94 protein-coding genes and 2 tRNA genes (1 of these 96 running past the window's edge) are annotated in these 115,343 nt (G+C 46.6%); 39 read left to right on the top strand and 57 right to left on the bottom strand.

Translation table 11 applies throughout. From position 1 onward, the window contains the following. The 8 genes from gldN to GV030_RS21080 form a co-directional block, all read right to left on the bottom strand. On the bottom strand, positions 1–417 hold the 5' portion of the coding sequence (gene gldN / locus GV030_RS21115) for a gliding motility protein GldN (protein WP_159585435.1). It extends 420 nt beyond the left edge of the window; the window shows 417 of its 837 coding nt (coding positions 1–417); it begins with the start codon at positions 415–417; its stop codon lies beyond the left edge, outside the window. A gap of 12 nt (positions 418–429) precedes the next feature. Further along, on the bottom strand, positions 430–2,079 hold the full coding sequence (gene gldM / locus GV030_RS21110) for a gliding motility protein GldM (protein WP_159585433.1): 1,650 nt from the start codon (positions 2,077–2,079) through the stop codon (positions 430–432). 31 nt (positions 2,080–2,110) lie between these two features. Next, complete coding sequence (gene gldL / locus GV030_RS21105) at positions 2,111–2,923, bottom strand: gliding motility protein GldL (protein ID WP_159585431.1); 813 nt, start codon at positions 2,921–2,923, stop codon at positions 2,111–2,113. A 37-nt stretch (positions 2,924–2,960) separates the two neighbouring features. Then, positions 2,961–3,995, bottom strand: a complete 1,035-nt coding sequence (locus tag GV030_RS21100; RefSeq protein WP_159585429.1) for an SUMF1/EgtB/PvdO family nonheme iron enzyme — start codon at positions 3,993–3,995, stop codon at positions 2,961–2,963. A gap of 161 nt (positions 3,996–4,156) precedes the next feature. Beyond that, entirely contained in the window at positions 4,157–5,113 is a 957-nt protein-coding gene (locus GV030_RS21095; RefSeq protein ID WP_159585427.1) for a PorP/SprF family type IX secretion system membrane protein, read from the bottom strand. A gap of 57 nt (positions 5,114–5,170) precedes the next feature. Then, positions 5,171–5,956, bottom strand: coding sequence for a uroporphyrinogen-III synthase (locus tag GV030_RS21090; RefSeq protein ID WP_159585425.1), 786 nt, complete (start codon positions 5,954–5,956; stop codon positions 5,171–5,173). Between the two features lie 29 nt (positions 5,957–5,985). Next, positions 5,986–7,068 (bottom strand): DUF4271 domain-containing protein, encoded by a 1,083-nt coding sequence (locus tag GV030_RS21085; RefSeq protein ID WP_159585423.1) that lies wholly within the window; start codon positions 7,066–7,068, stop codon positions 5,986–5,988. Next, the gene (locus GV030_RS21080) at positions 7,069–8,694 is read right to left on the bottom strand and encodes a hypothetical protein (protein ID WP_159585421.1); all 1,626 of its coding nucleotides are present in this window, start codon (positions 8,692–8,694) and stop codon (positions 7,069–7,071) included. It lies immediately after the preceding gene. A 74-nt stretch (positions 8,695–8,768) separates the two neighbouring features. Here GV030_RS21080 and hemW point away from each other — a divergent pair, with 74 nt between their 5' ends. Next, positions 8,769–9,899 carry a radical SAM family heme chaperone HemW gene (gene hemW / locus GV030_RS21075; protein WP_255465622.1) on the top strand — a complete coding sequence of 377 codons (1,131 nt, stop codon included), beginning with the start codon at positions 8,769–8,771 and terminating at the stop codon, positions 9,897–9,899. A gap of 33 nt (positions 9,900–9,932) precedes the next feature. Then, positions 9,933–10,298, top strand: coding sequence for a hypothetical protein (locus tag GV030_RS21070; RefSeq protein WP_159585419.1), 366 nt, complete (start codon positions 9,933–9,935; stop codon positions 10,296–10,298). Here GV030_RS21070 and GV030_RS21065 read toward each other — a convergent pair. The 5 genes from GV030_RS21065 to GV030_RS21045 all read right to left on the bottom strand — a co-directional run bounded on the left by GV030_RS21065 (position 10,295) and on the right by GV030_RS21045 (position 16,714). Further along, positions 10,295–11,017 carry a LytTR family DNA-binding domain-containing protein gene (locus GV030_RS21065; protein WP_159585417.1) on the bottom strand — a complete coding sequence of 241 codons (723 nt, stop codon included), beginning with the start codon at positions 11,015–11,017 and terminating at the stop codon, positions 10,295–10,297. The two genes, GV030_RS21070 and GV030_RS21065, sit on opposite strands and share 4 nt — an antisense overlap. Continuing rightward, positions 11,014–12,039, bottom strand: a complete 1,026-nt coding sequence (locus GV030_RS21060) for a sensor histidine kinase (RefSeq protein WP_159585416.1) — start codon at positions 12,037–12,039, stop codon at positions 11,014–11,016. Before GV030_RS21060 ends, GV030_RS21065 begins: the two co-directional genes overlap by 4 nt. 109 nt (positions 12,040–12,148) lie before the next feature. Continuing rightward, on the bottom strand, positions 12,149–15,007 hold the full coding sequence (gene uvrA, locus GV030_RS21055; protein WP_159585414.1) for an excinuclease ABC subunit UvrA: 2,859 nt from the start codon (positions 15,005–15,007) through the stop codon (positions 12,149–12,151). 15 nt (positions 15,008–15,022) lie between these two features. Continuing rightward, positions 15,023–15,757: a TIGR00730 family Rossman fold protein gene (locus tag GV030_RS21050; protein ID WP_159585412.1), complete on the bottom strand. Its 735-nt coding sequence runs from the start codon at positions 15,755–15,757 to the stop codon at positions 15,023–15,025. A gap of 57 nt (positions 15,758–15,814) precedes the next feature. Then, positions 15,815–16,714 carry a TIGR01777 family oxidoreductase gene (locus tag GV030_RS21045; protein WP_159585410.1) on the bottom strand — a complete coding sequence of 300 codons (900 nt, stop codon included), beginning with the start codon at positions 16,712–16,714 and terminating at the stop codon, positions 15,815–15,817. Positions 16,715–16,750: 36 nt separating this feature from the next. Between GV030_RS21045 and GV030_RS21040 the strand changes: the two genes are divergently transcribed. Beyond that, the gene (locus tag GV030_RS21040) at positions 16,751–17,338 is read left to right on the top strand and encodes a hypothetical protein (RefSeq protein WP_159585408.1); all 588 of its coding nucleotides are present in this window, start codon (positions 16,751–16,753) and stop codon (positions 17,336–17,338) included. A gap of 70 nt (positions 17,339–17,408) precedes the next feature. Here GV030_RS21040 and GV030_RS21035 read toward each other — a convergent pair whose 3' ends face one another. From GV030_RS21035 to GV030_RS21025, 3 genes are all read right to left on the bottom strand, one after another. Then, positions 17,409–20,255, bottom strand: a complete 2,847-nt coding sequence (locus tag GV030_RS21035) for a TonB-dependent receptor (RefSeq protein ID WP_159585406.1) — start codon at positions 20,253–20,255, stop codon at positions 17,409–17,411. A 284-nt stretch (positions 20,256–20,539) separates the two neighbouring features. Continuing rightward, positions 20,540–22,081, bottom strand: a complete 1,542-nt coding sequence (locus GV030_RS21030) for a hypothetical protein (RefSeq protein ID WP_159585404.1) — start codon at positions 22,079–22,081, stop codon at positions 20,540–20,542. A 213-nt stretch (positions 22,082–22,294) separates the two neighbouring features. Next, positions 22,295–23,281: a MoxR family ATPase gene (locus GV030_RS21025; protein WP_159585402.1), complete on the bottom strand. Its 987-nt coding sequence runs from the start codon at positions 23,279–23,281 to the stop codon at positions 22,295–22,297. Positions 23,282–23,408: 127 nt separating this feature from the next. Between GV030_RS21025 and GV030_RS21020 the strand changes: the two genes are divergently transcribed. Further along, positions 23,409–23,744, top strand: a complete 336-nt coding sequence (locus GV030_RS21020) for a TraR/DksA family transcriptional regulator (RefSeq protein WP_159585400.1) — start codon at positions 23,409–23,411, stop codon at positions 23,742–23,744. Position 23,745: 1 nt separating this feature from the next. Here the strand turns inward: GV030_RS21020 and GV030_RS21015 are convergent, their stop codons facing one another. The 5 genes from GV030_RS21015 to GV030_RS20995 form a co-directional block, all read right to left on the bottom strand. Further along, on the bottom strand, positions 23,746–24,810 hold the full coding sequence (locus GV030_RS21015) for an ArsO family NAD(P)H-dependent flavin-containing monooxygenase (protein ID WP_159585398.1): 1,065 nt from the start codon (positions 24,808–24,810) through the stop codon (positions 23,746–23,748). 229 nt (positions 24,811–25,039) lie between these two features. Continuing rightward, positions 25,040–25,456 (bottom strand): ArsI/CadI family heavy metal resistance metalloenzyme, encoded by a 417-nt coding sequence (locus tag GV030_RS21010; protein ID WP_159585396.1) that lies wholly within the window; start codon positions 25,454–25,456, stop codon positions 25,040–25,042. An 8-nt stretch (positions 25,457–25,464) separates the two neighbouring features. Continuing rightward, complete coding sequence (locus GV030_RS21005; protein WP_159585394.1) at positions 25,465–25,836, bottom strand: hypothetical protein; 372 nt, start codon at positions 25,834–25,836, stop codon at positions 25,465–25,467. Positions 25,837–25,889: 53 nt separating this feature from the next. Then, entirely contained in the window at positions 25,890–26,219 is a 330-nt protein-coding gene (locus tag GV030_RS21000; RefSeq protein WP_159585392.1) for a helix-turn-helix transcriptional regulator, read from the bottom strand. Positions 26,220–26,410: 191 nt separating this feature from the next. Continuing rightward, the gene (locus tag GV030_RS20995; protein WP_159585390.1) at positions 26,411–26,617 is read right to left on the bottom strand and encodes a hypothetical protein; all 207 of its coding nucleotides are present in this window, start codon (positions 26,615–26,617) and stop codon (positions 26,411–26,413) included. 551 nt (positions 26,618–27,168) lie between these two features. On the opposite strand from GV030_RS20995, the gene GV030_RS20990 reads away from it, so the two are divergent. Then, positions 27,169–30,174 (top strand): ATP-binding protein, encoded by a 3,006-nt coding sequence (locus GV030_RS20990; protein WP_159585388.1) that lies wholly within the window; start codon positions 27,169–27,171, stop codon positions 30,172–30,174. 142 nt (positions 30,175–30,316) lie between these two features. Here the strand turns inward: GV030_RS20990 and GV030_RS20985 are convergent. Both GV030_RS20985 and GV030_RS20980 read right to left on the bottom strand, forming a co-directional pair. Further along, a tRNA-Leu gene (locus tag GV030_RS20985) sits at positions 30,317–30,402 on the bottom strand. 68 nt (positions 30,403–30,470) lie between these two features. Beyond that, a tRNA-Gly gene (locus tag GV030_RS20980) sits at positions 30,471–30,543 on the bottom strand. Between the two features lie 432 nt (positions 30,544–30,975). Between GV030_RS20980 and GV030_RS20975 the strand changes: the two genes are divergently transcribed. Further along, complete coding sequence (locus tag GV030_RS20975; RefSeq protein ID WP_159585386.1) at positions 30,976–31,200, top strand: hypothetical protein; 225 nt, start codon at positions 30,976–30,978, stop codon at positions 31,198–31,200. Positions 31,201–31,209: 9 nt separating this feature from the next. On the opposite strand, the gene mutS is transcribed toward GV030_RS20975, so the two are convergent. After that, positions 31,210–33,825, bottom strand: a complete 2,616-nt coding sequence (gene mutS / locus GV030_RS20970; RefSeq protein WP_159585384.1) for a DNA mismatch repair protein MutS — start codon at positions 33,823–33,825, stop codon at positions 31,210–31,212. 63 nt (positions 33,826–33,888) lie between these two features. Here mutS and GV030_RS20965 point away from each other — a divergent pair, with 63 nt between their 5' ends. Genes GV030_RS20965 through GV030_RS20955 form a run of 3 tightly spaced genes read left to right on the top strand, consistent with a single transcriptional unit; the run spans position 33,889 to position 35,079 of the window. Then, the gene (locus GV030_RS20965) at positions 33,889–34,434 is read left to right on the top strand and encodes an RNA methyltransferase (RefSeq protein WP_159585382.1); all 546 of its coding nucleotides are present in this window, start codon (positions 33,889–33,891) and stop codon (positions 34,432–34,434) included. A gap of 34 nt (positions 34,435–34,468) precedes the next feature. Continuing rightward, a complete protein-coding gene (locus GV030_RS20960; RefSeq protein ID WP_159585380.1) occupies positions 34,469–34,684 on the top strand; it encodes a ribbon-helix-helix protein, CopG family in 216 nt (71 codons plus the stop codon). Beyond that, positions 34,681–35,079, top strand: a complete 399-nt coding sequence (locus tag GV030_RS20955; protein WP_159585378.1) for a putative toxin-antitoxin system toxin component, PIN family — start codon at positions 34,681–34,683, stop codon at positions 35,077–35,079. Before GV030_RS20960 ends, GV030_RS20955 begins: the two co-directional genes overlap by 4 nt. Here GV030_RS20955 and GV030_RS20950 read toward each other — a convergent pair. The 15 genes from GV030_RS20950 to GV030_RS20880 all read right to left on the bottom strand — a co-directional run bounded on the left by GV030_RS20950 (position 35,076) and on the right by GV030_RS20880 (position 52,693). Then, the gene (locus tag GV030_RS20950; RefSeq protein WP_255465621.1) at positions 35,076–37,556 is read right to left on the bottom strand and encodes a TonB-dependent receptor; all 2,481 of its coding nucleotides are present in this window, start codon (positions 37,554–37,556) and stop codon (positions 35,076–35,078) included. The genes GV030_RS20955 and GV030_RS20950 overlap by 4 nt on opposite strands. Positions 37,557–37,688: 132 nt before the next feature. Beyond that, positions 37,689–39,026, bottom strand: a complete 1,338-nt coding sequence (locus GV030_RS20945) for an HTTM domain-containing protein (RefSeq protein WP_159585376.1) — start codon at positions 39,024–39,026, stop codon at positions 37,689–37,691. Next, positions 39,026–40,120 (bottom strand): imelysin family protein, encoded by a 1,095-nt coding sequence (locus GV030_RS20940; RefSeq protein ID WP_159585374.1) that lies wholly within the window; start codon positions 40,118–40,120, stop codon positions 39,026–39,028. The genes GV030_RS20945 and GV030_RS20940 overlap by 1 nt, the downstream gene beginning before the upstream one ends. Positions 40,121–40,164: 44 nt before the next feature. After that, the gene (locus tag GV030_RS20935) at positions 40,165–41,286 is read right to left on the bottom strand and encodes a DUF4856 domain-containing protein (protein ID WP_159585372.1); all 1,122 of its coding nucleotides are present in this window, start codon (positions 41,284–41,286) and stop codon (positions 40,165–40,167) included. A 284-nt stretch (positions 41,287–41,570) separates the two neighbouring features. Further along, positions 41,571–43,190 (bottom strand): PepSY domain-containing protein, encoded by a 1,620-nt coding sequence (locus GV030_RS20930; RefSeq protein ID WP_159585370.1) that lies wholly within the window; start codon positions 43,188–43,190, stop codon positions 41,571–41,573. Continuing rightward, a complete protein-coding gene (locus tag GV030_RS20925) occupies positions 43,187–43,483 on the bottom strand; it encodes a hypothetical protein (protein ID WP_159585368.1) in 297 nt (98 codons plus the stop codon). The genes GV030_RS20930 and GV030_RS20925 overlap by 4 nt, the downstream gene beginning before the upstream one ends. Further along, positions 43,483–43,818: a hypothetical protein gene (locus tag GV030_RS20920; protein WP_159585366.1), complete on the bottom strand. Its 336-nt coding sequence runs from the start codon at positions 43,816–43,818 to the stop codon at positions 43,483–43,485. The genes GV030_RS20925 and GV030_RS20920 overlap by 1 nt, the downstream gene beginning before the upstream one ends. Beyond that, entirely contained in the window at positions 43,818–44,555 is a 738-nt protein-coding gene (locus GV030_RS20915; RefSeq protein ID WP_159585364.1) for a DUF4198 domain-containing protein, read from the bottom strand. The genes GV030_RS20920 and GV030_RS20915 overlap by 1 nt, the downstream gene beginning before the upstream one ends. Positions 44,556–44,612: 57 nt before the next feature. Beyond that, positions 44,613–45,872 (bottom strand): DUF4374 domain-containing protein, encoded by a 1,260-nt coding sequence (locus tag GV030_RS20910; protein WP_159585362.1) that lies wholly within the window; start codon positions 45,870–45,872, stop codon positions 44,613–44,615. Between the two features lie 29 nt (positions 45,873–45,901). Continuing rightward, positions 45,902–48,232, bottom strand: a complete 2,331-nt coding sequence (locus GV030_RS20905) for a TonB-dependent receptor (RefSeq protein WP_159585360.1) — start codon at positions 48,230–48,232, stop codon at positions 45,902–45,904. Between the two features lie 222 nt (positions 48,233–48,454). Next, the gene (locus tag GV030_RS20900; RefSeq protein ID WP_159585358.1) at positions 48,455–48,985 is read right to left on the bottom strand and encodes a ferritin; all 531 of its coding nucleotides are present in this window, start codon (positions 48,983–48,985) and stop codon (positions 48,455–48,457) included. Between the two features lie 79 nt (positions 48,986–49,064). Further along, positions 49,065–49,415 (bottom strand): hypothetical protein, encoded by a 351-nt coding sequence (locus GV030_RS20895; protein WP_159585356.1) that lies wholly within the window; start codon positions 49,413–49,415, stop codon positions 49,065–49,067. Positions 49,416–49,791: 376 nt separating this feature from the next. Continuing rightward, entirely contained in the window at positions 49,792–51,756 is a 1,965-nt protein-coding gene (gene feoB / locus GV030_RS20890) for a ferrous iron transport protein B (protein ID WP_159585354.1), read from the bottom strand. 1 nt (position 51,757) lies between these two features. After that, complete coding sequence (locus GV030_RS20885; RefSeq protein ID WP_159585352.1) at positions 51,758–51,976, bottom strand: FeoA family protein; 219 nt, start codon at positions 51,974–51,976, stop codon at positions 51,758–51,760. 75 nt (positions 51,977–52,051) lie between these two features. After that, positions 52,052–52,693 carry a response regulator transcription factor gene (locus GV030_RS20880; protein ID WP_159585350.1) on the bottom strand — a complete coding sequence of 214 codons (642 nt, stop codon included), beginning with the start codon at positions 52,691–52,693 and terminating at the stop codon, positions 52,052–52,054. 138 nt (positions 52,694–52,831) lie between these two features. Here GV030_RS20880 and fumC point away from each other — a divergent pair, with 138 nt between their 5' ends. The 3 genes from fumC to map all read left to right on the top strand — a co-directional run bounded on the left by fumC (position 52,832) and on the right by map (position 55,802). Then, positions 52,832–54,235: a class II fumarate hydratase gene (gene fumC / locus GV030_RS20875; RefSeq protein WP_159585561.1), complete on the top strand. Its 1,404-nt coding sequence runs from the start codon at positions 52,832–52,834 to the stop codon at positions 54,233–54,235. Between the two features lie 76 nt (positions 54,236–54,311). After that, positions 54,312–54,914, top strand: coding sequence for an SPOR domain-containing protein (locus GV030_RS20870; protein WP_159585348.1), 603 nt, complete (start codon positions 54,312–54,314; stop codon positions 54,912–54,914). 96 nt (positions 54,915–55,010) lie between these two features. Continuing rightward, on the top strand, positions 55,011–55,802 hold the full coding sequence (gene map, locus GV030_RS20865; RefSeq protein ID WP_159585346.1) for a type I methionyl aminopeptidase: 792 nt from the start codon (positions 55,011–55,013) through the stop codon (positions 55,800–55,802). A 4-nt stretch (positions 55,803–55,806) separates the two neighbouring features. On the opposite strand, the gene GV030_RS20860 is transcribed toward map, so the two are convergent. Then, the gene (locus GV030_RS20860; protein WP_159585344.1) at positions 55,807–56,196 is read right to left on the bottom strand and encodes a VOC family protein; all 390 of its coding nucleotides are present in this window, start codon (positions 56,194–56,196) and stop codon (positions 55,807–55,809) included. Between the two features lie 93 nt (positions 56,197–56,289). On the opposite strand from GV030_RS20860, the gene GV030_RS20855 reads away from it, so the two are divergent. The 3 genes from GV030_RS20855 (at position 56,290) to GV030_RS20845 (ending at position 59,597) form a co-directional block, all read left to right on the top strand. Then, positions 56,290–58,050, top strand: a complete 1,761-nt coding sequence (locus GV030_RS20855) for a chloride channel protein (protein ID WP_159585342.1) — start codon at positions 56,290–56,292, stop codon at positions 58,048–58,050. A 441-nt stretch (positions 58,051–58,491) separates the two neighbouring features. Beyond that, positions 58,492–58,959, top strand: a complete 468-nt coding sequence (locus tag GV030_RS20850; RefSeq protein ID WP_159585340.1) for a TlpA disulfide reductase family protein — start codon at positions 58,492–58,494, stop codon at positions 58,957–58,959. An 8-nt stretch (positions 58,960–58,967) separates the two neighbouring features. After that, positions 58,968–59,597 (top strand): thioredoxin family protein, encoded by a 630-nt coding sequence (locus GV030_RS20845; protein ID WP_159585338.1) that lies wholly within the window; start codon positions 58,968–58,970, stop codon positions 59,595–59,597. A gap of 44 nt (positions 59,598–59,641) precedes the next feature. On the opposite strand, the gene GV030_RS20840 is transcribed toward GV030_RS20845, so the two are convergent. From GV030_RS20840 to mazG, 3 genes are all read right to left on the bottom strand, one after another. Further along, entirely contained in the window at positions 59,642–60,088 is a 447-nt protein-coding gene (locus GV030_RS20840) for a hypothetical protein (protein ID WP_159585336.1), read from the bottom strand. A gap of 37 nt (positions 60,089–60,125) precedes the next feature. Further along, positions 60,126–60,545: a DUF1761 domain-containing protein gene (locus GV030_RS20835; RefSeq protein WP_159585334.1), complete on the bottom strand. Its 420-nt coding sequence runs from the start codon at positions 60,543–60,545 to the stop codon at positions 60,126–60,128. Between the two features lie 77 nt (positions 60,546–60,622). Beyond that, a complete protein-coding gene (gene mazG, locus GV030_RS20830) occupies positions 60,623–61,438 on the bottom strand; it encodes a nucleoside triphosphate pyrophosphohydrolase (RefSeq protein ID WP_159585332.1) in 816 nt (271 codons plus the stop codon). An 82-nt stretch (positions 61,439–61,520) separates the two neighbouring features. On the opposite strand from mazG, the gene GV030_RS20825 reads away from it, so the two are divergent. Together GV030_RS20825 and glmM are read left to right on the top strand one after the other, a co-directional pair. Further along, positions 61,521–61,751 carry a hypothetical protein gene (locus GV030_RS20825; RefSeq protein ID WP_159585330.1) on the top strand — a complete coding sequence of 77 codons (231 nt, stop codon included), beginning with the start codon at positions 61,521–61,523 and terminating at the stop codon, positions 61,749–61,751. A gap of 100 nt (positions 61,752–61,851) precedes the next feature. Further along, entirely contained in the window at positions 61,852–63,234 is a 1,383-nt protein-coding gene (gene glmM, locus GV030_RS20820) for a phosphoglucosamine mutase (protein WP_159585328.1), read from the top strand. Here the strand turns inward: glmM and GV030_RS20815 are convergent. Then, positions 63,212–63,898, bottom strand: a complete 687-nt coding sequence (locus GV030_RS20815; protein ID WP_159585326.1) for a hypothetical protein — start codon at positions 63,896–63,898, stop codon at positions 63,212–63,214. The two genes, glmM and GV030_RS20815, sit on opposite strands and share 23 nt — an antisense overlap. Before the next feature lie 64 nt (positions 63,899–63,962). After that, positions 63,963–64,598, bottom strand: a complete 636-nt coding sequence (locus tag GV030_RS20810) for an NUDIX hydrolase (protein WP_159585324.1) — start codon at positions 64,596–64,598, stop codon at positions 63,963–63,965. A gap of 50 nt (positions 64,599–64,648) precedes the next feature. Here GV030_RS20810 and GV030_RS20805 point away from each other — a divergent pair, with 50 nt between their 5' ends. Both GV030_RS20805 and GV030_RS20800 read left to right on the top strand, forming a co-directional pair. Further along, positions 64,649–65,791 carry a cysteine desulfurase family protein gene (locus tag GV030_RS20805; protein WP_159585322.1) on the top strand — a complete coding sequence of 381 codons (1,143 nt, stop codon included), beginning with the start codon at positions 64,649–64,651 and terminating at the stop codon, positions 65,789–65,791. Next, positions 65,784–67,208 carry an N-acetylmuramoyl-L-alanine amidase gene (locus GV030_RS20800; protein ID WP_159585320.1) on the top strand — a complete coding sequence of 475 codons (1,425 nt, stop codon included), beginning with the start codon at positions 65,784–65,786 and terminating at the stop codon, positions 67,206–67,208. Before GV030_RS20805 ends, GV030_RS20800 begins: the two co-directional genes overlap by 8 nt. Before the next feature lies 1 nt (position 67,209). Here the strand turns inward: GV030_RS20800 and hemH are convergent, their stop codons facing one another. The 3 genes from hemH to GV030_RS20785 all read right to left on the bottom strand — a co-directional run bounded on the left by hemH (position 67,210) and on the right by GV030_RS20785 (position 69,562). Continuing rightward, a complete protein-coding gene (hemH, locus tag GV030_RS20795; RefSeq protein ID WP_159585318.1) occupies positions 67,210–68,220 on the bottom strand; it encodes a ferrochelatase in 1,011 nt (336 codons plus the stop codon). A gap of 19 nt (positions 68,221–68,239) precedes the next feature. Further along, positions 68,240–68,833, bottom strand: coding sequence for a YqaA family protein (locus GV030_RS20790; protein WP_159585316.1), 594 nt, complete (start codon positions 68,831–68,833; stop codon positions 68,240–68,242). An 84-nt stretch (positions 68,834–68,917) separates the two neighbouring features. Next, positions 68,918–69,562, bottom strand: a complete 645-nt coding sequence (locus GV030_RS20785; RefSeq protein ID WP_159585314.1) for a hypothetical protein — start codon at positions 69,560–69,562, stop codon at positions 68,918–68,920. Positions 69,563–69,720: 158 nt separating this feature from the next. Here GV030_RS20785 and GV030_RS20780 point away from each other — a divergent pair, with 158 nt between their 5' ends. From GV030_RS20780 to GV030_RS20765, 4 genes are read left to right on the top strand one after another with little or no spacing between them, the layout of a single operon-like run. After that, positions 69,721–69,942, top strand: coding sequence for a hypothetical protein (locus GV030_RS20780; protein ID WP_159585312.1), 222 nt, complete (start codon positions 69,721–69,723; stop codon positions 69,940–69,942). A 42-nt stretch (positions 69,943–69,984) separates the two neighbouring features. After that, entirely contained in the window at positions 69,985–71,688 is a 1,704-nt protein-coding gene (gene recJ / locus GV030_RS20775; RefSeq protein ID WP_159585310.1) for a single-stranded-DNA-specific exonuclease RecJ, read from the top strand. A 21-nt stretch (positions 71,689–71,709) separates the two neighbouring features. Then, a complete protein-coding gene (lptB, locus tag GV030_RS20770; RefSeq protein WP_159585308.1) occupies positions 71,710–72,441 on the top strand; it encodes an LPS export ABC transporter ATP-binding protein in 732 nt (243 codons plus the stop codon). Next, positions 72,441–73,964: a GH3 auxin-responsive promoter family protein gene (locus GV030_RS20765; protein ID WP_159585306.1), complete on the top strand. Its 1,524-nt coding sequence runs from the start codon at positions 72,441–72,443 to the stop codon at positions 73,962–73,964. The genes lptB and GV030_RS20765 overlap by 1 nt, the downstream gene beginning before the upstream one ends. On the opposite strand, the gene GV030_RS20760 is transcribed toward GV030_RS20765, so the two are convergent. Together GV030_RS20760 and GV030_RS20755 are read right to left on the bottom strand one after the other, a co-directional pair. Continuing rightward, positions 73,965–75,173, bottom strand: a complete 1,209-nt coding sequence (locus GV030_RS20760; RefSeq protein WP_159585304.1) for a PD40 domain-containing protein — start codon at positions 75,171–75,173, stop codon at positions 73,965–73,967. A 220-nt stretch (positions 75,174–75,393) separates the two neighbouring features. Continuing rightward, on the bottom strand, positions 75,394–76,431 hold the full coding sequence (locus GV030_RS20755; protein ID WP_159585302.1) for an RluA family pseudouridine synthase: 1,038 nt from the start codon (positions 76,429–76,431) through the stop codon (positions 75,394–75,396). Between the two features lie 26 nt (positions 76,432–76,457). Between GV030_RS20755 and GV030_RS20750 the strand changes: the two genes are divergently transcribed. The 3 genes from GV030_RS20750 to GV030_RS20740 are packed head-to-tail and all read left to right on the top strand — an operon-like array spanning position 76,458 to position 80,518. Next, the gene (locus GV030_RS20750) at positions 76,458–77,363 is read left to right on the top strand and encodes a 1-aminocyclopropane-1-carboxylate deaminase/D-cysteine desulfhydrase (protein WP_159585300.1); all 906 of its coding nucleotides are present in this window, start codon (positions 76,458–76,460) and stop codon (positions 77,361–77,363) included. Between the two features lie 24 nt (positions 77,364–77,387). Further along, entirely contained in the window at positions 77,388–78,980 is a 1,593-nt protein-coding gene (locus tag GV030_RS20745) for a hypothetical protein (RefSeq protein ID WP_159585298.1), read from the top strand. After that, entirely contained in the window at positions 78,977–80,518 is a 1,542-nt protein-coding gene (locus GV030_RS20740) for a DUF5723 family protein (RefSeq protein WP_159585296.1), read from the top strand. Before GV030_RS20745 ends, GV030_RS20740 begins: the two co-directional genes overlap by 4 nt. Here the strand turns inward: GV030_RS20740 and radA are convergent. Beyond that, the gene (gene radA, locus GV030_RS20735; protein ID WP_159585294.1) at positions 80,515–81,888 is read right to left on the bottom strand and encodes a DNA repair protein RadA; all 1,374 of its coding nucleotides are present in this window, start codon (positions 81,886–81,888) and stop codon (positions 80,515–80,517) included. The two genes, GV030_RS20740 and radA, sit on opposite strands and share 4 nt — an antisense overlap. 87 nt (positions 81,889–81,975) lie before the next feature. On the opposite strand from radA, the gene GV030_RS20730 reads away from it, so the two are divergent. After that, positions 81,976–82,572 (top strand): porin family protein, encoded by a 597-nt coding sequence (locus GV030_RS20730; RefSeq protein WP_159585292.1) that lies wholly within the window; start codon positions 81,976–81,978, stop codon positions 82,570–82,572. Positions 82,573–82,578: 6 nt separating this feature from the next. On the opposite strand, the gene pheA is transcribed toward GV030_RS20730, so the two are convergent. Beyond that, entirely contained in the window at positions 82,579–83,640 is a 1,062-nt protein-coding gene (gene pheA, locus GV030_RS20725) for a prephenate dehydratase (protein WP_159585291.1), read from the bottom strand. Positions 83,641–83,799: 159 nt separating this feature from the next. Here pheA and glyA point away from each other — a divergent pair, with 159 nt between their 5' ends. From glyA to rpiB, 3 genes are read left to right on the top strand one after another with little or no spacing between them, the layout of a single operon-like run. Then, positions 83,800–85,071, top strand: coding sequence for a serine hydroxymethyltransferase (glyA, locus tag GV030_RS20720; protein ID WP_159585290.1), 1,272 nt, complete (start codon positions 83,800–83,802; stop codon positions 85,069–85,071). Between the two features lie 5 nt (positions 85,072–85,076). Next, complete coding sequence (tatC, locus tag GV030_RS20715) at positions 85,077–85,922, top strand: twin-arginine translocase subunit TatC (RefSeq protein WP_159585289.1); 846 nt, start codon at positions 85,077–85,079, stop codon at positions 85,920–85,922. Beyond that, a complete protein-coding gene (gene rpiB, locus GV030_RS20710; RefSeq protein ID WP_159585288.1) occupies positions 85,915–86,349 on the top strand; it encodes a ribose 5-phosphate isomerase B in 435 nt (144 codons plus the stop codon). The genes tatC and rpiB overlap by 8 nt, the downstream gene beginning before the upstream one ends. A 45-nt stretch (positions 86,350–86,394) precedes the next feature. On the opposite strand, the gene GV030_RS20705 is transcribed toward rpiB, so the two are convergent. After that, positions 86,395–87,735 carry a hypothetical protein gene (locus tag GV030_RS20705; RefSeq protein WP_221413419.1) on the bottom strand — a complete coding sequence of 447 codons (1,341 nt, stop codon included), beginning with the start codon at positions 87,733–87,735 and terminating at the stop codon, positions 86,395–86,397. Between the two features lie 196 nt (positions 87,736–87,931). Between GV030_RS20705 and rbfA the strand changes: the two genes are divergently transcribed. The 5 genes from rbfA (at position 87,932) to GV030_RS20680 (ending at position 95,144) form a co-directional block, all read left to right on the top strand. Next, positions 87,932–88,312 (top strand): 30S ribosome-binding factor RbfA, encoded by a 381-nt coding sequence (rbfA, locus tag GV030_RS20700; protein WP_159585286.1) that lies wholly within the window; start codon positions 87,932–87,934, stop codon positions 88,310–88,312. After that, a complete protein-coding gene (locus GV030_RS20695; RefSeq protein ID WP_159585285.1) occupies positions 88,309–89,535 on the top strand; it encodes an FtsX-like permease family protein in 1,227 nt (408 codons plus the stop codon). The genes rbfA and GV030_RS20695 overlap by 4 nt, the downstream gene beginning before the upstream one ends. A 138-nt stretch (positions 89,536–89,673) precedes the next feature. Further along, the gene (locus GV030_RS20690) at positions 89,674–92,604 is read left to right on the top strand and encodes a DEAD/DEAH box helicase (RefSeq protein WP_159585284.1); all 2,931 of its coding nucleotides are present in this window, start codon (positions 89,674–89,676) and stop codon (positions 92,602–92,604) included. A 72-nt stretch (positions 92,605–92,676) separates the two neighbouring features. Continuing rightward, a complete protein-coding gene (locus GV030_RS20685) occupies positions 92,677–93,990 on the top strand; it encodes an aspartyl protease family protein (protein WP_159585283.1) in 1,314 nt (437 codons plus the stop codon). Positions 93,991–94,025: 35 nt separating this feature from the next. After that, a complete protein-coding gene (locus GV030_RS20680; RefSeq protein ID WP_159585282.1) occupies positions 94,026–95,144 on the top strand; it encodes an NAD(P)/FAD-dependent oxidoreductase in 1,119 nt (372 codons plus the stop codon). Here GV030_RS20680 and GV030_RS20675 read toward each other — a convergent pair. Continuing rightward, positions 95,137–95,991, bottom strand: a complete 855-nt coding sequence (locus tag GV030_RS20675) for a UbiA family prenyltransferase (protein ID WP_159585281.1) — start codon at positions 95,989–95,991, stop codon at positions 95,137–95,139. The genes GV030_RS20680 and GV030_RS20675 overlap by 8 nt on opposite strands. Before the next feature lie 50 nt (positions 95,992–96,041). Between GV030_RS20675 and GV030_RS20670 the strand changes: the two genes are divergently transcribed. Then, positions 96,042–97,142, top strand: a complete 1,101-nt coding sequence (locus GV030_RS20670) for a type III polyketide synthase (protein WP_159585280.1) — start codon at positions 96,042–96,044, stop codon at positions 97,140–97,142. Next, positions 97,139–97,834, top strand: coding sequence for a methyltransferase domain-containing protein (locus GV030_RS20665; protein WP_159585279.1), 696 nt, complete (start codon positions 97,139–97,141; stop codon positions 97,832–97,834). Before GV030_RS20670 ends, GV030_RS20665 begins: the two co-directional genes overlap by 4 nt. A 50-nt stretch (positions 97,835–97,884) precedes the next feature. Here the strand turns inward: GV030_RS20665 and GV030_RS20660 are convergent, their stop codons facing one another. Continuing rightward, a complete protein-coding gene (locus GV030_RS20660) occupies positions 97,885–104,874 on the bottom strand; it encodes a LamG-like jellyroll fold domain-containing protein (RefSeq protein ID WP_159585278.1) in 6,990 nt (2,329 codons plus the stop codon). A gap of 225 nt (positions 104,875–105,099) precedes the next feature. On the opposite strand from GV030_RS20660, the gene GV030_RS20655 reads away from it, so the two are divergent. Continuing rightward, positions 105,100–108,108 carry a TonB-dependent receptor gene (locus GV030_RS20655; RefSeq protein WP_159585277.1) on the top strand — a complete coding sequence of 1,003 codons (3,009 nt, stop codon included), beginning with the start codon at positions 105,100–105,102 and terminating at the stop codon, positions 108,106–108,108. Between the two features lie 32 nt (positions 108,109–108,140). Further along, positions 108,141–109,625, top strand: coding sequence for a RagB/SusD family nutrient uptake outer membrane protein (locus GV030_RS20650; RefSeq protein ID WP_159585276.1), 1,485 nt, complete (start codon positions 108,141–108,143; stop codon positions 109,623–109,625). An 88-nt stretch (positions 109,626–109,713) separates the two neighbouring features. On the opposite strand, the gene GV030_RS20645 is transcribed toward GV030_RS20650, so the two are convergent. Together GV030_RS20645 and GV030_RS20640 are read right to left on the bottom strand one after the other, a co-directional pair. After that, entirely contained in the window at positions 109,714–110,139 is a 426-nt protein-coding gene (locus GV030_RS20645; protein ID WP_159585275.1) for a hypothetical protein, read from the bottom strand. A gap of 81 nt (positions 110,140–110,220) precedes the next feature. Further along, on the bottom strand, positions 110,221–115,343 hold a 5,123-nt coding region (locus GV030_RS20640; RefSeq protein ID WP_185155843.1), incomplete at its 5' end, for an Ig-like domain-containing protein.

The following is a 115,343-nucleotide window of genomic DNA, read 5'->3' as shown; positions in this document are numbered from 1 at the left end:
CGGAATGGCGTCTGCTTTGGGCCCGCTGGACTGTGCCTGACTAGAAGATTCGTTGCCGAAACCACCACCAAAACCGCCACCAAAACCACCACCGAAATCAGCACCACCTTGACGCTCAACTGTTGTTTTTGTCTTAAAAACACTATCAGGCATCAGGTTCAGGCATGAATCCGTCATATATGGTTTCAATAAACCCTCTTCCACCGCATCGAGCAGGAGTCGGGATATTTCACCGTTTCTGGAGAAAAAAGGTTGATTTTGCTTTTCACGCAAATCCATTCTCCTCCAAACCATTCTCTGGAACATAATCTGAGATTCTTGAACCTCAGGTTTTATGATTGGAATCTTTACCTCCTGCGCATACAAAACAGGAACGGTCAGTAATCCAATCAACAGTGCATAACAAAATTTTTTCATAACCTATCTGAATTAATTTAGAGAGATGTTGATGAACCTATTGTAATTATTAAAATCCTCAACCTCTTTTCTAAAGTTCTGTCTTTGTACTTTCCTTATTTCAATTGACAACTGGTCGCCTTTTCTGGCTTGAGATGTAATAGCTGTAAGGTTAGCGGTTTCGCCTACTGTAATGGTCGTTCTTCCGATACCACCACTTACCAAGGTAATTTGTGCTTCCGCCACCCGGAACTTAGCGTCCTCAGGAAGGAATTGCTGGAAACTCTCATCCGGAACTGCCTTAATATACAATCTTGGGGTCTTAGCAGATATACCAGTCTTCATATTCACCTCACCTTGGTCTGTATAAACTGTGATCGTTGGCGCAGGAATTCTGCGAACACCAAATTCACGAGACCCAATCAGGTTTCCATTACTCGAAACTTTTAGAACAACCTGCTCCGTAGAAGTAGGTACTATGGTTACCTGTCCTTTTGCGCTTCCCTGATAAGTTTTCGCGTTAGTGGCTGAGAATGCTGGGTTATAAGCTACCCCAAGTTGAGGAACCTGTACGTCCAGATTATTACCACATCTCAAATAAAGTGCGTTTACAGAAGTAGATTGAATCTGAATGGTCGGCTTTACCACAAAATACTCAACTACATCGGTAAAGGTAGTATCCCTACCGCCCGGTAGCGTAACGGTGATAGCCGCCTCATAGGTCTTCTTAGCCAATCCTTCTGCATCAAATGTTGATGAATTGGCAGTGAATTCTACAAGACCCTGACCACTGGCATCCACTTCAATTTCGTTTCCATCGTAAGTCATCGTAGGAGTCACTCCTGAAGACGATGCAGCGATGAACATTTTGGCGGTGTATTTGGTACCTGCAGCCACATATCGCGACTCAGGCTTTACCATTGGTACGATAACATCAAACTTCAAATCACCAGCTCCTACTTTATCGGATAGGAAATCCAGTGCTCTTGTTTCATAGCTCAAAATTCTTGATTGAAACTCACTGATCGTGGCGATACCTGCCGGGGTTGGAGAATCACTAAATGCAAGATCAGCAAAAGCCTTACCTTTTTGATTAGGATCCTCTTTATACACTGGATCTTCATCCGCATCTACAGCAATTTTTTTATACGCTGCCAGATCAGTTTCAGATGCTCCGATAGAACTCAATTTCTCTTTCAATATTTCAGGGAATTTGTTGAGTCGTTCTTTCAACTCTATTCCATGACCCTGACCGCCATCCTCAAGCGGCATCATATAGTGCCCTACGGTGGAGTAATCAGTTTTACCGATCAGGTGCTTAGCATCACCAGGGTACTCAGGACTTTTCCCTTCCTCATAACCACCTGATTCTTCAACCAAAGCGATTTTAAGTTCGGTGAGCTCCTTCAGCATCTTGGATGTTTCAGTTCTGATTTCCTGAGCCAACTCTGCTACCTTCACATCATCCTCCCTATTGCCCGAATCATCAACCGTCTTTATAATACTTTCAACTATCTGACCATTTCGTTCCTCACTTTCGCGGTTAGCTTTTACTAACGAATCGTCAAGAAATACAAATTTGTCAATAATTGTAATGGAGACGTTCAATGCCAACAGAGCTGTTAGCACCAGGTACATCATCCCAATCAATTTTTGCCGCGGCGTTTCCTTTCCTCCAGACATATTATTTTTAGTTTAAGCTTGTGTTGGAAAATTACCCCTGTTTCATTGCGCTCAGCATATTACCATATACCTTATTGAGGGATGCAATATTGGTAGTAAGTGTATTAAGTTGAGCTTGAAATGCTGAAGTCTCCTTACCAGCTTCGCCCATGCTTTCCAAAGCCTGAGTCAGGTTAGAGTAGAACTTGTTCATTGACTTCACATGTCCTTGAGCATCTTTCAACTCCATTTCATACACAGCGTTCAAAGCACCTAAACTCTTAGTAACATTTTGCACCTGGCTGTGATACTCCTTCGTATCCTTAGAAGCCTCTGCCATTGCTGACATAGCCTGCATCGAAGTAGCATATGACTTATTCATTTCAACCAGAGAGTTAGAAGCGGCCTTAGCATTCTTGGCATACTCATTAGTTACCAAAGCGGCATCTCCCAACTGAGCCATTTTAGCAGCAGAATCAGCTAGATTTTTCATGCCATCACCTAAACTCTTAATAAGCTCAGGTCCCACCTTAGCATCTGCCAACATTTTATCCATACCTGCAGCAACTCCCGTGTTATTTCCACCACTTGTCACCTTTCTAGGTGCAGCAGCAGGGCCATCGTAATCATCAGCCAGTTCAGGATACACCTTAGACCAATCTGGATCCTTGTGTGCAGGCTCGAAAGCACTAAGGAAGAAGATCACCGCTTCCACAGTAAGACCAATACCAAGCATAGGTCCGGACCCCGGAAGGTGAAGAATTTTAAACATAGCACCAACAATTACTATTGCCGCCCCGATACCATATATCTTAGGCATTATTGTGCTGAAAAGAAGCTCTACGAATCCGCCTTTTTTGCTCATTTTGTTGAAATATTTAGGTTAGTAATTTTTATCAAGTTTAAAATTCATATCCAGAAGACCTACCAAGATAAGTCATTGCACATCTAAACCCAATAGAGGATCTGGCTGTGTCTCTGTGCTCAAATGATCTTGTTCCTGTTTCAAGGTAGTAAGCTATATCCTTCCATGAACCACCGCGGACAATTTTAAAATCTATTCTTTCGTCATAATAGGTAGGGTTCAAATCCCAAACCAATGGCATAGCCGATGGATTATAGGCATCCTCGCACCACTCAGCTACGTTTCCTGACATGTCATACAGACCATAGTCATTGGAAAAATATGTATTGATAGGAGAAGTGTAAGCAAAACCATCGTCAAAATAATTTCCTCTCCCTGGCTTGAAGTTAGCCAACAGACATCCTTTCTGATTTCTCACGTAAGGATTTCCCCATGGATACTTCGCCATGTCTCTTCCTCCTCTGGCAGCATATTCCCACTCCGCCTCAGATGGCAGACGGAAAGCCGGCATAACGGGCATTCCTAGACTCTGTCTGTATTCATTTAAGTGTTGAGTTCTCCAAACGCAGAAATACTGAGCTGCATTCCAATCAACACCCACTACAGGGTAGTCATCAAAAGCTGGATGCGACCAGTAATATACAACCAGCGGATCTCCCATGTGATGGGTGAAATCTGAGGTCCATACTGTCGTATCTGGCATCAGGTCTGCGATGGAATAGCCCGCAGGTAAATCCACCTCAGATCCCTCAGTAATGGCCTGAGTAAACTGACGATACTCATTGTTAGTGATCTCAGTATCATCCATAAAGAACGCACCAATAGTCACCTGTTTATTAAAATTGATTTGAGTAGCCGCGACATCTTCATCTGCCTGGCCCATGTGAAAAGTACCGGAAGGTACTGCCACCATACCGAACGGCCGGGTCATCTCCCAGCCCTGCCGATCTAACACCCCGACAAGCTCTCCTCTGTCTGTAGATCCTCCACCAAAAAGACCACAGCTTTGTAGCAAAACACCAAGAGCTAGTACGGCTAAAGTAGAAAACTTTATAACACGCATATTATTCATAACACCTTATTTGAACTTGCAAGTATGTAAAATAAACAAACTTTAACAAAAATTATTGTCACTTAGTCAGCCTAAATATATAACCTTATCCTGTTTTAATACAAGTTTTAACATCAATTCTCCCCAAAATTCGACTAACAATCAAACCTTATCGATACTTTCTAAAAAGTAAAGCGAGGGGTTTTTACCGTTTTCCTTCCGCCAAAAACAACGTCAGGAAGATCATACCTGATAAATATCTCGTGGGAGGTAGGGGCCTTTGCGGCCTGGTTTTGAAAAACGAAATCGAAAGAGTATCCAACTTTCAATCTGTTGTCTTCCAATAAACCATATCCCAAATAAATTATTGCCGACTCGTCTCTTCGGTAAGAAAGGCCGCCCCACATTTTGTCTCTCAGGGTAACGATTCCACCCAGATCAAAAGTAACGTTGGTCAGATTGGAGCGAATGAGGGCAGTGGGGGCTATCTTCAAATCATCATTAATCTTGAAAGAGTATCCACCATGCATTGCTATGGAAAGCTCTTGTTTGTTACTCAGGCCTTCCTGACCAAAATCGAAACCCGGACGCATAAGGTTCACGGCACCTAGTCCTATGAACCAGCCATCATTTGACGAATAGAACAATCCGGCAGACAGGTTAAATTTTGTCTGAACCTCGTTCCCTCCCTGAATCAGGGGATCATCAGGTTCGTTGGGCCGTAGTTGATTAAATTTTTGTGTCTGTGAAAATACCCCAGGTGCCGCACCCAGATGTAACTGCCCTTTTCTAAGCTCAAGGGTATAGGTAAGCGGAAGTTGCACCTGAAAATTGGACTGAGGCCCCAGGTTGTCATTGGAGATATTGATGCCTATGGAGGAAATAACAAAGCCCCTGATGGGGACTATTCCGGTTAGCATTTGAGTATTCGGTGCTCCTCCAGAACCATCAAAACTACTGGAATAACCTACCCACTGGCTCCGGTGCTGAAACGCCACAAATGCCTGCTGCTCACTGCCACTCCAACCCGGATTGAGGTAAGACGGGTTAAACATATAGTGACCAAAGAAAAAATTACTTTGGGCACGGCCGAGAAAAAAGCCGAGTACTAATATGCCTAGCAGCCACCACTTTTTCATAAAGGTATTTTACACTAATAACGCTTCAAACAAAAATACCCCTATTTTAAGGCTTTGCTAAAGATTATTGGCTTTTTTTATGTAGAGCTCCAGGGCACCGGTCATAGAAGGTGCATTGGGTAGTGGGGCCTGAATGTCCAAAATCAAACCAGCATCACGAACCGCTTTTGCCGTTGTAGGGCCAAAGGCCGCAATCCTCGTTTTGTTTTGTTTGAAATTCGGGAAATTATCAAAAAGTGATTTGATCCCCGAAGGGCTAAAAAATGCGATAATATCGTAGAAGATATCAGACAAGTCAGACAAATCACTCGCCACGGTTCTGTATATGATCACTTCCGAAAAGTCGTAACCATTCTTTTCCATAAAATCAGGAATATCATCTTTTCTGATGTCTGAGCAAGGGAATATGAATTTCTCCTTTTTGTGCTTTTTCATCACCTCCAGCAGGTCCTGAGCGGTCCGCTCACCAGTGAAAATTTTGCGCTTTCTGATGACGATGTACTTCTGCAGATAGTTTGCAGTTTGCTCCGAAATACAGAAGTATTTCATATCCGTAGGAATTTCCACCTTATTTTCAGCCGCCAGCCTGAAAAAGTGATCCACCGCATTTCTGCTGGTAAAAATCACGGCCGTGTGGTCGAGAATATTAACCTTCTGCTTTCTAAACTCCTTAGCATCTACCGGATCGATCTCAATAAATTGTCTAAAATCAATCTTGAGGTCGTACTTTTCAGCGAGCTTCTGGTAAGGTGAATTTTGGTCTGTGGGTTCAGGCTGTGAAACGAGTATCGACGATACCCTGTTGAGCCTTTCTTTGTCTGTAACTAACAATTCTTCACTCATTCCTATCAAATACAATTAAGTATATCTGTCTATTGCAATTTGACTAACCAATAAATGATTAGAAAACCGGGCAAGAATTCGGTGGTGCAAAGGTAGACAATTATCATTAGTTTTCTATGCGAATGATATTTATCAAACTTGAAATATATCCAAAGCTGATAAAAGATGACAGCCAATACCAACAATAGGATTGCACCACTTTTCAAGGTTTGAGAGACAAAATCAAACAGGGTAAAATCTATAGCAGAAATCCCCAGACATACGGCCATTACCAGGATAAATAGACTCACAAAGTCCTGAGAATGAATATTTGACACGCCTTTAAAATCAAAAATAAGGCTTAATAGCCTGGACCAACCGTACTTCAAAAGAACAAACGCAAACACCAATAATGTAGAAAACAGCCATGTCCACAGGGAGCCTGCCAGAGAAACTGGCGCCTCCCGAAAGGGATAAACTCCGGAATAGGAAAAGAACGCCGACACCAATCCGCTGAAATATAACCCCGTGAAAAGATTGTCAATACTACCGAAGCTCATATAAGATTCCTCGGCAGAAAGACTCCTCATCTTAAAAGTGAGTGGTGTTTGGAAAGAATGACTAAAAGAAATCGGGAATAACCTGCGATACACTCCAGTAAACAAAACCAGGATGGTAAGTATTATCAGGTAGGCATTGTGCTCAAACCCTTCCAAACGAGGATGCAACGGATCCACTGCGCCCTTTCCAGTCCTTATTTCAGCCATTTGCGTTACCAGGGTCTTTCCAATTCCTCCTTTCTGATAAATAGTAACTCTGATGGGGGAGCCAAAAGTCACCACCAGGGAGTCAGGAGTGTAGGTAACCAGTCCAGAGAAATTGTGTTTTACCAGACGCTCATTCATCCAAATGTCCACAGGCTCATCGGATCCAATTAACAATTTCTCTGAGTCCGAACCTTTAGGAAGTTCAAAAAAAACTATGTCATTCTCATGCTTTACATATTCGGAAACTGCGCCCTTGCCGTCAAATGTTCTCCACGCCACCGCCAGGTCCCTCATCACCAATGTATCTGCCATAGAGAACACGCTCATTGTAATGAAAAAGGAAAAAACAAAGAAAAGTGCTCTCATTTAAAATTTGGATGTGTATCCTATGTGGATTTTGATATTGGCCGGATCAGCTGGTATTTGTCTAGACATCCCCATGGCCAGGGCAAAAGTAAACAAGCCATTGGAAGTATCCAGCGATAATCCTGCTCCGAATCCACGCGGATAGCTTACTACTCCACGATGCTCCATCAAAAGTTGATCATAGAAAAGCATGAAATGAGAATATTCTTCAAAGTATTGCCTGATCTCGAGCCTGCTAAGGGCATAATTGCTAGCATAAAAGAAATTCTCATTGAACCCGCGCAGTGTTTTCAATCCGCCTATCCGGGCTAGTTCATTTGTCAAAATCTGATCATTAACCAATAGTTGGCCCTCACAGTGATGATGTAATGCTGTTCGTTTTTTCAACCTGATCAGGTATTTGGCTCCGGCAGTGACACGCAGCATGCTTGTTTGCCTGTGCAGGGTATCATATGCGCCTTTGTCGATAGATGGATTTTTGGAGATGTTCTTCTCTCCTAAAACCAATCGTACCTGATATCTGAAAGGGCTTTTCATCCCCATCTCCTGTCCATAAAGCACATCTCGCAAACCAATCATGTACTGGCTTGAAGTAAAATCCGCAAGATTGTCGCTGATGTTTGACTCATCGGGGCTGATCAGCGTTCCGCTGACATGTTCGTATCCGAAAAACACCTCGGACATAGGACCAATATTGGTTCCGCTGGTCAGGTTCCAGGACTGGGTGAGAAAAGTGGTGTCTTGTTTTAACAAATGAAAATCGACATCCAAAAACAGTTTGGAGCTAAGGAAGAAGGGGTGATAGTATCCCAAATCGAGTGATTGAGATTCGTCCGCGAACCGATTCCAGGTGAATAAAAACCGCTTGCCGGATTGGAAAAGGTTGGCCAGCTGCAAATCTAGAAACCCGGTGACCATTACTCCATTGCCGGCAGACTGACCCGGCAGCAGCCCAACCACCCCCTCGAAAGAACTACTTTTTCGCTTGTCCAGGTCCAGAAAAACGGTGGCCTTGCCATGCTCGAAGGCCACATCCGGAGGCCGCTTCATTTCTAAGTACTGCAGTCTGGCTATGCTCTTCGGTAGATTTTGAAAGGTGCGTTCGCTGAATGGTTTGTCTACCTCCAAATGAAGTGCGGTCTGAAGAAACGCCCGGCCCTTCTGCACCTCCCCAAGAAGCACCATAGAATCGTAAACCACCAAGGGTCCCGGAATTATGCGCAAAAACCCCTTCGCCATATCGTCTTTCACCTGTACAGAATCCCAGGTGATCCTCACAAAGGGATGACCCTTGTCTGCATATGTGGTCAGCTGTTTCTGAACAGCAGATTGAAATGACTGTTTTTTGGGTTTCCAGAGCTGAAACGTATCCTGTTCAGCATCATAAACCGCCAACTGATCAATTTCATTTCGGTATTTTTCACCTGCATGAAAATAAATCCGATCTGAAAACACTGAATCCAATCCGCTGAAGACAAAACCCTGATTCCATAACCTCAACAAATAAAGGTTGACAAACCTGGAGACCTCCACGGAATCCATGCCGGGCACCTCAGTGGTAGGCTGACCATCCAGATAAACTGTCACCCGCTGCGCTGCACCCAGGTGGGCGCACAGGAGAATCATCCCAAAGCATAAAACACGTATCATACAAAAGAGCTGCGCCATAGCCTATACCTTTGCAAGATAACTCAAAGACATTGGCAGGAATCTATCTCCATATCCCATTTTGCAAGCAAGCATGCCATTACTGTGACTTTCACTTTAGCACCAACACTTCCAGGAAGTCGGAAATGGTGGATGCCATTGAAAGAGAACTTGTCCTGAGAAAAGAAGAGCTCGGCGGATCACCCATTTCCTCTATTTACTTTGGTGGGGGCACTCCATCCATGCTGTCCGCTCTGGAGCTGGATCGATTGTTGAGAAGCATCCACTCCACCTATGAGGTCATCGAAGATGCGGAGATCACCCTGGAAGCCAACCCTGACGACCTGACCGGCGACAAGTTACAGGACATGCGGACTTTGGGAATCAACCGACTGAGCATTGGTATCCAAACTTTTGATGATGAACGCCTCAAATTTATCAACCGTGCCCATACAAGTGCAGAAGCGGAAGAATGTCTGAGCGCCGCTACATCAGCTGGATTTGATAATATCTCGGCAGACCTGATCTATGCCATCCCTCCTGCGGACACCAGCTATTGGCAGCGGGATCTTGAGAAAATTCTCGCGTATGATTTATCACACATTTCACTTTATGGACTCACCATCGAAGAAAAAACAGTTTTTGGGCACCGGGCCAAAAAAGGGCAACTAAAAGAAGTAAAGGAGGAGATTTCAGCGCAGCAATACCAAATGGCCATTGACACACTGACGCAGCATGGATATGAACACTATGAAGTGTCCAACTTTGCTAAAGCAGGCAAACACTCCCGACATAACTCCTCTTACTGGGATGATCAAACCTACCTGGGTGTTGGGCCGGGGGCGCATTCATATGATGGAAGCTCCCGGTCATTTAACGTAAGCCACAACGCAAAATACCTAAACCAGATACAGAAAGGTCAGCTCCCGATCACCATCGAAAAACTTACCCCAATTAATCAAATCAACGAATACCTCTTTACGCACCTGCGTACCCAAAAAGGTATCAATTTGCCGAAATTCCGGAGACTCTTCCAGCGAGATTTTGTGAGTGACAATGAAAGTCAGGTACAGGACTATCAGAAAAGAGAATTGGTGAAATGGGATGGAGAAACCTTTGCGCTTACCTCCAAAGGTTTTATGCTGGCAGACGAAATCTCATGGCGACTGTTTTATGATGAGTAGAATATCCCTACTTTTAGCTTTGGATTCACCCTTATGGAAAAAGAAATCAAAAAAGCGGTCATGCTACTCAAGTCACTCATCCTGCACTACCATGGCCTGGATGATGATGAGAAACTGATACTGGAAGCTGCGGCCAAAGAACTGGATGCCGTGGAGGAGCTGGCATGGGCAGATCACTTTATTTCTGAAGATTACTTATCCGCATTTGAACGATCCAGGGATTTCTTTTTCAAAAATCTTGCGGAGAGCAGCAATGCCGAAAAGCTCAAGCACCTGAAGGATGTCTGGGAAGACAATCATCAGAAGGGTTATGTCACCGAGATGGAAACCACCGCCATGATCAAATTGTCTAAGGACTGGGGTGTGGAAAAAGAATTTCTGAAGGTCATCAAAAACTAGAGACTCATACGCTCCTTAAACCGGGCAGCCTGTCTGCGACTCACTTCTATTTTTTCTCCTCCCTTGAGCTGAACCAGCAGACCTCCGTTGAACCACGTGTCTATATTCTCTACCCAGCCCAGATTGATGATATGCTTGCGACTAGCTCTAAAAAAGGTGCGGTCATCCAGCCGCTCATCCAGCGCATTGAGTGATTTGTGAATCATTGGTTTATTCCCGCCAAAATACACTTTGATATAATTGCCATCTGACTCAAATAGACGGACATCTGCCAGTTTCACAAACCAGCACTTGTCTCCATCCTTCACAAAGACCTGATCATCTTTACCAAGGCTCCTCTTCTCGGCATCAGCATGCGATAGGTTCCTGTCAGATTCTACATGGAGCTTTGCAATGGCCTCCTCCAACCGCTCAGGCTGCACCGGTTTCAATAAATAATCAAGGGCATTCACCTCAAAGGCCTTTAGGGCAAACTCATCGTAAGCGGTGGTGAAAATCACACGCGGCACATGATCCAGGGACTCCAACAGGTCGAAGCCAGACTTGCCCGGCATTTGAATGTCCAGAAAAATGAGATCGGGATTGAGTTCATTGATCTTTTCTATGGCATCGTCCACATCGGTTGCTTCACCCACCACATCAATTTTCTTATGCGGTTCCAGCAGGCTCATCAGCTCTTTGCGGGCCAGTCTTTCGTCATCTACAATGAGTGTTTTCATAGGGACCTTGGTAATACTATCTCCGTTAAAACTATTTTTTTGGTCTCATTAAGTATTCTGAAGGAGGCCTGATCGCCATAGATCAGTTCCAGCCTTTTCTTGGTATTGTTAAGTCCAAATCCGGATTTCTTCTTTGTTTCACCGTTCAGATATTGGCCGGTATTTCTAATCTGAATAAACAAGTTTTCATTGTCCACTTTGGAAGAAATCTCCACCTTGCCTCCGTTTTTCAATGTAGAAATGCCGTGTTTGATACCATTTTCTACAAGTGTTTGAACCATGAGAGGGGGGATAAGGTATTCGGTAGATTTGGGGTCTATGTTAAATTCTATTCTTAAACGCTCCTCATAGCGAATGGTTTCCAGTGCCAGGTAATCTCTCACCATTTCCATTTCTTCAGAGAAAGTAACCAGCCGCTGACGGTCCACAGTCAGGGAGTTTCTCAAAATGTTGGAGAGCTGCGTGATGGCGTTTTTTGACTTGACCGGATTCTCATCCACCAGGGCTCGAATGCTATTCAGGGCGTTGAAAATAAAGTGTGGGTTGAGCTGAGATCTTAGATTTCTGAGCTCTATCTCCTTGGCTGCCGCCTCATACTTCAGCCCTTTGTTATACCGCTCGAAATAGTGGAAGGTGAAGTAGATCATGGCCCAAATGAAATAAATGATCATAGGCCCAAACACATTGAGCAGGATGGTGAATGGCAAAAAATCACGCCCGGTAAGCTCACCACTTATAAACGAATAGGTCAATAACAGGCCATAATTCATCAAACTAAGTATCAGAATTACGAACAGAAGTCTCGGAATCAACTTCACCCAGTGATCATTGAGCCAACCAAAATGAATGACAATGTAGCGCAGGAAGTGAGTGGAAAAAATGTAAAAAAGCACCTGAACCACTTCACCCAAAATCTGTGTCATGTCCAGCTGCTGCACCGTAGCATAAAGGAAAATCTGGAGGAAACCGTAAAACGACCACCCACCAACCTGACACATCCAGTAAATCTTGCGCTTATTCATTTGCTATTGAGAAATGGAACCCCAGCTCTTTCTGGTTTAGAAAGTATCAAAAGAAATAAAAAAATACCGCCCCCGCTCCCGAACAAACAGGTTTTTTATCAACAAGTAACTACACCAGCTCCTCTTTCAAAAATTTCCCCGTGTGGCTTTTCTCATTTTTGGCCAGGTCTTCTGGTGTCCCTCTTCCTACTATTTGACCACCTTTTTCACCCCCTTCGGGCCCCAAATCCACCAGGTAGTCCGACACCTTGATCACATCCATGTTGTGCTCTATGATCAATACCGTATTGCCTTTGCCCACCAGCTTCTGGAGCACCTCCAGCAAGTGCTGTATGTCCTGAAAGTGCAAACCAGTAGTAGGCTCATCCAAAATGTAAAAAGTATTCCCGGTGTCCCGTTTTGAAAGCTCCGTAGCCAGTTTCACCCGCTGAGCCTCACCTCCCGACAAGGTGGTGGCATGCTGCCCCAAAGACACATAGCCGAGCCCCACTTCATGGAGGGTTTCTATTTTCTTTAAAATCTTAGGCTGGAACTCAAAGAAATCCACAGCAGCCTCTACCGTCATGTCCAGAATATCTGAAATCGACTTGCCCTTGAATCGAACTTCCAGCGTTTCCCGGTTGTAGCGTTTGCCCTTGCAGGTTTCACAAAGCACATGCACATCAGGCAAGAAATCCATTTCAATCACACGCATGCCTCCACCCTGACAAGTCTCACAGCGACCGCCTTTCACGTTGAAGGAAAACCTCCCTGGCTTGTAGCCGCGGATTTTAGACTCTGGCAATTCGGAAAAGAGAGAGCGAATGTCTGTAAATACACCCGTATAGGTAGCCGGATTGGAGCGGGGAGTCCGACCAATGGGTGACTGATCCACCTCTATCACTTTGTCCAGCTTATCCAGTCCCTTTAATGACTGATGAGGAAGGGGTTCGGTTCGGGATTTATAAAAATGCTTTCTGAGGATTGGATACAGGGTTTCGTGAATCAGGGAAGATTTTCCACTCCCGGAAACACCTGTCACGCAAATCATCGTACCCAGAGGCAACTTTAAATCTACATTCTTAAGGTTGTGACCTGTGGCTCCTTTGAGTTCCAGGAAATTTCCGTTGCCCTTTCTTCGATCGGTTGGGATCTCAATCTTCAGGTTGCCATTGAGGTAATCTGCAGTCAGGCTCTTATTTTGAATGAACTCAGCAGGTGGCTGGGCCGCCATAATGTGGCCGCCGTGTCTGCCGGCTCCAGGCCCAATGTCTACCACAAAGTCAGACGCCAGCATCATGTCCTTGTCATGCTCCACCACGATGACTGTATTGCCAAGATCACGCAGGTCTTTCAGGGCCTGAATCAATTTTACATTGTCTCGCTGATGCAAGCCAATGCTTGGTTCATCCAGAATGTACAGAACATTCACCAGCTGAGTTCCGATCTGTGTGGCCAAGCGGATCCTTTGTGCTTCCCCTCCGGAGAGGGTCTTGAGTGACCGATTCAAACTGAGATAATCCAAACCGACATCCAATAGAAACCCAATCCGCTTGCGCAGCTCTTTCAGAATCTCCCCAGCGATAATATTCTGGCGGTCATCCAGCCTGGCTTCTATCCCCTCAAACCAATCGGAGAGCCGGTTGATATTCATTTCTGCCAGTTCACCGATGTGTTTATCATGTATTTTGAAGTGCAGGGACTCTTTTTTCAAGCGGTAGCCGCTGCATTCAGGGCAGGTGGCAATATCCGTAAAATCCTCAACCCACTGGCGAATCTTGTCACTGCCAGTCTCCCTCTGTTTTTCCAAAAACTTAATGATCCCTTCGAACTTGGTATGCCAGTCGGTACCGGGATATTTCACCGAGCCAACAGCCACCGGGATATCATCACCATAAAGCAGCACCTCCATGGTTTTTTCAGGGATATCTTTGATCGGGGTGGTCAGGTTGACTTTATTTCGCTTAAGTATGGCCTCCACCTTTTTGAAAATCCAGATGTCGCGGTACTCCCCCAAAGGAGCTATGCCCCCACGGCTGATGGAAAGGCTGGGGTCTGGAATGACCGAGTCTTTAGAGATCTCCTCTATAAGCCCCAGGCCATGACAGGTAGGACAGGCCCCATACGGCGAGTTAAATGAGAAAGTGTTAGGTGCCGGCTCATCATAAGAGATGCCCGACTCTGGGTCCATCAGGTACTTGGAAAAGTGAGCTACGTTATTCTCCTGATCCTGCACCATCAGTATGCCATCAGACTGTTTGAAGGCGGCCTGTACCGATTGGCGGATCCGCTTTTCATCTTTACTTTGCACGATCACCCGATCCACCACAATCTCTATGTCATGTGTCTTGTAGCGGTCTACCTGCATTTTAGCCACCAGATCCTGAATCTCTCCATTGACCCGTACCTTGGTAAAGCCCATTTTGCGTATCTGCACAAAGAGCTCGCGGTAATGTCCCTTGCGGCCTTTCACCACGGGAGCCAGTATGATCAACTTTTGTCCGTCGTAGGTTTTCAGCAGATGATCCACAATCTGATCTTCTGTTTGCTTAATCATCTTTTTCCCGGTGACGTAGGAGTAGGCCACCCCTGCACGGGCAAAAAGGAGTCTGAGAAAATCATAGACCTCAGTAACTGTGCCCACGGTAGATCGTGGGTTTCGGGAAGTGGTTTTTTGCTCAATGGAGATCACCGGACTGAGCCCATTGATCTTATCCACATCCGGCCGCTCCATGTTGCCAATAAAAGAACGAGCATACGCCGAAAAGCTCTCCATGTATCGCCGCTGGCCTTCTGCATAGATGGTGTCAAACGCCAAAGAGGATTTGCCACTACCACTGATGCCGGTGATCACCACGAGTTTGTTTCTCGGGATGTTTAGGTTCACGTCTTTCAGGTTGTGCTCCCGCGCACCATATATCTCGATGTACTGCTGGGTTTCCTCCTGGCTATCCACCATCTGCTCTATTTCCGTCTCGGATATGCTCATTTTGAATTACTGGTATTAGAAGTTAGGGCTCAATAGGTATTTGTTGTAGAACTCATCGATCACATGGACAGCTTCTGTGGCGGTGTCTACGATACTGAAAAGTTCCAAATCCACTTCGTTAATGTTATTGGCTTGTGCGAGCAGCACGTTTTTGATCCAGTCGAACAGACCACCCCAGTATTCTTTTCCAACCAAAACTATCGGGAACCGACCGATTTTCTTGGTTTGAATCAGTGTGAGGGCCTCAAAAAGCTCATCCAGGGTGCCAAATCCTCCGGGCATTACAATAAATCCCTGAGAGTACTTCACAAACATCACTTTGCGCACAAAGAAATAGTCAAAGTTGATCAGCTTGTCTCGGTCTATGTATATGTTGTTAAACTGCTCGAAAGGTAAATCGATGTTGAGTCCCACGGACTTACCCCCCTGCTTATGGGCACCTTTATTACCTGCTTCCATGATACCGGGGCCTCCTCCGGTGATCACTCCATATCCATGTCGCACCAGCTTGGCAGCAATCTCCTCGGCCATTTTATAGTATTTATCATCGTCCTTGGTCCGGGCTGAGCCAAAGACCGAAACGCAGGGTCCGATTTTGGCAAGCTTTTCAAAGCCGTCTACAAATTCGGACATAATTTTAAAAATAGCCCAGGAGTCTGAGCTCTTGATTTCATTCCAATCTCTGTCTTTAAATGCCTCAAGAATTTTTTCTTCCTGTTCCTTGGACACTTCGTTTTCTTTCTCTGTCATAAAAATGGGGTTTTGTAAAAATGGCCGTTGAAGATAAGGGATTTAATCCTAAAGAGATTATCCGAGCAAATCATCAATGGCATGGTCAATTTGGGTAAATGAAAATTTAAAGCCGTGCTCTTGAATCTGCGCAGATGAAACATTGCTTCCACCCAGCACAATTTGGGACATTTCTCCCAAAAGCAACTTCATCATCACGGCCGGCACATTCGGCAAAAATAAGGGTTTGTTTATGCTTTTCGCCAGTAATTTGGTGAGTGCCTCATTTGTTACGGGATTTGGGGCTGTGGCGTTGTAGGTTCCTGCCAGTTCTTTTTCCATTACAAACTGAAAAATTCGACATAAATCATCAATATGAATCCAACTCATCCATTGCTTGCCAGTGCCCAACGGAGCCCCCACAAAGTACCGAATAGGCTTTAGTATCTCGGTCATCGCCCCTCCCTTGTCGCTCAACACAACACCTACGCGAACCTTACTCACAGTGGTCATTTCTGCAAAGGTATCTGCCTCGGCCTCCCAGGCCTTTACTACCTGCGCCAGAAAATCATCCCCTGGAGGGGAAGTCTCAGTAACCACAGCACTGCCAGTATCTGAGCCATAGTACCCAATAGCGCTGGCAGATATAAAGGATTTCAGCTGGACCCCAAGGCGAGAGACATACTCATGAAGGAGTTTTATGCCCCCGATGCGACTTTCTAAAATGACCTTTTTTCGGTCATTGGTCCATCTTTTATCCGCCACACCGGCACCGGCTAGGTGGATGATGTGGTCCACTCCAATAAATGCCTCCTCCTCAATAAACCGCTTAGCAAGATTCCACGTAAAGGAAGGGAACTCCCCGGAGGAGTCCGTGGAGCGGCTAAGGTGAGCGACCTCATTTCCGGCATTTTTAAGCATTTTGCTGAGATGAGTTCCAACCAGTCCACTTCCACCTGTGATTAATATCTTTGCCATAGCGCCATTTTAGAGTTGCATGAATCTAATAAACTTATGACTGAAAGAATCCTCCTGATCTTTTTCGTTTTTTTTATGAGTTATTGCGGTTGGTCCCAGGATTTTTCTGCGCAAATCAACCCGGATAAGCTCACCATCGATGGCAAAGCAAGAGATGGGATCAGCACAAGTTTTGACTTTCCGGCCAAAGAGGTAGAGCGAGGCTGGTGGAGGTACAGTCGGGAATTCGGCAGACCGCTGAACATGAGGGGGTACTACAAAGTGACCGTCCCCAGTGAGGTCAACTCGGGCAATGTGGACATTATCCTGCTTTCTAAAACCCTGGGCAGCAAGACAGGGTGCAAGTTTTTTGTGGCGCTGGATCAGGAAAATGTACCAAAAACAAAAGTGGCGGCTTACAATGCCCAGATCAAAACCATTCTGCAGGATTTCAAAAAGGCTTATTACATCGAAGAGCTAGGGGAAATCCTGGGGAAGGCAGAAAAGAAAGCGGCCACAGCCAGCAAGAAAGTAAGCAAATCAAATGGCAATGGAAAAGAGAAAGCACTCCATGAACTCACCAACTATCAGAAGCAAATAGAGACTATCAAAAGTCAGCTTAAAATCATCTATCAAGCCTATTGACCAAACAAAAAAAGCCCCACAAGTGAGGCTTCTTCCAGTCAATATGAAGATAATTCGAATACTTAAGCTGTTAAAAGGAATACTGGTATCTGAGGGTGAAGGTCCGGCCTTCATCAAATCTTGAAAAAAGCTCATCACCAGACTCGTGGTTTTTCCAAACCTGCTCTTTTGAATCTCCCAGAATGTTGTCAATGGTGAATCGAATCTGACCATTCCTTCGCTCACCTATCTCTCTGGTCACATTTAGGTTGAAGCTGTGAAAAGGCTTCACGTATACATCAGGCACCTGACCTACGCCCACCACAGACAGACTCTCACCCTGCACATTGTATGAAAGGCTCAGGCTATTGATCCCATTGAAGTCTGAGTAATTAAGAAACGCATTGATCAGATAAGGTGCCTGGCCGGCCATTACTCGGTCTTTGTCGATGGTCTCGTCCGTTCTGGCCTGCTGCTTTCTAGACTCATATTCAGTGGTCACGGTGTTGTTGATTTCATCCCTGCTCACGATGATCTGCGTCATATCCACATGCGACTGAGCCCAGGATAGATTCGACCCCAGCATCAACCCTTCCACGGGAAGTTTCTTTCTGAACTCCAACTCCAGACCATATACGTAGCTGCCTCCGATATTTTGCCAGGTGACTTCTCTTGGCTCCAACTCAAAGCGGGTCTGCTCAATGTGACCATTAAACTTCTTGTAAAAGGCAGAAACAGATACCATCTCCTCCCGACCGAAGAAGTTCTCCCATCTCAAATCGAAGTTGTCGATGTTGGTTTGTTCCAGATCAATATTTCCTGAAAAGGTCACGCCTGATACCGGGTCCAGAATCTGAGCGATAGACTTCTCCCTAAACGAGGGACGAGCCAGTGTTCGCCCGTATGAGCCTCTGAGGTTTACATTTTCTTTCAGGCTGTATACCATGTTCAATGATGGTAGCAGGTTCAGTTGATCCAGCGTTTGCTCATCGTCATAGACGGTAGAACCCAGATTATCCTGCCCTGTATAGTACATCTGAGCCTGCTCTGCCCGCACTCCGAAGATGGCTCTGAGTTTCGGGGTAATGAAAGCATCTGACATTACATAAGCAGCATTCACACTCGATCGGGCCTCATAATTGTTTGCGGCCTCATAGTTTCCACTCACATAAATGCCCTGTCTGGAATCGGGTGTCCAGATGTTTTCCGGCCTGAGAATCCAGTCAGCATCGTTTTCTACAGGCTGGTTGGTAGAGAAATTGTACGCAAACGTGTCAAACGTTCTCCACTTGTATAGTCCTGCCCCGCCCACTTTCAATTTTACTTTCTCATTGAGTGCGTAAGTAGCATCCAATCTGAAGTTTTCGTTGGTTTCGTTCAGGTCTCTCCAGAATCTGCCAGCACTCCCTCCCTGGCCACCACTGATAAAGTACTGAACACCCACTTGTTCACCGCCCTGGTATTGTGGCACCTCAGCAATCAGTACTTGTCTGAAGTCAGGATCATAAACCCTCGCAAGCGTCACTGAATTGGACCACTGAAGTGTCCACTTGTTCAGGTTGTGCTTACCGTAGATGGTAGGGCTGGTCAGCGAGCGCTGCGTATAGGTAAGGATGTTTTCATAGGCCGTCTGACTGGTCTCTTCAAAATCCTGAGACACACGGTTAGTGGCTGTTTTGATTCCGTTCTGAGTTTTCAAAAAGGTAAGGCCCAGCTCGTGTTTGTTGAATTTTACCGCACTGGTCACCAGTCCACTCCAGAGGACGTTCTGCCTGCCCAGTTCTCCGTTTTTGACAAACTGAGCATCCAGTGCATTGACATCCTTGTTGTTGTCTTTAAAATATGAACTCACCACCGTGTTACCATAGTAATCATACTGGTTTTGGTAGTTCAGCACCACGCCATATCCAAACTTCACACCAGGTAGGTCGAGTTGATTGCCGTGGTTAAAAGAAAGCGAAGAGTTCAGAAAGTTGGACTGATTCTTAGCTGCCATAGTAGGATTGAAGCTTCGTGTATAAGACTCCAGCAACTCACCTGCATTGGCTGGCTCTGGTGAGGTAGGTCTTGGGATCTCCGTTTGTGGGTCCAATGGCATTTTACGAACGCCATCATCGTATCCAAGAAAATCGGTGTTGCTTCCTTCATATGAAGTGAAGTTATTGATCAGATTCATTTTGGGATTATACCCCAGGCCAATGGCCAGCCTTGTGGTCTTCTCCTCAGGGAAGCTTTTGGTTTCCACGTTCACTGTACCTCCAGCAAAATCCCCCGCCAATTCCGGCGAAAAAGTTTTGTACACCATTACATTTTCCAGCACATTGGTAGGAAAAAGGTCTATCTGCACGTCATTTCGCTCGGGATCAAGACCCGGGATACTCATTCCATTCAGTGTGGTACGGGTATATCGATCACCCAACCCCCGAACATAGACATACTTTCCTCCCTGAACAGACACTCCCGTCACCCGTTTCATGGCGCCTGATAGGTTACTATCCCCTATTTTTCTGAATGTCTGGGCAGAAATTCCATCCAGTACGTTGGCTGATTTCTTTTGTACCGAGAGTAGAGCAGATTCCGAATTCTTGATGACCTGTGCGGTAACCACCACCTCTGCAAGTTCTTCTACATCCGACTGTAGGGTCACATCCAGAGTGTTTACTTTTTCGGCAACGATTTCCAGGTTTTCCACCGTGGTGGTTCTGAAAGAGACAAACTGGTACACAATAGTGTGTGTGCCTGCTTGCAATGGCAATGAATAGTTCCCGTTGAAATCGGTTACGGTACCATCGGTGGTTCCTTGTCTAAATACTACCGCTCCGATTAAAGGCTCTCCAGTTTCACCATCAAAAACAGTCCCCCTCAGGAAACCTTTCTGGGCCTGGGCCTGACCGAAAAACAAACCAAATAAAAGTGCAGTAAGAATGAAATATTTCATTATCAATCCAAATAAAATTTCGTGCAAAATTAGATTGATAAAGACTGGAGCGGTGGCAATAAATAATTATGAAAAATTTAACTTTTGACCCTTCGTATTAAAATCGTGTTAACATCAGAGTAACATTATTGCCGGAGCAAGCGGGTCACTTAATGAGTTGTCGATCGGTGGACTCTGCAAAAATCCATGCTATCTCCCTGCTTTCAGCAAAAAAGGAGACCCCAACTATATGGAGTCTCCTCTTTAAATCAATGTTATCTATATATTTCCTCTGAAATCGTCCCTTAAAGAAGGCCTGCCTGAGCAGCAGCCGTCCAGCTGGCAAACACAGTGGCATCAGACACACCAGTAGCAGTACCTATGGTAACGCTAGCCTCAGCTGAAGCCTGAGCTGCAGCCAATTCAGTAGCACAATCCTGATCTGAATAAACCTTGATCGCAGCAAACTCTACAGTGGTGAAGCTTAAGTCACCAGCAGTCAAATGAGACATGGCATCCGTTTTTACTGTACAGTCAGCGTTGAAGCTGGCTCTGATTTTCACCGTAGATCCTCCGGTGAAGTTCGCCCATTTCACATTCGTCACAGAACCCTGTGCTTTTGATTTGAAATCTGCACCACTTCCACCACCATCTACAGAAGTGATTGTTCCGTTCTTGATGTTGAATTTACCAGTAGCGTTTTCAGAACCTTCTGGTCCGTCAATTTCAAGTCCTTCATCTGAAGATGCAGCGGTACTTGTATAAACCAGGAAGTTGTCAATGGTACCAGAGTAAGCCTGATCTACATCCAGACCATCATCACCTACAGTGTATACCAACACATTTGTTACATTCACCGAACCACCGAAGAACTCGATTCCGTCATCGTAGTTGGCAAAGACCTCAATGTTAGAGATCACAGTTCCTGAACCCACACCACCAAGAGTAAGACCATTGATGTCGTTTCCGGCTACAGGGTCGATGGTAGTACCTCCATGGCGAAGAGACACATATTTAAAAGTACCTGAGCTATGTGTTGCGTTGTCTCCACCATACTGTCCCAGTGGCTCACTGGCAGGAACACCTTCTATCTGTGCTGAAGTGCCCGCTTCTACAGAGATTGGTGCATTTCCGAGAATTACCACTCCTCCCCAAAGCTGATTGTCAGTAGCAGTAAGGTTAGTTCCAGACAAAGCTCCAAGCGCTATGTTGTCATTGACAGAAGTAAAGATAATTGGCTTTTCAGCTGTTCCTTCTGCATCAATCATTCCATCTCTGGCAATCATCAAAACAGAAGCATTAGAACCTTCTCCCAAGCGACCTTTGATAATTGTACCTGGTTCGATTGTCAGAGTAGCACCACCTGTTACGATCACTCTACCAGCAAGCTCATAGAATCCATCAGGAGTCAAAGTCATGTCTTCATCGATGACCCCAGAAAGTACGATGGTTTCCCGTGGAGGTGTTGCTTCTCCTACAGAAATAACCACGGTAGAAGACTCAACGTCTCCGTCAGCATCCGTAGCAGTAAATACAAATACGATGTTTGCATCTTCATCCGCTTCAGTAGCCGTATAGCCAAATTCCAATGAAGCAGTGGTAGGAGCTCCTGTGAAGGTAGTATCACCGTAAGCAGCACCATCCTTGGTAAGGGATACTGAGGCAAGACCGTCGGCACCTTCGAATGTAACAGTCACAGGACCGTATGTTCCAAGATTTTCAATAGAGACAGCTGCAGTAAGACCAGAAATGGTCACCCCATTGTCAGGGTCTACAGTATCTTCTGTACAAGACGTGATGAACATCAATCCAGATAGCATGAAAGCTATAGCCAATAATTTTTTCATAATTAACACCTTTTTATTTGAGTTTCGAATAATTAGATTTCTAACTAATATGACTGCAAAGGTGTCGGTCTAATGTTAACTGGTGTGGGTCGACTTGTTACGATATCATTAAACAAAAATGACCAGTTTTAACTGGTCATTATGTTTGTTACGTCATTGTGAAGGGTTTCCCAAAGAATCTTCAGAAATCGCCTATTAAAGCCCTCAGGTCCACTATTTGGTGATTTGAACCTTATTTAAGATTTGCCGGATGATTTCATGGGTGGTCACCCCGTCCGCTTCGGCTTCATAGTTGAGCAAAATCCTATGGTTCATCACATCATCCGCTACGGCTTTGATATCCTCTGGGAGTACATAGTCGCGTTCGTCAAAAAAGGCCACAGCCTTAGCCGCAAGGTTCAGGTTAATAGAAGCTCGAGGTGATGCTCCAAATTGAATGTATTGAGCCTCCTGATCCAGTTTGTAGTCCTTCGGATTTCTGGTTGCAAATACCAGCTCGATGATATATCGCTCAAGCGACTCAGAGAGTGCCACCTGATTGATCTCTTCTCTGATGGAGAATATGTCTTCTTTAGATAAAATAGTATTGACCTCAGACTTAAAAGTCATGTTGGCCATCCGACGCATCACTTCCAGTTCTTCCTCTTTGGTAGGATAATCCACATGTACCTTCAACATGAATCGATCCACCTGTGCCTCTGGAAGTGGATAAGTTCCTTCCTGATCCACCGGATTTTGAGTGGCCAGAACCAGAAAAGGCCTGTCCAGCTTGAAAGTAGTCTCCCCAATGGAAACCGTTTTTTCCTGCATGGCCTCCAGCAAGGCCGACTGTACCTTGGCAGGTGCCCGGTTTACTTCATCTGCAAGGATCAGATTAGAAAAGATCGGGCCCTTCTTTACTTCAAAGTCCGCTTTCTGCTGATTATAGATCATCGTACCGATAAGGTCCGCCGGCAGCAAGTCAGGTGTAAACTGGATGCGCTTGAAGTCAAGCTTCAAAACATCCGACAGGGTATTCACGGTGAGGGTCTTAGCCAGTCCCGGCACACCCTCCAGCAATATATGACCCTGTGTAAACAAACCTATCAATAACCTGTTGACCATGTACTCCTGCCCAACTACCACCTTACCAACCTCGCTAATTACCTGCTTGATTTTTTCCTGGTGTTCCTTCCTGAGTTCCAGATCTACTTGCTCCATATTTATGATATTCAAATTTTCTTTTGGTGTGCAAAAATAAGCGGCTTTCTTCAAACTGAAAATGCCCTTTACTTGGACGGTTGTTTTATCTTGGATGTTTCGAAAAAAACGTTAAAATCAACGATCCATGGACATTAACGAAAAAAAAGAAATTCGGACAGCCATTGAGGAAAAAATAGTGGAACTGGAACAACGTGTACAGGATCTAACTGTTGCCACTAAACCCATGGGACTGGACAATGCAGTGGGTCGGCTGAGCAGAATGGATTACATCAATAACAAAACCATAGATGAGGCCAACCTGAGGGCGTCCGAACAAAAGCTGGAGGCGCTCAGGCGATGGCTGGACCTGATCGACACGGAGAAGTTTGGGAAATGCAGCAGATGCGGTAATGAAATCAACCCCAAACGCCTTCTTTTCATGCCCGAAAGTACCCGATGCATTCATTGCGCGGGGAAATAATTTATTTTAGAAATTCCTCAATCTCAATACTGGTCGCTTTGGCAGAGCGGCCCACACCCACCACAGTGGCGGAGGCGAAACCGGTCCAGCTACCGTATCCTACCATCCACAGACCCGGAAGCTCCCGTGAGCGGGTGCCATTGGTTGGGATTTTATCGTGACGAAAGGTCACCGGCAGGTTTTTAAAAATCTGCAGGGCCGGTCGGAAGCCGGTGCAGAATATAACGGAATCCAGCGGAAGCTCCCGGTGATCCTCCAGCTCCACACCATTCGTTGTAAACCTGGTGATCGAAGGATAATGTACGAGCACGCTTCTGGAGCGAGCATCCTTTACAGAGGGCACCATGACGATGTGACCCAGAGAAGGAGGGATGTACTCCCGGCCTCTCTTTTTAGCTTCGAAAAGCTGAGAAGCCGCATCAAACAGATACCTGCCGTCCACATGATCTGGCAAAAAATCTGGAGGATCCTTCGTGATCCAAAAAGTGTCTGCCACCCTGGACACCTCAGAAAGTATCTGAGCCCCACTGTTGCCTTCCCCTACGATACCTACCTTCTGATTTTTGAACACTGTGGACTCACGGTACTGTGCTGAGTGGATGATTTTACCTGTAAAAGTTTCACGACCCGAGATCTCAGGGATAAAGGGGTTTTCGAAAGACCCCGTAGCTCCCACCACCACCCGGGCCTGATAGGTCCCTACTGAGGTCTGCAAAGTAAAAATATCCTGATGCCAGTTGATCTCTGTCACCCTGACCGGGCGGTCTATCTTTAGTTCATAACGCTTTTCATAAGATGTCAGATAGTCCGTGATGTCCCCCTTCCCCGGATAATGTTCTGTACCTCCCGGCATTAGGGTTCCGGGCAGCGAGCTCCACTGGGCTGGTGAAAACAAGGTGATGGACGACCAGTAGTTTTGCCACGAACCACCTGATGCTGTCCCGGCATCTAGGATAACATACCTGAGGCCGGTACGTCGCAGGTAATATGCGAGAGCCAGACCGCTCTGTCCACCACCCACGATGATTACATCATATACTTTATTAACGTCATGCTGTTCCTTCATTTGTCAGGATTTAGCCTACTGTTCATTACATATAAAATCTCTATTCGAAAGCCACCTCCCGCAGTGCTTCTACAGTCCGCAGATTATAGCAATCCTCCTGAGAAGGTGAATTGGCCCGCTACCAAAACAATGGGCTGCTTGCGCAGCCCATAAGCCGAGATTCACCCCTCCAACGGGGGCTCTTGGGTGGTAGATACTAAAGCTGTAGATACCCAAATGACTCTTTCAATTAGCAACAAGCAACAGCCTGTGGTCTTTTATCATTTTTGTCTACATCCTTTTTAAAGTGGTAAACCTCCCACTCATAGCCATCCGGATCGTTCACCCAAAACTTATCCTGCTGAGCATAGCAGCAGTTCGTATTGGTCTCTTCCAGTGCTATTTGAAGCTTTTTCTCAACTTCTTCTTTGCGTTTTGCGAGCTGTGCCTCATTAGCCACCCTCAGCCCCAGGTGCCCAAAATGACTGGATACCTTATCCGGAGCCTGAATAAATGAGATCACAAGGCCTGGCTCGTCCAGCTCAAATTTAGCATAGTCATCCTTCAGCTTAACAGGTTCAGCATTAAAAAGCCCTTTGTAAAAGTCTACGGTAGCTCCAATCTCAGATACGTTCAGAGCAATGTGAAATTTAATTTGATTGTTCATATATATAATTATTTAGTTGTTTGTTCAAGAAAGCAGTAATCGGCAATGGAACAGTTGATCTCAACCTCTCCTTGTTTAATGATCCATTGGTGTCCGTCCGGATCTGACACTGCGAATTGTTTGTCAAGAATTTTACATTGTGAATGCCAGTCATATTGCGAGATATATCTCTTGATCCTGGCGTACATCTCGTGGAGATGCTCCACCGAGTGTACCTCTACAGTGTGGCAACTCTTAACTTCAGGTCGTTTTCCAGTTTCGGTTAGTAGGATATCTTTCTCCTCCCAAGTGAAGCGGGCAGTGTCAAACGAAAGCGAAACCGGCATCCGATTAAAGAGGTTTCGATAGAAAGCCACACTGTTATTAAGATTACTGATCATTAAATTCATATCTGTATATCGCTTTATTACGATGATGATTCTCAAAAAAAGAGCTAGCAGCAGCTCTTCATCTCATCATAGGTACCGAAAAACTTCTGAAAGTCTTTGCTGATTTTCTCCCACACCTCACCATCCACACAGTAGCACATAGCTGTACCTTCCACAGTACCCCTTATGATTCCCAATGATTTGAGTTCTTTCAGATGCTGGGAGATAGTCGCCTGTGCCAAACCCAGATCTTTGACCAGGTCGCTGTTGATGCACTGGTTAGATTTCAGGACATGCTGCAGGATGGCTATCCGAGCGGGATGACCAATGACCTTAGCCACGGTCGCCAGTTCGTTTTGTTCTCTTGTAAATAAATCTGTCTTTGTCACTCCCATATCGCAATATTACGATAGATGTGCAATAAGGTTCCTGTTTTGACAAAAATTTTTTGGGAGGGGATTTGATTTTGGAAGGGGTGAAATAAAAAAACCCCAAAGAATGAATTCCTTGGGGCCCCAACCAGCTATAGACAAGACCGCTGCTATTGCAAACGGACTTATTTTAAATATTTTTATAAACTTCTTTTTTAGGCTACTTGATAGTTACGTGCTTTTTCCAGTCTGGCGTTGTTCAACTGGGACACAATCTTTCTCACCAATCGTTCTTCAGATTCCTCCATTTCATACAACACCTCCATCTTCTCTCCCATTAGAGATTCGCTAATCTTCAAATCAATAGAAGATCCGTGGTTGTAATTTTCCGTTTTCGAGCTATACCAGATTAAATGTTTCATGGGCGTCTTCCGAATTTTGTAGAGCTAATATGATACTTCTTGAATTTGCGATCCTGCCAAAGAGCTATAAAATCCTGCCATTTTCAAAAACCTTCGTTTTTGGCCGTTTTAGGCCGATAAAATTGTTCTTTATTTTCATATTCATAGGCTAATTCGCGAAAATGTCAACGAATTTATTCTCACTTTATTGGATTCTGCCAAATATCCTCCGCCCCAAATGGCCCTTTTACCCTATAAAAAGATTTATTATTTGGTGGCAAAGATGCCAATTCTTTCATTCAGTGTGCACTTGATAAATCATTACTTCTCATTGTAACATCAGCCATAACCTCTGGTGATTATTTTTTTAATTTTGACCGATTTCTCTGCATTTCAGGCTAAATTTCTATTCCACCTTTTTTGCGCAATTTCAAAAAGTTTTCAAACCCTAGATGATCTGGTCAAGAGTGCTCCCATTACGTAAATCTCTTTTTTTACTTTGCTGCTGGATAGGGAGCCATGTGGTAAATGGTCAGTATTTCTCAGCTTGTGTCTATAAAAACCTAGATGGTATGGTTTCCAACCGTATCACAGAAATGGAGCAACTTCCAAATGGCGAAATCTGGTTTGCCACACAAGATGGTATTAGCACGTATGACGGCACGGGCTGGCTGAGTTTCCCAGATTCGCTGGGTATTCTGCCAATAATCGGCAAAGTGTGCCTGGAAGCTCTGTCAGATAGTTCTGTTTATGTACTTGGTTTCAACGGGGACAAACTTTCCTTTTCCGTATATACGGATGATCGTTGGTCTCCATTAAATCTCCCACCGGAAATAGCCAATTTACCCCTTCATTCCCGATACGTCATGGGTCACCATCTCTCGGGTCACGGCAACAGCCTGATCATTGGCACTCAGAACAAACTCTATTTTTATTCCGATAACCAATGGAACCTTGACCTCCTTGGCCAGAAAGACCCCGAAAGCTTTAAGATTAATAGCATCAAGACCCTCGGTGATACCGTCCTGATAGCTTCGAGCCAAGGTTTGCATATATATCTCAATGGATCCTTGACCACCCTTGTTGAACATGAAGAGGTCCTGGATCTGGACTACAATGAGGAAGATGATACCTTTTATTTATTAGGTAAAGACTGGCTGGGAGTTTTATCAAGCGGCTCAGAAGAAATCACATTTCTCTTTCGCAATGAACTCATTGGTTACCCTGATGTAGGAGCGGTGAGTAACCTTATGCATCACAGAGGCAAACTATACTATAGTTCCAACTCTCCGCTCCATCAGTATGACCTCCATAGTCATGAAAAAAGAGCAGTAATCACGGAGTACTTCGATCTGGATTATGTCTGTATGAACGCTATGGTTGACCATGAAGGCTCACTGTGGGTAGCCACACTTCGGGGAGCCTTTAAGGTGAACAACCAGGATACTTGGAATTTCAATAGTCACTTTTTACTTGAAAACGAAGTGAGTGCCATACTGGAAGATCAAAACGGAGACCTCTATTTTGGGTCAAATCTGGGACTTAATATTGTTCGCTCAACAGGTGATATAGAAAAATATCCTTTCCCTCGGAAATTCATTCATGCCCGGGTCATGGATATGGTTTCATTCGAGGGCAATATTTACATGGCTGGAAACACAGCGGGAGTGGTCAGGTTCAAAGATGGACAGTTTGATTTTGACCTGATCAATGAGAACAGCAGGGTACTGGACCTTCAGGTACATCAGGGAAGACTCTACGCTTCGTGTCAAAATACGATCTACAGAAAAGATGGTAATCTGTGGAGCCCGATAACCACGCCACAAAAGGATGATTATGGGATCATCAGGAAGATGGCTTTCGATGACCAACGACAACTACTGCTCACGCAGATGGGGGTCAGCGATCTTGTGTCCGGGGAGTTCATTCAATCCGAAATCCTCAACGACAATAACATCTATACAGGCATACAATACGACGGGCAATTTCTGCTGGGTACCGCCAATGGAGTCAGAGTTTTGGAAGGCAACCAGATTGTCCACTCTCCAATTTATGATCATTTTGATTCACCGGTTTATTCCTTTTTGGCGGATCGTGAGGGAAGACTGTGGGTAGGTACCGGCAAGGGCATCTATCTGGTGAGCCCCAATGAGACTTACCATCTTTCCAAAACCAACGGGTTGGCCGGAAATGAAGTCAATAGAAATGCATTGGTCCTTTCTAGAAATGGCAAAATCCTTGTAGGAACAGATGAGGGAATATCCATTTATGACCCAAGAGCAATTCCTGAACTCCCGGTACCCAAAATAGAATACCTCGGTGCCACAGTAAATGGTACCCCAACCTCATCTCAAAGTTTCGACCACTCAGAAAACAATATTCGATTTCAATACCGCTCCGTCTCCTTTTACGACGAAGAGCATATTAACTATCGGTTAAAGCTGGATGGACTGGAAGACCAATGGCAGCATATTCCTTTTTACAACCAGCACACTATCCTGTACTCTAACCTGAAACCAGGAACCTATCAGTTCATGGTACAAGCGAGAATAGGAAATGGAGGCTGGAGCCCGACAGCAACCAGCCCGGTACTGACCGTAAAGTCAGCATTCTACGACAACAGCTGGTTCAGAGTAGGAGTACTCATTCTGGTGATTCTGCTCACTTTATTTTTAGCACGACTCAGAAGCCGTACACTCAAATCAAGAAACGAACTCTTACAGGCTCGGGTACAGGAAAAAACCCGAGAGCTCAAGAATCAAAACAGCCGCCTGATGAAGACCATCAAAGAGCTAAAATCTGCCCAGGGACAGCTGATCCAATCAGAAAAACTCGCCTCAATGGGTCACCTCACTGCCGGTATTGCCCATGAACTCAACAATCCTCTCAACTACATACGTGGGGGTGCTGAGTGCATTATGAAAAATCTGGAGGAGCTCAAGCATCTGCAACTTCAGCTTCATGCCAAAGAAAGTGAACCAGCACTCCTGGCAGAATACCAGATGCTCATGGATGACAGCAATCAGCTAGCCCAATCCATTCTTAATGGCGCCTCCAAAAGCACCGACATTGTGAAAAGTCTGAGCTCCTTCACCGCAGACTCTCAAAATTTTTACTCTTTCACAGACTTGCAGAAGGAAGTAGACACCTCTCTGACATTGCTCAATAATCAGATCGGCTTTCGCATCACCATCAATAAGATGTTTGGTAATATTCCGCCTATAGAGTGCTATCCTGCCAAAATCAATCAACTCCTAGTCAACCTCCTGATGAATGCCGTGCAAGCCATAGAGCATGAAGGCGAAATCACCATCAGGTACTATAGAAAAGATGATAAGAGAATAGGGCTGGAAATTTCGGATGACGGAGTAGGAATCCCTCAGGACTTACAAGAGCAGGTCTTTGAACCCTTCTTTACCACCAAAGATACCAACCCCGGCCTTGGACTGGCCATTGTGAAATCTATCGTACAGGAGCACCATGGTAGCATCAAGCTAGACTCCAAACCCGGAAAAGGGACTAAGGTGAGGATTTTTCTCCCGGTAAACCAGACAGCCCATCCGGAACTTGAACTATAGTGGTTCCAATTTTGAGTCACTTATTTATACCCGGAGCGGGAGGCTGCGACGCCCCTCTTGAACCCGCACAACCTTAAAGATCATGCTCCAATGTCTTCTCCTTAAAACCAAAAAAGCGATCCATTCCTGAATCGCTTATTTGTACCCGGAGCGGGACTTGAACCCGCACGACCTTTAAGGGTCACAGGATTTTAAGTCCTGCGTGTCTACCAATTCCACCATCCGGGCGACACTGACTACTTCTCGGTAGCCCTAAAACACAAAGTCCCGGCCCGAAAGCTTCGGGTCAGGACCTGAGCGGGAGACGGGATTCGAACCCGCGACCCCGACCTTGGCAAGGTCGTGCTCTACCAGCTGAGCTACTCTCGCTTATCCCTTTCGTTCTAAGGGACTGCAAATTTAACAGATGATGAATTAATTGCAAGATGATGAATTAAAATATTTTACCTGAATTTAAAACGGTCCTCATCTCACTGCCGGATCGTAGCCTCCTTCCACCGTGATTGTACACCGTTTATGCTTGATGGGCTCCGCTGAGCAACACTTTATCAGACCAGCGTCATGCGCCACACAGTAAATACGCATATTCAAATAGTTCAATTTTCAATTAGATACTCAATCCTTTTACACATGGCTTCATATTGCAGATTCTTGAATAGCAGAATATTAAACTGCGTTTTTGGCAAAATGGGTAGCTAATATTTTACAGTTTCTCGAAAATTATCAATAAAACACTTTTTATTTAAGAAATTGTTATTAAATTGTTTTGATTCCAATCAACCTATAATAGTACAACCAACCATGTACCAACCTGATAAAATTGCCTTGGATCACGAGTATGTGATTTCTACTTTCTCAGTCGAAGAATTGAGAGCGGGCCTGGAGTGCTCTTTGAGAGTAAAGCGTCATCTTGAAAGACATGTACGAATCGATTCTAAAGTTCGCTACATGAATAACCTGGATGTGCTCAATCAGATCATTTATCAGTACGAAGAAGCGCTGACCAAGTACAAATTAGCTCAGTGAGCTTTCGTGCTAAGATTTTGATCCCTTCAGTTGCTCCTTCATTTCATTCACTTTGAGCAGCGCCTCCACTGGTGAGATGGTATTGATGTCTATCTCACGCAGCATTTTCATTACTTTTTCAAACCTGGGGTCAGACTCAAATAGGTTGAGTTGAAACTGGCTACTGGGTACCTCCGCCAACTTTTCTTTTTCATTCTCTGAAAGCTTATCTGCCTCAAGGTGCTTCAGTATGGTATTGGCCCGGATTACTACCTGATTGGGCATCCCCGCTAGCTGAGCCACGTGAATACCGAAGCTATGCTCGCTGCCTCCGGCTTGCAATTTTCTGATGAAAATGATCTTGTTCTCCAGCTCCTTTACTGCTACATTGAAGTTTTTTACCCTGGGCAAGTCATTGGTGAGCTCATTGAGCTCATGATAGTGCGTAGCAAAAAGGGTTTTGGCCTTGTACTGTGGGTGGTTGTGCAAAAACTCCACGATGGACCAGGCGATGGAAATACCATCGTAAGTACTCGTGCCCCTCCCGATTTCATCCATCAGTACCAAAGAGCGGTTGCTCAGGTTGTTCAGAATGCTGGCGGTCTCGGTCATCTCCACCATAAAGGTAGATTCCCCCCGAGAAAGATTATCCGAAGCGCCCACCCGGGTGAATACTTTATCCACCAAACCAATACGGGCATATCCGGCAGGGACGAAACTCCCCATCTGAGCCATGAGTACAATAAGAGCTGTCTGTCGCAGTAGAGCTGATTTACCTGCCATGTTAGGTCCAGTAATAATCATGATCTGCTGAGACTCATCATCAAGGAAGACATCATTGGGAATATAATCCTCCTCTGGCGGCATATTCTGCTCAATCACGGGATGACGACCCGCTTTAATGTCGAGTGAAAACTCCTCACTCATGGTCGGCCGCACGTAATTGTTTCGTTTGGCCAAAAAAGCAAACGCCGTGAGGCAATCCAAAGCTGCAATCACCCTTGCGTTTTGCTGGATGAGTTCGATATACTCCATGGCAAAAGACACCAGTTCCTGATAAAGCCTCAGCTCTATGACAAAAATCTGACTCTCGGCATTCAGAATCTTTTCCTCGTAGACTTTCAGCTCCTCGGTGATGTATCGCTCAGCATTGACCAAAGTCTGCTTCCGAATCCATTCTTCCGGCACCTTATCTTTATGGGAGTTGGTCACCTCCAGGTAATAGCCAAAGACCTTGTTGTAGGCAATTTTCAGCGAGCTGATGCCGGTGCGTTCAGTTTCTCTTTCCTGAATCCCTTTGAGGTAATCTTTACCTGAAAAGGCCATTTTCCGAAGTTCGTCCAGCTCATCATTTACGCCTTCTTTCAGGATATTTCCCTGATTGGGGTTGATGGGGGCATCCTCCTTGATACTATCCTCGATGTGCTCCAGCAGAGCTTCACAGTCGTTGAGCTGGTCGAGGTATTGTTTGAATATTGAACTGTCAGAAGTCTTCAGTCGATCTTTGATCGGTTTCACCTGAGAAAGACTTCTTTTGAGCTGCACCATTTCCCTCGGGTTGATCCTACCCGTGGCCACTTTCGAGATCAGTCGCTCAAGATCCCCGATTTGTTTGAGGTGACCACTCACTTCATTGAGGGTTTCCTCTTCACTCATAAAAGCCTCCACCGTCAGATGGCGACGCTCTATCTGCTCCTTGTTCTTGAGTGGCAGCACCATCCATTTTCGCAACAAGCGACTGCCCATGGGGGTCTGCGTATTGTCCAGAATATCAATCAGTGCGGTACCATCTCCCTGACTGGGCTGTATCAGCTCCAAGTTGCGGATGGTAAACTTATCCAGCCACACATACTGCTGCTCGTCTATGCGAGAGAGTTGTCCGATGTGCTTGACTTCCTTGTGCTCAGTCTCCTCCAGGTAAAAAAGAATGGCCCCGGCAGCAATGATCCCAGACCTCATTTCCTCTACTCCATAACCCTTCAGATTAGCAGTATTGAAGTGGCGGGTGAGCTTTTCATACCCATACTCCTCACTGAAAATCCAATCCTCCAGATGAAAGTTGGTATAATCTTTACCAAACGCCTTTTCGAAACGCTCCCTTTCGGATTTTGAGAATAGAATCTCAGACGGCTGAAACCCCTGCACCAGTTTTTCCACATAGTCAGGATTGCCCTGAGCCACTAAAAACTCACCAGTGGACAAGTCCAGAAAAGAAACGCCGCAAGTATTTTCACCATAGTGAATGGCCGCCAGAAAATTGTTGCGCTTTTGCTCCAGCACATTGTCATTCAGCGACAAACCGGGAGTCACAAGCTCGGTAACACCTCTTTTCACTATTCCCTTGACACTCTTGGGATCTTCCAGCTGATCACAGATAGCCACCCTGTTGCCGGCACGCACCAGTCGGGGCAGGTATACATCCAATGAATGGTGCGGAAAACCGGCTAATTCGATATGAGAGGCCGATCCGTTGGCTCTTTTGGTGAGCACAATCTCCAGGATTTTGCTGGCTTTGATGGCATCCTCTCCAAATGTCTCATAGAAATCCCCCACCCGAAAAAGCAACAACGCTCCGGGGTACCGTGCCTTGATGGCATTGTACTGTTTCATCAATGGAGTCTCAGAAGGTTTTGCGGATTTCGCCATCCTGTGGATTGGTGGTAGTTTTGAATCGAAAATTAGATAGCAATATTAAGGAAAGACAAGCGCATGAGAAAACTTAAAAACGAGGAGCTGGGCAGGATGGAACAAGAAGAGTTTCAACAATCCAAAAAACTCAACGCCTGTATCATTCTGGATGACATCCGCAGCATGAATAACATCGGCAGTGCATTCAGAACCTCCGATGCCTTTCGCGTGGAGAAAATCCATCTCTGTGGGATCACTGCCCAGCCGCCCCACCGCGATATCAACAAAACCGCCCTGGGAGCAACGGATACCGTAAGCTGGGAGTACCATGAAAAAATCTCCGAACTCATCCCACAACTAAAGGCTCAGGGTTATCACATTGTCTCGGTGGAGCAAGCCGATAAAAGCACCTCATTGCTAGAGTTTGCACCCAGTAAAGACCAGCGGTATGCCTTTGTTTTTGGCAATGAGGTTTTTGGTGTCAATGACGAAGTAGTCAAAAGTTCAGACATGGTATTGGAGATCCCTCAATACGGCACCAAGCATTCGCTAAACATTTCAGTAAGCCTGGGGATTGTCATTTGGGATTTTGTGTCGAAAAGAGGCGGCTTTCCAACTGTATCATGATTTTTTCGTAATACTGTATTACATTGTATTACAGATGAAAACTATTACGATACGTTTAAGCGATGAACTAGAGTCAAAACTCTCAGCACTGATTGACGCTTCTGGTAATACCAAAAGTGAAGTGATCCGCGAGGCCCTCGAGAAACATCTTTCGGTCAAGTCCTTTCAGCAACTCAGAAACAGAGTGCTCCCTTTTGCCGAAGCTCAGGGACTACTGACAGATGAGGACATCTTCCAGACGATCTCTTGAAAGTCTTTGCGGATACCAATTTTCTTATCAGCGCCTTCGCCACAAGAGGACTAAGTGCTGATGTCTTAAGCCTGGTCATCACGAGCCATGAGTTGATCATGAGTAAATTAGTTTTACAAGAACTCGGCGAAAAACTTAGCTCCAAACTCAAGTTACCTCGAGCCGATATCCTGGAAATAGAGGCATTTTTGAGAACATTCACGATAATAGACCCTAAAGAAAAATCCACCTATCAACTGAGAGATCCGGATGATGAATGGATACTTGCTGCCGCCTTAGAAGCAAAAGTAGATGTCCTGATTACTGGAGATAGAGATCTTTTGGATGAGGCCAATTCCATTCCGGAGCTCAAAATACTTACACCTCGAGGTTTCTGGGAACTTTTGACGCGCTAAAACTTCACACCCACACCCACATAAAAATTACGGGGATTGGCGGGGATAATACCCGGACCCGGATAGCCAGCTGCCCGCCTGGTGAAGTATGACTCACCCGTAAAATTGTTTACGCCACCCTCAAATGTCCAGAATTTGTATCCATAGCTCACAGAAAGATCCATCACGAAGTAAGTGGGGATAATTCCCTCAACAGCTGTAGGCACAGGAGGAGTACTGTCGGCATTGGAGGCATCTGAATATTGCTCCATTACATAGGTGTAGAGATAGGAGATTCCAAAATTGCCACGCTTATAGGTCACACCAGATTTGATATTGATCGGGGGCACCAACTCTACCTTGTTACCTTCAATACCCGCCTCATCATTGTTCATATAGCGCGATGAGATCATCGCGAAATTCAGAAAAGTGGTCACTGTGCTCTTTTCTGCCGGAATAGAAAAGAGCTTTAACAAATCCGCTTCTATGTAGCTCTCCAGCCCTAGGATGCCTGCATCCGCAACATTGGTACGATACCGAAAAGTACGATCTACCAGATTATTAAACCGTGGATCAGGCTCAGTCCGCAATACATTGCCAATGCGCCCCTGATAGGATAAATAAAACAATGAAACATCGTACCTAAACTTACCAGCCTCGGCCCCTCTGATCCCAAGGTCAAGGTTGTATCCACTCTCATCATCTATGTTCTCATCCACCTTTAGTGACGGGTTATCCACCCGAATATCATTGAAATTGATGGCTCGGAAATTCTGTGAAAAATTGCCATAAACCTCCACGGTCTCGCTGTATTTGTAACTGATCCCAACCCCCATCAGCGCGAATGACCTGGGCTTACTTTTGTCCTCCTCTACTTTCTCCTCATAGATCACGTTACCGGCCAGGTCCTCTCTGCGGTCGTAGTAGTAACCTTTCGCATCCGTGCGAATGTATTCATACCGGATTCCCGGGGTAACGCTCAGTCTGGGTGTGAGATTGAATATGTTCTCTGCAAAAAATGCCACATTCCTGCTCGGAAAGGTAAAATCAGACTCCCCGGGCTCCTCCTTGTTTTCAAATTCAAAATGAGGACCTGAGCCATTGTCTCCTTCCCCTTGTTCTCTTAGTGTCTTACCAAAATACAGTCGGTTACCCACTAGCAAAACCGATTTTTGACCCAAGAGGTTATAGTGATAGATTGTTCGGAACTCATTGCCCCAATTGTGATACTCGTCTTTCAGAAGGTTGCGATTTTCTGTCGGATCATCTGGCCGATCTATCCTTTCCAGATTACCCACGGCATACCTGTTGGCGCCCAGCATAAAGGTTTTGTTGTTAAACTTCAGGCTAGAAGAATAGCGGTAGTTCCACTCCATAGCGGTAAGGTCCCAGCCCACATCAAACCAGTTGCGAGCGCGCTTGGACTGCTGTGGGTTTTGATAAAACTCAATGTCCGTAAGTCCACCTGGTTGCTGGGCCAGATAGGTCATGTGGGTATGTTCGAGCTTAGCACTCAGAAAGGGTGTGAAGTCATAAGTAACCGACGCAAAAAGGTTGTGCTGATCCTGCTGAGAATTGGGCCGCCAGCCCTCACTGTGCTTGTATTGGTAAAAAGTGTAATAGTTCACCTTCCCCACGGTACCTCCCAGGCTGTTGAAAGTATTGAACAAGCCAAATGAGCCCAGTGTCTGGGCAGAGGTCAATTCGATTTTCTTATCCCTGGGGCCCTCTTTAAAATCAAAATTGAGCATCCCTCCAAACTGTGTTCCATACTGCAGCCCGGCAGCACCGCGCACCACCTCGATTTTGTCCAGCGCGAGCACTGGTGGCGTGTAATAGCTTTCCGGATAGCCAAGTGCATCGGCTGAAATGTCGTAACCATTCTGTCGCACATTGAAATTGGACGTGCGGTTGGGGTTGAGTCCTCGTCCGCCAATACCCAGATTGATCCCCGCACCATCGCTTTCCCAAATATTCAAGCCGGGTACCTGTGCATAGACCTGACGCCCCACATTGGCTGCTTTGTTACCTATCAACCCACCAACATTGATGAGCTCTGTTTTCTTGGCTTCATAAATGGCTGCTCCGCTCACAGACTGGAGCCAGCTAATACCCATGGTTTCTGATCGGGTATTTTCCACCACTACTGACTCAAGCTCCTGACTCATTGGCTTCAGCCTGAACCTAATGGTAGTATTTTCCGCACCTGCCTTCACGTCCAGAAAATCTGTTTGGTATTCAGGAAAAAATGCTACAATCCTATAATCCCCGTCACCCAAATCACTGAGCTCAAAATACCCTTTGGCGTCCGTTGTGGTTTTTAAAGATGAGCCTTCCAGGAAAATCATCACCCCTTCCATTGGCTCCTCTGCCTCATTGGTGACTACTCCGGATATACGCTGAGACATGGCAGAACAAGCCACCACCAAAAAAGCCAGTGTGACCCCTAATCTCCATATGTCCCTCAGTGCTACCATCTCATTTTTCCAAGCTGACATAGCGTCAATGAATTCCGCTATCTATTTGGACTAATTCTAAATAAGCGCAAAGGTCGGGGTATTAAGCACGTGATTCAATCGCTAGTCATAGGCAAAAGGGGACTCACTAAGCCTAGGGAGCACTCACTAGAACTAGTGATCGAGGGGTACTACCAGGGAATAACTTCCAATGATGGACTCTTTGCTCAAATCAACCTCAGGGCTGATGAAACGCCTGCTGGGCTGTCCATTGAGCGTAACGAACACATCTGCAGTCACGATAGGGTCAGTCATTCCCAGTCCCTCGTAGTGATCGTGCAGATAGTGGGCATATTGCACGAGGATATCCGGTTGAGTAGCCATCATTTTTTCCTGTTGGGGGGACAGGTGTTCGTAGTTTGCCACCATAGATTGCTGGCCGGTATCCCTATCGCGCACATAGTAGGTGGCACTACCCGCCTTCTCCATGAGCATCACGCGCCATGAAAATCTGTACCCCGCTTCGTTCCAAAACACGTCACCAGGATAAGAGAGATATCGAAGAGGTATCAATACTTGCAGTGCGATAAAAACGGCAAACAGTTTGAGTAATGGATGAGAGATTGCGGTAGGCCGCACCTCTGGTCTGACCTGCCACTTAAAAAGGGACTTAAGGATGGTGAGCACCTTTAGATGCACCTCAGGACTGAAGAAAACTGTGGTGAGACCGATCATGATAAATGGAAACATCCCAATGGGAAAAAGCCACCAGGTCATCAGGTGAAAGACCACTACACAGAAAAAAGCCAACTGGCGTGTCGCTTTTAGGGATAAGAAAAACGGGATGGACAGGTCATACACCATCCCAAACCAGCTAAATAGATAGGCGGTAACCTTATAACGCAATATGGTACCCAGTATCGGACGGTAGGCATTTGCTGATAACCACATTTTCATTGGTTGGGCCTTCAGTAGCCAATCCGAATTGATTTTGGCCAGGCCTGCAAAGAAATAAACCACCACCAGCTGAAACCTCAGCAAATTCAAGAAACCCACAGGTACCTGATCTGTTGGTCTACGAGTGCCCCGCCTTACATCCAGGGAAAAATCGCCATTGGCTGGAATCCATATCAACAAAAAAGCCATCAGGCTCACGAAGTAGTAGTGGTTGAGGTAATTGGTCTTATCAATCAACTCTACATAGGTAAAGAGCACAAAAAAAGTAGTGGTGGAAACGCGATAAAACCAGCCCAACGCAATACCTGCAGCTGCTATGGCCATGGCGGAGAAAACCACATACATACCCACTCCGGGCAACGGCTCAACACCGGGTAAAAAAGGAAAGTAGACTTTGGGAGCAATGTAAAATTGATGAATCCAGCCGTAAGCCCAAAAACGGACAATGGATGCCAACATTAGCAAACCAAACAGGATCCTGAAGGTGACCAAGGGTGCAATGGAAACCTTTCCGGTGATTAGCCGCTCTGCCAGTAAGGCTTTAAGCGCTAACATTAGTCCCCATCATTGTCCTGATAAGTGATCACCACACCAAGCGAGGACGCCATGTCTGTTTTGAAAAGGACAGCCAGGCGTTGCATTTCTGCAAACACCGCTTGTACGGTCACCTGATCGTTAGCAATCTGAGCAGGAAGGGGATCTTCCAGCATATTTCCTGCCTCTATCAGCGCTTTGAACTGGGTGTCGATTCGCACAGACAAATCCTCATTTTGAGTAGTGGTAGCCTCAATGGCCTGAAGATAATCGTCCAGTCCCACATCTTCAGCACCTTTATAAAGGGTGTAATAGGCGGCAATGCTGGCCTTGAAGAGTTCTACGGAGTACCCGGCATAATAGGCTTCACATGCATGAAAGATGGGCTCACCCAAAGATCGGATTCCAACCGGAATTCCAATTTTCCCATCTCGGGTATTTCGCTCAAAGTCCAGGTTCATGGCGTTGATCAATTTACCCACCGAACTTCCCACGTTCACACCGTAAGCATCTTCGCTGGTAAACGTACCAATGTAATTTCCCCCCTCCGGAGCCCATTGATCATAGACCGTTAGTGAAGCCTCCTCCATAAGAAGCGCCACCTGGTCCGCATACAGGCGATCTGGCGCTAAGGTCGCAGAAATCAATTCCTCATCGCTCAGTCCCGGCCGGTAGAGCAGGTATCCCAATGTCTGAAATCCACGGGCATCAGCGTTGGCCAGGGTAGTAAGATCGTATGCTCCAGATTGGATATTGCGATTGATTTTGAGGGTGTCTACCGGGTAAATGTTGAGAATCCCGGCCAGGCCATTGGACTCTGAAGGGCCAAACTGATAAGGGCTGCATTGCTGCCAGGCCAGCCTTGCAGATTTAAGTGCCTCACGTGCCGCTGTGAGGGTCTCTACGGTTGGGGCACTGCGGTAAGCTGCAATAGCCTCTTTCAAACTTTTTGTATGGTCTCTCAACCCGAGGTAGGAAGGTACAATGAGATTATTGGCAAGGTTTTCCAACATCTGTCCCTGATCAAAATCATTCATTTTGCCGAATGGATCTTTATCTGAAGTACAGGAAGTCAGCATGGCCAATGCCAGAAAAACCAATGTCAATAATCTCATCTATTCATTTCGTTTTATAATGTAGCGCCTGGTAATGGCTTCATTTATAACTCGTCCGCAATATCGGTCAAAGCCGGATAAGCAGTGGCCAAAATGTTCTTGGCATTGTTCAAGCTAGTCACGGAAATTGTCCAGAAGTCACCATTCGTACCAAAGCCAGCATTCAGCACTTCATTCAGCTCCTCAGTGGTTATCTGCTTGTAAGGGCTGTATTTCAGGGCCATCGCAAAACCGTAGCCTTCTGATGCATGATGAAATAATGAGCCCTGATCATCTCCGCTTAAATCAGCAATGCTTTCATTGATATAATGGATGGCTGTGGCAGCTACTATCAGCTCAAATTCAGTGTAGATAATATCCCTTTGCTCATCTCTAATCTCATAAGTCTTGTTGACTATCGCCGTTCTACCTTTCAGGAAAGCATCCTTCAGTTTGGTGGCACTTCCGAGATAGCTTTCTCTCCCGTATGTATAGTTGCCCAGAAACCGATTTTCGCCATCTACATCAAATTCAGGATTCACACCCCAGTAACCAAAGGCTTCATCCCAGTGGTGTTCCATGGCAGTATAGTTTTTATCAGCTTCCAGCTCTGTATTCTCTACACCATTGCCAATTTTGGCGTCCGTCAAATAGCTGTTGTAGATCTGGTTGAGAAACGTTGCTCCCATAAGGCCCTTTTCCACCAACTGCGTATACTCCCAGCCTTTTTCATCTACCAAAATCTGCCTATCGGCTCCTCTCGAGATAAGACCCGCCTTTCCTTGAGAAGCGCCTGTTTCTGAAGCACTGGCCGATGCAGCAGAAGCCAGGATACTGCTGAAAAATGTGACATCCGCAGCGAATGTCTTATCCTTTAGCTGCTTGCCGCTCTCATTGAGTTCTGCACTAGAAAAAGGATTGTTTTCATTGGCAAACATGTCCAGGAGAACCTCCTCAGATAGCACTGCTCCGTCATTGGCCGTACCGATATAGGCCTTCAGCTCTGCCAACATATCCAGTCTTGCAGTCTGACCGGAATAATCCACAGTGGAAGCTCCATCCCTGGTAAACTCATAGGTGGAAGGAATCTCCAGAGACACGTCATCATCATCCCCTTCGTTACATGAGCTTAGACTGCCTGCCAAAAGGGCCCCTGATATTAATAATATCGTATTTAGTTTATTCATTTTGTTGATCGTTCTTTATTTGGACTAATTCTAAATAAGTGCAAAGATGTGCCAAATGGAGTCGGCTATCAATCGCTAGTGATAGGCAAAATACAATTTCACTACCCCTAGTTATGAATCCCTAGAACTAGTGAGACCACTTGCCTTCAGGCGGTTTTGCAGGTATGGACATGGTGTGGTCCGGACGAAATCGGTCAAAATGCGTTCACGATCTGCAGGGTTATTTTGAATCTGTTCCTGCAGAGCCAGAAGTATTCGGTCAAAGTCCTCGATGGTACCCATGATCAAAACGTACTGGCCTCAATCAATTCGCACGCTTCGCTTGGGGCTTCCTTTTCCAAAAGGGGACCTGGCAGTCTTGTTTTCAACCTCAAAAAGACCAGTAGAGAAATCAGCGATGTAACGAACCAAAAAGCATCTACCACAAAAATCTGTAGTTGCTGAACATTATAAGTATACCACATCCAGTTTCCGGTAACCATCCCATTCACAACTGGAATGGCAAAACCCAAAATGGAGCCCAGAAGCAAACAGTATTTGCTTGTCAGATAATTGTTTCGGCATATGGCAAAGCCGATACTCAGTATCAGCCAGGAAGTGAAAAACATGCTATATATAAACACATGCGGTGCAAGGTCACCCGCATCATGTACCAACCGGACCATGCTGAATAACAATGCTATCGACGGATACATGCTGAGTGAGATCGCCACAAAAATACTGGCAACCCACTGGTTGGCATTTCTCTTCCAGGGCACTGTGCTCCTTCTGTCACGGGCTTCTACCCAAAGTAACACACCAGAAAGAATCACAAAACAAGTAATGATCCCAAAAACAAAGTAGATGATCTTAAGGCCATACCCGCCAAAATCTCCAAAATGGAGCCTGCGCATCATTTGATCCACTCCGACGATATAGTTAATGGATTCTTCATCTGTTTGGTCAATCAGTACACCCGTCTTATCGAAAGTAGCCCTTCCCAGCCCCAGCAGCGCACCCCTGGATTGAGGCCTGACTTCCACCAAAATTTTCATGCTTTCATCACCGTAGTTCTGAATACAAAGCCTGCTCAAAACTGCATTGTTCCAGGAAGATTGGGCCCGTTTGACCAGTTCGTTCGGACTCTGATCAAAATCAACCGGATGATTGGCAAAACCTGGAGATAGGGGCTGATCCAGGAGTTCGCGGTACATCAGATTCCGATCATTGTCATAGATCAACGAACTGGCCGGACCCAGCATGATGGTGGTACCAATAATCAGCACTGCGCCTGTTACTGAAAATATAAACTGAAAGGGCAGCCCGATAAAGCCCAATGCGGTATGAGCGTCGGTCCAGACTGTTTTGAGCTTGGCCCAGGGTCTGAACAGGTAGAAATTACTCACAATCTTTTTCCAATGAACAATGAGCCCGGTGACGATCGCAAACAGGAAAAAGAAGGCCACAAAACCTGAAAGCAGGTAGCCGTATGGGTAGGGGATCTGAGCAAAGAAGTGTAACCGATAAATAAACTCGCCCAGGGTATAGGTGGAGTAGTAGGTGCCCTCCTCATAGGTCTTCGTATCCAGATATGTGTAAACGCTCCTTTTGGCACTTTCAGTGGCTGATGTATCCTGAGAAGGTTCAATAGTAACAGCCACATTACGCTCCTGATGTGGCTGCCGGATATTAATGGTACGACCCCTGAGGTCACCGTACCTCGTGGCTAAAGTGTCCAGAATCTGATCAAAATCAGCATTCATCTGTGTTTGGGCTTTGATGGGCTGATTGCGCTCCCATGCTATGATATCATCCCTAAAAAAACTGATGGAGCCCGCAAAAAAGATCACATAAAGTGCCACACTGATGACGAGCCCGCTCACCGTATGGGTATGAAAAAGCACATTATAGATGCGGTTGCTCATAGGGGCAGGGTATATTGATTGAAATAAAAAACAGCAGAAAAAACAGTGGCCAAAACGAGATAAAGTAGCCAGGCCAGCCAGCCATTTCTGAATAAAAAAGCAACAATCATCAACCCGGCCCAGAGGATAAACCCTCCGAAAATCAAAGTCACCATTACTCCGGCCCGATCCCACCAGAGTGAAAGCGCCATGAACAAACTCACGGTAACCGCATAGCCACCCAAAAAACCGGCAGTGATTTTGGCAAAGCGCTGGTGAAATGATTTTGTCAGATGTTTTTTGTGAGCCGGCATCAGAGCGTGATTTCTATAAGGGCTGACAAAAGGGTGACAACCGCTATATTCTTTCCGCTGATGTAGCCCAGTGGTGCCAGTAGAATAATCAGACTGGATACGATCGTCAGCAGGATTAAAAAGACAAACAAACCAGACCCTAAACCATAACTAAGCACACAAAGCACAAAACCTACCAGCAATCCAATCAAACCAAAGGGGAGGCCTCTGGTCAGATTAGGTCGCCCGGATTCGGATCGTCTATTGAGCGCGGCAACTGCTACTCTTCGGGAGGTTTGGTAACAAGCCCAAAAACCCAGAATGGTGAATAGGAAACTCAGCGTAATCATCCTCATCAAAGTGATATGGCATACGTGGCACAATGCCAGATAAATTCATATTCTTCACCGTGATACGTACCAGGTACCTCCTCTTTTTTGGTAGCCTCTATGGTATACCTGGTAGCCCAGGGTAAATCAAATCTTACCTGACCGTTCTCGTCTGTCGTAAGCTTCTTGCTCCAGAGATCAGCCACATAAATGGCTACTTCCTGCTCGGCCAAGGGTTTCCCCTGGTACAGGACTTTGAGTACCACTTCGGCACCTACATCAGCTTTGTCTGCAGCGCTGTTCACCAATACCAGACCCTTGTCGTTTGTGGCTTTGGTCTCTGTACTTTCGCCACCCACTACCACCCTGGCAGTGGAGTGATAGTGGGTCTTAAAAACCCCAAAATCATACTGGGTGTAATCAATCACCTCGATCTCGTCATTGTTTAACGTGACGGTGTAAGTGCCCTTTTCCGTAGGAGTAAAAATTCCTTCAAAAGCATCCCCTTTGACGGATGTGGGGATTTCATGTTTCAGGCCAGATGGGGTCACCACCGACAGTTTGAAGTTTTTTACTGCTGCAAAATTCTCCCCAGAAGGGTCCTCCACTACGCCATAGGTATATTCGCCAAAGAACACTTTTACCGCGTGGGCCTTGCCCAACTCACCAGACTCGGAGGTCTCCAGCCACATGTAATGCGCAAAGGACTGGGCGCATGCCATCATCACCAGAACCAGAGTAAGTATTGTTTTTGATTGATTCATAAGATTTGAAAAAGGTATGAGCCCAGGGAATCTCCCATAGGCTCTTTTTTAGAATAATTAATTATGCTTGAAAATGCCCTGAAGCTCAATACCTTCTATTTCGGCACCACGCTCGGCGGTGGCTGTCTCCGGATCTATTCGGTAGACATAGGCTTTTCCGGTTTCATTTTGTCTGATGGACATGTATACTTTGCCGTCTTCCACCAGGTAGGGCGTCTGATACTGTCCTGCGTGCACCGGGATGTCTGACACTCTGGTCAAAGTCCTGGCTTCAAGGTCGATTACCGCGACTTCCATCACGTCAAAATTTCCAAATCCAGCCCACTGCACCTCCCGACCGGTATCATTTTCAGGGTCAGAAATTCTGGCCACAGCCTTCCCGCCACCGGCATACACTGCATTTTGTATTTTGTATCCATAATCCTCCTCCACATTGAAGAAATAATCCTGATCAAACTCCGTGGCACCAGCCTTGATTCTGAGTACTCCGGAGGGTTGACTCACATGTGTAAATCCTGCGAAATAAGACGAAGACGAGATGGTGTAAATGTCTCCACTCTCAGTGGTCACGAGAGACGGCTGGCCACCGTAATAGCCAATTGGGCTCGTTCGGTCATCCTCAAAAGTTTTGAGATACTCTAAACCCGGATAGGAATACACCGTCACGTAAGCCTTATCCACCAGCGGGGTCTCCCAGGAGGTACCGTGTAGAGGATAGAAAGACACGTATAATTTGTCACCAGCCAGGTAAGTGCTGGTAGGCCAGGCATTGAGCCGCACCTCTTCATCCAAAGAGTCCACATAAAAGTAGGATTCGTAAATCGGGTGTTTCACGGTCTTCGTGATGGCCACATCCCCTGCGTCTACCACTTGCAACTGACAGTCATATGAACCCCCGCCCCACGGAGCGCCAATGGCCAGAAACGAATCTCCCTCCAAGGAACCTACACAGTCTATTCTTTCAAATACAAACTTTGAGTTTAAATACAATTCCCCGGCATCCACCTTATACCCGATGCACTCATTGAGGGTGTAGCCAATCGAAAGATAGTTGTCACCTACAGCAGTGTAATATGACCAACCAGACTGCTCTATGCCCTGACCCTCTGAAGTGATCACTCCCGACATCAGGTCATCCACCGACACGATATAGTCTGCAGAGGCGTCTCCCTCTGTGGCCCGCAGACCCACCACGTAGCCTGACCAACCTTCTTCACCCTCATCGGGATCAGGCTCATCACTAGGTTCACAAGAGGTAGTTGAAAGGATAAAAAATGAGCTCAAAAGGGCCCATACACTTAGTTTGATATTCTTCATTGTTCTGTTTATTTAAGTTTTTAAAATGATCAGTTGGATAGAAAATAGCTCAGCTTCAGGCTGAAAGATCGCCCGGGCTTTTGCATGGCGAAGTTGTCATACACTATGGTGTTGGTGATGTTGTTGCAGGCCAGTGAGGCACTGTATTTTCCTTCATCGAATGCATAGGACAATGCCAGGTTGTGCGAAAGCTGCCGGGGAATGTCATACTTGTATTTTTTGGTCCCCTGACTTGGCCATTTCCAGTAAAACTGATCCACAAACAGGGAGAGCCAGTTGATAGAAAGCCGACTATCTTCTAATCCCACATGGTGGAATTGAACCCCGGCCGTGAGATTCCCAAAGAGGAAAGGCTGATTGGGCAGGTCGTCTTTAAAAAGGCGATCACTTTCATCTGCATTGATGTTCTTTTGCTTGGTGACGTTGATCCCCAGGTTAAGCAGACGCATATAAGTATATTGAACCCCTCCCTCTATGCTGGCGAGGTTGACTTTCGCCTGGTTGACATAATTAGAGTTTCGAGGCTGTGAGGCGTCAAGTCTTATAAAATTGGACGCTTTACGGTAGAGGTAGTTTCCTTCAAACCGAATGGTGTGGTCTTTGAATACTTTGCTCACCAAAATGCCCGCATTGTAGTTATTACTTTGCTCGGGTTCCAGAGTAGTATTGGCCAAGACAGTCAGGCCATTTCCAAACATCTCTTCACCTTCTGGCAATCGGTAGGTATTTTCATACGAAAGCTTCACCTGTGCCCAGGGCGTCACAAAATAGGTAGAGGCTACGCCATAGCCGTTGAGTAAGAACTGAATATTATATTCTTCAAACTCATCCGTATCTTCACTCTCCACCTGGGTACTGGAGTGCATCATAAAAGCCTTGGTGAAAACGGACGTCTTCCATTGATCATCCATCAGACTCAGGCTGTAAGAAAGCGCTGAGATGTTTTTGGTGATGGTATTTGGGGTGGTAAAGGGCACCTCACTGAGGTCACGCATCGGATCTTTACCTACCCTGGAAAATTGACTAAACGTGTGATTGACCGAAACCGAATGATTCTTGCCCAATTGGTAGCTCAGGTTGGCCGTAGCCAGGTAGGACTCATCGTCATAGCTAAATAGAGATTTGTTATAGGAGAATTCTCCGGCATTATTGATCCGGGTGCTGTAATCCCCATACCAGTTGTAGGTTCGTGAACTCGTGTCTGCCCGCACGGCTTTTCTCCGGTTGTACATGGCATATGCCCGCAGGTCCAGTCCCGTCACGAAAAGATTAGACTTTCTATACTTGAATGTAGGAATGAGTACCTGATCGGTGGTCATCACTTCCCCAAACACATCCTGCATGTTCAGGCCTGTTTGTACCTCCTTTTCATTGCCGGATGCGATCAATCCCACAAACAGCCGATCGGCAAATGGTTTATTGACCACCCCTAATTCCAACTGGGCCGTTTGTGATTGATAGGCATCATGAAAACGCCTCACATCCACCGTGTCCAGCTTTCCCGAACCATCGGATCTGGGCACTTCCACATCCCGCATCATATAGTTGTTGTCAGAGTAGTTCAAAAACAGATTGGCATTGAAAGAAAGGCCTGTGCGGGGTTCTGTATACCTGGCCAGTACTGATGCCCGGTGGGTATTGAATGACCCAATGGCATAAGAGGCATTGAGATAATTTCGAACATTCTGGTCAGTGGTGACATTCACCGCTCCTCCCAAAGCGTCGGAACCGAGGTGTACTGGTACCACCCCTTTATATACCTCTATCCCGGTGATCATGTTGACAGGGATGTTATTCAGCGAGAGAGATGAACCAAAGTTGTCCATAGGAATGCCGTCCAGAAAGAACTTCACCTGCTTGCCGGTAAAGCCATTGAGTGAAAAATCGAAACCGGAGCCCATTCCTCCCTGCTCACGAATCCTCACACCCGATACTGTCCCAAGAATCTGATTGACATCCAGGTTTTGTACTTTCAGAGGTTTCACATCCACCACCGACACAGCAAAAGGCTGCTCTCGTGTTTCTGTATGCTCGGACTTACCGATGACCTGTACCGCACTAAGCTCCGTGGTACTTGACCTGAGTTTAATCTTCAATGTAGTGGTTGATCTGTCCACCTGCTGCTCCGTGGATTCGAATCCAATCCCTGAAAAAACCAGTATAGATTGGCCCATCAGTGGTAGCGAGAAAGAACCAGAGAGGTCTGTAGAGACACCTGATCCGGTTCCCTTGATGGTCACCGTGATTCCGGGTATCCCTTCACCCGCTTCATCTGTCACGATCCCCTGCACCTGATAAGACTGGGCGAGGACGGTGAAAGTGATTAAAACCTGTGCTATATAGAGTAAGAGTTTTTTCATTTGCCTGATTATTTAGAATCATTCTAAACAACAACGCAAATGTGGCCCGATCAACGCTCTCTGTCAATCGCTAGTGATGAGGGTTTTTAGACTCATTAAAACTAGTTACGGCTCCTATGGGTAGTGATACCAGGTTTAGTGATACCTCCCTTAAAGTAGTGAAATAAAAAAAAGGAGAACCGTCACTGATTCTCCTTTTATTATCTTATTGATTATTCAATTTTATCCTTCAGCACTGTACTCGATGGTGAGCACCCGCTCCTCGATCATTCCCAGGGCAATCTTATCTTCACCCAAAACGTCAAAAAGCTCCAATGTTCTTCTGGCTACAAATTCCTCTTCGATTTGCTCCTGCACAAACCATCTTAGAAACTCTTCAGTAGCGATATCGCCTTCCTTTCTGCAGACGCGTACCATGTCGTGGATAGAATCCGTCACCGCTATTTCCATTTCCAAAGCTGTCTCAAACACAGACCTGAGGGAAGCAAACTCATGCTGAGACTCACCTACAGAGGGTGAAATAGCATCACATTCCATATCGGTCAGGTATCGAAAAAACTTCATCTGGTGTTTTCGCTCCTCGTCAGACTGCTTGAAAAAATGAGCCGCACAGTTGTCATAGCCACGGGTATCGCACCAGGCAGCCATGGCCAGGTAAGCAGCAGAAGACTGAGCTTCCATTTTAATTTGCTTATTGATGGTATTGACAATGTCCTCTTTCAATACCGAGTGTCTTCTCAGGATGTCTTTCATGGTCGCAAAAATTTAATTCGGGTGTAAAAGAACTACAAAAGCCCCCAATTACCATAAAGAAGGCTAATTTAAAATGAGTCTAAAGTGGTCTTCTCACCAGCTGTCTGTGGATTACGCTGTTCAGTTCCAGCATGGCAAATGCGCCTGCCAGCAGCTCCTTGAGCTCCAGTATGTTCTGAATAGTCAGCACAAAAAGACGATCGCAATGAGGCATGTGGAGTACTTCTACATCCTGGTTTTCACTCATTAGCATCGCCGGGAGGTCAATGGCCTGAAGCTTTCGTTTGAAGGTGATCAACTCACAGACCCGAAAAGAAAGCTCCTCCTGATGAAAGGCCAGCTGAAACCGCTCGGTCGCATCACTTTGACTCAGCGACCCATTTTCCGTTTCAAAAATCATCTCTTCCCTTCTCACCAAGACCTCACTCATATTTTGGGACACTTTTTACAGTGGCGACCTTTTTTCTTGTACTTCTTGCAGCATTTTTTGAATACGCACTCTTCCCCCTCCATGAGGCTTTTGCCTTCAAAAGGATTGAAAAAATTGCTCTGCTGCTCGTTAGTTTCTTGAATCATTATTTAGAATAATTCTTAATAGCAAAATTGGAGGTAAAAACCACAGCAATCAATAGCTATGGATAGTCAAATGAATCACTAGAAGTAGTGAGGAAATTAGCGTCGGGCGAGCTCCTTGGCAGCACACTTTTCACAGCCGGGGCTCTGCTTACCAGAGAAGTTCAAATAAAGCTTTCTGCCCAGCCAGAAGGCTGCAGCCAGAAAAAGGGTTATTACAATAACTGTCTGTATCATTTCAGCAATTGATAAGTGATCAATGCAGCGACATAGGCCAACCCGGTCATGTAAACTAATTGTATCAATGGATATTTCCAGTTTTTAGTTTCACGCAACACAATCGCCAGTGTACTCATGCATTGCATGGCAAAGGCGTAAAAGATCATCAGTGATAAACCTGAAGCCAAAGTGTAAACCGGCCTACCTGTCAAACTATTTTTTTCAGACCGCATCCGCTCCAGGAGGGTTCGCTCCGTATCAAAGTTTTCGCCCACACTATAGATGGTGGCCATAGAGCCCACGAAGACTTCACGCGCAGCAAATGAGGTGATAAGCGCAATGCCAATCTGCCAGTTGTATCCCAAAGGTCTGATCACCGGCTCAATGGCATGCCCCAAAATACCAATGTAAGAATTGGCCAAACTCACTGAAGCTACCTGCTGCTCAAACTCCTCCTGGCTCACCTCAGAGGTGGGTTCGGGGATAGCAGCAACTGCCTCCTCTATCCGGTCACCCGGCCCAAAGGAAGCCAACACCCAAAGGATAATGGAAATGCTAAAAATGACTTTGCCGGCATCAAATACGAAAAGTCTTACTTTTTCCCATAAGGTGATCACCAGATTATTCCATCTGGGCATTTTGTAAAGCGGCAACTCCATCACCAAAAAGCTCTTCTCTTTGGTCTGGATGAAAAACTTAAAGATCAACGCAATGAGCAATGCCGCCACCAAACCTATGAGGTATAGACCAAGCAGTACAAGGCCTTTGAGATTGAAAGGGCCTATAAATGTATCCGGCACCACCAGAGCAATCAAGAGGGTATAAACCGGCAAACGAGCAGAACAGCTCATCAGTGGTGTGACCATAATGGTGATCAGGCGTTCCTTCCAATTGTCAATGGTACGGGTAGCCATAATGGCCGGAATGGCACATGCCACACCCGATATGAGCGGAACCACACTTCTTCCATTGAGTCCAAATGGACGCATGAATCTGTCCAGAATAAAAACCACCCGGCTCATATAGCCCGTTTCTTCCAGGATAAAAATGAACCCGAAAAGCAAGGTGATCTGCGGGATGAAAATCACCACACCTCCCAGCCCGGGAACGATTCCTTCGGCTATGAGATTCGTGAGAAGGCCTTCCGGCAAGGTGTTTTTCACCCACTTGCTCATGGACAAGAAGAGCGTGTCGATAAGATCCATTGGCCACTCCGCCCAGGCGTAAATCGCCTGGAAAATCATTAATAGAATGCCAAGGAAAATCAAATAGCCAAAAACCGGATGCGTCAGCACACGATCCACTGCCCTATGGCGGTTGATGATTGATTTCCTGACAGGCTTTTGTTTCACAACAAACTTCAAGATCTGTGTAATCTTTCGGTAGCGCTTCTCTACCCTCGTTTTTTGTTCAGTGTTATCAGTGATCAGAAACTGTCCTTTGTCAAACTCTCCACCCAAAAATGGCTGAGACGCCTGATGAGGTTTATGACTGATTATTTCGTCTACCAATTCATTAATGCCCACCCCTGTCCGAGCCACGATTGGCACTATTTGCACACCTCCCAATAACTCGCTGAGCTTTTCGGTATCTATCACCAACCCTTTCTTGTCCGCAATGTCGGTCATGTTCAGCGCCATGGTCACAGGCACACCCATGTCCAGCACCTGAGTAAAAAGCAGGAGGTTTCGCTCCAGGTTAGAAGCATCCACTACCACCACAATCCGGTCCGGATAATCCGCGTGCTGCTGATTGCCCAGGATATCGTATACCACCTGCTCATCCTGCGTCTTGGGATAGAGGCTGTAGATGCCCGGCAGGTCTATGATTTCGTGGGGAGTATGTGATCGCTTGAGGATACCCGATTTCTTATCTACGGTCACCCCAGGGAAATTCCCGATCTTCTGATTGAGACCGGTGAGTTGATTAAAAACAGAAGTTTTACCTGAGTTGGGATTCCCAACCAATGCAATTTTCATCTTATTCCACCTCTACAAGTGATGCCTCGTCTATTCTTAGAGAGAGCGTGTAGCCATCCAGATCCACGGCGATAGGGCCTCCAAAAGGAGCCCTAAAAACTATCTGCACAGATTTACCCGGATACATCCCCATATCCATCAACTTAGAGGTAAGCCCATTTTGAGTAAGGGCTTTGATGGTCACACTTTGGTTGGTTTTTAGGGTATCTAGTGTCAGCATATTATTTGGTTGCAAAATAACTGAGGTATTCCGGCATTAGCAATAGCGATTTCTAGTGAAATGTCATGACTTATATCATACTTTGACCAGTCCACTTTCCATGGCATAGACGATAAGTTCCGTTGGTGATTTAAGGTTGAGTTTCTTGAGAATATTCTTTCTGTGTGAATTGATCGTGTGAACACTCAGATGCAGCGTTTCAGCTATGTCGGCCGTTCGGTATCCTTTCGTAATCAGGTTCAGCACCTCGTATTCTCTGGGTGACAGCTCCGTGGGTTCACAATTATTCTCACGAGCTCGCTTATCTTCCTCCACCAGCAAATCCAGAATTCTGTTGCAGTAAAAGCGGGTGTTAAGCGCCACCGATTCAATGGCGTTTAAAATCTCCTGACGGCTGCAGTTCTTCGTCACTATCCCTTTGATCCCCAACTCCAACAGATCCTTGATCGCCTGACGGTTATCTTCGTTGGTAATGATCAATACATTGGTCGCCTGAGAATTGACTACTTGCTTCAATAAAGAAAGGAGCACCGGGTCCTGACTTTTATAGTCCATCAGGAGCACATCCGGATGGTGTGATAAGACGGCACCCAGCAGATTTTCGGGCTCTTCCACAGTACCCAATAGCTCAAACTCCTCCTTCTCTCCAATGAGGTGAATGAGTCCTGCTCTTGTTAGAAACTGAAAGTCAGAAATGAGAACTTTTGTGCTTTTCATCTATTTAGAATAATTCTAAACTACGCAAACCTACTACTAAAACGGCAAAGAGACAATTCAGTTCTATTTACGGGCAAACGTCAGCAAGTTTGTGTTAATTTTGTCTAAGTCATTTCATTGAAAACACATTCTCAAAACATGGAGATTCGCATAGAACACGACACAATGGGGGAGGTACAAGTCCCTGCTGACAAGTACTGGGGAGCCCAGACACAACGATCCAGAGAAAACTTCAAAATAGGAGGTGCTAACATGCTCATGCCTCTGGAGATCATTCAGGCTTTTGCCATCCTGAAAAAATCTGCTGCTCAAGCCAATCTGGAACTGGGTGTACTGCCCAAAGAGAAATCTGATTTGATCGGGAAAGTCTGTGATGAAATCCTCACAGGTCAGCTGGATGATCAGTTCCCTTTGGTCATTTGGCAGACAGGATCCGGCACACAGTCCAACATGAACTGTAACGAGGTGATCGCCAACCGGGCACATGTGCTGAACGGAGGCAAACTGAGTGACGAGAAGAAATTCATTCACCCCAATGATGATGTCAACAAAAGTCAATCATCCAATGATACCTTTCCTACGGCCATGCACATCGCTTCCTACAAAATAGTAGTGGAGCACACCGTACCACGGGTGAAAAAACTGAGAGACACCCTCAAGGCCAAGTCTGACGCATTCCAACATGTGGTGAAGATCGGGCGTACCCACTTTATGGATGCTACCCCGCTGAGCCTGGGTCAGGAATTCTCTGGCTATGTATCACAACTTGATCACAGCTTAAAGGCACTCAATAACACGCTGGAACACCTCAGTGAGTTGGCATTGGGAGGTACTGCTGTGGGCACAGGCCTCAACACGCCTGCAGGTTACGATGTGCTGGTAGCTCAAAAAATAGCACAGAATGCCGGGCTTCCATTTGTCACTGCCGAAAACAAATTTGAGGCGCTAGCCGCACATGACGCCATCGTAGAAACCCATGGCGCCCTAAAACAACTGGCCGTGAGCCTGATGAAAATCGGTAACGACATTCGTATGCTTTGCTCCGGACCCAGAAGTGGTATTGGTGAGATCACCATCCCCGAAAACGAGCCGGGCTCCTCTATCATGCCGGGTAAAGTCAACCCTACGCAGTGTGAAGCCCTCACCATGGTATGTGCTCAGGTGCTCGGAAATGATGTGGCGGTATCTGCCGGTGGCATCTACGGACAGTTTGAGTTGAATGTCTTTAAACCCATGATGGTTTACAATCTGCTCACTTCCGCGCGTCTTTTGGGTGATGCCTGCGAATCTTTCAATGACCATTGTGCCATAGGTATCGAACCAAATTATCCGGTGATTAAGGAAAAACTAGAAAATTCCCTTATGTTAGTCACGGCATTGAATACTCATATTGGCTATGAAAATGCCGCTAAAATTGCGAAAAAAGCACATAAAGAAGGTTCTACCCTTCGCGAAGCAGCGATTCAACTGGGTCTGCTCACCAGCGAGCAGTTCGATGAGTGGGTGAAACCCGAAGATATGATTGGTAGCTTGAAGTCGTAAAAATTTGCGTTTTTTTTAGTTATTTTAGTACTTTAGTACTAGTTATGTAATTAATTATGAATCAATAGATTAAAACATGAAAAGGATCGTCACATTATTACTCCTGGTATTTTTCGTAACTGTAGGTTTTAACGCCTCAGCTCAAATGTCGAAAAGCGAACAAAAAGAGTGGAAAAAGAGAATCAAAGCGCTGGAGCCAGAACAGTACAAAGTGCTTATAGAAGAAAATAAATCTCTTAAAAGTCAGACAGCCAGCCTGAAGAATGAGCTAGCTGGAGTAGATGACAAATTGGCTGACAAGGATGAGCAAATTTCATCTTATCAGGCTCAGGTGTCCAAACTCAGAGATGAGTTGGCTGAAGCCAACACGAGACCAGCCGTACCGGCCAATGCGGATCAGGGCGGAATCAACGAAAACGTTGGTGTGGTTTTCAAAGTACAGATCGGGGCATACGCCAAAAAAGATCTGGCCAAATTTGATCAGGCCAAAAACTTCTCTCAGGAGAAAGATGGTAACCTGAACAAATTCACCATCGGTGCATTCAGAGACTATTGGGAAGCTGATACTTTCAAAAAATACCTGCGTGAAATGGGTGTTAAAGACGCTTTCATCGTGTCTTTCAAAGATGGCAAAAGAGTTGACATCAAAGAAGTACTGGAAGGTGTGACAAAATCTTAATCCTATTTAAATAACTTTCATATAGCAAATCAAAAAAACCCTCACCTTTATCGGGAGGGTTTTTTTATTACTTTTGTGCTCCCATTTTCACGGTATATGATCCATTACAAGTCCAAAGAAGAGATAGAACTCATTCGGCAGAGTGCACTGATAGTGTCTAAAACGCTGGCACTTATGGCCGAGCACATTCGGCCCGGCATCACTCCACTGGAGTTGGACAAGATCGCAGAAGAGTACATCAGAGATTCAGGAGCCGTTCCAGGTTTTCTGGGCCTTTATGATTATCCCAATACCATTATTACTTCAGTCAATGAGCAAGTGGTGCATGGCATCCCTACCAACCGTCCTCTACAGGAAGGGGACATTGTGGGCATGGACATTGGCGCTCTGAAAAATGGCTATTATGGTGATCACGCCTATACGTTTGCTGTAGGTGAGGTTAGCGACGATATCAAACAACTCCTGAAAGTCACCAAAGAGAGCCTCTACCTGGGAATTGCCCAGACCGTGGCAGGTAACAGGATGGGTGACATAGGCTATGCCATTCAAAATTACACGGAGAGCTTTGGATATGGAGTGGTGCGTGAGCTGGTAGGGCATGGACTGGGTAAGAAAATGCACGAATCTCCGGAAGTGCCCAACTATGGCAAAAGAGGACATGGCTCCAAGATAAAGGAGGGTCTGGTGATCGCCATAGAACCTATGATCAACATGGGTACCCGGCGGGTTATTCAACTTTCCGACGGCTGGACCATCGTGACGGCAGACAAAATGCCTTCAGCGCACTTCGAACACAATGTAGCTGTGGTAGATGGAAAGCCCGAAATTCTCTCCACCTTCAAATATGTGGAAGAAGCACTCGAAAAAGTCAACGGCTTAGTCATCTAACCTCCTAATCCCACATCCCCGCCGGCACGATCTCCAACACGTGACCATCCGGGTCTTCAAAATAGAAAGAACGGACAGAAGGCCTCCATTCCTGCTCATGAGTAATGGTCACGCCCAAGTCTATTATGCTTTTTTTCACACCTTCATAATCCTTAGGTGCTACTTCAAAAGCAATGTGCTGCTTCCCATCAGCAAAGTGTGGTGGCAGCATGGTTTCATTTCTGGTAGCCTCAGGGTTGAAGCACAACAGCACCGAGGAGCCAAGCCTGAAAAAAACATGTCGTTGCTTCTGATGTGAAATGACTTTCAAGCCTAAAATCCCTTCATAAAAATGTCTGGTCTGGTCCAAATCACGAACATATAAGCAGGTCTCCTTTATTTGGGTAAAGTCCATGGTCTTTTTTACTTTGTATTAAAGTTATCCTGAATCTGAAAATTATACCTTTGTGGCAAGGTGCCAAACAAAAAAATAAAGTTTTCCGGCTTGATGATGACGTTTTTGGTCTGGCGACTGAAACACATCAGTGACAACAATTTTATCTTGATTGTTGCGAGCGTGATCGGTCTCACGGCAGGTCTGGCGGCGGTCACCCTCAAGAGTACAGTGCATTATGTACAGCAGCTTTTGCAGCAAAATATAGATGTCACCCGCATCAACTACCTATACATCGTCTACCCGGTCATAGGCATTCTTTTGACGGTACTCGTCCGTAAATTTGTGGTAAGAGATACGCCAGGTCATGGCATCACCCGTATTCTCCGGGCCATCTCCAAGAGCTCCAGCCGCATCCGTAAACGATACATGATGTCCAACATGCTGAAAAGCGCCATCACAGTGGGCTTCGGAGGCTCGGTGGGGTTGGAGGCTCCCATTGTAGTCACGGGCTCGGCCATCGGATCCAACTTCGGGCAGTTTGTCCACCTCGATTACAAGAAAAGAACCCTGCTCATAGGCTGCGGTGCTGCCGGTGCTATCTCTGCCATCTTTAATTCTCCCATCGCAGGAGTCATTTTTGCGATTGAGGTCATCTTGACGGAAGTTAAAATCAGCAAATTCATCCCGATCCTCATTGCCTCAGTAAGTGGACAACTGGTCTCCATCGTTTTACTGGGAGAAGACATCCTGTTCTCTTTTAAGCTGGTGGATACCTTTTCGGCCAGGGATACTCCCTGGTACATTTTGCTGGGAATTGCATCAGGCATGGCATCCCTATACTTTATCCGGATTACCTATCTGGTGGAAGGCGCTGTAGAGAACATCAGAAATCAATACGGCCGTGCCATCTTTGGCGGCCTGGCGCTTGCTTTGATCATTTTCGTGTTTCCGCCCATCTACGGCGAGGGCTATGAGTCCATCAAAAGCCTGCTGCAGGGCAATGAAGTTAAATTTCTGAGTGGCAGCTTTTTTTATGGCCTGGCTGATCAGGAGCTTATCGTTATAGGCATTCTGCTTCTCGTCATTTTGGCCAAGCCTTTTGCCACAGCACTCACTCTGGGTTCAGGTGGTAGTGGGGGAGTATTCGCTCCATCATTGTTTATGGGTGGTGTCACAGGGTTCCTGTTTTCAAGGGTGGTGCAGTTCATCTTGCCAAGTAGCAATATTAGCGCCAGCAACTTCACCCTCGTAGGTATGTGTGGGGTCATGAGTGGGGTACTGCATGCTCCACTTACGGCCATATTCCTCATTGCAGAGATCACCAGTGGTTATATGCTCTTTGTCCCACTGATGCTAGTTTCAGCCATCAGCTTCACCACCATCTCCTACTTCGAAAAACACAGTATCTATACCAAAAACCTCATCGAAAAGGGAGACTTGATCCAGTACGACAGTGACCTGATTGTACTCAGCCTGATCGACCTCAAGAAAATTGTAGAGAAGGACTTGTTAACCATTCACCCCGACGCTAAGCTTCAGGAATTGGTAGGGCTGGTCAAAAAGAGCAAGCGAAACATCTTCCCGGTGGTCAATGATCGGAACGAACTGGAGGGAATCGTGACCCTGGATCACATCCGGGAAATCATGTTTGACCCTGAAAAACAGGCCAATGTAGTAGTGAAAACCATCATGCAGAAGCCTCCGGCCTATCTCAACCCTCAGGAAAAAATGCAATCCGTGATGAATAAGTTTGAGCTCACACAAGCATGGAACCTACCCGTTATAGACAATGGAAAGTATCTGGGCTTTATCTCCAAATCAAGGATATTCAACGCCTATCGTAAGAAGCTCATTCGTCAGACCAAAGAGTAGTGAAAAATTCAACCGACTGAACATCAATACCTTAAGAATTTGTGCTGGTTATTGTTCTTCAGAAAAATTTTGAACTTATCCACAAATATTTCATTGAGGTACATCGACATAAGTATCTGTTTTACAGGTATTTATGGTCGTTTTTTTAGGGGTTGTGGATAAAGTGAATAAAATGTGCATAAATATCAAATCTCAAATTTCGATTACTGATCTCTTTTTGTTAAAGCCACAGCCCAATCTTAGCCCAGGCCTCATCTGACCATTTATCGCGGCTCCTCCCCATTCCCGTATGCCCTTTTGGCTGTCACCCAATCCATTCTGGTCAATTAAAAAAATGACCTCAAACGTGTTCATATTTGTACTACATCATCTATTGGAAAAGTGCAATTAAGACACCGTTGATTAAACAAAATCGTTGGTTTCACGTATGCGTACCATAGAATGAAAAAAATCCTAATTCTATTTTGCACGCTTTTCATAGGCGTAGCTTCGGCACAGGAAATACGGCCTATTAAGCTTCCCGAACTCGAGCAACTCATCAACACAAATACAGGCAACCTGAAGGTGTTCAACTTTTGGGCTTCGTGGTGTGGTCCTTGTGTAAAAGAACTTGGCTACTTCAATGCTTTGGGTACCCAGGGCGATACCCAGGTCATTTTGGTAAGCCTTGACTTCCCGGAGGACATAGAAAAAGCCAGGAGAATTTTAGAGAAAAAGGAGGTCGGCCTCTCTACCTACCTTTTGGACGAAAAAGATTACGACAAATACATTACCTCTATAGACAATAGCTGGAGTGGTGCCATTCCGGCAACATTGTTTATAGATAAAAAAGGAAATAGATATTTTTACGAGAGCAGCTTCGAAAAGCAAGAGCTGGATAATGTAGTGAATAAATTAACTTCAAAATGACTGAAAATATGAAAAGGACATTCTTATTAGTGACTGGTTTGCTGGTTACTGTGGCTGTTTTATTCGTGAGTGCCACCGACACGCCGGAAGATGGCTATGGAGTTGGGGACTACGCCTCGGACTTTAAACTCAAAAATGTGGATGGTGCCATGGTTTCGCTGGCAGATTATAAATCCGCAAAAGGATTCGTTGTAGTTTTCACCTGCAACACCTGTCCCTACGCAAAACTCTACGAGCAAAGAATAATCCAGCTGGATCAGAAGTATGCGTCCAAAGGCTTTCCGGTGATCGCTATCAACCCTAATGATGTTAGCAAGCAACCGGAAGACTCCATGGAGGAGATGATGGCACGATCAAAGGAAAAAGGATATTCTTTCCCTTATTTGAGGGATGACAGCCAGGCAGTTGCATCCGCGTTTGGCGCGTCCAAAACACCACACGTCTATGTGCTCAATAAAGAGGCGGACGGCAAGTTCAAGGTAGAATACATTGGAGCCATTGATGATAGCCCCAGAGAAGCATCTGATGTGAAACAAAAATATGTGGAGGCCGCCATTGATGCCCTTTTAGCCGGCAAGAAACCCGCTATTACCACACAGCGAGCGATCGGATGTACCATTAAATGGAAAGACGCTTAAAATATATTGATCAATGTATCAGTAAAAAGCCCACCTGAAAGTTTTCAGGCGGGCTTTTTGTTAAACCACCGCTTATAAATGGGTTTTCTATACAGAAACTGAACCCAAAGGATCGGGTAAAGTAACAGGTCAGATACGAGTGAGCCAGTTGTAAATCGAATGGCATCCACAATTTCGGCACCTTCACCCACCTGCTTGACGGAATGCCGATGCTCCCATGTTTTTAGGAAGAAAGGCAGCTTTCTGCCGATATCTACAAAACTCCAGCTCGCTGCCTCCTCAGACACCTCTGTGATCTCACTGATCCACTGCTGCCTGAAAAGAAGGAAATTCAAATCAAGAGCCACCCAATCTCCTTTCTCACACCCGTCAAACCTCAGTAGTTTTACAGGAGGAAACGGGGGGTTCAAAGACAAAAAAAGCTGCTCCGTGAAGCCAGACTTCACCACCAGGCAGGAAGCCTGCACCCGGGTACTAACAAGTATACGCATGAGGTAAAAACCCTGCGCCTGCCATTAAGTTTTGAAATTATTTGGTCTTGGTCCAGGCACCCAGTATCATACCCGACACTGCCCATCCTACCACCTGAAAACCTCCCTCAAGCCACGCCAATGCATACGGATCGCCCGAAAACATGCCTCCTGACATCCCTGGCAGTAAATTGAAGGCAAAGCCAATGAGGAATCCGTGAATAGCTCCGGCTACCAGGGACCGTACATCCATCTTCACAAAAAACCAGGCCATTAAATACACAGGAACCACACTGGAGATCACGTTGGTGATCCACACGCCAGCACCAGGAGGGTTGGCCTGAGCATCTTCCATGGTAAGTCCTACCATACTCATCCAGGACTCGCCAAACAGCGGACCGTACCACAAAAATCCAAGTACGAACATCCAGATGACGGAAACGAGTACTGCGAGATGATTGATTTTAAGTTCATTCATAGTTGAAAAAATTTAGGTTAATGAGCAATGAAAATAATCAAAAACAGGGAGAGCTCCCAAATTGCCTCGCTTTAAACTTATAGTTCCTTGGCGCGGTTCCAGTAGGCATCCATTTCATCCAGCGTCATTTCACTCAAGGTTTTGCCGTCTTTTCCTGATTCAGACTCCAGATAATTGAACCGCTTAATAAACTTCTTATTCGTTCGCTCCAAGGCCTCCTCAGGATTAATGTCTATGAACCGCGAATAATTGATCAGAGAAAACAGCAAATCACCAAATTCATTTTGAGCCCGCTCACGATTGATCTTTTGTTCATCAGCAATGTTAAATTCCTCCTTGAACTCCTGCATTTCCTCTTCTACCTTTTCCCATACCTGCTCTTTCTTATCCCAGTCAAACCCTGCGCCACGTGCCTTTTCCTGAATCCTCATGGCTTTCACCATGGCTGGCAATGATGGAGGTACTCCTCCCAAAACAGACTTGTTCCCTTTCTCCTTGAGTTTGATCTTCTCCCAGTTTTCCTTCACGGCCTGCTCATCTTTTGCCTCCACATCACCATAGATGTGCGGATGTCGATGAACCAGCTTGTCACAGATCCCATTGAGCACATCGGTAATGTCAAAGGCCTCTTTTTCTGCGCCAATTTTGGCGTAGAACACCATATGAAGCATCAGATCGCCCAGTTCCTTTTTCACCTCCTCCAGATCATTCTCCAAAATGGCATCACCCAACTCATAAGTCTCCTCAATGGTGAGGTGGCGAAGGGTCTCCATGGTTTGCTTCTTATCCCAGGGGCAGTTTTCGCGCAGCTCGTCCATAATGGTAAGCAGGCGGTCAAAGGCTACGAGTTTTTCGGCCCGTCTGGGGTCTGGTTTTGACAATTGTCTGGACATGTGGAAATCTTTAAGGAACTAAGCGTGTTGTAGACAAACAAGATTACAAATATTCTTTAATTTTGCATCAAATTGTAACCTCATGGCTACCGTATTACTAGGAATTGGATTTATCGCAATATTCTTCATCTTGATGTCAGTAAGACTGATATTCAAAAAAAATGGCGAGTTCAAAGGAACCTGTGCCTCCCAGAGCCCTTTTTTGAATAAAGAAGGTGCCACCTGTGGCTACTGCGGCAAAACGATGAGTGGGGATGAGAACTGCGGAAACCCGGACTCTGAGGTCAACAAACTCATGGCTAAATTCAACTAAACTGCACCGAATTTCCATTTGACTATTTTTATTTAATCACATGTCTAACCGACAGCAAAGTCTGCTTTTCTAACTTTGTACTGTCACCAAAAGAATCATATTGTCACTAATTAAATCAATTGCCGGGCTGCGAGGCACGGTAGGCGGAAAAGTGGGCGAAACGCTCACTCCAATAGATGTTGCCAAGTTCACAGCCGGCTTTGGGATGTGGATCAAAGAAACACACGATCAGCCCAAAGTGGTGATCGGAAGAGATGCGAGACCTTCGGGAGTGATCTTCACGGCCATCGTAGAGAATACCCTACGTGCGCAGGGCATAGATGTCGTAGACCTGGGGCTTTCCACTACCCCCACAGTAGAAATGGCTGTGGTCAATGAAAAAGCTCAGGGTGGTATCATTCTCACCGCCAGCCACAACCCGTCCGGGTGGAATGCACTGAAGCTCCTCAACGAAAACGGGGAGTTCATCACAGCTGCTGATGGCCAAAAAGTGCTGGCATGGGCCGATTCACCGGACCTGCTTTTTATGGACCCAAAGAAATTTGGTACCGTAGAGACCAAAGACGACTACATCGACTGGCACATCGAGCAGATTTTAAAACTTGACCTGGTCAATGTTGAAGCCATTCGCGAAAAAGGATTCAAAGTAGTGGTAGACGGGGTGAATAGCACCGGAGGCATTGCGGTACCTAAGCTCCTCCGCAAGCTGGGAGTAGAGGTAACAGAACTCTTCTGCGAGCCCAATGGCATCTTTCCACACAACCCCGAGCCACTTCCGGAAAACATCACACAAATCTGCAATGAAATCACCAGTGGTGATTTTGACCTTGGTTTTGTGGTGGATCCAGACGTAGACAGACTGGTCATGGTTTGCGAAGATGGGGTTCCATTTGGTGAAGAATATACGCTCGTGTCCATTGCAGATTATGTGCTGGGTAAGAAAAGCGGAAATACGGTTTCAAATCTCTCTTCCACCCGGGCCCTGCAGGATGTGACGGAAAAACATGGAAACACCTACAAAGCCGCAGCAGTGGGAGAAGTGAATGTGGTCACCGCTATGAAAGAAACCAACGCCGTAATAGGTGGAGAAGGAAATGGTGGCGTCATCTTGCCCGAGTTGCACTATGGCCGCGACGCCCTGGTAGGGATCGCTTTGTTTCTCTCACACCTTGCTGAGTTTGGCAAAAGCACCTCCATGCTAAGGGCTACTTATCCAAGCTATCACATCTCCAAAAATAAGATTGAGCTGGATGCCAATTTGGATTTGGACAGTGTGTTGGAGAACCTCCAGCTGAAGTATGCCAAAAACAAGTTTTCGACCATAGATGGCCTGAAAATAGAGTTTGACAATGAGTGGGTACACCTGAGAAAATCCAATACCGAACCCATAATCCGAATCTATGCTGAGTCTGATAGCCAATCAACGGCCGATCACCTGGCACAAAAACTCATGATGGACATTAAAGAGTTGATTTCAAGCTAGTTTGGTGTTCATCAACTGATTTTTTGAACATCACAAACCCAACGGAAAACTCCAACCTGTGTAACTCATCCAGCCCTTGAAAAGCACTCAAGGGGTGGGTTCCGGGGCTTATCAGATCCCGAAAGCCATGGTAATATGCCAACTCGAAAAGCCAACGCTCATGGTGATAAAACACAGTCATCAAAGCACTCCAATTATGCCTGTTGTATCCATCCAATTGTTCGTTCCTTATCACATAGGAGTCCCTCTTAAAGACGCTTGATCCGGATACTAGAAAAGCATGTTCCAATCCCAGCCGGGCGCCCAGGGAGCCAATTTTCTTACCAATGGTCAAGGAGTGGGCCAGGTAGTTCAGCTGAAGCTCATAAGTATGCCGCATGTCCTCTCTAGCCACTTTCTGGCTAATATTTACCACCGAGTAACCAAGATCATATCTTATATCAACCTCTCCTCGAAATATTCCCTGAGATGTAAAGAGTCTCAAATCATATCCTGGACCAAGCCGAGAAGGTTCACCCCCATCAGATACTGCGGCTAAATTGAATCCTGACTTCAAGCCAATCAAACCTTGTCCTTCTGCTGGATGAAGAAGATAAAAAATCAGCCAAAGGCCGCCTGCTATTTTGGCAAATGACACCATGCTGTCAGATTCGTATGCTTGCACATAACTTAAAGCTAAGGTTTCTGTCCTCAAAGTCAAATATTTCGAACCTCCCTCATCACTGATTTCAGTCGAAATCAACTCCTCCCGAAAGGGCCAGTTCATAAAGCTTCTGAATCTGAGCGGATGTATTTCGCATCAGCGATAGTTCTGGTAGTTGATCGATGGGGAAATACGCTGCGCCTATGGTTTCATGGCCCGGATTGAGTGCTCCGCCCTCCTCTATACAAAGAAAATTGAGTTTGTAAACGCTGTGTACATCGGCCGGATGATCATGCTTCCGCTTATCCCACACGGCCATCAAGCGCTCGGGCCTTACTCTGAGACCAGACTCCTCCCATACTTCCTTCACGATATTCTCTGACGGTGAGTAGCCATTGTCTGCCCACCCCCCGGGCATGGCCCATTTTCCATCGGTTTTTTCACGGATCAATAATATTTTTCCCTCCTTCAAAATCACCCCACGCACATCCACTTTTGGAGTGGGGTAATCGTCGAGGTTTTCAAACTGAGCAACGATGCGCTCAACCTCCACACCCACAAGCGCACTCAGCAAATTGTTGGTGCTCTCCTTCAGTTCCTCATAGCGCTCACGGTCATAAGCATCTTCCGCATAAGTCAAACCTGTTTTGGCCAATGACTGCACCCTTTTCAAATATTCCAGTACCTGCTTATTCATGTCCATAGATGTTGTCGGTCTCATGCATAATATGCTTAATTTTGTGCTTTGCATAGTTAACACACGTCCCCGAAATGAAAAAAGTATATTTTGATAATGCGGCTACCACCCCTCTTGACGAGGCTGTATTTGAAGAAATGAAGCCATATATGCTGGAGTATTACGGCAATCCGTCCTCTATCCACTGGCATGGACGGCAGGTGAGATCTGCCATAGAGAAATCTCGAAAAAAAGTGGCTGACCTCCTCAACACCTCTCCGTCAGAAATCTTTTTCACTTCGGGAGGTACCGAGGCTGACAATACGGCCATTCGCTGTACCATAGAAGATTACGGGGTAAAAAACATCATCACCACACCGCTGGAGCATCATGCCGTACTGCACACTGTAGAAATGCTGGCCAAAAAAGGCAACGTCAATCTGCACCTGTTGGATGTGGATGAGAAAGGTCAAATCAGCCTCGATCAAATAGAACAGCTCCTCAAAAAAGACCCGAACACCCTCATCACGCTCATGCACGCCAATAATGAAATTGGTACGATGAACGACATTCATGCCATCGCTGAAATGAGCAAGGCCTATGGGTCAGTTTTTCATACAGACACCGTGCAGTCCATGGCGCACTTCCGTCACGACCTACAGCAGTTGAAAGCCAATTTTGTAGTGGGATCGGCACATAAATTTCATGGGCCTAAAGGCGTGGGGTTCCTTTATGTCAATCATGAAAAAAGAATACAACCCTTTATTCATGGAGGAGCCCAGGAACGCAACATGCGCGGAGGCACAGAAAACGTCTATGGAATCATTGGCCTGGCCAAGGCACTGGAGTTGGCCTACGCTCATATGGATGACCATAAAAAGCAAATAGAATCGGTGAAGTCTTACATGATAGAGCAGCTCAAACTGCACATAGAAGGCGTATCATTCAATGGCACCTCTGACGATTTGGAAAACAGCTTGTATACTGTACTGAGTGTGAGCCTGCCTCCAAGTGAAGACAATGACATGCTCCTTTTCAACCTGGACATCAACGGAATTTCTGCCTCGGGAGGAAGTGCCTGTAGCAGTGGTTCCAACATTGGCTCGCACGTACTCACAGCCATCGGATCTGATCCGCAGCGAGGAGCTATCCGGTTTTCATTCAGTAGATTCAATACCAAAGCAGACGTAGATTACGTTATAGGTAAACTGAACGAAATCCTCACTGTCAGTGCATAGAAAACACGCGATACTTTTACTCATTTTCTTTCAATACTTCCCTCTTCTGGCCCAGAAGCAACCTCCCACACAGAGGCTTGGCGCTTTCAGGTATACCCAAGAAGACAGAAAGATATTGTCCGGCCAACCCACCACTGCTCTCGTGCTGAAAAGCCCCCATTTTCAGGGACAATCAGTGAAAATAGAGGTGAATGGTACAGCGATGGCTATACCACTGGATCCGGATGCCCCGGCGTATACCTACTTTCTTTCATTGCCTGAACCGATTGAGGTAACCAAGGTGGATGCTGACCCTGATTGGTCTGTCTTCCTGATCAATAGTGGAAATGCTCCGGCCACATCCAGTAGAAAATTGAGAGCTGATCAGGAAGAATGTGATTTTAATGTGGACCCCATCCTGCAGGAAGAATGGCGCAATGGCCTGGATGCCCCGAGCTACAGTCGCTCCTTCACAGACGTGGAGCACGTGATTATTCATCATGCAGCGGGCTCCAATACCAACACCAACTACACTCAGGTAGTGCGTGACATCTACATCTATCATACCGAGGTGAATGGCTGGTCGGATATCGGATACAATTATCTCATTGCCCAAAATGGGGCGCTTTACGCCGGTCGCGACCCTGCCGGTGGTGAACAGGATAACGTACTGGGCGCGCACTTCTGTGGTAGCAATAGTCAAACCATGGGTATTTGTCTATTGGGAAATTATGAAGCGGCTCTCCCTACTGATGCCACGTGGGCAACATTACAGCAACTGGCCGCATTCAAACTTCAAAAAGAAAACCTGGATGCCCTCGGGTCCAGCGCGCACCCGTTGGGCCAAGTCGGAAACATCGCCGGCCACCGCGATGGCTGCAGTACCCTTTGTCCCGGAGGAAATGTATACGACCAACTCTCAGCACTACGCTCGGAAGTAGATGGGCTGCTCTCCAGTTGTGAGGTCGCCCTGGATTTTGAGCTCTCTGAGCTCACGTTGGAGGCCGGTGAATCTCTGACTGTTTCCAACACCAGCCACGGTTATGACAGCTATACATGGTTGTTTGAAGGGGGCAATCCATCTACTGCAGACTGGCCAAATGGTGGGGAAGTACAATATAACTATGGAGGTGTTTTTGATATTGCCCTAATAGGTCACCAGGGTGCATCAGCGGATACATTGAGCTTTCAGGACGCCATCAGGGTGCTAGCCGAGCCACGCATATTCCCCAACCCCGCCAAGTCAATGACCACTCTGAATGTGGCCACAGATGGGAGTATCAAAGCCCTTGAAATTATAGGGATTCAGGGCAAAACACATTTTGCCACCAATGAAGTTGAAGGTGGCATTACCTTGCCTTATCTAACCTCGGGGGTGTATGTCGTAAGGATTCACACCGATGGGCGCTGGGTTTCCCAAATGCTACTGATTCAGTAGATCAGACGCTGCGAACCAAATCTGCCAGGCACTCTACCCACAAAGGATCGTCATTCAGGCTTTCTACCAGATCCCACTGTTCGCCACCGGCTTTGATGAAGTCCTCTTTGTAGGTTTCTCCTACTTCCACTGTGGTCTCCAGACAATCTGAAACAAACGCCGGTGAGAAGGCCAGTACTTTCTTTTTACCCTTTTTAGCCAGGTCTTCCAGCACATGGTCAGTATAAGGCTTGATCCATGGGTCTCTGCCCAGACGGGACTGAAAACAAACGGTATATTTTTCTTCGGGAATCCCCAGTCTATCCGCCAGCAATCGGGTGGTCTGGTAGCATTGGGCCCGATAACAATACCGGTTTCGATCATGAAATTGATTGCAACAGGTGCCTAGTTGGCACTGCTCGCCCACTGAACCCTTCAGGATTTGACGCTCGGGTAAACCGTGGTAGCTGAAAACAAAATGGTCATAGTCGGTCTTTTCCATCCGCTTCTTCCCTTTGTTCACAATGACCTGTAGAAATTTCTCCTCCTCGAGAAACTGTGACGTGAATTTAATTTCCGGGATAATCTGCCAGGTTTTAGTGATCTCCATCACCTTATCAATCACCGAGCCAGTGGAAGCCGAGGCATACTGGGGAAACAAAGGAATGACATGGATTTTGCCCACGTGCTGTTCGCGTAATTTATCCAGCCCCACCTGAATAGAGGGACTTTGGTAGCGCATGGCATACTCCACCACATAGTCTTTCCCCAATATACTTCTCAGGGGCTCCAGAAGATCTTCTGTGTAATACTTCAATGGGGAACCACGCTCAGTAAACAGTCGCCTGTATTCGGCCGCCGACTTAGGTGCCCTGAACGGCGCAATGATAAGATTCACCAACATCCAGCGCGAAACAGCCGGGATATCAATCACCCGCTTATCAGTCAAAAACTCTCTTAAATATTTTCTTACATCACCCACCTCAGTGGAATCCGGTGTTCCCAGATTTACCAGCAAAACTCCTGTTTTCATTTAATTGCTCTTGTTTTGGCTACTGAAATATATTCGCCTCCCAAATGATTATCGCATAGACCGTGAAACGCAAAAATCGGGTCATAGACATCAAAAGAAACCTGCGATATCGGTATTTCACAGCGCCCATCAGCATGCAGATACCTGCAAATGGCAATGGCGTCAGCGCTGCGACGATAACCAGAAACCCTCCGAATTTGTTAACATGCTTTTCAAATTTGGCCAGATAGTTCTTTTGTAAGGTGCGGTACAGCTGCGTGGTGCTAAAGTGAGAACCGATGTAATAGCCGATGATGCCAGCCAGATAAGACAGGACAGAAAGGCCTGCCACATTCAGGATATATTGTTGGAGCACCTCATTTCGAAGTGACCAGATCATAAACAACTCCGGAGGGATAATGCCAAAAACGGTCTCTGAGGTAAAAAAAATGCCAAAAATAACAAAGGGCTTATCGTATAGTGGCCCCAAAACCCCCTCGAGTGAGAAGTTATAATTTGCCTTCAAATAGAAATAACCCCCAACGATAGCCGCCAGCCAGAGTATTCCCCTGAATAAGTTCTTTAAGAAAAAGCGGGTACGCTCCATGGCCTCCCTTTGCTCATCTGGCTGCATAAATCTTTGGGCAGATTTGGTGTACTTTGGGTATCCTCCAGAAAACGGATTCCCTGTGGATTTGTTGAAATTCTAACCGCAAAACTAAGATTTTTCCTTTTCCTCCACAGCTTTCCGGGCAGTCTTTACTTCTTTGTTTGGCTGACTATAGATTACTTCCCAATAGGGATCGGATAACTCGGTGTATTTTCCATGAAACTGTGTGAGCATTATTTTCACCGCATAGTTCAGCCTGTTCACCGCATCCTTGTAGTAATCGACTCTATTCTGAGGATGAAAAATGAAGAACTTCACGATAGGAAATGCAGCCGTTCTGAACTCGCCCAATGCCTTCTTCACCGAAACACTCTCACTCTCCAATGAGGCAATCGCCTCTTCACTGCATGCCGCCAGCCCCTTCAACAGCGCAGAATACAGGAGCTGTGTCTCTGTGCCCCCCTCCTCGTAAGTGGTTATAATATCCTCACAATGCGCTTTCAGGATCCGAAGACCCGGAAGACTTTTGACCGATTCTGTAAACACATCCGGTTGCCACAGAATTTCTCTAAAGGTGAAAATGGAAGGTAACAATTCGGTATCGTACTCCTCATCACTCTTAAGCCCCACAAGCACTTGCTGTGAAATATCCGCTACCACCACACTGCCAGCCACCAGTTTATAAGACCAGCCCTGCTCGTCGGCGCTGATCAACTCAGAAAAATTCCATATCTCACTTAGTGCTATCTTCATAGAGAATTACCCGCCAATATATCCAAATGCGATAAATATAACCCAACTATTACCACAATGATAAACAGTAACTTCATCTGAATAACATATTCATAACGCCGAATGACGCAACCTTTTTGCGGAAATTTAGTATGCTTGCATAACACTTTCGCCTTGTTATGACCCGTAAAGCATCGCCCATATTCTTCGAAGGCACCAAAATCGTCAGACTTTCTGACCTTCCCTTCGCCCAGTCTACCCTATTTTCCGGATGGCTGCAGCCCGTTCATTTCATCATACTCGGAGAGCGCAATGATTATGATTGTGTGAAGTACGAAGACTATGAATACTGGTACCAAAACTACTACGTAGGAGAAAAAGATTTGGACAATATCATTTAACCAGCCCCTCGCTTTTTCACCCATATTTTCTAATTTCCCCGAATGGAAAAAAGATGGGAGCTGCGGGACATTCCAAATACCGACTACCTCGAGTCTCTTTCGAAGGAGCTCAACATCAACAAAGACCTCACGGCTCTCCTCCTGCAGCGGGGCATTACCGAGTTTGAACAGTCCAAAAGTTTCTTCAGACCATCTCTGAGCCATCTGCACGATCCCTTTCTGATGAAGGACATGGATAAGGCCGTCAATAGGCTGTGTGAAGCTATTTTTTCCAATACTAAGATTCTTATCTACGGCGATTATGACGTGGACGGCACCACTTCGGTATCCCTCATGTATGGCTTTCTTAAGTCCTTCTCAGATCACCTGGAATATTACATTCCCGACCGATACACAGAAGGATATGGCATCTCTACCAAAGGGATTGAATATGCCCATGACAATGGCTTTCAGCTCATCATCAGCCTGGACTGTGGCATCAGAGCAGTGGACAAAGCCGCCCTGGCCAATTCTTATGACATTGATCTGATCATTTGCGATCACCACATCCCTGGGGAGCAACTGCCTGAAGCCCATGCCATCCTGGATCCCAAGCAGCCAGAGTGCCCCTATCCATTCAAGGAACTATCAGGATGCGGAGTGGGCTTCAAGCTCTTGCAGGGCTTTTGCATGCAAAACTCCATCCCTCTGGAGCAGCTGTATCAACATCTGGACCTGGTGGCCGTGAGCATCGCCTCCGACATTGTGCCCATCGTTGGCGAAAACAGGGTTTTGGCATTTTATGGGTTGAAAAAGCTCAACCACTCGCCTTGTCCGGGACTCAAAGCGCTGATGGAAGTCAGTGGCCTAAAAAATGAAATTGACATTTCGAGTATCGTTTTTTACCTCGGGCCCAGGATCAACGCTACCGGGCGACTCACCCACGCCCATGACTCGGTGCGGCTGCTCACTGCCGAAAATGATAGCGAAACCGAAGCCTTTGCCAGCGTACTCAATGCCAAAAATGCCCAAAGAAAGGATTTTGACAAGACCATCACTGAGGAAGCCCTGAGCATGGTGGAGGAAGATGAAAGTCTGAAGCTTGCCAAGAGCACCGTACTCTTCAAAAATGACTGGCACAAGGGAGTGATCGGTATTGTGGCCTCCCGATGCATCGAAAAATACTACCGACCTACCATCATCCTGACCGAATCCAAAAATAAGGCGACAGGAAGTGCCCGCTCCATCGAAGGCTTCGACATCCATGAGGCCATTTCTTCCTGCAGTGACCTGCTCGAACAATTTGGTGGACATACCCATGCAGCGGGCCTCACCCTGCCACTCGAAAATGTAGCTGCTTTCCGACAAAAATTTGAAAAGATTGTTTCTGAAACCATCAATCTGGAAATACTACAGCCCAAACTGGAGATAGACCTGGAAGTAGATCTGAGTTTTGTGAATTACAAAAACTATATGATCATCAAGCAGATGTCCCCCTTTGGCCCACAAAACCTCAAACCTGTCTTTGTGACCAAAAATGTGAAGCTGAAATTTCCTCCCAAAATAATTAAAGACGAACACCTCAAGGCCTCGTTCTATCAGGAAGGAAACCACCTCGCCTATGAAGCCATTGGCTTTGGTTTGGCTGAAAAATCTGAAGACCTCCTGAACCATGAGGTCTTTCAGGTGGTCTACCAGATAGAGGAAAACACCTACCGGGGAAACAAAAGCCTACAGCTAAACATTAAGGATATTAAATTTGATTGATATCTTGCAAGGTCAATAGATATGGAATTACGAGCAGAGCATTTAATCAAGAAGTATAAGAAACGCCGGGTGGTTAATGACATCTCCGTGTCAGTGAACCAGGGAGAGATTGTGGGATTGCTCGGGCCAAATGGAGCGGGGAAAACCACTACCTTCTACATGATTGTAGGACTTATCAAGCCCAATGAAGGGAGCATCTTCCTGGACGAGGAGAATATCACTGACCTGGCCATGTACAGAAGAGCCAAAAAAGGAATTGGGTACCTGGCTCAGGAAGCCTCAGTATTCCGTAAACTATCAGTGGAAGATAATATCCTGGCGGTGCTGGAAATGACCAAGCTCTCCAAAGTGGAGCAAAAAGAAAAAATGGAGTCTTTGCTGGAGGAATTCAGTCTGACCCACGTCAGAAAAAATCTGGGAATGGTGCTCTCCGGCGGTGAAAGAAGAAGAACCGAAATTGCCAGGGCCCTGGCCGTGGACCCAAGCTTTGTCCTGTTGGATGAGCCTTTCGCAGGTGTCGACCCCATTGCCGTGGAAGAGATCCAGACCATTGTGGCTCAGCTCAAAAACAAAAACATCGGTATCCTCATCACCGACCACAACGTGGATGAAACCCTCTCCATCACCGACAGGGCGTATCTGATGTTTGAGGGAAACCTTTTGAAAGCCGGCACGCCTGAGGAACTGGCTGCCGACGAGCAAGTGCGCAGGGTCTATTTGGGTAAAAACTTTGAACTCCGACGAAAGAAATAATGGAGATTCTTAATTCCATATTGACCTGGGTAATGAAGAAGAGGATTCACGACATTGAACTCTTCATGAAATACCCACACGAGGTGCAGGAAGAACTGCTCATGTCGCTGATCTCCCGCGCCTCAAAGACGGAGTATGGGAAAAAGTACGAGTTTGACAGCATCGCTACCCGCGAACAGTTTCGACAAAGAGTGCCAATAGTCACCTACGAGGACATTTTCCCCTATGTGGAAAAACTGATGCGTGGCGAACAGAATCTCCTCTGGCCTACAGAAATCCGTTGGTTTGCCAAATCTTCTGGTACGACCAACGCCCGCAGCAAATTCATTCCTGTGTCTAACGAGGCGCTGGAAGACTGCCACTACAAAGGAGGCAAGGATCTCCTCTCTATCTATGTCAACAATTATCCCGACACCAAGATGTTTACGGGAAAAAACCTGGTGATTGGCGGCAGCCAGCAGGTAAACCAGTTTGACAAAAACGCCAAATCGTACTATGGTGATGTCTCGGCTGTATTGATCAAAAACCTTCCTTTCTGGGCCCAGATGGTCAGAACTCCCTCACTGGATATTGCGCTGATGGAAGAATGGGAAGAGAAGATCGAAAAAATGGCACACTATACCCTGGATGAAAATGTGACCTCCATCTCGGGTGTCCCCACCTGGACGATTGTGCTCCTGGAGCGAATCCTGGAAATCAAAGGCGCAAGCTCTATCCTTGAGGTGTGGCCCAATCTGGAGACCTTCATCCACGGTGCTGTGGCGTTCACCCCATACGAGAAGCTTTTCAATAGCCTCATTCCTTCTCCGAACATGCGCTACATGGAGACCTACAATGCCTCCGAAGGGTTTTTCGGAATCCAGGATCGCACAGACTCAAAAGAAATGCTCCTGATGCTGGACTATGGGATCTATTACGAGTTTATCCCTAAGGAAGAGTGGGACAGTGAACAGCCCAAGACCATTAGCCTAGACGAAGTGGAGCTGGGAAAAAACTACGCCATCATCATTACTACCAACTCCGGCCTTTGGAGGTACAAGATTGGTGACACCATCAGGTTTACCTCTCTGGATCCCTTTCGGATCAAAATCAGTGGGCGGACCAAACACTTTATCAATGCTTTTGGCGAGGAGTTGATCATAGAAAATGCAGAGGAAGCAATCGCTGAAGCCTGTGAACAAACCGATGCGGAAATGGAGAACTTCACCGCCGGACCACGCTATCTGGAGGCAGGCACCAGAGGTTGTCACGAGTGGATCATTGAGTTTAACAAACAGCCAAAGGACCTGGATCAATTCAAGCGAATATTGGATGCCAAACTCCGCGAAATCAATTCTGACTATGACGCCAAGCGTCACAAAGACATTGCGCTGGTAGCCCCTCTGGTACATCTGGTAGCCAAAGGCACTTTTTATCACTGGATGAAAAAGCGCGGTAAATTAGGTGGACAAAATAAAGTACCCAGGCTATCCAATAACCGGGAATACCTGGATGATCTGCTGGAAATGATTGTAGCCAGATAATCACTTTTTCACCTGCAACACAAAGAGGTCATAATCTCCGGTGGATTCAATCCGATCAGATGAGAATACCGCTTCATTGTCCGAGCTTACCCTAAAATCAAAATCATCATCCACAGTATTGATAGGAATACCGGCATTGATAGGAGGCCCCCAAACATTCTTCACGTCATCAAACTCCGAGTAATAAATGTCCCTCTTGCCTAGTCCGCCGGGTCGGTCAGAGCTGAAATAGAGGCGCTTGTTATCATCTGTCAGATATGGGTAGTCCTCATTGTATCTGCTACTCACCTGAGGAGAAATAAGTACCGGCTCCATCCATTCGCCGGTAGAGCGTAGCTTCAATGACTCAAATATCTCCAGGCCATTCTCTTCTGTGGGTTTCGAAAAGATCAAACGGGTCTTATACTTATTCATATAAATGTGCTGAACGCCGGCCAAATCCAGGGTCTCCACGGCAGAAAGCACTTTCCAGTCCTTCGCCCCAATTTCCATCTCGTTGAGCTGGCTGCTTTGCTGATTGTAGTACATAAACGTACCCCGAACATAGAGCAGGTTGAGATGGTCAACCTCCACGGGTGATTGCGAAATCACGTTTGGCGTGTTCCACCCATAAGGGCCCTTTTCCGTCACATAAATATCAAATTTTCCTTCCTCTAGTCGATCCGAAGCAAAGAGGAGCCTAGTCTCATCATCAAACAATACTCCGGACATTTCTGCAAAGTTGGAGTTGATGGGGCTTTCGAGTGGTGTCACTGCCATGGAAGTCTCAGCGGCATTGACAAATTGCAGTTTGAACTGCGCCTCTTGGCGGTACGAGTCCAGCTTATTCATGCCCTCAGACATCTGAAGAAACTGGTTTAGATACTCTGATGCCTTGGAGAGGATATTTCTTCTCAGGTAAATCTTGCCCAGCCAATAGTAGTACAGTGGGTCCTTGCCTTTCTCGGCTTCAAACTCCAGATATGTATCAATGGACCGATACCGGTACTTCTTGCTCAGTAAAGCGCTGATGGTGGATTTGTACTTGACATCCGGGAGGTCTGAAATGTACTGAAAAGCGTCCACTGCCAGGTCATACTTCTCCTGGCGCATGTATGCATCTGCGTCCTGATAAATTTTTACTTCACTTTGGGCGTGGGTCATCAAGGGAAGAAAAACTACAACCGAAATGAACACCCCTATGGATTGTATTTTTCCGCAAATTACCATCTGTTTGCTGATTAGATAGTAATAAATTACTCAATTTCATGCAAAAATCATAATATGCCACTGTAGTATTTGCAATTGTGCTGAATAACGCTTTCATCTTGGGTGCACCCGGTTTTTGAAAAAACCCGAACGATTCTATCCATTCGTTTGAATTTTCTCAGAAATCCCGCAAAGAGCTGTGCTCAAACTCACCAAATACTAAAAATGCCTGTCAATCGGATTATTGTTCTTCATCGTAGTGATTGACATAGTTTTCCCACTTTTCCAGCACCTGGGTGAAGTCTTCGGGGAGTTCAGAGTCGAAGCGCATTGGCTCCTTGGTAATGGGGTGAATAAAGCCCAGGGTCTTGGCATGGAGGGCCTGTCTCGGAATCATTTTGAAGCAGTTATGAACAAACTGTTTGTATTTGGTAAATACCGTGCCTTTCAGAATGGTGTCGCCACCATAGGTGGCATCGTTGAAAAGTGGGTGCCCGATGTATTTCATATGTGCCCTGATCTGATGAGTACGCCCAGTCTCCAAATTACACTTGAGCAACGTGACATACCTCAGCTGTTTCACAGTCTCATAGTGGGTCACAGCATTTTTCCCAAAATCCCCTTCCGGAAAAGCAGTCGTGATCCGGCGATCCTTCAAGCTGCGGCCCACAAACACATCAATGGTGCCTTTAGTGGGTTCTGGCTCTCCCCATACGAGTGCATAGTAGGTGCGTTCGATACTGTGATCAAAAAACTGGCGTGCCAGGCCGGTCATGGCAGCTTCTGTCTTGGCAATCACCAGAAGTCCCGAAGTATCCTTGTCTATCCGGTGTACCAGCCCGGGTCTACCCTCGTTTCCTTCCATTTCGGGAAGATTCTGAAAGTGATACGCCAGAGCATTCACCAGGGTACCGCTCCAGTTTTGATATGCCGGATGCACCACCATCCCGGCTGGTTTGTTCACGATCAAGAGATATTTATCCTCATAGATGATATTCAACGGAATGTCCTCAGGGACAACATCCTCATCTCTGGGAGGCTCCGACAAATAGATATGTATGGAATCACCCGGATGCACTTTGTAGTTGGGCTTCACCAACTCCCCATTCACTTTGACAAAACCATCTTTAATGCCAGACTGAATCTTGGTGCGTGTGACGTTGGGCAACCTGTCCATTAAAAACTTGTCTACACGCAGTATGGCCTGTTTAGGGTCTGCTATAATGTGGTGATGCTCAAACAAGTCCTCGTTCTGGTGCTCTTCCTGTGGGTCAATCATGGGGCAAATTTACCTAACTTCGCTGTATGGCTCGCATACCTTCTCCAATTGGGCAAATTCATGATCCTCTCTTTGAAGAAAAGGGTCTGGAAGTCTGGATCAAGCGTGATGACCTCATTCATCCCCATATCATGGGCAACAAATGGAGGAAGCTGAAATACAATCTTCTCCATGTCCGGGAATCCCACCTCGCTGGCATTGTCACGTTCGGGGGGGCTTACTCCAACCACATAGCCGCCACAGCAGCGGCCTGTGCGGCGAATCAACTCCCCTCTATTGGAATCATACGGGGTGATGAGCTGTCGCCTGACAGCAATCCCACCCTTCGGTTTGCTTCGGACCAAGGCATGAAACTCCAATTTGTCTCCAGAAATGAGTACCGCCAACTCAAGGAAAACCAACATCAACTCCAACAAATCCACCCTGGCTATCTGATCCTGCCGGAAGGGGGCACAAACGAGCTGGCCATCCGGGGGTGTCAGGAAATATGGACTGAAATAAACCAATCTTTCGACTATGTAATCACCTCTGTGGGTACAGGGGGTACGATGGCTGGGTTGTTAAAAGCAATGAGCGGGGAGGGTAAACTGATCGGAATCTCCGCCCTTAAAGGGAATTTCATTCATTCAGAATTCAGGAACATGCTCCAACATCACAACATTCCATTTGAAAATTACGAATTAATGGATCAATGGCATTTTGGTGGGTATGGTAAGGTAACAGACGACCTGGTGGCATTTATTAATGACACCAAAGAAAAAATCAATGTGCTTTTTGATCCTATTTACACGGCAAAAATGTACTTTGCGGTAACTAAACTCATTGAGACTAATTATTTCCCTTCCAACTCAAAAATAGTCCTGATCCACACCGGGGGCCTGCAAGGAATCGCAGGATTCATCGAAAAACAGAAGAAAAACATTTTGCTTTAAACTTATTTTGCCAATTTTAGTAACGTGAAAAAATCACTTTCCGCCCTATTGATCCTTTTTTGCCTGAGTTGTAATGTCAATGACCTTGATTTTGACAACCTCAAAGGACCTACTCTAACCAGCGAGGTAGCCTTGCCTCTTGGTGATATCTCCTATTCCATGCGTGACCTCCTAAACGAAATAGGGGACAAAGCACTCCAGCTGGATGAAGACAGTACTTCCCTACTAAAACTCACCTATTTTGACAGTGCTGAGTTCAATAAAGGAGAGGACGTGATCAACATAGACGACATTAGCAATCAGGCCAGGATTGGCATCCCGGCACTGGGGCCTGCTCCGGAAAGCCTGCAAGCTGTGATTGATACCATATTGGTCTTTAGCTACCCGGCTGAAAATAATGAAGCTCTTGACTCAGTGTTTTATAATGGTGGTAGCCTGGTCCTTTCTTTAAATTCCAATATGGGCAGTGATGTCAATTTCACCTTTGACATTACCAACACCCGGTCAATCTCAGGAAATGAGCCCGTGACATTTGCAGGCAGCATGGGTGGTTTTGGCAACTACGAAGAATCCAGAGATCTGGATGGTTACAAAACGCTGCTCTCCACGGAAGGAGACAGTAACACTTTTCAGGTGAATGCCCAAATCACGGTATTTCTTGGTCCAGGAGAGAGCACTTCCCCTACAGACTATCTGAATATGACCCTCAGCTATCTCGACCAGACCTTTTCTATCCTATATGGTAAGTTTGGCCAGGACACCCTCGCAGTGGGCAACGAGGTACTCAACATCGCCTTTTTTGAAGACCTGGGCGAATCAGGCTTCAAGTTTGGCGATCCGGAAATCAACTTCCATTTTGAAAGTACTTTTGGGGTTCCGATGGGCATCGTATTCAAGGGACTTTATGGCGCAGATAGCTCCGCCAGCGGAATGGATACCACCTACCTGAGTGGAAGTGCCACAGTGACACCACAGGTAGTGGAAGGGGCCAAGTCTCCAGGTCAGTTTGTTCAGTCTACCGTCTCACTCAATAGCCAAAACTCTTCCTTGCGGGATTTGCTGGCGGCCTCTCCCAGGTCCATCGGTTTTAATCTCACGGGAATTGCTAACCCCGATGACCCTACCCAACAGAACTTTGTGATGGATGATAGCTATATCTCCACAGCCATTGAGATCTCGCTTCCTATGGAGTTGTCATTGAAGGATGTCACACGCGAAATTGATTTTAGTCTTGGTGATGGACTGGACTTTGATGAGGCCGAAAGCCTGACCATGCGAATCATCTCACTGAATGGGCTTCCATTTTCAGCCAGATTAGAAGTAGAGATCAGGGATAAGTCGGACTCCACACTCCATACTATACCACAGGCACTGGTCCTGGAAACTCCTTTTATCGATAAGGCGGGACTGGTGACACAGGCCCGAAGCCACGTGGAGGACATCCACCTCACTGCCGAAGGTGTAGATGCACTGCGGGTCGGATCAAAAGTTGTGTTAAGGATTATTTTGAATACGCCCGCCACTTCCGGTACCAGAGATGTCTACGTGAAAATCCTGGCGGATTATAAAATCGACATTAAAGTGGCTGTAGTCGGAAAACTAAAAACTGAACTATGATGAGGCGATTTTATGTTACTTTCTCCTTGGTAGTAGCCTGTGCCCTTGCCTCCAGCGCTCAGAGCAGTCTGTCCTTCTATCACCTTGGCAACGCTACCTTTCAGAACAGCTACTACAACCCGGCACTGGTTCCTGAGGGAAAGGTGTTCGTAGGACTTCCGGTACTTTCAGGTATTCATTTGAATTTCAATAATAAATTCAATTACAAGGATGTCATCATACAGGGAGAAGTTCAAAAGGAAATAGACCTGAACCTCTACCTTAAGAGTCTGCAGAAAAACAATATGGTGAGCATGACCACTGCCTTTAACCTCTTTCATCTTGGGATCACCACCAGAGGAGGGTCTACCCTGGCATTGTATGCCAATGAGCGAATAGAGATGGATTTTTTATACCCAAAATCTCTCATGGAATTCCTGATTAAAGGCAACTCCGGATCTAAAGGTGAAACCGTTAAAATAGGCAAGACGAGGTTATCCACAACCTATTTCAGGGAATTCGGATTGGGCTATTCCACCAATATTTCGAGTGACCTCTCAGTAGGCGTTCGGGCTAAATATCTTCAGGGTTTTCTCAATGGAAGCACCCCTGGAGGTTTCACAGCCGACCTTACTACTAACAAAGAAGACTACTCCATCAGTCTGGATATGCGCGATGCTACCTTCCGCACCAGTGGAATGGACATCTTTCAGGGGAATACCGGCAATTTGGGTACTCACCTCATCTCCAATAACAATCGCGGCGCAGCCATTGACCTGGGGTTCAACCTGAACATGGGGCCTGATTATACCATCTCAGGATCTATTGCAGATATTGGATTCATTTCGTGGAAAGAGGACATCAAGAATTATACCCTTGCCGATACCACTATGACTTACTCAGGCATCGACCTTAAAGATCCGGGGGATTTGGTGCAGACCATAGAGGACTCCCTCATCAATAAGTTTAAGAACCGGAATAGTGAAACCGACGACCCTTATACCACCATTATCAGCCCGAAAGCGTATTTGAGCTGGACTTATCATGCGCACAATGGGGGAGATGTGATCGCCACAGGGGGTGCAAGGTATATTCAGGGTCAGATGAAGTTTCTTTTAGGGGCGGGATACAGACATTCTTTCGGGAAATTTTTCGTAGGGACCGTCAATGTCACCAAGCTTCCGCAGCAGTTTTTCAACATGGGGGCGGCTCTGGCACTGAAAGGCGGACCCGCACAGATGTATCTGGCCGTAGATCAGGTGGTCAACTATGACCTCACAAAATTCCAGGCCATTGATGTGAGGTTTGGTATCAACTTCATCATTGGCCAAAAGGAGCCGGAGAGTATGATGGAAGCAAATAAACCAAAAGTCAAAAGGACAAAAGCAGGTACCCAGAGCTTCCTTGGCCAAAAAGTGGATGTAAAGGGTCAGGAGGGGATTTACACCATCATCAATAAGCAGGAAAGAAGGAAGAAGCGTGACTATGAGTTTGAGGGTGATCCCATCCCCAAGGAGAAGAATCGTTTTAAACAACGCTCACCCAAAGAGCGATACTAGCGCGCAAAAAGCACCTCAAAAGCCTCCGAAAGACGGGTAAATGCCTTCACTTCTATGTCAAACTTAGAAGTGTCGATCCCTTTTACATTGTATTTCGAGAGATAAATCTGCTTAAACCCTAGTTTGGCGGCCTCTGTAATCCGTGATTCTATTCTATTCACCGCTCTAATCTCTCCTCCGAGACCCACTTCCGCTGCAAAACAGATAGAGCTGGGAATGGCAATGTCATCAAATGAAGAAAATACTGCCGCACAAATGGTCAAATCCAGTGCCGGGTCGTTCACTTTGATTCCTCCGGCCAGGTTGAGAAAGATGTCCTGTGCGCTGAGTCTGATTCCAAGTCTTTTTTCCAAAACAGCCAGCAGCATATTCAGCCTTTTTCCGTCAAAGCCGGTAGTGCTCCGCTGCGGTGTACCGTAGGTCGCCGGGCTCACCAATGCCTGCACCTCTATCAACAAGGGTCTGTTTCCCTCCAGAGTAGCGCCTATGCCTACCCCACTCAAAAAGCCGTCTCTTGGTGAAATCAATACCTCAGACGGGTTGGTCACTTCACGGAGGCCCGTCTCCCGCATTTCATAAATGCCAATCTCGGAAGTAGAACCGAAGCGGTTTTTGGAAGTGCGCAAAATCCGGTATGAAAGATGCCTGTCTCCCTCGAACTGCAGGACCGTATCCACCATATGCTCCAGCACCTTTGGGCCGGCAATCGCTCCGTCTTTATTCACATGTCCAATCAGAAAAACAGGGACATTGGTCTGTTTGGCGTATTTCATCAATTTACCTGCACACTCCCGCACCTGTGAGATAGAGCCTACCGAGGCTTCGATTGTTTCCGTATGCAAGGTCTGGATAGAGTCGATGATCAGAATCTCCGGCTTGAGCTGCGCAGCATGGTTCAAAATATTGGCCAGAGATGTCTCGGCCAAAAGAAAACAGTTTTCGGCCTGGATACCAATGCGCTCCGCCCGCATTCTGATCTGATCCAGACTTTCCTCCCCTGAGGCATAGAGTACCTTGGTGGTTTTCATCCTGATGGCCATCTGGAGCAACAGGGTAGACTTGCCGATTCCGGGCTCTCCCCCAATCAATACCAGCGATCCGGGAACAATGCCACCACCCAGCGTCCGGTTTAGCTCTCCGGTAGGGGTCTTTATGCGCTGATGCTCGTCGTAGACGACATCCTGAATCTTGCGCGGCTGATTGCGAGGGGCACTGGCATCTTCCCACACCTCCTTTTCGGTGGAGCTCCCTTTGGTCACAATCTCCTCTACATAGGTATTCCACTCCCCGCAGGCAGGGCATTTGCCCACCCATTTGGCGGAGTTGGCTCCGCAGTTCTGACAATAAAATGTAGTTTTAGATTTGGCCAAAGGTTTTGGTGTTATTCACACAAAGGAAATATTTTTATCTTCACCAGCGATAAATAATTTTGATTCATTTACTTCAATCCGCTGCATATGCGCTCCAGACTTGTCGGTTTTATTTTCGTCCTGCTCTTATCATTCCATATGCTCGCCCAGGAATCCTACTTTGGGTGGAAAGTAGGGTATAACAAGACCGCTTTGAAAGGTGAAAACTCCGGAAATGTGAGCCTGAGCCCTAGAAACACTTTTAGTAGCGCGTTTGTCCTTTCTACTCAAATGCGATCCCTGCCCATTGGGTTTTCCTTGGAGCCAGGTTATATCCTCAAGGGTACCCAAATAGATCATGACACACTCGATTATAAGTTTCATTACCTGAATATGCCAGTGCTGCTGGATGTATATCCTGTAAAAAGACTAAAACTGAGTCTGGGAGTAGAAATTGCCAGGCTTCTAAGTGCTAAAAACCTCGCCAATGACTCGACCCGTCAAAACATCATCTCCACCTATGATAAACGGTGGGAAGTATCGGCCGCAATAGGAGCCAGTCTGTCCGTTTCTTATTTTATGGATTTAGGGATTCGGTACAATACTGCACTTTCGCAAATCTCGAATCAAGATGCCATCATCGATCGAAAGAATCTGTTCAATCAGTACACCCAGCTATTCATACTGTTCAAAATCGCTAACTAACCTTCTCTAGCACAGCTGCACATAGCTCCCCAGCCACGTGATGTTGTTTTTGTAGGGTTGAATGGTATTCTGAACCTTTGGTTCATTAAAGTGTCCTTCGAACTCCACAAAAAATACATACTTGAAGGTAGTACCTTCTTTAGCAGGCCGGCTTTCTACTTTACAAAGGTTGATTCCAGCATTCTGGAAATTCTGTAAGAACCTCACCAAAGATCCGGGCTCATCAGGCAGGTTAGCAATCACCGAGGTTTTATCCTGCCCACTTACCTGGTTGACGAAATTCTGACTAATAATCAAAAACCGGGTCTGGTTATCTGCCGAGTCCTGAATATTGCTATAAAGGATAGGTAAGGTATACTGTCTGGCAGCGATAGGCGCACAGATAGCCGCTGCTCCATCTTCCTCCCCTGCAATCTGACAGGCTCGGCTGGTAGAGCTTACAGGCACCAGTTTCACTGGGTGTTTAAAGTAGTCATTCAGGAAGTTTTTACACTGCCGGAAGGCAATGTCTCTCGAATAGACGGTTTTGATGTTTTCCAGGTTTTCCTCCTTAGAGGCAAAGGCGAAATGAATGGGCAAGACAATCTCAGCGGCTATGCTCAGCTTATGCTGGGCCAGTAGATCGATGGTTTCCTGCACGGTACCTTCCTGATTGTTCTCTATTGGTACCACACCGAATCTGGCCCGCGAAGTTTTTACAGACTCAAATACAGAGGTGATGGAATCCAGTGGGATGTAATCGCTCATGGCGCCATACCTGCTCTCAGCAGCCTGGTGCGTGAAGCTTCCCTCCGGACCCAGATAGGCAATACGCTCGGGGAGTTCGTAGTTTCTGCTTACCGCAAAAATCTCGAAGAAGATAGCCTCAATGGCTGCTCTGTTCAGTATCCCCTGACTATTGGCCGTGAGGCGATCGATAATCGCCTTTTCCCGCTCTGGCCGATAGATGGCAGACTTATCTGATCGCTTCAGTTTGCCCACCTCCTGCACGATATCCATCCGCTTGTTGAGCAACTTGATCAGCTCATCATCCAATTGGTCTATTTCTTTTCTAAACTCTTCTAGCATCTCACAAAACACAAAGTAAAAAGCTAAAATAACCCAACACTGTCACAAATACGAGTAAAAATGACATTGGTAAAGTGGGGGTCATCGACTAATTTTGGCGCTTCGTTCTAAAGAGGAATTAAAAAAGACTTTCCCACCAGGTAAAACCTAAAGCTAACCATGAAAAGAGACGACAAACTATTTGCCCTAATAGATCAGGAAAAAAGAAGACAAAACGAAGGCATCGAGCTCATCGCCTCTGAGAACTTCACTTCTCTGCAGGTAATGGAAGCTGCCGGTAGTGTGCTCACCAACAAATACGCCGAAGGACTACCTGGGAAACGCTATTATGGAGGTTGCGAAGTAGTGGATGAAGTGGAGACCCTGGCCATAGAGCGAATCAAAGAACTTTTCGGTGCCAACTGGGCCAATGTACAACCTCACTCAGGTGCACAAGCCAATGCTGCTGTATTCCTGGCTTGTCTCAACCCTGGCGATAAAATCCTTGGGTTTGACCTGTCACATGGCGGCCACTTGTCGCATGGCTCACCAGTGAATCTTTCAGGAAAATATTACCAGGCCAACTTCTATGGCGTGGAGCAGGACACTGGCCTGATCGACATGGACAGAGTGGAAGAGAAAGCCAGGCAAATCAAACCCAAGATGATCATCTGTGGTGCCTCGGCCTATTCCAGAGACTGGGATTATGAGCGCTTCCGCGAAATTGCTGATGAAGTAGGTGCCGTATTGCTTGCGGACATTTCTCATCCGGCAGGGCTTATCGCACGTGGGTTGCTCAATGACCCGCTTGATCACTGCCACATCGTTACTACCACCACCCACAAGACCCTGAGAGGTCCTCGTGGCGGACTCATCATGGTGCGCGAAGACATTGACAACCCATTTGGCCTTACCACGGCCAAGGGAACCATTCGTAAAATGAGTTCTATCCTGGACTCCGGGGTATTTCCCGGCACACAAGGAGGACCTTTGGAGCACATCATTGCAGCCAAAGCCGTGGCTTTCGGTGAAGCCTTATCTGATGAATACATGACCTACATCATGCAGGTGCAGAAAAACGCTAAGGTGATGGCTGATGCCTTTGTGAAGAAAGGCTATGACCTTATCTCGGGAGGCACGGACAACCACCTGATGCTCATAGACCTGAGGTCCAAAGAGCTGACAGGAAAAGATGCCGAAAACGCACTGATCAAGGCGGACATCACTGTGAACAAAAACATGGTGCCTTTTGATGACAAATCACCCTTTATCACCTCTGGCATGCGTGTGGGTACTGCGGCTATTACTACCCGTGGCATGATGGAGAGCGATATGGAAAAAATTGTGGACCTGATAGACAAGGTAATCACCAACCATACGGATGATGAAGCCCTTGCAGATGTGAAATCCAGTGTGAACACCTGGATGAATGACTTCCCGCTTTACGCATAAGATATATGCCTCTGGATCAAGTTGAGGATGAAGAACAAGAAATGACCTTTTTGGATCACCTGGAGGAACTCCGGTGGCATCTGATCAGGTCGCTTATTGCTATAATGGTTTTTGCCATCGCGGCTTTTGCTGCTAAAACTTTGGTTTTTCATACCATTATTTTAGGCCCCAGCCGGGTCGACTTCTGGACTTACGAGGCCCTTTGTCGATTATCAGAAATGCTCAAGTCCCCGGCCCTTTGTATCGATGAACTCCCATTCATCATTCAGAGTCGGCAGATGACGGGTCAGTTTTCCATGCACGTCACTTCTTCCTTTGTGATTGGTATTATCTGCGCATTTCCATATGCCTTCTGGGAAATCTGGCGTTTTGTCAAACCCGGACTTTACCCCAAAGAGCGTAAGGCAGCCAGAGGTGCCACATTTTACGTGAGTCTCCTCTTTTTGATGGGCGTGTTCTTTGGCTATTTCATTGTCACTCCCATTTCGATCAACTTTTTGTCCAACTATCGGCTGGACCCAAGCATCATGAATGAGTTTGACATCATATCCTATGTGTCTACGGTCATCACGCTCATCTTGGCCTGCGGTATATTGTTCCAGCTTCCCATAGTGGTGTTCTTTCTGACCAAAGCCGGTCTGGTCACGCCGGAACTTTTAAAGACCTACAGGCGTCATGCCATTATAGTTATTTTGATTTTGGGGGCCATGCTCACCCCTCCTGATCCTTTCAGTCAGATATTGATCGCAATTCCCCTATTGGGATTGTATGAAGTAAGTATCTTTATCTCCAGAAGGGTGACCAGAAGAGAGCTCCTCGAAACCACGGAAATTCAGAAACGCGATGAGTAAGAAAATAGCCATAGGCGGAGATCATGCCGGATATTATCACAAAGAGAAATTAGTAAAATGGCTCCAATCAGAAGGATATGAAGTAACCGATTTCGGGCCCTTCAATGCTGACTCGGCGGATTATCCTGATTTTGTGCACCCGGCCTGTGAGGCCATTGAAAAAAGCGATTGCGAGTTTGGAATACTGATCTGTGGTTCGGGTCAGGGAGTGACCATCACTGCCAACAAACACCAGAAAATAAGAGCGGCGCTGTGCTGGGATACCGACCTGGCTGCCGTGACCCGACAGCATAATAACTCCAACGTGGTCTGCATCGCTGCACGGTGGACTGCCTATGAACTGGCAGAGTCCATTGTAAAAACTTTCCTCACCACCGAGTTTGAAGGAGGTAGACACCAAAGGCGAGTGGATAAAATCAGTTGCTGACGTTCTAAAATTCGCTACGAACAGGCAGACGCTTATCCAACCGCTTCAATCCACCCGAAGATAAACGCCGGGTGAAGTCTCCTGATAATGGGCACTGAATACCGGGAATCTTTCAAATATCTGCGCCATGTCTCCCCATTGATCGATGATGGCATCCGGAGCAGATTGCTCCAGGGTTTCAAACAGACCGGAAGCTTCATCATAATAGTGGAGATCTTCCATCTTCTTTCTGCTGACCTCTGCATCCAAAAAAGGGCCTGCCAGTACATACTCCTGATAATCGGCCACATCCAGGCCAAGGCCCATCAGCCGGTTTCCGGGCACTTTCACTTCCGAAGGTTTTACCAGTAGCCCGCTCGGTGGATTATTTCTGAGCCACACATTGGGGTATACAAGCAACCCTATTACCATCAGATACGGCATCAGCACTTTCCAGACTTTGCGCCTTAGTCCTAAAAAATAATGAACCAGGAAGAAAGTAGTCGTCGGCACAAAAAAGATCAAATCAGCACTCATCAAATCCCTTGAAAAAAGGACCACGAGAAACGCCGCCAGCATGAATGAAACCATCACCTGCTGCATCTTCTGCTGATAATTGGTCACTCTGAGCGAAAACAGTACGGTCAGAGAAAGTAAGGTGACACCCAGGAGAAATCCGCCAATACCCAGGAGTTCCATAAAGCTCACGTAAAAAATTCTGGCCTTACTTACACCCTCCACGAAAAAGTCATCCAGGAAATCTCTGCCCGCCCCAAACCAGAAAAAATAGGCCCAGATGACGACAAACACTACCCCGGCTCCATAGACCAGCAGGAGTAATCTGCGGGGCACGGCAGAAGAAAACAAGATGAAACTGAGCAAAAAGATCACGAAGAATACCGCGGCAGGCAGATAGAAGCATGTGGCCACTCCCAGGTAAATCCCCGAAAGCAGAAAAAGCTCATCAGTCACCACATTATCGATTCGCCGAAAAATATGATTGAGTGACAGCAGGATAAAAGTGATGGCCATGAGCTGTGGAGATAGTGCAAAAAAGTCCATGACCGAAGACATTAGCACGATGTACAAAAAAGCCGGGACGTAGCCATTCTCATCATAGGCCTTATTCTTAAGCAAGATTCGATTGAAAATACCAGCCTGCACCGTCACCAGAAAAGTGCTGACGACCAGGTGAACCCATCTGCTCCGACCAAAGACAAAGTCTAACCACTTGTAGATAAATGCGGCCAGCGGCCCGGTGTGGTCATAAAGGTCCTTATACATGGTGAACCCATCGCTCAGGCGCTCGCCCACCAGCAGCCACTTCAACTCAGGGAGTGAGAGCGGCAGCCCTGCGATGATCCATGTCACTCTGATCGCTACCAGGATCAGGAAAACAAAAATCATCCTGTACGGATCGTTGATTCTAAAAAATTGCAGCAATTTGAAATGAAGTCTGGCTGTTTTGCGTTTCGAAATTAACAAATAAATTGGTGGAGGAGAGTGCTTTCTATAGCTTCCTGCTAAATAATAGAGGCCCTTATACCTGACAAAACGTTGACAGGCATGTACACCTTCCTGTATATTATGGATATTTGCACCAATGACACAGAACAAAAGACAACATAAGTACGGCAGGCAAATCCAAAAAGACCTTAGCGAGATCTTTCAGCGCGACACCCGGCATTATTTTGGGCATAGCCTGGTGACAGTCACCGCGGTAGAGATGTCACCGGATCTGGGCTTTGCCAAAATCTTTCTAAGCGTATTTCCCATCCAAAATACAGAAGACGTTTTCTTTAACCTCAACGAAAAGAAAAGCGAAATCCGAAAGCACCTGGGCAACAGAATAGGAAAGCAGGTTCGGGTGACCCCTGAGCTGGCGTTTTTCCATGACGATACCGAAGAGCGAGCCTCCCGCATGGATCAGCTCATCGATGGTTTGAACATTCCCCCCGCAGACGAAACCGAAGAAGAGGAGTGAACCTTGCCTATTTCATTGCCAAAAGATATTTTCTCTCTAAAAAGAAGAAAAGCTTCATCAATGTGATCTCCATCATTTCTATGTTGGTGGTGGCCATTGGTACCATGGCATTGATCATCGTACTTTCAGTTTTCAATGGTCTGGAGGGACTGCTGCGAAACCTCTATGGCACCGTAGATCCCAACCTGGTGGTGTCAGCCAATGTGGGGAAATCTTTTGTCTATGGGCCCGACATCAGTAATAAAGTAAACTCCCTCGAAGAAATTGTGAGCATCACCGAGGTACTGGAGGACAATGTGCTCATCAAATACAACAATGCTCAGCGCGTGGCCAGGGTGAAGGGCGTGAGTGAAAGCTTTATAGAGCAGGGTCGCCTGGAAGACTACCTCGTGTTCGGGGATCTCAAGCTTACCTCCAACGACATCTCCTACGCCATCGTAGGCAGAGGCGTACAATATGACCTGTCCATCAACCCCAAAAACGACTTTTATACCATACAGATGTACTTCCCTGACGAAGTGCGCCCGGGTATGCTCAATCCTGAGAAAATGTATCGTCTGAAGAACATCCTGCCCGGTGGGGTCTTCGCAGTGGAAAAATCCTATGATGAAAACCTGGTCTACGTACCCATACGATTTGCCGAAGAGCTCTTCAACAAAAAAGGCAAGCGGAATCTCCTGGAGCTTCAGCTTGCTCCTTCAGCCGACCCAAATAAGGTGAAGAAAAGACTGCAGGATTTACTCGGGTCTTCCTTTTTGGTACAATCCAACGACGAGATTCACGGCGACCTCTACAGGGTGTTGTCTTATGAAAAATTCTTCGTGTTTCTCACGTTTTCCATCATCATCGCCATAGCCTCCATCAACATCTTCTTCTCGCTCAATATGCTGGTGCTTGATAAGAAAAAAGACGTGGCCATACTGTCTGCCCAGGGTGCCACCCGTGGCCTCATCACCAAAATATTCCTACTGGAAGGCTGTATAGTTGCCTTCACGGGTGCTTTTACCGGACTACTTCTGGGCCTCCTGGTTAGTTTCGTACAGCAGGAGTTTGGTCTGGTCACCATGGGCATGCAGACCGCCATCATCGATGCATACCCTGTGAAAGTGGAATGGCTCGATGTTCTCCTCACCGTTTTGTCCATCATTGTCATCACCATCGTCACCTCCATACAGCCGGCACTCAGCGCCTCCAAAAGCGTTGCGATGACTGATCTACAGTGATTTTTAACTTCGTCCTCCTCTTCCCAAAGAGAGCGTTCTAATTATCGTCAGTAAAAACTTAAGAATCTCTTCTTTGCGCGCGTAGTGATTTTTAATTCCTTTTTTATTAGTTTCGAAATTTGCCCAGTTGCAAACGATATGAAAGTAGCCCCTGATCAGCCTTTTCAAATTGTCTATTCACTCTTCGAGCATGAGTACCTCGGTTTCTTGTTTGAGTCATTTGTCGTGCAGATCAACGACAAAGGAAATTTGACTTATTCACATCAAAACATCTCTGCCCAAAACGCCGAAGAATTTGATGAGGGACTGGATGCAGCCGACTATGAGCTGATCAAGACCATGGATCAGATGCAGCAAAAGGCTGTATTCAATCATTTCCAGAAAAAGAAGATGAAGCTCGATGAGTTTTTTCTGAAGGTTTACGATAAAAAAGCGGGTGATAAAATCCTACAGGATGAGATAGACCGATACCTGGAAATTCGCCGATCCAAGGTGCTTTCACTTATTCATGGCAAGCAACTATTTGAAATGGGCAAAGACGGAGAGCCCACCTGGAAAAAGATTACCATTTCGGATGAGAAGGCTACAGTCCTTTTTCATTTCAGGAGAAATGAAGAAAACACCCATTATTTTCCTACCATCAAACTCAAGGAAGAGAAGGTTCACTTTTTTCAAAACGAAAGCTATCTTCTGTGTAAAGAACCCGCCTGGATGGTGGTAGATGATACCCTCTTCACCTTCGAACAGGAGGTGAATGGTAACAAGCTAAAGCCCTTTTTCAATAAAAAATTTATCCTCATCCCGAAAAATGTAGAGGAGACCTATTATCGAAAGTTTGTGGCCCCCCTCATTGCATCATTCGACGTGTATGCCCAGGGTTTTGAGATCAAGTCCGAAAAACTGCTGCCCACCCCGGTGCTGTCATTTTCCGAACTGGCTTCTGCCTCACAAAGCACAGGCACTTTGTTTGATACTCCCAAGACCAACGGTACCAGTGCGGATGTTTCCAAAATCCTATTCGAACTGAGCTTCCGCTATGGCACGTATTCCTACAAAGCCGACAAACTCAAAAAAGTGAGTGTCTCTGTAGAAAAGCAGGAAGATGATTACATTTTTCACAGGGTGCGAAGGGACTCCACACAAGAGAAGAGCTTCATCGATACCCTGACCAACTCCGGCCTGCCTCTCAAGAGCTCCAGATCCACGCTAAGCAAAACCAATGCCATGTCGTGGCTCAATGACAACCTGGCTACACTGCGTGAGCAGGGTTTCATCATAGACCAGCGCGACGCTTCGGTAAAAAAGTATTTTGTAGGCTCCACCGATTTTAACCTCGAAATCACTGAAAACATTGATTGGTTCGATATCAAAGCGGTCATCCATTTTGGAGAATTTGAAATCCCCTTTACCACCATTCGACAGTACGTACTCAACAAGCAAAGCGAGTTCAAACTGCCCAATGGTGAATACGCCATCATCCCAGACAACTGGGTAACCGAGTACAGTGATCTGTTTGCATTCTCCAGCAACGGAGCGGATAACATCACGCTGAACAAAATCCACGTATCCCTGGTCAAAGACCTCAAAGACGGCAACCACGCCAAAGTGGCCATGACCAGAAAGCTGGAAAAGCTGCTGGATTTCGATGAAATAGAAGACACGCCGGTTCCCGCCAAGTTTAAAGGAACCCTTCGTCCCTACCAGCAGGCAGGCTACAACTGGCTGTCCTTCCTGAACCAGTATGGTTTTGGTGGCTGCCTTGCAGATGATATGGGTCTGGGAAAAACCGTACAGACTTTGGCCCTTCTGCAGGGTGAAAAGGAAAAAGACAACGGCTCCACCAGCCTGCTGGTGATGCCCACTTCCCTCATTTACAACTGGGAGATGGAAGCCGGAAAGTTCGCTCCAGGCCTGAAAATACTCAACTACACCGGTACCAACCGAAACAAGAATCATGAGCGTTTTGCCCGCTACGACCTGGTGATCACCAGCTACGGCATCACCCGGATAGATACTGACCTGCTCAAGCAGTTCTATTTCAACTACATCATCCTGGATGAGTCTCAGGCCATCAAAAATCCGGACTCCATCATCTCCAAGTCCGTGCGGGAGTTGAAGTCACGTAGAAAACTCATTCTATCCGGCACGCCGATAGAAAACAGCACGCTAGACCTTTGGTCACAGATGTCTTTTGTGAATCCGGGGCTACTTGGTACCGAGAAGTTCTTCAAAACGGAGTATCAGATTCCTATAGAAAAACGCAAGGATGAGGCCAAAATGCGTCGCCTCAATGCACTGATCAAGCCATTTATTCTGAGAAGAGAAAAAACTCAAGTGGCCAAAGACCTGCCCGAAAAAGTGGAAAACGTCCACTACTGTGATCTTTCTGCGCAGCAGCGAGAATATTATGATCGGGAGAAAAATGCTTACCGAAACAAAATACTGGACCTCATTGCACAAGATGGCCTTCAAAAATCTCAAATGATCCTCCTGCAAGGTCTTACCCGATTGCGACAAATTGCCAACCATCCGAGCATGGTGGATGAGACCTATGAAGGCGACTCTGGTAAGTTTGAAGACATCACCCACATGGTATCCAATGCGCTGGGCAAGGATCACAAAATTTTGATTTTCAGCCAATTTGTAAAGCACCTGAAAATCGTGGAGCAGTATCTCCAGGCAGAAAACATCCCTTATGCATACCTCGATGGATCTGTGAAGGACAGAAAGGCAGAGGTGGAGAAGTTTCAAAACAATGAAAACATCCGCATATTTCTCATTTCCCTGAAAGCCGGAGGACTTGGCCTCAACCTCACGGAAGCGGACTATGTATTCCTGCTGGATCCCTGGTGGAACCCCGCCATAGAGGCCCAGGCCGTGGATAGGGCCCACAGGATTGGTCAGACCAATAAAGTCTTCACCTATAAGTTTATCGCCAGAGACACTGTAGAAGAAAAGATCCTCAAACTACAACAGTCCAAACTGAAGCTTGCGCAAAACCTCATCACCATAGAGGAGAGCTTTGTGAAGAGCCTCAGCAAGGAGGACATCACCAATCTTTTTGACTAAGGACAAGACAACAAGCGGAAAATCACACCTTTTTGATTCGTGGTTTTTTAAGTAATTTACTATCAGACCCATTTGATCCATCAATCACTAGGGATTGGTGGTTATTTGTTGTTTGAAGATTATATGCTCCTAACCTGGCTACGTTTCATCCCATTCTCTAAGCGTTTGTTGTTGGTACTCATCCTCGGGTGCATGATGGGCACACGTGCCTCCTCTCAAGAGCGCATTGGGTTTTTCATGCCAGATGGAGTCAATATGGTGGAGATCAAGTTTGAGCAGTACAGCAACCTGATCGTCATCCCCATCACCATCAATAATTTCCTTACCCTCAAATTTATTCTGGACACGGGAGCAGAATCCGCGATACTTACCGAAAAGGTTTTTGGAGACATTCTGGGTCTCACTTACGTGCGCGACATTCAGATACAAGGGCCCGGTTTGATCGACTCCCTTCAGGCATTTGTAGCCACGGGTATCCGCATGTCTATGCCCGGCGGCATACAAGGCAAAGGGCTGAATATGTTGGTGCTCAAAGAAGACTATCTGGAGCTGAACAAAAACCTTGGAGAGGAAATCTATGGGATCATTGGTTACGAAGTGTTCAATCGGTTTGTGATCAACATAGACTATGATGAAAGGATCCTGCGGATCTACCGCCCGGAGTCCTTCAAGCCCAGAAAGTGGGACACGGCCATCCCAATGACCGTTTACAATACCAAGCCTTTTATCAATATGCAAATTACCCAGGATGGTAAAAAAGATACAGTGAAGCTCATGGTCGATTCTGGTGCCAGCCATGCCTTACTATTAGATGTGGACAATACAGATGATCTCAAGCGACCAGAAAAAGTGATCCTCACCAGACTGGGACACGGCCTGGGAGGTGAAATTCCAGGGCACCTCGGGCGCATGAACACTTGTCTCATTGGGGACTTTTCCTTTGAGGATGTACTGGTATCCATCCCCATCAGCGGAGCCTACATCAAAGCCATCAAACGGGGATCCAGGCATGGGACCCTAGGGGGTGACCTGCTTTCAAGATTTGATGTTACTTTCGATTATCCAAACGAAACCCTCTACCTGCGCAAAGGGCAAACTTTTAATGACGCTTTTGAGGCCAATATGAGTGGGATGATTATTGCGGCAGAAGGTAAAAAACTTGACAGCCTGGTAGTGTCAGACGTGAATGAGGATACACCGGCTACGGAAGTCGACATTAGGCGGGGAGATGTCATTCTCAAAATCAACGGACTCAACCTCCAGAATTCTTCTGTCTCCGAAATCAACGCGATGCTCAGAAAAAAGGATGGCTTGAAAATACGGCTCGTCATTTGGCGTGATGGACGAAAAATGAAAAAAACATTTCGCCTGAAACGAATGATATGAGTATGGTTGTTAACTTTTACTCATAGCAGCAACGAATGCACGACATCATCATTATAGGTGGGGGCCTGTCCGGCCTGATCAATAGTATTTTGCTTTCAAGAGCGGGGCTGGATGTGCTCCTTCTGGAGAAAAATGTCTTTCCCTTTCACCGGGTATGCGGGGAGTACGTTTCGAATGAAGTGATTCCCTTTCTGGAAGCCCACGATCTCTTTCCTGCTCATTTTCTGCCTCCTTCGATCCACCAATTACAAATCTCATCCACCAAAGGCCGATCCTTTACTGCTCCACTCGATTTGGGAGGCTTCGGAATCAGTCGCTTTGTCTTTGATCAGTGGCTGGCCCAAAAGTCACAGGAGTCCGGAACGCAGATCTTACAAGGAACCCGCGTATTGGATGCCACTTTCATGGGGGAGCATTTTCTGGTAAAAACCGACCAGAATAAGCAATATGAATCCCGGCTTGTGATCTCGGCTCATGGTAAGCGCGCCAAACTTGATCAGACACTCAGTCGTCCCTTTATCAAAGAACACTCCCCTTATGTGGGGGTAAAATACCATGTGAAAACAGACTTTCCAGACAACCTGATCGCCCTGCATAATTTTGAGGGCGGCTACTGCGGCGTGAGTAAAATTGAAGGCGATAAGTTTAATCTCTGCTACATGGTGCACCGCGATCAGGTGCGCAAACACGGAAGCATCAAAGGAGTGGAAAATGAAGTGCTCTTTAGAAACCCAAAGCTGAGACACCTTTTCCAAAATAGTGACTTTCTTTTCTCCACCCCGGAGGTGATCAATGAAATCACGTTTGTCAAAAAAGAACCGATCTACGAACACCTCCTCATGTCTGGGGATGCCGCCGGAATGATCACACCCCTTTGCGGCAATGGCATGGCCATGGCCATACATGCGGCCAGTCTTCTTTCGGAGATCATCCTCACCAACAAAACCGGCGATCATTTTGACCTACCCGCTATAGAAGCCCGCTACCTCCACACCTGGAATCAGCAATTTGCCACCCGACTGTGGGCCGGCCGCAAGATTCAGGGTCTTTTTGGAAAAGGTCAGGCCTCCGAGCTGGCAGTATTCACCGGAAAGTATATGAAACCCATGGCCCGGGCACTCATTCGTCAAACCCACGGAGAGCCTTTTACTTAGCAATCAACCAGATGAAAAAAATATTCAGACAAGCCCCCGAAATAAAGTTTAACCACATCGTCCGCTGATAGTCTGCATTGTTTGGGTCCTTTCTCACCTGCATGTACCAGACCAGGAAAAATAGCAGGATAGGGGAGAGCGCCAGGATAAATAAAAATACCACTTGTGTATCGTAGTACAGCTGAAAGAAAAATGCAAAGAGCAATACGGACACCGAAAAAAACAAGGCCGTAAAATGAAAAGTACCCAAGACTCCTAAAATAAGGCTAATGGTGCGATCCCCTCTGCGGGCATCCTCATCATGCTGATATACTTGCGTCATTGGATAGGAGCCGAAAAGCAGAAGCGTGCTGAGAATTCCGGCAAACTGGACTTTCAACTCAGTAATGACCTCAGGCCCGCTGAAAGCCAGACACACCATAAGAAAAGTAAAATACCCCTGAAAAACACCCGCGGCCAGCCACCCGATGATGGGCATTTTCTTCAACCGAATGGATGGATGACTGTATGCCTTGGACACCAGCCCATACACCAGCAGCATCACGGCAAACTGCCATGAAATGGACCAGCCAAGACCGATGGCAAGAACATCCATGGCCCAGGAGGCATAAAATAGCTCTTGGGTAACCTTCGGTGGATGCTTCAGCCCACCAATGCTCCCTTCATCCTTGTCGAAGTAACTATTGTAGCCATTGCTGGCCGGATACAGCAGAAAATGCAAAATGATGAAAACAAGCCAGAAATTTTCAGTGTTGTACCCAGAGACGATCGCCGTAGCAAAAAAGAAAACCGGCGACAAAAAAAACGAAAAGGGTATTCGGAGATGTAAGAAAGTGGACTTTTTCATCGGATAGTAAGAACCTCGCAAAAGTTAGTTATTATTACTCATACAGCCTTATGTCTTCATTCATCTCCTCCATAGGTACCGCAGTCCCCGCCAATCGCATCAGCCAGTCTGACATTGCGCTTTTCATGACAAAACACCTGGGGCTAAAACCGGAGAAAGAAAAATTACTCACATTACTTTACAGGGCCAGCGGGATTCAGTACCGTCATTCCGTGATCGAGGATTTCGGCAAAAACCCAACAGATTTTACTTTTTTCCCCAACGCTCATAACCTGGAACCCTTCCCAAAGGTAGGAGAGCGAATGAAAAAGTATGAGCAGGAAGCCATTAAGTTATCCATCAGTGCCGTTCAGGATTGCCTGGGCACGACTGAAGCCACAGGAATTACTCATCTGATCACGGTAAGCTGCACGGGTATGTATGCGCCGGGCCTCGACATTGACCTGATAGAACGACTGAAGCTCCCAACAACCACGCAGCGTACCTCCATCAACTTCATGGGCTGCTACGCTGCATTCAATGCCCTGAAAATCGCAGACCAGATCGTAAGGAACAACGCCGGGCACAAAGTATTGATTGTGGCAGTGGAGCTCTGTAGCATTCATGTTTTAAAAAATGATGCCGAAGACAGCCTCCTCTCCAACACACTTTTTGGTGATGGGGCCGCTGCTGTACTCGTGGAAGGTGAAGACCCAAACAAAACGCAGTTGGCCATGGCGGCCTTCCATGCGGACCTGGCGCCCTCCGGGAAACCAGATATGGCCTGGCACATTGGGGATTTTGGTTTTGAAATGAAACTCTCCGTGCAAGTACCAGAGGTCATACGCTCGGGTATTGCCTCCCTTACACAGAAGCTTTTGAGTCAGTTATCATTAAACCTCTCAGACATTGATTACTTCGCCATACACCCGGGAGGGAAGCGAATTCTCGAAGTGATAGAAGAAGAGCTGGGAATTTCCAGAGACCAAAACGTCCATGCCTATGAGGTAATGAGAAACTACGGAAATATGTCTTCTCCTACGGTGCTCTTCGTGCTCCAAAGACTGATGAAGAATATTTCAAATCAGGATGAGCATAAAAACATTCTCAGTTTTGCCTTTGGTCCTGGCCTCACGCTGGAGAGTATGCTACTCAAAATAAAAACCACATGACCCTGAAGCACCGGTCTGAAGAAATGGAGATCATGGATGACCTGAGCATCTCAGGAGAGGTGATTGGTCAGACCCTGCGCGAACTGGACATCATCAACCGTAGGCTGGGGGGGAATCACATCAGCCTAAGGGCGTTTGCCAAAATCCTGAAGAATCACCGAATCCAAACCGTCGCTGATCTGGGCTGTGGTGGTGCAGACATCCTCATGGCCATGGCACGGATAGCCAAACGGAAAAACCAGGACATCCAATTTACCGGTGTAGATGCCAACCAGCACATCGTAGAGTATGCCAACGATCACACCAGGGAATGGGCAAACATTTCCATCATTCAGGAAAATATTCTATCAGAGGCATTTAGGCGACAACATTTTGACATCATCCATTGCTGTCTTTTCCTGCATCATTTCACCGAATCACAGCTCATTTCCATTTTCAAGAGTTTGAAAGATCAGGCTCGGGTAGCGATCATCGTCAATGACCTGCACCGCCATATTCTGGCCTTTCATTCTATCCGACTACTCACCCGCTTTTTCTCAAAATCCTACATGGTACGCAATGACGCAGCAATCTCCGTCGCCCGGGGATTCAAAAAGTCAGAGCTGGCAGCCATTCTGGAACAAGCAGGCATTTCGAACTATCAACTTTCCTGGAGGTGGGCCTTCCGATGGCAGCTGGTTATTCATAAATAAACCCTGCACTGAAATCAGCGCAGGGTTTAACCATTCCACCTATTGACCAATTAGTGCCTGATGATTACTTTATAGGTAATCTGCTCTCCCGGCTTACCCGGATCTGTTACATGAATGAAGTACATTCCATTCTTCAAGGCATAAGTATCCAACTCGAGGCGCTCTCCCTGATCGGATATTTGCTGTTGGTAAATCACCGTCCCCGACAGATCTATCATCTTCACCACAAGCCCGCGATGCAGGGTAGTGTAATCTATATTCAGCTGATTGCTGGCAGGATTTGGATACACATTCATCTGATCCAATTGCTCAGAAGTAAACCCAAGAGTATTGATGCGCTCCACAAAAATTCCGTCCTCGGTGATCACCGCCTGAAGTTCGATAGAGTTATTCCCTCCGTCTTCACCTACTTCAAATTCCACAAATGAGTTTGGATCCATAGGGATACCAGGGTATTCAATGTTGAATCGGTAAGTACCTGGAGGCATAAAGTCGAACTTGAAGCGACCCTCGTCATCAGACTCCACGTAAGCAATCAACTTCCACTCTCCGTCCTGTAGCTGTCTTCCACTTCTCACAAACCTTCTCATAGAACAGCCAGCACGCTTCACTTTTCTTCGTGCGTTCACTCTTCCGCCTTCATCTCCGTCCTCATCAAAATCAGATTCAACACCTCCAAAAATAGATCCATCACCATCTCCCGGGCCCAGTGCCGGAGGCAACACCGTCATCTGCATAGTGGCTTCCAGATCTCCCTGGAATTCCAATACATCGGCTTCTTCCCACAAGTAAGTGTTGGTATAGTAAGTAGGCAGGAACTTCGCCGGGTCGGCGCGAATACCTACTAGATAATTACCCAGGAGTAAATCTTCAAACAGCGCATGACCAGCAACAATAGCCAACCCATTGGGGTCTCCACCACCGCTTGCTCCCTTCGGGATACTATCGTATGGAAGGCCCGGGCCTCGGTTTCGTAGTGCATAAGCCTTTCCACTGGATAGCAAAGCGTCGTTTTCACCGATCACCGTGATATCCAGGGTGGCTGTGGCCCAAACCTGCACCGGCTCAGATACCAGACTTAGTCCTGGAAGCAGCGAGTTTTGCGCTTCCAGTTTGTACCTCCCCATATTGTTGAAGTCAATGGCCTCTATGGTATAGCTACTGGAGGTTCCTCCATCCGCATCACCGAAATCCACTGCGTAAGTATTGAATTTATCGACCGACCACTGGTAAGAAGTGTTGATTCCGCCCACATCGTGAGACATCATGTAGCTGGATCCCTTAGGAATGGCCACACTGTCCTTTTCTCCCAAAACAGCCTGTGGAGCGTAATCATCCGGTTCAGAAAACAACGTGCTGTTGGGTTCCAGTGCGCCAAATAGCAATGCATTATCAGCCACCAAAAAGCTGGTGAGGCCGGACATCCCGCTCATATTGGGCAGCCCTGTGATCTGGTTGTTACTCAAGTCGAGTGTTTTCAGGGCATCCAGGCCGGTTACCACCTCCGGAAGTACTCCGGTCACAGATTTTCCCGATAGATTGAGTCCGGTAATTCGTTCCTCTTCTATGGTAATTTCTTCCCTTTGCGCCAGTGGCAAGTTGATCCAGTCATCCGCAATGTCTGTCCAATCCGCGCCGTCCATGGCATCATAAATGGAGGAAATGATCACTGAATCAGATTCCAAAGGTGTCAGCTGTGCCTTTACATTTGGCTTTCCTAATCCGGCATTCAGGTTACCCGAGGCATCTTCTGCGGTGAGGTAAAAGTCATAGAGTGAATTTCTCACGAATGTGCCGGTGCCCGCAAGCGTAGCAGATTCAGCAGGAGTGACATACTCCAGCTGGGCAACAGCCACCTGACCCTGAAATGAGTTCACCCCGGTTGCGGCCTCTTTGATCTGAGTAGCATTCGGAATACTACTTTGATCCGATAAAATGAGTAAATAAACAGTAGACTCTTCATCCAGTGTCACCTCTATGGTATAGTCATCTCCAACCACACTTCCTCCAGAGGAGTTGGTAAAGCTGGGTGCTACAATATCCGGTGCTGGTGTGATCGTGAAGACTGCATTGGTGGTATCGCCAATATTTCGGGAAGTATTGACCACTGCAATCAACGCAGACTCTGTAGGCGTATCAGTTACCGTCCACTGGAACGTGTTGTCGGGGTAGGTCCCAAAAGTTCCATCATTGAGGATGGCAAACGTTTCTCCACCATCCGTACTCAAACGAATTTCAATGAGGTCCGCATCTTCCTTATTCATCACTTCCCACGAAATGGTTTGGCTGGAAGCTCCCTCCCAGGTTTCACCGCCATTGGGTGAGGTCACAGTGATGCTGCGATCCACCGTGCCGATGGTGAAAGGCTCATCACTGGCATCTGTCACTTCCTGAGTGATATTGGCTACCTCTACAATGGCCATTTCGGAAGCGCCTTCTGGTACCTCCACAGTGAGCTGGTTGTTCTGAAAGCTACTGCTAGTTCCCTCGCCCAGCACAGAAAATGTCTCACCCCCATCAGTGCTCAATCGGATTTCCAACAGGTCGGTATCAGCAAATTCTACAGCCTCCCAACTGACCACCTGCATGGTACCGATTTCCCAAAATTCTCCTCCATTGGGTGACAACACGGTGACCCCAAGCTGGCTGGCCACGATGGAGAAATCAGCATCACTGGCATCAGAAACATTTTCCGAAGTATTGGCCACTTCTATTCTTGCTGTGCTGGTCATTGTACCCGGTACTGTCCACAGATAGCTATTGCCAAAGCCCTCAAAGGTTCCCTCGGCGATCATCTCATAACTCTCTCCTCCATTGCCTGAAAATCGGATTTCGATTATGTCTGCGCCCGAAATATTGGCGGTGGTCCAGGTGATTTCATACTCCTGACCCACGGTTAGCTCCTCTCCACCGTTTGGCGTAGACAAAGTAATGACCGGGTCATTGCTGATGGTGGCTCCGGATGTTACCCATTGGGCCGTGGTGTTGGCCCCGCCTGCACCCGACCATGATCCCTGATTGTTTCCAGAAGTATAATCCGCCAGTGACGAACCCGCTGAGTGATCAAAGCGATAATAGGCTACGAGTCCTGATTCTTCGCCGGTGAGTGTACTCACAGAAGCAGAAGCGAGCTCCCCTTGTGTACGGGCCACATTCCAAAACCTCAATTCGTCCAACGCTCCATTGAGGTAAAAGGGACTTCCCGATGCCTGCCTGCCCAGCTCCACATTGGATGCGGAAGCCAGACTTCTGGATGACATCCCGCTCACATTGGCAGAAGCAACACCATCAACGTAAAGGGTGAGAACATCACCTGACCGAACCATTGCTACATGGTGCCAGGTGTCGTTTTCCAACACTGCAGGGGTGGATAAATCGGCGGTGCTATTTGAGAGCGAAGCTTTGAGCTGGCCTGCACCCATGTAGAAAACGAAAAACGAAGCACCTCCGGAATAATCACTGGCAATCACCTGCGTGGAAGTCACATTGTTCGATTTTACCCAGCCTTCGATGGTAAAGTCTCCGGTGCCAAAATCAAAGTTTGTGGGATTGGCCAATTCCACGTAATCATCAGTGCCATCGAAAGACAAGGCTTTACCCGGAGGGAGTATATTCCCGGCAAACCGAGACTCTGAAGTTTCTGTAAATGTGCCACTAGCAACCTCTACCCGCCACCAATAAGCCGAATTCACAGAAACTCCTGCTGTATATGTTTCCGTATCAGCGCCTAAAAAGCCACTGTAATTGATCCAGGATTGGTTATCAGAGGAGTACTGAACTCTGTAGCTGGTTTCGTTATCTGCATTATCTGTCCAGGAGAGGGTAACTGCCCCATTGCTATTCTCTGTAGCAGTGAAGTTAGTTGGTGCTGCCGGTGGTCTGGTGATTGTAAATACGGCATCACTTTCATCACTTGTCTCCTTGGTTACATTTGAAACTCTGATGAGACCCTGTGTCGTGACAAGGTCCGGCACGGTCCATGCGAATTCATTACCTGAAAGCTCGGCATATGTACCACTGAACACAGATGAAGCTTCATAAGTAGCCCCTCCATCGAGTGAGAGCTCGATCAGCACTTCATCGGTGTCCTCCCAGGCCGTGCCTACTGACCAGCCTATGTTTGCCGTCTTTCCGACTCCCAAAACTTCCCCTCCATTGGGATAAAACACAGCGAGTGCCGGACAGGTGGTACATATGGTAAAAGATTGTGTGGTGTCTGAAACAGCCCTGGTCGCGTTCACTACTCTCACCTTGATATTAGTGCCTTCTATGGCCGGTACGGACCAATTGTAAGTGCTTTTGTTTCCATCATTGGTCATGTTATAGATGTAGCCATTATAAAAATTGACAAATGAGCCCCCTGCGTTGGAATAAAAAAGTTGGAAATAGTCACCAGTACCGATATCTCCATTCGTCCACGTGATTTTCTTAGTGCTCCCCTGCAAAACATATTCCCCTGCAACAGGGGAGGTGATCTCCACGCTGGGTTCGTAATACACCCTGAAGGCTTCACTTGTATCCGAAACCGCACGCGTGGCATTCACCACACGTACCCGCACCTGGCTGGCTGAGTCCGCTCCAAAATCAGGAATCGTCCACGTGTAGGTAGACTCAGCGCCATCATTGGTCAGGTTATAAATATATCCGTTAAAAAAATTGACAAACGCTGCCCCATCATTGGAGTAGAAAAGCTGGTAATAATCTCCCGTCCCGATATCTCCATTCGTCCACGTGATGTCCATGGTCTCCTTGAATTTCCTTTCATCGGTATCCGTAGGGCTGCTGATCGTCACGCTCGGTTCGTAGTATACCCTGAAGGCTTCACTCGTATCTGAAACCGCACGCGTGGCATTCACCACACGTACCCGCACGTGGCTGGCTGAGTCCGCTCCAAAATCAGGAATCGTCCACGTGTAGGTAGACTCAGCTCCATCATTGGTCAGGTTATAAATATATCCGTTAAAAAAATTGACAAACGCTGCGCCATCATTGGAGTAGAAGAGCTGGTAATAATCTCCCGTCCCGATATCTCCATTCGTCCACGTGATGTCCATGGTCTCCTTGAATTTCCTTTCATCGGTATCCGTAGGGCTGCTGATCGTCACGCTCGGTTCGTAGTATACCCTGAAGGCTTCACTCGTATCTGAAACCGCACGCGTGGCATTCACCACACGTACCCGCACGTGGCTGGCTGAGTCCGCTCCAAAATCAGGAATCGTCCACGTGTAGGTAGACTCAGCTCCATCATTGGTCAGGTTATAAATATATCCGTTAAAAAAATTGACAAACGCTGCGCCATCATTGGAGTAGAAGAGCTGGTAATAATCTCCCGTCCCGATATCTCCATTCGTCCACGTGATGTCCATGGTCTCTTTGAATTTCCTTTCATCGGTATCTGTTGGGCTGCTGATCGTCACGCTGGGTTCATAGTACACCCTGAAGGCTTCACTCGTATCTGAAACCGCACGCGTGGCATTCACCACACGTACCCGCACCTGGCTGGCTGAGTCCGCTCCAAAATCAGGAATCGTCCACGTGTAGGTAGACTCAGCGCCATCATTGGTCAGGTTATAAATATATCCACTGTAAAAATTGACAAACGCTGCACCATCATTGGAGTAGAAGAGCTGGTAATAATCTCCCGTCCCGATATCTCCATTCGTCCACGTGATGTCCATGGTCTCCTTGAATTTCCTTTCATCGGTATCCGTAGGGCTGCTGATGGCCAAACTTGATTCAAAATAGATTCTGAATTCAGGACTTACCTCATCCCAGGACTGAGTAGCATTTACCACCCTTACCTCTGCCTGGAAATCCAAATCTGTCCCAAAATCAGGCACCGTCCATGCATATGACATTTCATTACCTGTGCCAGTTGCCAGCTGTGTCCCGGTTCGGCTCGCAAGAGTGGTCCAGGAAGCTGCTCCCACCTTTCGGTAATAAATGGTGTAGTTATCTGTACCTACTAGTGAAGAGTTATCCCATTGAATGGTCATTACTTCTCCGAATTTCAACTCCTCAGACCCCCCTGGGGTGATAAAGGCAATATCAGGCACTGGCCCAGCCCCGGCACCAGCTACGAAATCATCAATGAGCCCATTGCTGTCACCAATCCCATTGAATTGGATTTTCACTGGTCCGGAATAAGGTGACCCGAACTCATGAACAAAGCGCTTGTAGGGTTGGTCAAAAGTAGTCACCTCAGATGCCAGTGTGATGTCGAAAGTGGCGCCTCCATCCGAAGAGCCCAACACATCAAAGACAAAACCATCCGCATTGTTAGTGTTCACCCGGTACCAGAATTGTACAAACTCAACATCCGTCAGACTTGGTGACTGGAGGTAATTGCCTCCACCTGAAAACATGAACGCCGCGTCCGTCGAACCATTTCGGGTACTTGATCCCGCTTCATCTGACTGAACACCCTGACGTTTCCAGGTACCAGAAACCAACGACAGATCACTGGTACCGGTAGAGGGTGGAAGGCCCGAGTCAAAATTCTCTGAAAAGGAGGTGGTAAAATTGGCTGAAAAGTCATCGATCAGCCCGTGAGAATCCCCCTCTATCTGTGTGGCTATTTTGATTGGCCCTGTATAAATGCTTTCGAAAGTATGAGTAAACTCAACATAAGAAGTACTTAGTGAGGTCTGATTATCAGCTATCACAATGTCATAAGTGGTGCCACCGTCCGAAGAAGCCAACACATCGAAAACAAAACCATCTGCCCCGGGGGAGTCCACACGATACCAGAAGGAAAAATCTGAAGCATTGAAAAGTTTAGGGGTAATCAGAAAATTTCCAGACCCGGATAAAATATAGGCTGCATCTGCTGAGGCATCTCGGGTTTTTGTTCCGGTCTCATCACTCTGGACTCCCGTTCTTCCCCAGTCTCCTGATTTTAGAGGCAGATCAGTACTTCCCGTGGATGGAGGAAGGCCTGAGTCAAAGTCTTCGGTAAAATCCTGAGCCTGTACAACCATCGTACTTAAGGCAAGAATTCCGCTGATCAAAAGGTGCTGTAGTTTGTGTAATGCTTTCATCGGTGAATTGATTTTTTCCAACTTTAAAGCTAGAGCGCCCGACAAGCGGATTTTATACCGTGGCTAGGGTATATTGAATCAGTATCACTAAGGATTTTTCACCGAAGTGACCATTTTCCCGTATTTTGCTGACTCCTTTTTATAGATTAGTATGAAAAGGGTGGGTATTACTATTTTCGAATACTCATTCTGCCTATTTTTATGAAGCCGACAAACTTTTAATATATGAGATCCTATTTCACCTGCCTAATCCTCTTACTCCTGGCACACCTCAGCTGGGCACAGGAAATGACCCTGAAGGGAAAAATCACCGACAGCAAAACCAGCGAACCCCTGAGTGGGGTGAGCATCAAACTCCCCGGATCCGGCAATAGCACCGTCACCAATGCGAGTGGGGAGTTTCAGATCAGCATCTCAGATGGATATGAAAATGTGGTGGTAAGCCTGGAAGGTTATCAATCACAAAAAATATTTTTAGGAGGTACCACCAACCTGAATGTAAGCCTTAAGAAAGGAAAAGCGGAAGAAGCCACTTCTGTGGGTTTTGGATCTCAGTCTAAGACAGAAATGACCAGTAGCGTTTCCTCCATCGAAACCAACGATGTAAGTCCCTCACCACTGATTAACCTGGAACAAGCCAACCAGGGTAAAACCACCGGGATGTTTGTACAAAACAGCAGTGGGAAACTTGGTGAAGGCACCACGGTGCGCATCCGTGGGGGTTCGTCTCTGTCAGCCTCCAATCAGCCCCTTTATGTCATCGACGGGGTACCGCTGACCTCAGGCAACCAATCCAACATCAACCCGGCTAATATCGCCAAAATAGAAATCCTTAAAGACGCCTCTGCAGGAGCCATGTATGGAGCCCGAGCTGCCAATGGGGTGATTTTGATCACCACCAAATCAGGTGGCTCCGGAAAAATGAAAATTGATGCCGACTATCAGTTTGGTATCAGCCAGACTCCCAAAAAACTGGACCTGTATTCTCCTGAAGAGTATAACCAGCAGGTCATTGAGTACACGCTGCGTTCGCTTTCGCTGGATCAGTTTGTGACCAAAGAAAGACTGGAGCAGTGGGAAGCTTCTGGTGATCGGACCATCAATCTGCCCAACGGGTCAGCAGTCACACTCCCAAGCTTTTACGATTCGCTCAATTATAATACCGATTGGCAGGATGAGGTTTTCCGAAAGGCCTACTCCCATCGCGCCAACCTGAGCCTGCAAGGTGGAACTGAAAAACTAGGCTACTTTGCCTCTATGTCTTATACCACTCAGGAGGGTATCCTCATTGGCAACAAATATGACCGACTGAATGGCTCTCTGTCGCTGGACAGTAAAATCTCCTCAAAGCTTTCGGCCAACCTGAACCTGAACTATTTCTACTCCAAAGATTTCCGACTGAAAGAAGACCAGGACCTTGGTGCTCCTTTGCAGGCCATCGTACTTCCACCCTCCGACGGATACAATGCTGACAACAATTATCAGCTGATAGTAAGGAGCCTGGAGTACAACCCCCTCACTGAAGTCAATTTCTCTGACAACCTCGGTTTTAATAATAGCCTGGTTGGTAACCTTGGACTGAAGTACGATTTCACAGATGAGCTCACCTTCGACATCAACGGGGGAATGGATTTTAACGATGCTCGTCAGGAGATCAGGCAAGGCCCTGAAACCAGAGATGGTGCCCTCACAGGCCGCTCGCAGTTAGGGGAGCAAAACCTTAAAAACTACATTTTCAATGGCTGGTTTACCTATACTCCAGAGCTCAGCGATAACCACAAGGTCTCTGTGATGCTGGGAGCGTCTTATCAGGAATCCAACACCACTTCCAGTTACAGAGTGGCCAACATCAACAGCGTGAGCCAGCTGGAAGGCCTGGACGAAAACAACCCATCTCTTACCATCGTGGACATCCCTGGTCAGGCCAGCAGATTTGCTTCCACCTTTGGCCGATTCAACTATACCCTCATGGATAAGTACATAGTCCAGGTAAGTGGACGAATGGATGGCTCTTCTAAGTTCGGACCAGACAATCGGTACGGATTCTTCCCGGCAGTGTCCACAGGATGGAACATCAGCAATGAGTCGTTTATGGAGAGCGTCTCACCGGTAAGCTTCCTGAAACTGAAAGCTTCGTACGGACTGGTGGGAAATACCCCGCAGGATGATTTTCTGTATCGAAGTAATTACTACAACATCCGATATGGAAACAGAGACGGTATCAGACTCTCCAACCTGGCTAACCCCAACCTGAAGTGGGAAACCACCGCTCAGATGGATATCGGGCTGGACTTTGCCTTTCTCAGCGACCGTATTTCGGGGTCTGTGGATTATTATAAGAAAACCACCACCGACCTGCTCTTCCCTGTGCCGGTATCGCAAACGAGCGGTTTCGCTTCTGTGCTTAAAAATGTGGGTTCCATGGAAAACAAAGGTTTTGAGTTTAACCTGAGTACGGTGAATGTAGAAACAGGAGACTTTAGCTGGACCACTGATTTTAACATCTCCTTTAACCAAAACAAGGTGACCGACCTACAGGGTTCTAACCTAATCGTGGGGGTCAATGCCTTTCTGGAAGGAGAGTCAGCAGGGGTGTTTTATATGAGAAAATATGTGGGCGTGGATAACGTAACCGGAGAAGCCCTGTATGACAATGGGCTGGGAGGTACCACCTCTGACTGGGAAAGCGCCCCACGGCAGATCGTTGGTAACCCCAATCCCGACTATTACGGTGGATTTACCAATTCCTTCCGTTTCAAAAATTTTGAACTCTCAGCGCTCTTCCAGTTTGTAGGCGGTGCTGATTTGTATTACGAAACTGGCGAGTTTCTGGCCAACAGCGGAATCCTGAACCTGGGTCAACTGGCCACACAGGCTGACAGATGGTATGCACCCGGGGATGATGCCGAATATCCGGTACTCGATCCCTTCCAGGAAAATACTTTCCCTTCTACACGGTGGCTGCAGGATGGCAGCTATGTGAGAATGAAAACCCTTACGCTTACTTACAATCTCCCCAGTGACATGGTCGCCGGATGGGGCATGCAATACATGAGCATCTACGTAGGTGGAACCAACCTGCTCACCTTTACAGACTATACCGGTTATGATCCGGATGTCAGTTATTTTGATCCGCTAGATGGCGTAGTAGGACAAAACATCAGCCGTGGCATTGACAACTTCACTGCTCCGCAACCAAAAATATTTATGGGTGGAATTAAAATCGGGCTGTAATCATGAAGAATTTGATCTTAAAAAACACCGCAATGAAAGCTTTCAGAATTTTCATTCTCCTCTTTTCGCTCTCTTTATTCTCCTGTGAAGGACTCCTGGACATTGATGCCGAAAACACCATCAGTGGGGAGGTACTCACAGACCAGGCCGCCATCGAGGAGGCCCTTAATGGTGCCTACTATAACCTTATGGGTATCTACGATGGTACTGGTGGTGGCGAACTCCTCGGAGGTGATTTCAAACTTTTCCCGGAATTGCTTAGCCGAAGAAACTCTAATGAAATCTCCTGGGATGATGTGAATGCACCACCCTATTCGGATTTCATAGATAAGGACATTCTGAAAACCAATCTGCGTGTAGAATCTAACTGGCGCCGGGCCTATGAGGTGATCAACACCGTCAATAGCATCCTGGCTAATATTGAGAATGTGGAAAATGCCACAGCAAAAGCACGCATCCAAGGAGAATGTCAGGCCATCCGTGGAATTCTTTACTTTGAAATGGTGCGTCTCTGGGGCCCTCAATACGAGGAGGGCGGAAGCTCCCTCTCTGTAGCCACCCTTCCACTGCTCACCGAACCCATTACAGAAATAGGCGAGATTCAAACGCCGGAACTGGCCACCGTACAGCAGATTTATACACAAGTAGAGACAGATTTGACTACAGCGTCCTCATTGTTGGAGTCTTCCGGAAAAAACGGAACGGCTATTTCATACTACGCCTGTCAGGCCTATCTCATGCGAGTGGCCCTGCAGAAAAGCGACTTTGAATCTGCGGAAACTTATGCGGACAACATCATAGAATCTGGTGCTTTTTCTCTGGTAAGCAATCCACTCCTAGCTTTCAATAACAACACCAACAGCACCGAGGACATCCTGGCCGTGCAACAAACAACAGCCAATACCACCGGTGATAAATCTACCGGAACAGGACTGGCCAATCATTTCTCTTCTCTGACAGAAAGTGGATTGGGGACAATGAGGATTCTTGAATTCTCCCTCAACTCAAGCTTTATTTCGGGTAGTCCGCTTTTCAGCGATGATGACATTCGTGGTATCGTGGACTATGATGTAGACGAGCAAACCCGAGCCACAGAAATCAACACCGCCTTCTATACCAACATCCTCAATACCAGCACCATTTCATCGTCGAAGTTTATGACTGCCGATAAAGTGATACCGGTCATCCGATTGGCAGAAGTACATCTTGCCCGGGCAGAAGCCATCTTCGAGCAAACCCTGGAAATTGAGGCTACGGCCCTTAGCGACCTGAATGCCATCCGTACTCGCGCAGGATTGCCCGCACTTCAGGAATCGGACTTTGGAGGAGACGCCTTTGCCTTTTATGACAGCCTGGTGCTGGAGAAAAACAGGGAGTTTATGTATGAAGGTATACTGTTTCATGACCTGAAAAGAAGAGCTACTTACCTGGATGACCTTGATATGGCCAATAGTGATCCATTGGATGATAAGTTTATCCTTCCCATCCCACAGGCTGAAACGGATACCTGGAAATAAGAATCCTACCCATTAAACGAAGAGCCGATTCCCAAAAGAATCGGCTCTTTTTTTTGAAACACCTCTCTTTAAAGCGGAGGACTCAACTTCACACCCACCAGAAGAACCTAAATAAATAGAGTATTGGGCCTAGTAAAAAACTTATTCCTGCGGCGTTAAGAAAGTCAATATGGAGCGGTCTGTTCTTATAGAATATTAGGGCAAACATGAATGCTGAAAGGATAAAAAAGCCGTAAAGCGTGATCAAGTCCACTTCGCTCATCAGGCTGTTGCCAAAAATGCTTCGGATCCTCACAGCTCTCTCTAATTCTAAATTATCCAGCTGCCCTATCACACTCAGATAATCAAGCCTTTTCACAGACTGTCGGTAGAGCACCTCAACGCTGAAGAAAGCAAAAGCCAAAACCACATAAATCCGGGGAATTGTCCGCTTAACGGCCATGAAAAATGACCTGATAATCAGACTTTCAATGATCAAAATAGCTACCGTTCCGAACAATAAGTTGGTCCACATAGTCCCGGATTTCTATCAAACTTATAAAAACGTAAAAGGCCACCCTCCCGGGTGGCCTTCTCATCTTCTATGATTTTATGACTAATGCCTGATCACCACCCTGTAGGTAACTACAGAGCGCTTGCGATCCAGCGTATCTACAAAGTTGAGCAGGTAAACGCCCGCTGGTATTTCGCGAACATCCAGATCCAGTGCCATGTCGTAGCCACGCTCAACCGCTTGTTCCAACACCACATTTCCTTTCAGGTCTACCAGACGCATCACCACACCCTTAGCCAACATCTTAGCATAGCTCACGTGCATCACTTCGTCAGACGGGTTAGGGTACACATTCAGGTCCTTGAAGTATTTTCTGTAGAATCCGAGCTCGTTGATTTTCTCCACCACAATGCCTTCTTCAGTAACTGTGGCCTCCAAAGTAAAGCTGTTGCGCTCCTTGCCATCGGCACCAATCTCAAACTCCACGAACGATTCAGGATCCATTGGGATACCCGGATATTCAATATTGAAGCGGTAAAGTCCGGGCTCTATATCCTTAAAGTTGAATCGTCCTTCATCATCAGATTCTACATAAGCGTAGAGAATAAAGTCACCCTCCTGATCAATACGTCCACTTCTGACAAACCTACGCATACTACACCCTGCACGTTTGACTTTTCGTCGAGACTCAATTCGAGCCCCTTCATCCTCTTCTTCTTCATCTGCAAAATCCGACTCGATGCTTCCGCCAACTACACCTCCATCTGGCAGCGGTGGTAGCGGTGGTGGTATCTGAGCCATTCGCAAGGTCTCCATACCATCCTCTCTCAGAATATATTGCTCTGCTTCCTTCCAAAGGTCAGTGCTTGGATAATAGGTAGGCAGGAATTCGACAAGATCATCTGCCCGAACAGCTATCAGATAGTCGCCCAGAATCAGGTCCTCAAAAACAAACCCTGCTGCCGAGCCCCTTACTGCCTGAATGGTATCATATGGCTTACCCGGTGCGGTCACCCGTAGCGCATACCCTTCTCCCTCCGTAAAGAGCTCATTACTCAGATCAAGTGCAGTAAATGTGAGATCGGCTGTTGCCAGCACTCGCTGCTTGCGACTGGTTAGCGTAAGTCCTGGTACCTTAGAGTTAGTCACCGACAGGGTAAACACACCCATGGTTTCATAGCTGATTCCTTCTATGGTATAGCTGTTAGACGTGGCTCCCGAAACAGGCCCCGTACCCACGTCATTCGTTCGACTCCACTGGTAGGCATTGGCACTACCGCCCACTTCCAGAAGGATTGTGAAATCACTACCATGTACAATGGTGTCATTTTTGGCCGCTCCAACCAATCGCTGATTGGCGTAGTTGATGCCCGTTATCTGTACGTTTGGCTCCAGGTCATCAAACTCGAGATTGTTTCCGGATACATTCAAACTACTCAGGCTGAGGCTGGTCATATTTGGAATTTTGGAAATCCGGTTACCGGAAAGGTCTACCTCCTTCAGTCCAGCGATATCGAGGATGTCATTGGGTAACTCTCCGGTCATGTCTATTGCATCCAGGTCCAGACCCACCACGCGTTCGCTCTGGATGTCCACACCATGCCAATTCGCAAAATCCGTTTCATTGGGCCAGTTACTCTGCTCTCCCGTCCAGGATTCGCCGCCCATGGCATCATAGATGTTTTGAAGCGCCGCAAAATCCCTTTCCAATGAACTAACCTTCAATACTACCGGCTCTGATTTAATCGTTAAGCCGGGCACCAGATCATTTGTCACCTCAACAAAATACCCACCTTCATCATTGAAACTCTCAATCGCAATGGTTAATGAAGAACCGGTATTGGTCAACTCAGTGATGGCCTTGGTTTTAAGGTTTTCCTTGAACCACTTATAGCTATTTGATGAGCCTGTCACCGTTCGGTCAATGGTAAAGTTCGTTCCTTGTTGCTCCAGGGTTTCAATTCGTTCGCCTGCTGCTTTTTGGGGAGAATAAACGATTCCCGAAATCCCAACATTAGGTTCCAAAGAAGCAAAGCCCAGTTTGTTATCACTCACATCCAGACTGGTAAGGCCTGATAAAGAAGTCAGTGCTGTCAAAGAAGTCAACAAGTTGCCACTCAGATCCAACGTAGCAAGAAGCTCCAGACCTTCAGAAATCTCAGGAAAGGCTCCCGCCAGGTTGTTTGACGAAAGGTCAACTAAGGTAACTCGGGTCCCTGTCATGGATATATCACTCCATTCCCGTAGCGGCAGAGACGCTTTCCAATTGTTTGTCTTGGTCCAACTGGCACCGCCTGTTGCTTCATAAATGCTTAACAATGCAAGTGAATCTGCCAAAGTTCCGGCATCCGTCGGGGTAGTGACAGTGATCACATTGGAGTTGCCCGAAATGTCTCCTGAGGCATACACCGCACGAATCCTGTAGTGGTACACACTGCCGTAGTTCAATCCAGTCACCACCACAGAAGTGGCCGTGGTGCTGAGGTTATCAAATCCTGACAAGAGGTTCACAAAGGAAGCATCCGAAGAAATATCCAGACGATAGCTAGATACACCCGTTCGCGCCTTCCAATTCGCCGTAAAGCTGAAGTAATCAACTTCTGTAGCTGCCAAAGCCGTAGGGGCACCCGCCTTGATGATCAACTCGTCGGTGGAGGCGTCCTCAGCTGAATTGCCGGCTGCATCGCTTGCTGTTGCCAACACGTCATAAGTGCCAACTGCCAACGATGCTATCGTACCCTCTTCCACCGTCCATACCGTACCCGATACTATGGCCTCATAGGTGTTTCCATCCACTGTAACTTCCACTATCGCCTCTGGATCATCTACCGTACCACTCAAGGCCGGGCTGTCTTTCAATGTCTCCAAAGCATCTACAGTTACTGCTGGTGCAGAAATATCTATTTCCAATGCCCCTGTCGAAGTTCCCTCGTTGGTGGCGGGATCTGTTGCGGTCACGGTAACTTCATAAGTCCCCTCAGACAAGGACGCTATCGTCCCTGCAGCCAACACCCATGAACCATCTCCCTGATTCGCCGCATCATAGTTCGTACCATTAACAGTCACCTGAACAGCAGCATCCGCATCATCCACAGTACCTGACAGTTCAGGACTGGTGATATTAGTGATTAAACTCTCAATACTCACCAAAGGAGCAGTCCCATCAATGACAAGAGTGCCCGTGATAGACCCAAACTGTCCACCGGATAATCCAGTGGCCGTAATGGTAACCTCATAGGTACCATCCGATAGATCCGCAATCAGACCTCCGGCTAATTGCCACGTTCCGTCAATGTTGTTAATCGCGGTATAGCTACTTCCATCCACGCTCACTTCTATGGTAGCTTCCGGGTCATCCACTGTTCCTGTGAGCTCAGGTGAAGGATCATTGGAAACAAGTCCATCAAAACCGATGGCTATCGTTTCATCTAAATCATTTACCGCTATGAATACAGTAACCCCTTGAGCATTTGCTCCATCTTCCACAATCACCTGAAGGCTGAAAGAAATGGTGCCACTTTCATAATCGAGATCATCAGGATCGTTTACAGTGAGCTCACCAGTGGTAGCGTCGATGACAAAAGGAGCTGAACCATCTCCATCCACGTCCACATTTCCTGTACCCAGGCTCCAAGCGAAAGCAGAACCTGTATCAGCATCCGTAGCCATAAGGCCTACAACTAATGTCCCCACCACACTATTCTCATCCACACTCACAGTTCCAGGATCAACGATCTCAGGCGTGTTGTCATTAGCGTCGGTAATTGTTACCATCAAACTGAGATCAGAGAAGTTACCCTGCCCATCCGTTGCCGTAATTGTCAGTAGATAAATATTGTTGGCATCTGCATCTCCTGGCAATTCAAAATCTGCCTCCGTGTTTAGGCTTAGCTCACCTGTGGTGCTCACGGTAAACAACCCGGCGTCTTCTCCGGACAATGTCCAGGAAACCTCCTCATCAGCAGTATATTGACCAACCAGCAATGTGTTTTCAGGAATCACTGGGAGCTCATCTCCGGTAATCACAGGAGGAACTACATCAGACTGCAGCACTTTAATACTTACCGCCAGGCTACCAATATTCCCTGCAGCATCAGTGCCTTGTAGGGTCACGTCATAAATGTTATCACCCCCGGCATCCAGTGGGCTATCATAATCGGGAGCGCTTAAAAAGCTCAATTCCCCTCCTGTACTTACGGTAAAAAATGAAGCATCCACTCCGGCTAAACTCCAGGTCACTGACTCATCTACTGTATAGGTTCCCACTAGTGTTTCTCCTTCAATCAATTCAGGCAAATTCTCTCCACTGACAATCGGATCGATTTCATCCAGATCTGTTACTGTTACCGAAACCGTCAGTGTGCCAATGTTGCCTGCACCATCTGTGCCCGTTACGATAAGGTCATAAATATTATCGCTGCCACCATCTGTCGGGCTTTCAAAATCAGGTGCGCTCACGAATGTCAACACGCCAGAGGTAATACTGAACGCAGAGGCGTCAGTGCCACTCAAACTCCACGTCACACTTTCGTCCGCAGTATAGGTTCCGACAGAAGTCGTGTTCTCCTGTACTGATGGTGTCCCATTGCCACTGATCACTGGATTGATCTCATCCGCGTCTGTCACCGTTACCGAAACTGCCAACGTGCCCACATTCCCAGATCCATCGGTACCTGTCACCATAACGTCATAAACATTGTTCGATCCACCGTCTGACGGGTTTTCAAAATCAGGGGCGCTCAAGAATGTCAACACGCCTGAGCTAATGCTGAACGCAGAGGCGTCAGTGCCACTCAAACTCCAGGTCACACTCTCATCTGCCGTATAGGTTCCAACAGAAGTCGTGTTCTCCTGTACTGATGGTGTCCCATTGCCACTAATCACTGGATTGATTTCATCAGCATCTGTCACCGTTACCGAAACTGCCAACGTGCCCACATTCCCAGATCCATCGGTACCTGTCACTATCACGTCATAAACATTGTTGGCTCCACCGTCGCCTGGACTTTCAAAATCAGGGGAGCTCAAGAATGTCAACACGCCGGAGGTAATGCTGAACGCAGAGGCGTCAGTGCCACTCAAACTCCAGGTCACACTTTCATCTGCCGTATAGGTTCCAACAGAAGTCGTGTTCTCCTGAATCGACGGGCTACTATTTCCGCTGATCACTGGATTGATTTCATCAACGTCTGTCACCGTCACAGAAACAGCCAGTGTGCCAACAT

Source organism: Marinoscillum sp. 108 (assembly GCF_902506655.1).
GTDB lineage: Bacteria > Bacteroidota > Bacteroidia > Cytophagales > Cyclobacteriaceae > Marinoscillum > Marinoscillum luteum.
The sequence above is the reverse complement of the archived record's forward strand: the minus strand, read 5'-3'. Positions and strand labels throughout refer to the sequence as shown.

What these genes read in the sequence shown, in the direction of transcription:
- GV030_RS21095 (WP_159585427.1), bottom strand. Translation starts at nt 5,113, where the DNA reads ATGAAAAAGTGGTGGCTGCTAGGCATATTAGTACTCGGCTTTTTTCTC.
- map (WP_159585346.1), top strand. Translation starts at nt 55,011, where the DNA reads ATGATCCATTACAAGTCCAAAGAAGAGATAGAACTCATTCGGCAGAGT.
- GV030_RS20765 (WP_159585306.1), top strand. Translation starts at nt 72,441, where the DNA reads ATGGAGATTCTTAATTCCATATTGACCTGGGTAATGAAGAAGAGGATT.
- mazG (WP_159585332.1), bottom strand. Translation starts at nt 61,438, where the DNA reads ATGTCCAGACAATTGTCAAAACCAGACCCCAGACGGGCCGAAAAACTC.
- GV030_RS20835 (WP_159585334.1), bottom strand. Translation starts at nt 60,545, where the DNA reads ATGAATGAACTTAAAATCAATCATCTCGCAGTACTCGTTTCCGTCATC.
- GV030_RS20670 (WP_159585280.1), top strand. Translation starts at nt 96,042, where the DNA reads ATGTCTTCATTCATCTCCTCCATAGGTACCGCAGTCCCCGCCAATCGC.
- GV030_RS20930 (WP_159585370.1), bottom strand. Translation starts at nt 43,190, where the DNA reads ATGAGCAACCGCATCTATAATGTGCTTTTTCATACCCATACGGTGAGC.
- GV030_RS20680 (WP_159585282.1), top strand. Translation starts at nt 94,026, where the DNA reads ATGCACGACATCATCATTATAGGTGGGGGCCTGTCCGGCCTGATCAAT.
- GV030_RS20690 (WP_159585284.1), top strand. Translation starts at nt 89,674, where the DNA reads ATGAAAGTAGCCCCTGATCAGCCTTTTCAAATTGTCTATTCACTCTTC.
- GV030_RS21065 (WP_159585417.1), bottom strand. Translation starts at nt 11,017, where the DNA reads ATGAAAACACTCATTGTAGATGACGAAAGACTGGCCCGCAAAGAGCTG.
- gldM (WP_159585433.1), bottom strand. Translation starts at nt 2,079, where the DNA reads ATGTCTGGAGGAAAGGAAACGCCGCGGCAAAAATTGATTGGGATGATG.
- rbfA (WP_159585286.1), top strand. Translation starts at nt 87,932, where the DNA reads ATGACACAGAACAAAAGACAACATAAGTACGGCAGGCAAATCCAAAAA.
- GV030_RS20905 (WP_159585360.1), bottom strand. Translation starts at nt 48,232, where the DNA reads ATGAAAAAACTCTTACTCTATATAGCACAGGTTTTAATCACTTTCACC.
- GV030_RS20790 (WP_159585316.1), bottom strand. Translation starts at nt 68,833, where the DNA reads ATGCAGCCAGATGAGCAAAGGGAGGCCATGGAGCGTACCCGCTTTTTC.
- GV030_RS21035 (WP_159585406.1), bottom strand. Translation starts at nt 20,255, where the DNA reads ATGAAATATTTCATTCTTACTGCACTTTTATTTGGTTTGTTTTTCGGT.
- GV030_RS20805 (WP_159585322.1), top strand. Translation starts at nt 64,649, where the DNA reads ATGAAAAAAGTATATTTTGATAATGCGGCTACCACCCCTCTTGACGAG.
- GV030_RS20855 (WP_159585342.1), top strand. Translation starts at nt 56,290, where the DNA reads ATGATGACGTTTTTGGTCTGGCGACTGAAACACATCAGTGACAACAAT.
- GV030_RS20730 (WP_159585292.1), top strand. Translation starts at nt 81,976, where the DNA reads ATGCGCTCCAGACTTGTCGGTTTTATTTTCGTCCTGCTCTTATCATTC.
- GV030_RS20845 (WP_159585338.1), top strand. Translation starts at nt 58,968, where the DNA reads ATGAAAAGGACATTCTTATTAGTGACTGGTTTGCTGGTTACTGTGGCT.
- GV030_RS20645 (WP_159585275.1), bottom strand. Translation starts at nt 110,139, where the DNA reads ATGTGGACCAACTTATTGTTCGGAACGGTAGCTATTTTGATCATTGAA.
- pheA (WP_159585291.1), bottom strand. Translation starts at nt 83,640, where the DNA reads ATGCTAGAAGAGTTTAGAAAAGAAATAGACCAATTGGATGATGAGCTG.
- GV030_RS21010 (WP_159585396.1), bottom strand. Translation starts at nt 25,456, where the DNA reads ATGAACAATCAAATTAAATTTCACATTGCTCTGAACGTATCTGAGATT.
- GV030_RS20960 (WP_159585380.1), top strand. Translation starts at nt 34,469, where the DNA reads ATGAAAACTATTACGATACGTTTAAGCGATGAACTAGAGTCAAAACTC.
- GV030_RS20880 (WP_159585350.1), bottom strand. Translation starts at nt 52,693, where the DNA reads ATGAAAAGCACAAAAGTTCTCATTTCTGACTTTCAGTTTCTAACAAGA.
- GV030_RS21080 (WP_159585421.1), bottom strand. Translation starts at nt 8,694, where the DNA reads ATGATTCTCCTGTGCGCCCACCTGGGTGCAGCGCAGCGGGTGACAGTT.
- fumC (WP_159585561.1), top strand. Translation starts at nt 52,832, where the DNA reads ATGGAGATTCGCATAGAACACGACACAATGGGGGAGGTACAAGTCCCT.
- GV030_RS21100 (WP_159585429.1), bottom strand. Translation starts at nt 3,995, where the DNA reads ATGAATAATATGCGTGTTATAAAGTTTTCTACTTTAGCCGTACTAGCT.
- GV030_RS20840 (WP_159585336.1), bottom strand. Translation starts at nt 60,088, where the DNA reads ATGCGTATACTTGTTAGTACCCGGGTGCAGGCTTCCTGCCTGGTGGTG.
- uvrA (WP_159585414.1), bottom strand. Translation starts at nt 15,007, where the DNA reads ATGAGCATATCCGAGACGGAAATAGAGCAGATGGTGGATAGCCAGGAG.
- GV030_RS21020 (WP_159585400.1), top strand. Translation starts at nt 23,409, where the DNA reads ATGGACATTAACGAAAAAAAAGAAATTCGGACAGCCATTGAGGAAAAA.
- GV030_RS20755 (WP_159585302.1), bottom strand. Translation starts at nt 76,431, where the DNA reads ATGATTGACCCACAGGAAGAGCACCAGAACGAGGACTTGTTTGAGCAT.
- hemH (WP_159585318.1), bottom strand. Translation starts at nt 68,220, where the DNA reads ATGAAAACAGGAGTTTTGCTGGTAAATCTGGGAACACCGGATTCCACT.
- GV030_RS20760 (WP_159585304.1), bottom strand. Translation starts at nt 75,173, where the DNA reads ATGGTAATTTGCGGAAAAATACAATCCATAGGGGTGTTCATTTCGGTT.
- GV030_RS20940 (WP_159585374.1), bottom strand. Translation starts at nt 40,120, where the DNA reads ATGAGATTATTGACATTGGTTTTTCTGGCATTGGCCATGCTGACTTCC.
- GV030_RS20825 (WP_159585330.1), top strand. Translation starts at nt 61,521, where the DNA reads ATGGCTACCGTATTACTAGGAATTGGATTTATCGCAATATTCTTCATC.
- GV030_RS20950 (WP_255465621.1), bottom strand. Translation starts at nt 37,556, where the DNA reads ATGTCAGCTTGGAAAAATGAGATGGTAGCACTGAGGGACATATGGAGA.
- GV030_RS20965 (WP_159585382.1), top strand. Translation starts at nt 33,889, where the DNA reads ATGAGAAAACTTAAAAACGAGGAGCTGGGCAGGATGGAACAAGAAGAG.
- feoB (WP_159585354.1), bottom strand. Translation starts at nt 51,756, where the DNA reads ATGAAAATTGCATTGGTTGGGAATCCCAACTCAGGTAAAACTTCTGTT.
- GV030_RS20885 (WP_159585352.1), bottom strand. Translation starts at nt 51,976, where the DNA reads ATGCTGACACTAGATACCCTAAAAACCAACCAAAGTGTGACCATCAAA.
- GV030_RS21050 (WP_159585412.1), bottom strand. Translation starts at nt 15,757, where the DNA reads ATGACAGAGAAAGAAAACGAAGTGTCCAAGGAACAGGAAGAAAAAATT.
- GV030_RS20750 (WP_159585300.1), top strand. Translation starts at nt 76,458, where the DNA reads ATGGCTCGCATACCTTCTCCAATTGGGCAAATTCATGATCCTCTCTTT.
- tatC (WP_159585289.1), top strand. Translation starts at nt 85,077, where the DNA reads ATGCCTCTGGATCAAGTTGAGGATGAAGAACAAGAAATGACCTTTTTG.
- GV030_RS21090 (WP_159585425.1), bottom strand. Translation starts at nt 5,956, where the DNA reads ATGAGTGAAGAATTGTTAGTTACAGACAAAGAAAGGCTCAACAGGGTA.
- GV030_RS21005 (WP_159585394.1), bottom strand. Translation starts at nt 25,836, where the DNA reads ATGATCAGTAATCTTAATAACAGTGTGGCTTTCTATCGAAACCTCTTT.
- GV030_RS20665 (WP_159585279.1), top strand. Translation starts at nt 97,139, where the DNA reads ATGACCCTGAAGCACCGGTCTGAAGAAATGGAGATCATGGATGACCTG.
- GV030_RS21025 (WP_159585402.1), bottom strand. Translation starts at nt 23,281, where the DNA reads ATGGAGCAAGTAGATCTGGAACTCAGGAAGGAACACCAGGAAAAAATC.
- GV030_RS20920 (WP_159585366.1), bottom strand. Translation starts at nt 43,818, where the DNA reads ATGAGGATGATTACGCTGAGTTTCCTATTCACCATTCTGGGTTTTTGG.
- GV030_RS20995 (WP_159585390.1), bottom strand. Translation starts at nt 26,617, where the DNA reads ATGAAACATTTAATCTGGTATAGCTCGAAAACGGAAAATTACAACCAC.
- GV030_RS20780 (WP_159585312.1), top strand. Translation starts at nt 69,721, where the DNA reads ATGACCCGTAAAGCATCGCCCATATTCTTCGAAGGCACCAAAATCGTC.
- GV030_RS20810 (WP_159585324.1), bottom strand. Translation starts at nt 64,598, where the DNA reads ATGAGACCGACAACATCTATGGACATGAATAAGCAGGTACTGGAATAT.
- GV030_RS20850 (WP_159585340.1), top strand. Translation starts at nt 58,492, where the DNA reads ATGAAAAAAATCCTAATTCTATTTTGCACGCTTTTCATAGGCGTAGCT.
- GV030_RS20900 (WP_159585358.1), bottom strand. Translation starts at nt 48,985, where the DNA reads ATGAAAGACATCCTGAGAAGACACTCGGTATTGAAAGAGGACATTGTC.
- GV030_RS20975 (WP_159585386.1), top strand. Translation starts at nt 30,976, where the DNA reads ATGTACCAACCTGATAAAATTGCCTTGGATCACGAGTATGTGATTTCT.
- GV030_RS20990 (WP_159585388.1), top strand. Translation starts at nt 27,169, where the DNA reads ATGGTTTCCAACCGTATCACAGAAATGGAGCAACTTCCAAATGGCGAA.
- GV030_RS20925 (WP_159585368.1), bottom strand. Translation starts at nt 43,483, where the DNA reads ATGCCGGCTCACAAAAAACATCTGACAAAATCATTTCACCAGCGCTTT.
- rpiB (WP_159585288.1), top strand. Translation starts at nt 85,915, where the DNA reads ATGAGTAAGAAAATAGCCATAGGCGGAGATCATGCCGGATATTATCAC.
- lptB (WP_159585308.1), top strand. Translation starts at nt 71,710, where the DNA reads ATGGAATTACGAGCAGAGCATTTAATCAAGAAGTATAAGAAACGCCGG.
- recJ (WP_159585310.1), top strand. Translation starts at nt 69,985, where the DNA reads ATGGAAAAAAGATGGGAGCTGCGGGACATTCCAAATACCGACTACCTC.
- GV030_RS20945 (WP_159585376.1), bottom strand. Translation starts at nt 39,026, where the DNA reads ATGTTAGCGCTTAAAGCCTTACTGGCAGAGCGGCTAATCACCGGAAAG.
- GV030_RS20910 (WP_159585362.1), bottom strand. Translation starts at nt 45,872, where the DNA reads ATGAAGAATATCAAACTAAGTGTATGGGCCCTTTTGAGCTCATTTTTT.
- glyA (WP_159585290.1), top strand. Translation starts at nt 83,800, where the DNA reads ATGAAAAGAGACGACAAACTATTTGCCCTAATAGATCAGGAAAAAAGA.
- GV030_RS21040 (WP_159585408.1), top strand. Translation starts at nt 16,751, where the DNA reads ATGACTGAAAGAATCCTCCTGATCTTTTTCGTTTTTTTTATGAGTTAT.
- GV030_RS21030 (WP_159585404.1), bottom strand. Translation starts at nt 22,081, where the DNA reads ATGAAAAAATTATTGGCTATAGCTTTCATGCTATCTGGATTGATGTTC.
- GV030_RS20740 (WP_159585296.1), top strand. Translation starts at nt 78,977, where the DNA reads ATGATGAGGCGATTTTATGTTACTTTCTCCTTGGTAGTAGCCTGTGCC.
- GV030_RS21015 (WP_159585398.1), bottom strand. Translation starts at nt 24,810, where the DNA reads ATGAAGGAACAGCATGACGTTAATAAAGTATATGATGTAATCATCGTG.
- GV030_RS21060 (WP_159585416.1), bottom strand. Translation starts at nt 12,039, where the DNA reads ATGAATAAGCGCAAGATTTACTGGATGTGTCAGGTTGGTGGGTGGTCG.
- GV030_RS21000 (WP_159585392.1), bottom strand. Translation starts at nt 26,219, where the DNA reads ATGGGAGTGACAAAGACAGATTTATTTACAAGAGAACAAAACGAACTG.
- gldL (WP_159585431.1), bottom strand. Translation starts at nt 2,923, where the DNA reads ATGAGCAAAAAAGGCGGATTCGTAGAGCTTCTTTTCAGCACAATAATG.
- GV030_RS20655 (WP_159585277.1), top strand. Translation starts at nt 105,100, where the DNA reads ATGAGATCCTATTTCACCTGCCTAATCCTCTTACTCCTGGCACACCTC.
- GV030_RS20785 (WP_159585314.1), bottom strand. Translation starts at nt 69,562, where the DNA reads ATGAAGATAGCACTAAGTGAGATATGGAATTTTTCTGAGTTGATCAGC.
- GV030_RS21045 (WP_159585410.1), bottom strand. Translation starts at nt 16,714, where the DNA reads ATGGCAAAGATATTAATCACAGGTGGAAGTGGACTGGTTGGAACTCAT.
- GV030_RS20705 (WP_221413419.1), bottom strand. Translation starts at nt 87,735, where the DNA reads ATGATTTTTGTTTTCCTGATCCTGGTAGCGATCAGAGTGACATGGATC.
- GV030_RS20895 (WP_159585356.1), bottom strand. Translation starts at nt 49,415, where the DNA reads ATGAGTGAGGTCTTGGTGAGAAGGGAAGAGATGATTTTTGAAACGGAA.
- GV030_RS20860 (WP_159585344.1), bottom strand. Translation starts at nt 56,196, where the DNA reads ATGGACTTTACCCAAATAAAGGAGACCTGCTTATATGTTCGTGATTTG.
- GV030_RS20675 (WP_159585281.1), bottom strand. Translation starts at nt 95,991, where the DNA reads ATGAAAAAGTCCACTTTCTTACATCTCCGAATACCCTTTTCGTTTTTT.
- GV030_RS21085 (WP_159585423.1), bottom strand. Translation starts at nt 7,068, where the DNA reads ATGAGAGCACTTTTCTTTGTTTTTTCCTTTTTCATTACAATGAGCGTG.
- GV030_RS20660 (WP_159585278.1), bottom strand. Translation starts at nt 104,874, where the DNA reads ATGAAAGCATTACACAAACTACAGCACCTTTTGATCAGCGGAATTCTT.
- GV030_RS20870 (WP_159585348.1), top strand. Translation starts at nt 54,312, where the DNA reads ATGAAAAGGATCGTCACATTATTACTCCTGGTATTTTTCGTAACTGTA.
- GV030_RS20915 (WP_159585364.1), bottom strand. Translation starts at nt 44,555, where the DNA reads ATGAATCAATCAAAAACAATACTTACTCTGGTTCTGGTGATGATGGCA.
- GV030_RS20650 (WP_159585276.1), top strand. Translation starts at nt 108,141, where the DNA reads ATGAAAGCTTTCAGAATTTTCATTCTCCTCTTTTCGCTCTCTTTATTC.
- GV030_RS20935 (WP_159585372.1), bottom strand. Translation starts at nt 41,286, where the DNA reads ATGAATAAACTAAATACGATATTATTAATATCAGGGGCCCTTTTGGCA.
- GV030_RS21070 (WP_159585419.1), top strand. Translation starts at nt 9,933, where the DNA reads ATGGAAAAAGAAATCAAAAAAGCGGTCATGCTACTCAAGTCACTCATC.
- mutS (WP_159585384.1), bottom strand. Translation starts at nt 33,825, where the DNA reads ATGGCGAAATCCGCAAAACCTTCTGAGACTCCATTGATGAAACAGTAC.